Source organism: Methanothermobacter sp. KEPCO 2 (assembly GCF_041228365.1).
GTDB lineage: Archaea > Methanobacteriota > Methanobacteria > Methanobacteriales > Methanothermobacteraceae > Methanothermobacter > Methanothermobacter marburgensis.
This window is the reverse complement of record NZ_CP166185.1, coordinates 479,770-595,112: the sequence shown is the minus strand read 5'-3', so window position 1 is coordinate 595,112 and position 115,343 is coordinate 479,770. Positions and strand designations below refer to the sequence as shown.

88 protein-coding genes and 1 pseudogene (2 of these 89 only partly in view) are annotated in these 115,343 nt (G+C 49.1%); 41 read left to right on the top strand and 48 right to left on the bottom strand.

Features of this window, described 5'->3' with window-relative positions; genetic code table 11:
* Both AB9H23_RS03155 and AB9H23_RS03150 read left to right on the top strand, forming a co-directional pair.
* A protein-coding gene (locus tag AB9H23_RS03155; RefSeq protein WP_013295725.1) for a CRISPR-associated transcriptional regulator Csa3 crosses the window boundary here: on the top strand, positions 1-122 show its 3' portion. The gene continues 472 nt to the left of window position 1, outside the view; only the last 122 of its 594 coding nucleotides appear in the window; its start codon lies off the left edge, out of view; its stop codon occupies positions 120-122.
* 48 nt (positions 123-170) lie between these two features.
* The gene (locus tag AB9H23_RS03150) at positions 171-1,037 is read left to right on the top strand and encodes an AAA family ATPase (RefSeq protein ID WP_370005527.1); all 867 of its coding nucleotides are present in this window, start codon (positions 171-173) and stop codon (positions 1,035-1,037) included.
* Between the two features lie 84 nt (positions 1,038-1,121).
* Here AB9H23_RS03150 and AB9H23_RS03145 read toward each other — a convergent pair whose 3' ends face one another.
* The 4 genes from AB9H23_RS03145 to AB9H23_RS03130 all read right to left on the bottom strand — a co-directional run bounded on the left by AB9H23_RS03145 (position 1,122) and on the right by AB9H23_RS03130 (position 12,920).
* Complete coding sequence (locus tag AB9H23_RS03145) at positions 1,122-5,612, bottom strand: cobaltochelatase subunit CobN (protein ID WP_370005525.1); 4,491 nt, start codon at positions 5,610-5,612, stop codon at positions 1,122-1,124.
* Positions 5,613-5,809: 197 nt separating this feature from the next.
* Positions 5,810-6,895 (bottom strand): ARPP-1 family domain-containing protein, encoded by a 1,086-nt coding sequence (locus tag AB9H23_RS03140; RefSeq protein ID WP_370005523.1) that lies wholly within the window; start codon positions 6,893-6,895, stop codon positions 5,810-5,812.
* Positions 6,896-7,163: 268 nt separating this feature from the next.
* Positions 7,164-8,003, bottom strand: a complete 840-nt coding sequence (locus AB9H23_RS03135) for a hypothetical protein (RefSeq protein ID WP_370005521.1) — start codon at positions 8,001-8,003, stop codon at positions 7,164-7,166.
* A gap of 216 nt (positions 8,004-8,219) precedes the next feature.
* Positions 8,220-12,920 (bottom strand): cobaltochelatase subunit CobN, encoded by a 4,701-nt coding sequence (locus AB9H23_RS03130; protein ID WP_370005520.1) that lies wholly within the window; start codon positions 12,918-12,920, stop codon positions 8,220-8,222.
* 160 nt (positions 12,921-13,080) lie between these two features.
* Between AB9H23_RS03130 and AB9H23_RS03125 the strand changes: the two genes are divergently transcribed.
* Complete coding sequence (locus tag AB9H23_RS03125) at positions 13,081-15,837, top strand: ATP-dependent helicase (RefSeq protein ID WP_370005518.1); 2,757 nt, start codon at positions 13,081-13,083, stop codon at positions 15,835-15,837.
* Positions 15,838-15,840: 3 nt separating this feature from the next.
* Here AB9H23_RS03125 and AB9H23_RS03120 read toward each other — a convergent pair whose 3' ends face one another.
* Positions 15,841-16,302, bottom strand: coding sequence for a hypothetical protein (locus AB9H23_RS03120; protein ID WP_013295719.1), 462 nt, complete (start codon positions 16,300-16,302; stop codon positions 15,841-15,843).
* Positions 16,303-16,354: 52 nt separating this feature from the next.
* The gene (locus AB9H23_RS03115) at positions 16,355-16,906 is read right to left on the bottom strand and encodes a PsbP-related protein (protein ID WP_013295718.1); all 552 of its coding nucleotides are present in this window, start codon (positions 16,904-16,906) and stop codon (positions 16,355-16,357) included.
* Positions 16,907-17,035: 129 nt separating this feature from the next.
* On the opposite strand from AB9H23_RS03115, the gene AB9H23_RS03110 reads away from it, so the two are divergent.
* Positions 17,036-17,362, top strand: coding sequence for a YbjQ family protein (locus tag AB9H23_RS03110; RefSeq protein ID WP_013295717.1), 327 nt, complete (start codon positions 17,036-17,038; stop codon positions 17,360-17,362).
* Positions 17,363-17,377: 15 nt separating this feature from the next.
* Positions 17,378-18,025: a heavy metal-binding domain-containing protein gene (locus tag AB9H23_RS03105; RefSeq protein WP_370005515.1), complete on the top strand. Its 648-nt coding sequence runs from the start codon at positions 17,378-17,380 to the stop codon at positions 18,023-18,025.
* 930 nt (positions 18,026-18,955) lie between these two features.
* On the opposite strand, the gene AB9H23_RS03100 is transcribed toward AB9H23_RS03105, so the two are convergent.
* Positions 18,956-19,717 carry a potassium channel family protein gene (locus AB9H23_RS03100; protein WP_370005513.1) on the bottom strand — a complete coding sequence of 254 codons (762 nt, stop codon included), beginning with the start codon at positions 19,715-19,717 and terminating at the stop codon, positions 18,956-18,958.
* 257 nt (positions 19,718-19,974) lie between these two features.
* Between AB9H23_RS03100 and AB9H23_RS03095 the strand changes: the two genes are divergently transcribed.
* A complete protein-coding gene (locus AB9H23_RS03095; protein ID WP_370005512.1) occupies positions 19,975-21,000 on the top strand; it encodes a H(2)-dependent methylenetetrahydromethanopterin dehydrogenase-related protein in 1,026 nt (341 codons plus the stop codon).
* Positions 21,001-21,011: 11 nt separating this feature from the next.
* Complete coding sequence (locus AB9H23_RS03090) at positions 21,012-21,359, top strand: roadblock/LC7 domain-containing protein (protein ID WP_013295713.1); 348 nt, start codon at positions 21,012-21,014, stop codon at positions 21,357-21,359.
* Between the two features lie 23 nt (positions 21,360-21,382).
* On the opposite strand, the gene AB9H23_RS03085 is transcribed toward AB9H23_RS03090, so the two are convergent.
* From AB9H23_RS03085 to AB9H23_RS03075, 3 genes are read right to left on the bottom strand one after another with little or no spacing between them, the layout of a single operon-like run.
* On the bottom strand, positions 21,383-23,080 hold the full coding sequence (locus AB9H23_RS03085) for a DUF2357 domain-containing protein (RefSeq protein ID WP_370005510.1): 1,698 nt from the start codon (positions 23,078-23,080) through the stop codon (positions 21,383-21,385).
* A 6-nt stretch (positions 23,081-23,086) separates the two neighbouring features.
* The gene (locus tag AB9H23_RS03080) at positions 23,087-25,255 is read right to left on the bottom strand and encodes an McrB family protein (protein WP_370005508.1); all 2,169 of its coding nucleotides are present in this window, start codon (positions 25,253-25,255) and stop codon (positions 23,087-23,089) included.
* Positions 25,219-25,677 (bottom strand): hypothetical protein, encoded by a 459-nt coding sequence (locus AB9H23_RS03075; protein ID WP_370005506.1) that lies wholly within the window; start codon positions 25,675-25,677, stop codon positions 25,219-25,221. Before AB9H23_RS03075 ends, AB9H23_RS03080 begins: the two co-directional genes overlap by 37 nt.
* Before the next feature lie 163 nt (positions 25,678-25,840).
* Here AB9H23_RS03075 and AB9H23_RS03070 point away from each other — a divergent pair, with 163 nt between their 5' ends.
* Positions 25,841-27,505 carry a hypothetical protein gene (locus AB9H23_RS03070; RefSeq protein WP_370005504.1) on the top strand — a complete coding sequence of 555 codons (1,665 nt, stop codon included), beginning with the start codon at positions 25,841-25,843 and terminating at the stop codon, positions 27,503-27,505.
* Here AB9H23_RS03070 and AB9H23_RS03065 read toward each other — a convergent pair.
* The 6 genes from AB9H23_RS03065 to AB9H23_RS03040 form a co-directional block, all read right to left on the bottom strand.
* The gene (locus AB9H23_RS03065; protein WP_370005503.1) at positions 27,498-30,398 is read right to left on the bottom strand and encodes a hypothetical protein; all 2,901 of its coding nucleotides are present in this window, start codon (positions 30,396-30,398) and stop codon (positions 27,498-27,500) included. The genes AB9H23_RS03070 and AB9H23_RS03065 overlap by 8 nt on opposite strands.
* Positions 30,399-30,419: 21 nt before the next feature.
* Positions 30,420-32,195 carry a DrmB family protein gene (drmB, locus tag AB9H23_RS03060; RefSeq protein ID WP_370005501.1) on the bottom strand — a complete coding sequence of 592 codons (1,776 nt, stop codon included), beginning with the start codon at positions 32,193-32,195 and terminating at the stop codon, positions 30,420-30,422.
* Positions 32,196-32,197: 2 nt separating this feature from the next.
* Positions 32,198-35,926, bottom strand: a complete 3,729-nt coding sequence (gene drmA, locus AB9H23_RS03055) for a DISARM system helicase DrmA (protein WP_370005499.1) — start codon at positions 35,924-35,926, stop codon at positions 32,198-32,200.
* Positions 35,904-36,452: a DNA glycosylase gene (locus AB9H23_RS03050; RefSeq protein ID WP_370005497.1), complete on the bottom strand. Its 549-nt coding sequence runs from the start codon at positions 36,450-36,452 to the stop codon at positions 35,904-35,906. The genes drmA and AB9H23_RS03050 overlap by 23 nt, the downstream gene beginning before the upstream one ends.
* A 115-nt stretch (positions 36,453-36,567) precedes the next feature.
* Positions 36,568-37,818 carry a DNA cytosine methyltransferase gene (locus AB9H23_RS03045; RefSeq protein WP_370005495.1) on the bottom strand — a complete coding sequence of 417 codons (1,251 nt, stop codon included), beginning with the start codon at positions 37,816-37,818 and terminating at the stop codon, positions 36,568-36,570.
* A 117-nt stretch (positions 37,819-37,935) separates the two neighbouring features.
* Complete coding sequence (locus AB9H23_RS03040) at positions 37,936-38,301, bottom strand: thermonuclease family protein (protein ID WP_370005922.1); 366 nt, start codon at positions 38,299-38,301, stop codon at positions 37,936-37,938.
* A gap of 263 nt (positions 38,302-38,564) precedes the next feature.
* Between AB9H23_RS03040 and AB9H23_RS03035 the strand changes: the two genes are divergently transcribed.
* The 8 genes from AB9H23_RS03035 (at position 38,565) to AB9H23_RS03000 (ending at position 50,217) form a co-directional block, all read left to right on the top strand.
* Positions 38,565-41,030, top strand: a complete 2,466-nt coding sequence (locus tag AB9H23_RS03035; RefSeq protein WP_370005493.1) for a DEAD/DEAH box helicase — start codon at positions 38,565-38,567, stop codon at positions 41,028-41,030.
* Positions 41,031-41,044: 14 nt separating this feature from the next.
* Positions 41,045-41,959: a ribonuclease H-like domain-containing protein gene (locus AB9H23_RS03030; protein WP_370005492.1), complete on the top strand. Its 915-nt coding sequence runs from the start codon at positions 41,045-41,047 to the stop codon at positions 41,957-41,959.
* Between the two features lie 86 nt (positions 41,960-42,045).
* Positions 42,046-42,288 carry a hypothetical protein gene (locus AB9H23_RS03025; protein WP_370005490.1) on the top strand — a complete coding sequence of 81 codons (243 nt, stop codon included), beginning with the start codon at positions 42,046-42,048 and terminating at the stop codon, positions 42,286-42,288.
* A 67-nt stretch (positions 42,289-42,355) separates the two neighbouring features.
* Entirely contained in the window at positions 42,356-42,682 is a 327-nt protein-coding gene (locus AB9H23_RS03020; RefSeq protein WP_370005488.1) for a hypothetical protein, read from the top strand.
* Positions 42,683-42,778: 96 nt separating this feature from the next.
* The gene (locus AB9H23_RS03015) at positions 42,779-47,569 is read left to right on the top strand and encodes a DUF3320 domain-containing protein (protein WP_370005486.1); all 4,791 of its coding nucleotides are present in this window, start codon (positions 42,779-42,781) and stop codon (positions 47,567-47,569) included.
* Positions 47,570-47,608: 39 nt separating this feature from the next.
* Positions 47,609-49,576 carry a histidine kinase dimerization/phosphoacceptor domain -containing protein gene (locus tag AB9H23_RS03010; RefSeq protein WP_370005484.1) on the top strand — a complete coding sequence of 656 codons (1,968 nt, stop codon included), beginning with the start codon at positions 47,609-47,611 and terminating at the stop codon, positions 49,574-49,576.
* A 111-nt stretch (positions 49,577-49,687) separates the two neighbouring features.
* Entirely contained in the window at positions 49,688-49,972 is a 285-nt protein-coding gene (locus AB9H23_RS03005; protein WP_013295697.1) for a hypothetical protein, read from the top strand.
* Positions 49,969-50,217 carry a hypothetical protein gene (locus tag AB9H23_RS03000; protein WP_013295696.1) on the top strand — a complete coding sequence of 83 codons (249 nt, stop codon included), beginning with the start codon at positions 49,969-49,971 and terminating at the stop codon, positions 50,215-50,217. Before AB9H23_RS03005 ends, AB9H23_RS03000 begins: the two co-directional genes overlap by 4 nt.
* Before the next feature lie 71 nt (positions 50,218-50,288).
* Here the strand turns inward: AB9H23_RS03000 and AB9H23_RS02995 are convergent, their stop codons facing one another.
* Positions 50,289-50,987 carry a hypothetical protein gene (locus tag AB9H23_RS02995; RefSeq protein ID WP_013295695.1) on the bottom strand — a complete coding sequence of 233 codons (699 nt, stop codon included), beginning with the start codon at positions 50,985-50,987 and terminating at the stop codon, positions 50,289-50,291.
* Positions 50,988-51,226: 239 nt separating this feature from the next.
* On the opposite strand from AB9H23_RS02995, the gene AB9H23_RS02990 reads away from it, so the two are divergent.
* The 4 genes from AB9H23_RS02990 (at position 51,227) to AB9H23_RS02975 (ending at position 54,439) form a co-directional block, all read left to right on the top strand.
* Entirely contained in the window at positions 51,227-51,499 is a 273-nt protein-coding gene (locus AB9H23_RS02990) for an ATP cone domain-containing protein (protein WP_013295694.1), read from the top strand.
* Between the two features lie 264 nt (positions 51,500-51,763).
* Positions 51,764-52,639, top strand: coding sequence for an extracellular solute-binding protein (locus AB9H23_RS02985; protein ID WP_013295693.1), 876 nt, complete (start codon positions 51,764-51,766; stop codon positions 52,637-52,639).
* A gap of 70 nt (positions 52,640-52,709) precedes the next feature.
* Positions 52,710-53,396: an ABC transporter permease gene (locus AB9H23_RS02980; protein WP_013295692.1), complete on the top strand. Its 687-nt coding sequence runs from the start codon at positions 52,710-52,712 to the stop codon at positions 53,394-53,396.
* A gap of 2 nt (positions 53,397-53,398) precedes the next feature.
* A complete protein-coding gene (locus AB9H23_RS02975) occupies positions 53,399-54,439 on the top strand; it encodes an ABC transporter ATP-binding protein (protein WP_013295691.1) in 1,041 nt (346 codons plus the stop codon).
* On the opposite strand, the gene AB9H23_RS02970 is transcribed toward AB9H23_RS02975, so the two are convergent.
* The 4 genes from AB9H23_RS02970 to AB9H23_RS02955 all read right to left on the bottom strand — a co-directional run bounded on the left by AB9H23_RS02970 (position 54,432) and on the right by AB9H23_RS02955 (position 57,933).
* Positions 54,432-56,177 (bottom strand): thiamine pyrophosphate-dependent enzyme, encoded by a 1,746-nt coding sequence (locus AB9H23_RS02970; protein WP_370005480.1) that lies wholly within the window; start codon positions 56,175-56,177, stop codon positions 54,432-54,434. The genes AB9H23_RS02975 and AB9H23_RS02970 overlap by 8 nt on opposite strands.
* A 9-nt stretch (positions 56,178-56,186) precedes the next feature.
* On the bottom strand, positions 56,187-56,441 hold the full coding sequence (locus AB9H23_RS02965; protein WP_370005478.1) for a cytochrome b5 domain-containing protein: 255 nt from the start codon (positions 56,439-56,441) through the stop codon (positions 56,187-56,189).
* Positions 56,442-56,506: 65 nt separating this feature from the next.
* Entirely contained in the window at positions 56,507-57,058 is a 552-nt protein-coding gene (gene dps / locus AB9H23_RS02960; protein WP_370005477.1) for a DNA protection during starvation protein, read from the bottom strand.
* Positions 57,059-57,141: 83 nt separating this feature from the next.
* The gene (locus AB9H23_RS02955) at positions 57,142-57,933 is read right to left on the bottom strand and encodes a ZIP family metal transporter (protein ID WP_370005475.1); all 792 of its coding nucleotides are present in this window, start codon (positions 57,931-57,933) and stop codon (positions 57,142-57,144) included.
* Between the two features lie 105 nt (positions 57,934-58,038).
* Here AB9H23_RS02955 and AB9H23_RS02950 point away from each other — a divergent pair, with 105 nt between their 5' ends.
* The 4 genes from AB9H23_RS02950 (at position 58,039) to AB9H23_RS02935 (ending at position 70,198) form a co-directional block, all read left to right on the top strand.
* The gene (locus tag AB9H23_RS02950; protein ID WP_370005473.1) at positions 58,039-60,789 is read left to right on the top strand and encodes an ATP-dependent DNA helicase; all 2,751 of its coding nucleotides are present in this window, start codon (positions 58,039-58,041) and stop codon (positions 60,787-60,789) included.
* Positions 60,790-60,830: 41 nt separating this feature from the next.
* A complete protein-coding gene (locus AB9H23_RS02945; RefSeq protein WP_370005471.1) occupies positions 60,831-61,247 on the top strand; it encodes a YkvA family protein in 417 nt (138 codons plus the stop codon).
* Positions 61,248-61,395: 148 nt separating this feature from the next.
* Positions 61,396-62,259 carry a carboxypeptidase-like regulatory domain-containing protein gene (locus AB9H23_RS02940; RefSeq protein ID WP_370005469.1) on the top strand — a complete coding sequence of 288 codons (864 nt, stop codon included), beginning with the start codon at positions 61,396-61,398 and terminating at the stop codon, positions 62,257-62,259.
* Entirely contained in the window at positions 62,225-70,198 is a 7,974-nt protein-coding gene (locus AB9H23_RS02935) for a carboxypeptidase regulatory-like domain-containing protein (protein ID WP_370005468.1), read from the top strand. Before AB9H23_RS02940 ends, AB9H23_RS02935 begins: the two co-directional genes overlap by 35 nt.
* A gap of 4 nt (positions 70,199-70,202) precedes the next feature.
* Here the strand turns inward: AB9H23_RS02935 and AB9H23_RS02930 are convergent, their stop codons facing one another.
* Together AB9H23_RS02930 and AB9H23_RS02925 are read right to left on the bottom strand one after the other, a co-directional pair.
* Positions 70,203-71,141, bottom strand: a complete 939-nt coding sequence (locus AB9H23_RS02930; RefSeq protein WP_370005466.1) for a M48 family metallopeptidase — start codon at positions 71,139-71,141, stop codon at positions 70,203-70,205.
* A 4-nt stretch (positions 71,142-71,145) separates the two neighbouring features.
* Positions 71,146-71,814: a zinc ribbon domain-containing protein gene (locus AB9H23_RS02925; protein WP_370005464.1), complete on the bottom strand. Its 669-nt coding sequence runs from the start codon at positions 71,812-71,814 to the stop codon at positions 71,146-71,148.
* Between the two features lie 225 nt (positions 71,815-72,039).
* Between AB9H23_RS02925 and AB9H23_RS02920 the strand changes: the two genes are divergently transcribed.
* The 7 genes from AB9H23_RS02920 (at position 72,040) to AB9H23_RS02890 (ending at position 78,970) form a co-directional block, all read left to right on the top strand.
* Complete coding sequence (locus AB9H23_RS02920; RefSeq protein WP_370005463.1) at positions 72,040-72,735, top strand: DUF169 domain-containing protein; 696 nt, start codon at positions 72,040-72,042, stop codon at positions 72,733-72,735.
* A 24-nt stretch (positions 72,736-72,759) separates the two neighbouring features.
* The gene (locus AB9H23_RS02915; protein WP_370005461.1) at positions 72,760-74,442 is read left to right on the top strand and encodes a PAS domain S-box protein; all 1,683 of its coding nucleotides are present in this window, start codon (positions 72,760-72,762) and stop codon (positions 74,440-74,442) included.
* Between the two features lie 245 nt (positions 74,443-74,687).
* Positions 74,688-75,101, top strand: a complete 414-nt coding sequence (locus AB9H23_RS02910) for a nucleotidyltransferase domain-containing protein (RefSeq protein ID WP_321211927.1) — start codon at positions 74,688-74,690, stop codon at positions 75,099-75,101.
* On the top strand, positions 75,094-75,531 hold the full coding sequence (locus AB9H23_RS02905; RefSeq protein WP_321211926.1) for a DUF86 domain-containing protein: 438 nt from the start codon (positions 75,094-75,096) through the stop codon (positions 75,529-75,531). The genes AB9H23_RS02910 and AB9H23_RS02905 overlap by 8 nt, the downstream gene beginning before the upstream one ends.
* A gap of 199 nt (positions 75,532-75,730) precedes the next feature.
* Positions 75,731-76,600 carry an NERD domain-containing protein gene (locus AB9H23_RS02900; protein WP_370005459.1) on the top strand — a complete coding sequence of 290 codons (870 nt, stop codon included), beginning with the start codon at positions 75,731-75,733 and terminating at the stop codon, positions 76,598-76,600.
* A 181-nt stretch (positions 76,601-76,781) separates the two neighbouring features.
* Positions 76,782-77,594 (top strand): DUF368 domain-containing protein, encoded by an 813-nt coding sequence (locus tag AB9H23_RS02895; protein WP_321212145.1) that lies wholly within the window; start codon positions 76,782-76,784, stop codon positions 77,592-77,594.
* Positions 77,595-77,728: 134 nt separating this feature from the next.
* Positions 77,729-78,970, top strand: coding sequence for a putative PEP-binding protein (locus AB9H23_RS02890; protein ID WP_321211924.1), 1,242 nt, complete (start codon positions 77,729-77,731; stop codon positions 78,968-78,970).
* A 32-nt stretch (positions 78,971-79,002) separates the two neighbouring features.
* Here the strand turns inward: AB9H23_RS02890 and AB9H23_RS02885 are convergent, their stop codons facing one another.
* The 12 genes from AB9H23_RS02885 to uvrB form a co-directional block, all read right to left on the bottom strand.
* Positions 79,003-82,614 (bottom strand): PAS domain S-box protein, encoded by a 3,612-nt coding sequence (locus tag AB9H23_RS02885; protein ID WP_370005457.1) that lies wholly within the window; start codon positions 82,612-82,614, stop codon positions 79,003-79,005.
* A gap of 120 nt (positions 82,615-82,734) precedes the next feature.
* Positions 82,735-83,334: a cobaltochelatase subunit CobN gene (locus AB9H23_RS02880; RefSeq protein WP_370005455.1), complete on the bottom strand. Its 600-nt coding sequence runs from the start codon at positions 83,332-83,334 to the stop codon at positions 82,735-82,737.
* Between the two features lie 194 nt (positions 83,335-83,528).
* The gene (locus tag AB9H23_RS02875; protein WP_370005453.1) at positions 83,529-84,038 is read right to left on the bottom strand and encodes an ATP-binding protein; all 510 of its coding nucleotides are present in this window, start codon (positions 84,036-84,038) and stop codon (positions 83,529-83,531) included.
* The gene (locus AB9H23_RS02870) at positions 84,035-84,175 is read right to left on the bottom strand and encodes a hypothetical protein (protein WP_321211921.1); all 141 of its coding nucleotides are present in this window, start codon (positions 84,173-84,175) and stop codon (positions 84,035-84,037) included. The genes AB9H23_RS02875 and AB9H23_RS02870 overlap by 4 nt, the downstream gene beginning before the upstream one ends.
* 241 nt (positions 84,176-84,416) lie before the next feature.
* Positions 84,417-85,508: a glycosyltransferase family 4 protein gene (locus AB9H23_RS02865; RefSeq protein WP_370005451.1), complete on the bottom strand. Its 1,092-nt coding sequence runs from the start codon at positions 85,506-85,508 to the stop codon at positions 84,417-84,419.
* A 110-nt stretch (positions 85,509-85,618) separates the two neighbouring features.
* Positions 85,619-86,707, bottom strand: a complete 1,089-nt coding sequence (locus AB9H23_RS02860; RefSeq protein WP_370005449.1) for a DUF763 domain-containing protein — start codon at positions 86,705-86,707, stop codon at positions 85,619-85,621.
* A gap of 83 nt (positions 86,708-86,790) precedes the next feature.
* On the bottom strand, positions 86,791-87,624 hold the full coding sequence (locus AB9H23_RS02855) for a methanogen output domain 1-containing protein (RefSeq protein WP_370005448.1): 834 nt from the start codon (positions 87,622-87,624) through the stop codon (positions 86,791-86,793).
* 130 nt (positions 87,625-87,754) lie between these two features.
* Positions 87,755-89,506, bottom strand: coding sequence for a histidine kinase dimerization/phosphoacceptor domain -containing protein (locus AB9H23_RS02850; protein WP_321211917.1), 1,752 nt, complete (start codon positions 89,504-89,506; stop codon positions 87,755-87,757).
* Between the two features lie 30 nt (positions 89,507-89,536).
* A complete protein-coding gene (locus AB9H23_RS02845; protein ID WP_300479176.1) occupies positions 89,537-89,971 on the bottom strand; it encodes a response regulator in 435 nt (144 codons plus the stop codon).
* Positions 89,972-91,000, bottom strand: a complete 1,029-nt coding sequence (locus AB9H23_RS02840; RefSeq protein ID WP_321211916.1) for an ATP-binding protein — start codon at positions 90,998-91,000, stop codon at positions 89,972-89,974.
* A 210-nt stretch (positions 91,001-91,210) separates the two neighbouring features.
* The gene (gene uvrA / locus AB9H23_RS02835) at positions 91,211-94,078 is read right to left on the bottom strand and encodes an excinuclease ABC subunit UvrA (protein ID WP_370005920.1); all 2,868 of its coding nucleotides are present in this window, start codon (positions 94,076-94,078) and stop codon (positions 91,211-91,213) included.
* Between the two features lie 40 nt (positions 94,079-94,118).
* Positions 94,119-96,065 carry an excinuclease ABC subunit UvrB gene (uvrB, locus tag AB9H23_RS02830; protein ID WP_321211914.1) on the bottom strand — a complete coding sequence of 649 codons (1,947 nt, stop codon included), beginning with the start codon at positions 96,063-96,065 and terminating at the stop codon, positions 94,119-94,121.
* A 133-nt stretch (positions 96,066-96,198) separates the two neighbouring features.
* Here uvrB and uvrC point away from each other — a divergent pair.
* From uvrC to AB9H23_RS02810, 4 genes and pseudogenes are all read left to right on the top strand, one after another.
* A pseudogene (gene uvrC, locus AB9H23_RS02825) lies at positions 96,199-97,937 on the top strand (excinuclease ABC subunit UvrC).
* A gap of 151 nt (positions 97,938-98,088) precedes the next feature.
* Positions 98,089-99,336, top strand: coding sequence for a methanogen output domain 1-containing protein (locus AB9H23_RS02820; RefSeq protein ID WP_321211912.1), 1,248 nt, complete (start codon positions 98,089-98,091; stop codon positions 99,334-99,336).
* 61 nt (positions 99,337-99,397) lie between these two features.
* On the top strand, positions 99,398-100,111 hold the full coding sequence (locus AB9H23_RS02815; protein ID WP_321211911.1) for an ATPase domain-containing protein: 714 nt from the start codon (positions 99,398-99,400) through the stop codon (positions 100,109-100,111).
* A gap of 225 nt (positions 100,112-100,336) precedes the next feature.
* Positions 100,337-100,555, top strand: a complete 219-nt coding sequence (locus AB9H23_RS02810) for a hypothetical protein (protein WP_370005444.1) — start codon at positions 100,337-100,339, stop codon at positions 100,553-100,555.
* Positions 100,556-100,577: 22 nt separating this feature from the next.
* On the opposite strand, the gene AB9H23_RS02805 is transcribed toward AB9H23_RS02810, so the two are convergent.
* Both AB9H23_RS02805 and AB9H23_RS02800 read right to left on the bottom strand, forming a co-directional pair.
* Positions 100,578-101,600, bottom strand: a complete 1,023-nt coding sequence (locus tag AB9H23_RS02805; RefSeq protein WP_321211909.1) for a M42 family metallopeptidase — start codon at positions 101,598-101,600, stop codon at positions 100,578-100,580.
* An 11-nt stretch (positions 101,601-101,611) separates the two neighbouring features.
* On the bottom strand, positions 101,612-101,827 hold the full coding sequence (locus AB9H23_RS02800) for a hypothetical protein (RefSeq protein ID WP_321211908.1): 216 nt from the start codon (positions 101,825-101,827) through the stop codon (positions 101,612-101,614).
* A gap of 109 nt (positions 101,828-101,936) precedes the next feature.
* On the opposite strand from AB9H23_RS02800, the gene AB9H23_RS02795 reads away from it, so the two are divergent.
* From AB9H23_RS02795 to AB9H23_RS02785, 3 genes are read left to right on the top strand one after another with little or no spacing between them, the layout of a single operon-like run.
* Positions 101,937-102,692 carry a 4-phosphopantoate--beta-alanine ligase gene (locus AB9H23_RS02795; RefSeq protein ID WP_370005443.1) on the top strand — a complete coding sequence of 252 codons (756 nt, stop codon included), beginning with the start codon at positions 101,937-101,939 and terminating at the stop codon, positions 102,690-102,692.
* A gap of 19 nt (positions 102,693-102,711) precedes the next feature.
* Positions 102,712-103,248 (top strand): AAA family ATPase, encoded by a 537-nt coding sequence (locus AB9H23_RS02790; protein ID WP_370005441.1) that lies wholly within the window; start codon positions 102,712-102,714, stop codon positions 103,246-103,248.
* Positions 103,245-103,649, top strand: coding sequence for an RNA-binding domain-containing protein (locus AB9H23_RS02785; RefSeq protein ID WP_370005439.1), 405 nt, complete (start codon positions 103,245-103,247; stop codon positions 103,647-103,649). Before AB9H23_RS02790 ends, AB9H23_RS02785 begins: the two co-directional genes overlap by 4 nt.
* Positions 103,650-103,732: 83 nt before the next feature.
* Here AB9H23_RS02785 and AB9H23_RS02780 read toward each other — a convergent pair whose 3' ends face one another.
* The 7 genes from AB9H23_RS02780 to AB9H23_RS02750 all read right to left on the bottom strand — a co-directional run bounded on the left by AB9H23_RS02780 (position 103,733) and on the right by AB9H23_RS02750 (position 110,217).
* Positions 103,733-104,413, bottom strand: a complete 681-nt coding sequence (locus AB9H23_RS02780) for a TIGR00289 family protein (RefSeq protein ID WP_370005437.1) — start codon at positions 104,411-104,413, stop codon at positions 103,733-103,735.
* Complete coding sequence (locus AB9H23_RS02775; protein ID WP_370005435.1) at positions 104,410-105,210, bottom strand: hypothetical protein; 801 nt, start codon at positions 105,208-105,210, stop codon at positions 104,410-104,412. The genes AB9H23_RS02780 and AB9H23_RS02775 overlap by 4 nt, the downstream gene beginning before the upstream one ends.
* A gap of 139 nt (positions 105,211-105,349) precedes the next feature.
* Entirely contained in the window at positions 105,350-105,751 is a 402-nt protein-coding gene (locus tag AB9H23_RS02770) for a hypothetical protein (protein WP_370005434.1), read from the bottom strand.
* A 28-nt stretch (positions 105,752-105,779) separates the two neighbouring features.
* Entirely contained in the window at positions 105,780-106,175 is a 396-nt protein-coding gene (locus AB9H23_RS02765) for a hypothetical protein (RefSeq protein WP_370005432.1), read from the bottom strand.
* A 9-nt stretch (positions 106,176-106,184) separates the two neighbouring features.
* Positions 106,185-107,234, bottom strand: coding sequence for a hypothetical protein (locus AB9H23_RS02760; RefSeq protein WP_370005430.1), 1,050 nt, complete (start codon positions 107,232-107,234; stop codon positions 106,185-106,187).
* A gap of 2 nt (positions 107,235-107,236) precedes the next feature.
* Positions 107,237-109,306, bottom strand: coding sequence for a hypothetical protein (locus AB9H23_RS02755; protein WP_370005429.1), 2,070 nt, complete (start codon positions 109,304-109,306; stop codon positions 107,237-107,239).
* Positions 109,307-109,332: 26 nt separating this feature from the next.
* The gene (locus tag AB9H23_RS02750; protein WP_370005427.1) at positions 109,333-110,217 is read right to left on the bottom strand and encodes a hypothetical protein; all 885 of its coding nucleotides are present in this window, start codon (positions 110,215-110,217) and stop codon (positions 109,333-109,335) included.
* An 89-nt stretch (positions 110,218-110,306) separates the two neighbouring features.
* Between AB9H23_RS02750 and AB9H23_RS02745 the strand changes: the two genes are divergently transcribed.
* Positions 110,307-110,690, top strand: coding sequence for a hypothetical protein (locus AB9H23_RS02745; RefSeq protein WP_370005426.1), 384 nt, complete (start codon positions 110,307-110,309; stop codon positions 110,688-110,690).
* Between the two features lie 84 nt (positions 110,691-110,774).
* Here AB9H23_RS02745 and AB9H23_RS02740 read toward each other — a convergent pair whose 3' ends face one another.
* The 3 genes from AB9H23_RS02740 to AB9H23_RS02730 form a co-directional block, all read right to left on the bottom strand.
* A complete protein-coding gene (locus AB9H23_RS02740) occupies positions 110,775-111,671 on the bottom strand; it encodes a DUF2101 family protein (RefSeq protein ID WP_370005424.1) in 897 nt (298 codons plus the stop codon).
* Between the two features lie 10 nt (positions 111,672-111,681).
* Positions 111,682-112,113, bottom strand: a complete 432-nt coding sequence (locus tag AB9H23_RS02735; protein WP_321211895.1) for a class III signal peptide-containing protein — start codon at positions 112,111-112,113, stop codon at positions 111,682-111,684.
* A gap of 69 nt (positions 112,114-112,182) precedes the next feature.
* A complete protein-coding gene (locus AB9H23_RS02730) occupies positions 112,183-113,331 on the bottom strand; it encodes an A24 family peptidase C-terminal domain-containing protein (protein WP_321211894.1) in 1,149 nt (382 codons plus the stop codon).
* 299 nt (positions 113,332-113,630) lie between these two features.
* Here AB9H23_RS02730 and AB9H23_RS02725 point away from each other — a divergent pair, with 299 nt between their 5' ends.
* Positions 113,631-113,792: a hypothetical protein gene (locus AB9H23_RS02725; RefSeq protein ID WP_370005422.1), complete on the top strand. Its 162-nt coding sequence runs from the start codon at positions 113,631-113,633 to the stop codon at positions 113,790-113,792.
* Positions 113,793-113,845: 53 nt separating this feature from the next.
* Complete coding sequence (locus AB9H23_RS02720) at positions 113,846-114,085, top strand: hypothetical protein (protein ID WP_321211892.1); 240 nt, start codon at positions 113,846-113,848, stop codon at positions 114,083-114,085.
* Between the two features lie 10 nt (positions 114,086-114,095).
* Here the strand turns inward: AB9H23_RS02720 and pyrG are convergent, their stop codons facing one another.
* A protein-coding gene (pyrG, locus tag AB9H23_RS02715) for a glutamine hydrolyzing CTP synthase (protein WP_370005420.1) crosses the window boundary here: on the bottom strand, positions 114,096-115,343 show its 3' portion. It continues 357 nt past the right edge of the window; 1,248 of the gene's 1,605 nt are visible here — the last part of the coding sequence; its start codon lies off the right edge, out of view; it ends in the stop codon at positions 114,096-114,098.

Genomic DNA, 115,343 nt, shown 5'->3' with positions numbered 1-115,343 from the left:
CAGTCAAAATAGGTATAAGCAGGGGGATGACCTACAACCACATAAGGGAACTCCGTGACATGGGGTTCATAGACCGTGAAAAACTTGAAATAACCTCTGCAGGCGAACTTGCAGTGCTTTAAATCATTTTCATGGACACATCTTAACCTATAGGAATTAAAGTGTCCTCAATGCCAATAATCTCTTTAAACAGGACAAACGATTTTTTTGGAAGAGAAAAGGAGATAAGAAGGATTAATGAAGCCCTCAATGACCCCGGCTTTGTGGTTGTGACGGGTAAGATGGGCTCCGGTAAAACTGCTATTCTCAGGAGAATCCAGGAGGAAAACCCCGCAAGAACAACCTTCATTGATATGAGGTGCACCGATATCAGAAGGACCCATGAGGGCATACCTGACTTCAGGAGGATAACTGTTCTTGCAAGAACCGTGGAGTGGAATCTGCTCCTTGACAGCATGCCCCCTGAAAAATCTACCTTCACAGATGCATGGAAGATGTCACAGATGCACTGCATGAGGTGTGCTGTGGCAGCGAGGTACAGCAGAAGACTTATAAGGGATATTCAGGAGGAACTACCCAGGGCGGCTGTTGTTGATGTGCCACCCCTCACAGAAAGAGACACAGAAAGGTACATCAGCCTCAAGGCACCTGGTTTCAGGGCTGTTCGGGCAGGAATAGAATACATCCACAAGATCACAGAGGGCATGCCTCTATTCATTGACAGCTTCCTGAATGTACTATCAGATGGAATCATATACGGCCCCGCGCTCCTTGAGGAGAATTTCAAGGCAAAGTTTCAGCAGATAGCCTTCCCATGGATCGCTGAACTTAACAGCCTAACCCTGAGGGAAAAGAATATATTGAGTCTTTTAAAGGAGGGCCCCCTTGGAGGGGATGAAATACCTGCCAGTAGCAGCGAACTTGAGGAACTTGAACTCCGGGGCCTCATTGAGCTTCAGGGGGATAAATGGAATCTCGACTCAGAGCTCCTCAGAAGGGTCATTGTTGAACTTGAGAATCAGACGGGATGTATCTAGTTTTCTTTTAGAAGGGCCATGGTTGAATTTGAGAATCAGATGGGGTGTATCTAGTTTTCATTCAATAAAAAAAATAAAATAGGGTTATCTGCCCCTCCAGTAACCGAATCCCACCAGGAACACAAGGGCCACAACACCGAGAAGTGCGTAAAGTGGCACCTGGGTTTCTGATGATCCGCTCTGGGTTGATGCTGAAACCTCATAGGCTTTACCTGATTCAGCACCCTTTTCTGTTTCACCATTGGTAGCTGAACTCTGACTTTCAGCCGCTGAACCGGATGATCCACTGCATGATTCACCTGATGAACCTGAGGGTTTCTGTCCTGTCATCCCGGCACTTTCACCATTACTGTCTGAACCTGAATGGCCTGGATTCCCTGAACCTCCTTCCTGCGGTACATTGACTGATGCGCCTGTTGCAGCTGCAAGGGCAGAGGCAAACCTTTTGAGGGACGCCTGGTTGACTGAGGAGACCTTAACAACCCAGTTATTGAAGACTATGTTTGCACAGGTATGGTGGCAGCACACCACACCATACTGCCCGGCAAGTTCAATGTAGCGGTTTGCAAGGTCCCGCAGGACAGCCTTATCTGCATTCCAGATGTTCCGCCTTGCAGCCTCAAGTACCCAGGCAATCATTGACTGGGTTGCAACAGCCTCATAGTCCCTTGATGCCCTGAACCTGTCACTCAGGAGGTTCACTGCAAGCTGCTTCCATAATTCATTGCTCACAGCACCGGTTGTGACGGCCACACCGAACACATTCTTGTACCTTGAGGCATATTCCAGCCAGCCGCTTGGTGAGCTGAGGAGTGAGTCCATGTAGCGCGGGTTGAGTAGCTGGGATCTCACCTCAAGTTCAATCTCCTCTGCAACAGTCCTAACTGTGACCGTGTTCCTGTTCCGTATATCCACCAGTGCGGTGTCAGGGTTACCGCCGAGGTGGCGTGATGCAAGGACCATTCCACCGAACCAGTCATAGTAGTCGTCTGTGTCAATGAGCCTCCAGGTGCTGTCCAGGTTCTGTGTCACGAGGTTCACCTTACCCAGGAGATACTGGAAGGTGCCCCTGTTCTGCTGTATATCCACTCCCCCAGGGGTTGACCTCCAGGCATAGGAGACCCTTGAGAGGTAGACATCTGCAAGTTCAGCGCTGGTATTCCACCTTGAGGTTGCCGGTGTCATATCTGATACCCCTGTACCCTCAAGTACAAGGCCCCTGAGTCCGAAGACACGGTCCAGTGAGCCGCATTCACTGTAGTGCCTCTTAACATAGTTTTCGGTGTCATTTGCCTCTGCAGCCATCTTAACAGCGGCGTTCATGAGGTCTATCCAGAGCTGGTTACCTGTGACAGCAGTTACAAATACGTCGATGCGTGGCCTTGGTATCTCAACGCCGTTCACTGTGATCATGAGTTCTGATGCGTCCATGAGGACAGGTTCAGGTTTGACGTCACCGTTGGTGTTCCACTGGGGCTTAACCCCAAGGAGGTACATGAACTCTGCAATGGCAACCCCATCGGTCCTCAGAAGCTCGGTACCCCACATCACCATTCCGATGAGCTCAGGGAATTTTCCGTGCTTCATGTAGTACTCTGCAAGGAGGGTGTCTGTGATTTTCTTTGCGGTCTCCCAGGCGGCCCTTGTTGGCATCTTCTTGGGGTTTGTGGCGTAGAAGTTGGCGCCTGTTGGAAGCACATCACACCATGCAGGGTCACCTGCAAGGCCTGGACTCACAAATCCACCTCCAAGGGCTGAAAGCAGGCTCTGCCATTCGGTGTTTCCACGTATCTTTCTGATTGTCTCATTGATGAATTCAAGGTCCGTGCCATTTATACCTGCAGGGGCAGTGCCGTTTATGATGTTCCTGATCCATGTCCGTGCAAGGTTCTTAACCGAGGCTATCTCGTCACTGTATCTCAGGGGGTCCTTAAGCATTTCAGTGTAGGCTGGCTTTGAGGGGTAAATGGTTTTCCTGATGTTCTCCAGGAACTCTGACCTTGATGATGCTATGGTGAGAACCTCCTCAACCAGCTCCTCACCCTCAAGCACCCTTCCCAGGCTGTGAAGTCCCAGGGGGATTATGTCTGATTCTATCTCATGGAGACTGAGGTGAAGCCTCTCCAGGGCATCTGTGAAGTTGCCTGACATGTTGAAGCCCATCTCTGAGGCTCTGGATCTGATCTGGGACTCAATGGCCGGGAGTATCTGACTGTTACCAACCTTCAGGGCGTTCTCGTACTGGTGGATGAGGTCATGTATCTCAATGAGTTTACCGTACAGTCCACTCTCAACCATTGCAGGGGTCATGTGGTCGATTATGAGTGCCCCGCTCCGGTCCTTTGCAACCATACCCTCCCCTGGATTTGAGACTATGTAGGGGTAGATGTTTGGTATCCCTGTGAGCTGGAATGGCCAGTCATCCTCCATGAGCCCTATCATCCTTCCAGGGAGGAACTCCAGTGTCCCGTGGGTTCCAAGGTGTATCATTGCATTTGCCCTGAAGACGTTCTCCAGCCACCTGTAGAAGGCTATGTACTGGTGGTGTGGCGGCAGGTAGGGGTTGTGGTAGTCTGTGACCTCGTCCCATCCACGTGCCGGCTGGACCGTCACGAAGATGTTCCCCAGCATTATACCGGGTATCACGATGCTGCCGTTCACCGTCATTATGTTGCCTGGTGCGGCACCCCATTTTGATAGGACCTCTGACCTGAGTTTTTCAGGGAGTTTGCTGAACCATTCCAGGTATTTCTGCACATCAAGGAGCTGTCCATTGGCCTGCAGTTCTGCCCTGTGCTCACTCACATACCTTTCAAGGAGTGGCTGTGCCCAGGTACCCCTGTTACCAGACTCTGAGACTATCCTGTAGAGCTCCTCCACATCGGGTATCCTTTCAACCCTGTAGCCTGTTTCGTTGAGCTTCACCAGGAGGTCGTGGAGGCTCCTGAAAACGTCCAGGTATGATGCCGTGAACCCATCCTTACCTGGAGGGTAGCTGTAGAGTATCACCGCGATTTTCTTATCTGAATTACTGAGTTCCCTGAGCCTTGCCCATCCATCGGCCAGTTTGACGATCTTCTCAACGCCGGGCTGTACCACAACTTCGTTCCATGATGCGTCGGTGTAGGATACAACGATGGGTGAGAAAACACCCTCGAACCCGGGTATCGTGACTTGCCATGTCCATTCATACTGGGCACCCAGCGGGTTTGTGAGGCTTGAGTTGCTGTAGAGCTGCACCCCCTTGATCACAGGGATGTTTATCCTCTCAAACTCTGCAAGCGCCCCACCTGATGGCAGGTTGGCGTAGTTGAGTGACCAGGAGTAGAGGGATATCACCGCGTCTATCCTCCTTGTGATGGGTCCCTTACCGTTAACACCAAGGGCCAGTTCCTCAAGGAGTGAACTCACAGCAGGGTTTGTGGCGCCCTGGTACAGGTTGAATATGGCCCTTCCCTGTTTCTCTGCCTGGCGTATTATCGCGTCCACGGTTGGTGATGGATTGTAGCTTACAACGACGATGAATGGTCCTGTCATGTTTTTGTTTGCTGTGTACCAGTTCTCGAACTGTCTGTAGATATCTGCTCTCTGGCCTTCCGCCCATGCTGAGAAGTTCTGGTCTATCCATCTGAGGCTATCATATGGTGGTATGAGACCAGGGTTGCCCTCTATCCAGGCCTTTATTCTGGATCTTTCTGCAACCACACTCATGACTCCAAGGTCAGGGTGGTAGAGTCCCCAGTCAGGGGCTGCCATGACCGGCCCCTGATTGTTCTCAACCGGGTTGAAGGTGGTCTCACCGAGGAGGTACTGGATGTACTTTATCATGTTCTCCAGGTTCTCCCTGGCAGCTCCCCCTGATGCAAGGGCGTAGTAACTTGCAATGTAGGTATTCTCCACTGTGTCGGGCGTGTCATTTCCCGGTGTTCCACCGAGGAGGTTCAGACCTGTTCCACCGTAGGGGTCGCTGTCTGTGTCTGTGGGGTAACCGAAGGCAGCTGCTATCATGTTCCTCTGGTTCGCGGGACTCCTCAGGAGGTATGGATACCAGGAGTCGCCCCAGCCTGTCCCTGGCATTGCCATGTCCAGGTAGGCGAAGTTCACGTACTCCATGATCCAGTCACTGGCAGCTGAGGATGGGTCCCACATGTCATGGTAGATTATCCTCCTGTTACCCATTGACTTCAGTATGCGTCCCTTCTCAGGGACCGAGCTTATGATGGCTATATCCGGCATGAATGTGTGGTTCAGTGTTTGGCTTGAGGTCACGGTGTATGTCACCGGACGGTAGGTGTGGTAGCTTATCCTCACCTCAACAGGGAATGTGTCACTGAATGTGACCCTGTAGGATCCGTCTGCCGCTGTTCGTGTTTCATTGATAACCGAACCATTGTATATCACGGTGATGCTTGCATTCTTCACTGGCAGGGCTTCCTGTAGTGTGGTGTATCCTCCCGATGTTTCATTGTAGATCTCCTTTATGTGTCCTGAAACCTCCGCTGCGCTGGCCGTGCCTGTCAGTGCAACTGCGAGTATCACCGCCATTACTGTGATGAATCTTTTAATATTTTTCACCTCCTTTTAATTTTATTCAGGTTTACTTTAAGGGAGGCAATATTTAAAATTAACTTTAATTATTTTAAAACAAATTTTAAATATGGTTATTCATAATGTCCGATTAAATGCTTTTGCTGATAATAAAAGAATTTGATGGGGTTTTAGGTTATTCGCCAGGGATTTTTTGCACTGACAATAAAAGAGGGTGATTGGAGTTAAATGTGGTGGTTGTTTCTCCTCATGGTCTCAGCCCTCTCCCTGTAGCCTCTGATACTCCTGCTCTCCTCCTGGAGGTTGAAGAACACAGAGTGTATGACCTCACCTGCATGTGTCAGGGCCGAGCCCACAAGACCCTCGGCAGTGTACCTGTGGTCTATCCCGTAGCCTGGGGAGGGGTAACGGTGTTCTTCCGCGCTCATAATCCTCTCAATGAAGCCCTCAGGGTCCACAGGGTCGTATGTGGCCTCATCATGGAGCATGGCCTCGATTGCATAGCTCTTTATGATCTTATCATGGAGTTCCCTGTAGGCTGAACTTCTTGATACAAGTTCAAATCCTGCAATTCTACCGTTGATTGCAACAAGCACTCCGTTCTGCCCCTTCACTGGTTTGAATGGTTTTTTGAAGTCCTCCAGTGTCTTTCTCTTCTTTCTGTAGGCATCTGCCATTGCACCTGTTTTTGAGGTTGAGCCGGTTCTCCTGTGAAGTCGGTTAACCTCATCCCATACGCTGCTCTGGCGTGAGCAGTACGCCGTCAGTAACTCTTCCTGGTTTCTGATGTTGACCTCCCGGTTATCCCCAAAGGTGTCACGTATTACATGCTCATCCTCAGGTGTATCATCTATTTCAGCACTTCTTCCAATGTTCTCAAGGTTCTCTGTCACGGTCCTTGTCTTGGTAACCCTTACGTTGAGTGCAGCCACCCTTTCAGGGTCCCTGAACTCCTTTGAGGTGTAGGACCATCTGCCCTGTTCCACGCAGCTTACGGGTATCATGGTCTCTGACTTCTCAGGAACCAGCACGGTGACGTTGGCAACACGGTTCTGCTTGGCACCCTCCAGTTCCTCCCCGTCAATTATGAGTACGGGTTCAGCAGCCCGGTTAACTGCAAGTACCTTTGGTACTGAGCCATATTCGTCAACTTCCCCTATACTTATGAGGCCATCGCTCATGGCCTCTCCCAGTGTAAGGTAGTTCTGGCTCCCCTCAGGTGCCCTTACCGGGATGACCTCCATCTGCCCTGAAACCTGGGGTTTGAGGAACTCCAGGCTTTTAAGCCAGCTCTTAACTATCTCATTCAAAACATCACCTCTCAATGTTAACAGCCAGATAATTCACTCTGACTCTAGTAATGTATATGTAAATTATTGAATATAAATATTTTTATTGAATAATTGAAAATATTTTATTCAAATATGGGTGAAATATCTGTTTTTTGAAAGAATTTAATTTAAAATGTGGTATTCTGAAAGATTTGAAGTGTTCACAGGGGCACGCTGTGATTCTGGATTTCTTCTCTGAGAGCTTCTAGGCATTTAATAAAAAAATTAAAGGTATTCTGGGGATATATCAGCTGTTATCCCTGAGGGCGGCCCTCAGGTCCTCAACAGGCACATCGTATGTTTCACAGACCCGCTGGAGCCATGCCAGTGTTGATTCAGGTGTTAGGCACATGGAAACCCTGAAAAGCTCTGCAAGCACCTGAAACTGTGGTGAGGCGGTATCAAGGATTTTAACAAGGGATCTTGAAAGTTTAAGGCATTTTCTGGCGTTTGATATGAATGAGCTCAGGGTCTCATGGTATTCAAGGGCATCCACGTCCCTCTCATCATCCATTATCACCGCGGGTGTGAAGATGTCGTACTCCCAGTTGAAGAGTCCCAGGATGAACCCCCTCTTATCCTCTGCCCCCTCAAGGTACCCGGATATGAGTGATAGAATACCGTGGGATACCGCCGATGGACTTGACCGCAGGTTGCCTGTAACCCCCAGGCTTGACTCCAGCAGTTTCTTCAGGGAGGTCTTCATCCAGCCGCTCTGGGGGTCTTCGAGGTCGTTCAGCGTGGCCTCCACAACCTTCCTAACCTCAAAGGGTTTATCTGTGAGGTCAAAGAAGTGGGGGTACCTGGATTTCATTTCCATCTTCAGCTCCTCTGTATCATGTTCCCCAGCGTCTTCACGGGTCTCCTGGAAGGCCTCAAAGAGGATAATGTCCCGTAACCGTATGTGGGACGTCCAGTCGGTGAAGTATTTTATCCGGATATCCTCGGCGGTTTTACGCCCCAGAGGTGTGTTCAGGAGGGAGGGATGGTATTTCAGGAACTCCTCCCACCCCTCAAGGCCGGTGTATCCAGATTTCAGGATTCTCTCTGCAGCCTCATTATATTTTATGCCTTCAAATATGTCCAACATACCACCTCTAAAAGAGAGAGGGAGGTCACTGAACCTCCCTATACACAAATATCCTGAATAAAACAATCATATATGTATCACTGTATATGTATTTTATTGAATATAAAGGTTACGGTTAAGTTGATGAAAATCGTTTATTTCTTAAATCATATGATTAAAATGTATGACAGAATTCTCCTGAGATTCTAAAAAAATAAAATGGGGATGTCGCACCTACCTTCCGGTACCCTTAAGGTAACCGGCTCCAAGGAGTGCGACAATTGAAACTATACCCAGTATGGCGTAGAGTGGAGTTTCAGTGGATCCGGAGTTGCTGTTGCTTGATGCCGCGACCTCATATGCCTTACCAGATTCTTTACCGGTCTCTGAAGCTGTGCTCTGAGATTTCGCTGAAGCCACCTCTGAAACCGCAGAGGCACTTCTACCAGCGCTGGCATGTCCCTCTGATACTCCAGGCGTGGAGGGGTTCTCTGATCCCCCAGGTCTGCCCGGTGTAACATCAGGAGTGGAATCTCCCTCCATCTGAATGGCAGCCCCTGTGGCGTACCTGAATTTCTCAAGGAAGGTCCTGAGTTCAGCGGAATTCAGTGAGGATAGCTTCAGTATCCAGCTGTTGAGCTGAATGTTACCGCAGGTGTGATGGCAGCATGCAACACCGTACTCACTGGTTGTCCTTATGTAGATATCTGCAAGCATCCTCAGGGTCTCCCTGTCGGCATTCCAGTAACCCTCCCGGGCGGCGTTTAGGAGTGTGCCTGTTATGCTGATGAGTGCATAGGCATTCTTGCCTGTTGAGAGCCATTCCCTGACTCCAAGGCCATATTTGTCCCTTATATAGATATTAACTGCTTCATTCCACATGGAATCTGTCACAGCATCTGGCACTGTTACCTTCCAGCCCCAGAGGTTCTCAAAGAAGTTGCCTGATATGTAACTGGCGCCAGCATAGCCCTCCCGCATCATGGCTCTGATCCATTCCCTGTTGAAGAACTTGCTGTGCAGATCCCTGAGGATGAACTCTGAAAGCGTGTCGATACCTGGTTTTGATGGGTTCACCTGGTTCAGTATGAAGAGTTCAGGTCTCCTTCCCTTCACCCTCTCAACAGCAAGGCTGAAACCGCCAAGGAACTCGTAGTTATGGTCCAGGTCCAGGACTCCATGTTTTGTATCTGAACGTGAATGGTAAACCCCGTCGATGTCCCTCAGCCTCCTTGTGAAGATCTCTGTGTTTATGGATCCCCAGTCGTCCTCCCGGTAGGAGTACTTCATGTCTGAGATGAAGGCGTCGCCCAGTTCCAGTCTGTCACTCCAGGTATCTGAGAGCTGTGCACCTGTTCTAACACCAGATGACCCCCACTCACCGGGGGGTGGACCGAATATCCTGCTTGCAGCCATCTTACCCGCCTCTGAAGCCTCGAGGTTTCTGGAGAGGAGTGCCTCTGTGTCGCTGAGCCAGTGCAGTGCAATGAAGTTCATCTCAAGGGGATCGTCTCCTGGCACAAAGAGACCTGCAACCCTCACGGTTTCAAGCGCAGCATCCAGGGCCTCCCTGAGTCTGGATCTCAGTGGTTCAGGTTTCTTTGAGATCTCCCCTGCAAGTGTCGTGTATGATGCTGCAAGCGCCACCCTCACGGACCTGTCAATGAGAACAGCGCACTGGGGGAAGGTTTCCCTGAGTATACCTGATATGGTGATGAGGACGTCGATTCTGGGTCTGCCAAGCTCTGATAGTGGAACTGCCCTCACACCCAGGACGTTCCCGCTCCTCTGGGCCTGCTGTGCATAGACCGGTTCAACACCAAGGAGCCTCATTATGAAGGCAATGGTGGCACCGTTATCCCTCTGGGTCTCGGTCGCCCAGAGCACCACACCCAGCTCCTCAGGGGTCCCGTTGTAGGCTGCAAGCGCATCCCTCACAAGGTCCAATGCCTTAAGGTAGGCGTCCCAGTAGGGCAGCTTCTGGGGGTCAAGGCCATAGAGGTTACCACCTGTGGGCAGGGCCTCAGGGGTCCTTATGGGGTCGTTACCCAGGGATGGGGGAATGTAAAGTCCATTGAGTGCGCTGAGAAGCATTGAACGCTCCTTGGCAGGGCTTTCAATGATACTGGCAGCGAATGATGCCACCTTCACCGCGGCGGTCTCCTCAACTGCCGATAGGACCCTGCCACACCTTTTCCTGAGGGCCTCTGTGACATTACCACCACTCCGCACGGTTTCAATGATAAGATCCGCCGCGCCTGTTATGTTTCTGAGGGCCTCCTCCGGTGTTATGAACCTGTTGCCCCCGGCAGGTACCGCTGTGATCCTTGATGCCATTGAGAGTACAAGTGCCCTTACCATTTCAGGTGTCCAGTCACGTCCAAATACATGGAGCCCCAGCGGTGTGATTGAGGACTGCAGATCAATGATGTAGTCGTGTATATCCTCTGCAAGTTTCTCTGGTGATTCACTGAAGTTCACCACGGATTCCAGATGCAGGCGGGATGCAAGTTCCACTATCCGGGGGATAAGTGCGCTGTTCCTCTCCTGCATGTACCTCTCTGTCAGTGTCTTGAGCGTTATCATATCGTCGTCAAGGACTGTCGCTGCAAGGGGCTGTACCAGGTGGCTTATGATGACCGCAAGGCCGCGCCTCTTGGCATGGAGGGCCTCACCCACACCATCCATGGTGTAGAGGTATATTGATGGTATGCTCCCTGTGCAGATGTCAGGGAAATCAGCCCCTGAAAGCCCGGCGTCCTTCCCTGGCAGCCACTCGTAGGTTCCATGCCTTCCAAGATAGACCGCTGCATCAACACGCCCCTGAAGGTAGGAGTAGAATGCAAGGTACTGGTAGTGTGGTGGTACAGTGTTGCTGTGATACAGGAAGTCAGCGTTTTCATAGCCCCTCTGTGGCTGGGCAGCCAGGTAGATGTTCCCGAGTTTTATAACAGGGAGTACGAAGTACCTGGTGCTGTTCCGTGTAACCGTCATCACATTGCCGGGAGGGGCGCCCCATCCACACAGTCCGGGTATCCTGAGATTCAGGAAGGAGGTCTTTGCCCTCTGGAAGTCAGCCCAGCGGTTTTCACGGTTCAGTATACCCTGAAGTGCCGCCTGGGCCTCATCAAGGTATCTCAGGGCGTTCTGCTTCTGTGTTATGTTCATGGACTCCAGGGTGGATCTTAGTTCCCTGTACCATTCACTGAGGACCCTTGCTGAGGTCAGCCTCAAATCCGCGGTTACCTGGGCTGGATCGAGATTGTAGACCTTCCTGCAGATGGCCTCAATGTAGCCCATGGGTCCCTGCTCCATCTGAAGTCTTGCAACCTCAGGGAGATTCCGGTACCAGTCCATGAATTCATTCACAGGGTAGAGCACTGCATGGTCTGCAAGTTTTTCAAGTTCTCCGGGGGCCCATGTACCCACGTTTATTCCGCCGCTTAACATGAGGTCAAGGAGTGCGTCGGTACCTGCAGGTACATCAACCCTGTATCCGCTGGCATTCAGGATCCTCAGGATCTCCATTATTGATTCAGGGCCGTTGAGTGAATCTGCACCTGCAAGTCCCTGCTTTCCTGGCGGGTAATTGTAGTAGATGAGTGCAACCCTCTTATCGCTGTTTGAAAGTATTCTGAGGCGGCTCCATGCCGCTATCCTGGATGCGAGCTGTTCCACCCTTTCTTTTATGGGTTCTGTGAGGTCAACGGCAATTCCTGTGAGGCTGTCGGTTACACGGCTTGTTGCACCTATCACCATGGGCATTATCTGTCCCTGGGTCTCCTTGAGGGCGATCACACTGGCGCTGATACCCAGACCTGATGTTTCTATCTCCCAGGTGTTAACATCTGAGCCATATATGAACGCAGGTACTATGAGTATCCCGTGGGTGTTTATGAGGCTGTTAACCATTGCCTTGCTGGTCTCACCACCGACCAGCCATGTCAGGCTGATGATGGCATCAACCCTTGACCTGCTGGTTGCCTGGTCAATGAAGTAGCTCTTTATACCTGCAAATTCGTACATACCGTTTCCCATGTTTGACTGGGAGATAAGAGGGAGCACGTTGAGTCCATGGGCCTCAAGGGCCTCTATCATTGCATCAATGTGCCTGAGGTCACCCCTTTCAAAGGTTAGTGCGCTCCAGGCGGTTATCCCAACTGTTCTCCTCTCCGGTCTCAGGTAGAGGGATGCGTATTCTGTGAAGTTGCTGTAGAGTCTTCCGTTACGGTAGAGGCCAAACTGGGGTACCGTGGTTGGTGCCGTGCAGTTGAATCTGCCAGGGAAACTCTTTGCAAGTATGTATTCAAGCATCCGCGCCCTGTTTTCAGGTGAAGCGGTATCAGGAACATAATACTTTTTGACTTCAAGGTAATCTGCCATTGCAGGGTACTGGGCCTTGAGCATGTCAACCATCTGCATTGATGTCTTCCCCATCGGGGGGTATGATATGCTTGAGAATATCTGCTGTATCTCCATGTCAGTCAGTGCTGTTCCATTGGCATTTACAAACCTCACACCGGCAAAGTTTGAAAGCCTCACCGCTGGAATTGAGAAGTATGGGCTTGGGTAGGACGCTATTATCTTACCATCGAGTTTTCCCCGTGATTTCAGGTCCATTAGGGTATCTGTGACTATCCCTGGCTGTATGTTACTGAGGTAAATTACGTGGGCCCATTCCACAAGTTCAGGGATCTCACTCACATTTTCAGAAACCTGTGATGTGCTCCTGGCCCTGAACTTCACCTCGGGGTATTTGCTGCTTATCTCGTGCATGGGCTGGACGAGCTGCCCTGCCTCTGTGGGCCATGTTATTACAAGAAAGTGTATATCGCTCTGGTTTCCTCCGTCTGTGCTGTTGGCCGCTGATACCGGCGATGTCAGTGCAAAGATCACCAGAAATAGCATCACTGTAATGTGTTCTCTTCCAGTCATTTTTCACCTCCATTTAATTTTTATCAGATTTACTTGAAAAATTAAATATTTAAAATTTTCTTTAATTTAATTAAAGTAAATTTGTAATACGGTCTTATTCAACAGAAAAACTATAAAAGTAAAGGGATACCATAGAAATAACATTCAGGTGGTGCATTGAATGGGAGGGGAGATCCAGCTCACAGATGAACAGCGCAGGGCTGTGGAACACTTCACCGGCCCCATGCTGGTTGTTGCAGGGCCAGGGGCCGGGAAGACCAGGATCATAGTTGAGAGAGTGGCCCAGCTCATAGAGGAAAGGGGGGTTGATCCAGGGAGCCTCGTGGTGATAACCTTCACAAAGAAGGCTGCCGATGAGCTGAAGGAGAGGATACTGGGGCGCGTGGGTTCAAGGGCAGAGGAGATGCAGATATCCACCATACACTCATTCTGCAACCGCATACTCCGCATGTACCCTGACCACCACCCCCTGGGTTCCCACTTCCATGTCCTGGATGAGGAAAAACAGCTCATGTTCATCTACGACCACAGGGAAGAACTTGGATTAAGGCACACCCCCAGGGAACGATTTCTTAAAATCCAGACCTTTTTCAGTGAATGTCAGGAGAACATGATTGAACCGGAGACACTCCTGGAATACCACCGCTCCAATGGTTCAAAAAAGACAGATATCGTCGTTGCAGAGGCATATGGTAAGTACCTCAAACTCATGGAGGAAAAGAGGGTCCTGGACTTCTCAGGGATGCAGTGGCAGGTCGTAAAACTCCTTGAAAATGATGGGGGGGTCCTCAAGGATCTCAGGTCAAGGTACAGGTTCCTCATGGTTGACGAGTACCAGGACACCAACCCCATACAGGAGAGGTTTCTGGAGCTCCTTGCAGGTGATGAAAAAAACATATTCGCAGTTGGGGATGAGGACCAGAGCATCTACGGCTTCAGGGGATCCACGCCAGAGAACTTCCTGGGCTTCGAGGACAAGTACGATGCAGAGGTTGTGATGCTTGAGAGGAACTTCCGTTCAGTACCCAGCATAGTGGACATCACCCAGAGGTTCATGGAGGGGTACAGGGACTACCCCAAGACCATAAGGCCTGTGAGGAACTCAAAAAACAGGGTCTTCATCCTCGACAACCCCACCCACCAGGATGAACCAGGAAACATAGTCAGCATAATAAGGGCCCTCGTGGACCATGATGTGATCCCCCACCAGGGGTACGTGACACTCCTCTTCAGGAGTGTTAAACACGATGCAGTCGAGATAATGAATGAACTCAGAAGGGAGGGAATGCCCTTCAACGTCTACGGTGAGGGTGGATTCTTTGACAGGGAGGAGATACTCTACATCATACAGCTCCTCCACCACACAAGGAGTATAAGGCGTAGGATAATTAAACTGAGCAATGAAAACACCGAACACTTTGAGAGTGAATTCATGGACCTCACCGGTGAAACCATTGAGATAATCAAAAATCTGGGTGATGAGGGCTTCAGGTCACTCAGAACCCACGAAGAATTCAGGGAGGCAGGATTCACTGACCAGGATGATATTGGAAAACTCGTCGCCCTCAACAGACTCATAGAAAGTGACATCGGCGTCCTTGAGAGGTACTATGAGATCCTTGAGATCAGCAGGTACCCCCACAGGCTCCTTGAGAGGGGTGATGATGAGTCAAGGGAGAAACTCTACAACCTTGCAAGGTTCAGTTCAATAATCAAGGACTATGAGCGGGTATCCTCAGAACCCACCGTGGAGGGCCTCATGGAGTTTGTGAGGATGGCGATGAATGGAAGCGTTAAGAAGTACGACCAGATCCTCCTTGACAACCCATACTCTGTCAATGTCATGACCATGCACAGGGCAAAGGGCCTTGAGTTTCCCGTTGTCATAATCTGTTCTGTCTTCAATGGAAAACTACCAAGGAAGAATAGAGATGAACAGGAGGACCTCAGCATCCCTGATGAACTCAGAAAGAGTACTGGAAGAGGTGATGTACTTGAGGAGAGACGGCTATTCTATGTGGGAATGACAAGGGCCCAGGACATGCTCATAATCTCTGCGACAGAGAACCACAGGGGAAGACTGGGGTATTCACCATTCATAGAGGACCTTCTCTCGGCTTCAAGGATAACAAGCGATAAGCTGGGGAGGATAGACCCTGAATATGCCAGGATAGAGGTCATAAAGAACACCTGTGAGGTGGGGGATATTGAATCCATGGAGACCTTCAGGATGAGCTTCACAGAACTCAACACCTACCTCACGTGCCCATTCAGGTACATGATGCTCTATGAGTACGGCTTCGATGTCCCGTCAACCATGAACCAGATCTATGGTATGGCGGTCCATGAGTGCCTCAGGAGGATAAACAGGCGCCTCATGAGGGGTGAGGTCATAACCGATGGCTACATACATGAGCTGGCATCAGAAACCCTCAGGGATCTGAATTTAAGCAGGGAGGCGTTTGATGCCTTCAAATCAAAACTGAAACGCTACATTGAGGATATAAGGTCCCGTGCAGCCAGAATAATCTCTGCAGAGAAACCCTTCAGTATAATGAGGGATGGCTTCATGCTGACAGGTCAGACAGACCTCATCATAGAAAACCCCAATGGCGGACTGGAACTCGTTGACTTCAAGGCAATGACAGGGGAAGGTATAGAGGCGACTGATATCTCTCTTCAGCTTGGACTCTACAGGCACGCCCTTGAAGAGGACTTTGATGGCTTCCTTGCCTACACCTTTGAGGATTCAGAGTGGCATGAGATAGAACCACTGGATGATGTTGAAGCGGTTCTCATTGAGGTTGCCGGTAGGGTGAGGAGGGAGGAATTCCCTGCAAGGAAGAACGATTTCTGCAGGTGGTGCACCTTCCACTCCATATGTGAGCATGTAGCAGGGCTCTATGGGACCCTTTAGTTTTCACTGCTTCACCCTGAATGAGTATGTTACAAGGTCGAAGTTTTCCTTCTCCATTTCAAAGTCACCCCTATCTGCCTTACATATCACGGCATACCGCCCCCTGGGGGTGACAATTGTGGTCGCCCTCACCATGCTACCATTTTCAGGGTAAATGAACTCAACCCCACGGTAGCCGTTCACTGTGACCTCCCTTTCTCCGGTGAGATTATCCGGTACAGGGAACCTGTAGTCAGCCTTCAGTTTTTCAACCGTGACCATGGTCCTGAGTTCCCCGCCAGGCTCTGCAACGGTGATGGCATACTCGTAACCCCGTTCCACATCATATGGTGGGTGGATGAAGGAGACCTGCCTCCAGGATGCGGGGTAGTGGAATATGATCTCATGGTTCTCAAAGACCCTGTAGCCTGCTGTGCAGCATGATACAGATACAATGATCAGAAAAAGAAGGGGAATGAGCCTCATCACTTCACCCTGGATATTGATGCAGTGATAGAAAATGATGTGAGGGTTCTCATCACTTCACCTGGAAGGAGTAGGTGATAAGGTCAAAGTTCCTCTTTTCAGAATCGAACCTCTCAGGCGTTGTTCCGCAGAGTATGACGTAGATCTTCCCGTTCTTCTCAAGCCAGGTTGCACGTTCCTGTTTCGCCACCCCATCCACGTTGATGGTGTGTATGTTTTCATATGCGGTTACACCGTCAACTGTGAGCGTCCTCTCAGAGATCAGCCTGTAACCTGGCTCACCTGAAAAGGCCCGGTAGGTTTCATCATAGACGTCCTTCAGGGTCCTCCCTGATGGCAGTGGAATGCTCTGTATGATGACCAGGGTCTCAAGGTTACCTGCCTCATCCACCCCTGATGGGTCAGCGACCGCTGCGATGCTGTTTGGACTTGCAACCGTCAGGTTCTCTGAGGTCCAGTTCGCAGGGTACCTGAATGAGATCTCACTGTCAGAGTACGTCCTGTATGGAACGTCCGGGACTGTATTGTTGCCCTCGGTTGTGACGGTGCAGCCTGAGACAGCAACGGCCACAACGATGAGGAGCAGAAAAAAATATTCCCTCATATAAACCCCCCTTTATCTGTACAGTTAACTATGTATCCCATTGTGGATATATTTAGAGTGGGTGTTGGTGATGGGGGGAATAATGCATGGGGACTACGAAGTGGCTATGGTTAGAGTGGGGTGTTATTGATGCTCATATTAACGTCGAATACCGTTGAGGGTAAGGTGATAGGCAGGTACCATGGTATCGTGACCGGGGATGCGCTCATAGGGGCCAACATATACAAGGACCTCTTCTCGGGTGTGAGGGACGTGGTTGGTGGCAGGACATCGGCCTATGAGAGGGAACTTGCAAGGGCAAGGGAACTGGCCCTATCCTCCATGAGGGAGGCCGCCGAGAAGCTGGGGGCTGACGCAATTATAGGGGTGAGGATTGATTACCACAACCTTGGGGGTACAATGGGTAACACTATCCTCGTATCCGCCACCGGGACAGCGGTGTCCCTTGAGGAGTGAACCGGGATGTTGTCGTTGGGGAGGTACAGGTGGGCCGTCATTGCGGTTGCAGCGGGCCTTGCAGCGGGTCTCTTATCAGCCATCCTCTCTGTAAGGTTCCAGCTTGTGGTATTCGGCTTCAACATCATGTACATAGTATCCCCCCTCCTCGCAGGATTCGTCGAGTCATACATTGCAGGGAGGAAGTACGGGGCAAGCACCGGCGCTGTTAGCGCGATTCTGGTCTTTTTTGCCGTGAACATCTACGGCTGGTTCTTCCCGGTTGAACCCATCGAGTGGAATGTGTTCACGGTGGGGGGTCTGATGCTGGCCTTCCAGGCGGCATTCCCCACAGCAGTGAACTTCCTCCTCGCGGCAATCATAACATACCTCCTGGGACTCGCAGGTAAGGGTGTGGGTGACCTTCTGGTACCAAAAAACGGGGCCATACCCCTTGGCTATGATGCTGGAGGTGAAGTGCTTGGTATAGCCGCGGGGGAGGCTGTAGGGAAACCCGATGAAATTACCGAACTTCGAAGGCTGGCTGTTGAGCGCATGCTGCGGAGTGCTGAGGCCATGGGGGCTGTGGGGGTGGTTGACATTGATGTTGAGGTCACGGTGCTCAGGGGTCTCGGTGGGGAGGTTCTAGCTGTGACAGCCACCGGGACAGCTGTGAAAGGTTAATTTGTCTGTGTTTTTTTTGGGGTTAGTCTTCATCTGCGTTTTGGTAGGGTTAATTTGTCTGTGTTTTTTTTGGGGTTAGTCTTCATCTGCGTTTTGGTAGGGTTAATTTGTCTGTGTTTTTTTTGGGGTTAGTCTTCATCTGCGTTTTGGTAGGGTTAATTTGTCTGTGTTTTTTTTGGGGTTAGTCTTCATCTGCGTTTTGGTAGGGTTAATTTGTCTGTGTTTTTTTTGGGGTTAGTCTTCATCTGCGTTTTGGTAGGGTTAATTTGTCTGTGTTTTTTTTGGGGTTAGTCTTCATCTGCGTTTTGGTAGGGTTAATTTGTCTGTGTTTTTTTTGGGGTTAGTCTTCATCTGCGTTTTGGTAGGGTTAATTTGTCTGTGTTTTTTTTGGGGTTAGTCTTCATCTGCGTTTTGGTAGGGTTAATTTGTCTGTGTTTTTTTTGGGGTTAGTCTTCATCTGCGTTTTGGTAGGGTTAATTTGTCTGTGTTTTTTTTGGGGTTAGTCTTCATCTGCGTTTTGGTAGGGTTAATTTGTCTGTGTTTTTTTTGGGGTTAGTCTTCATCTGCGTTTTGGTAGGGTTAATTTGTCTGTGTTTTTTTTGGGGTTAGTCTTCATCTGCGTTTTGGTAGGGTTAATTTGTCTGTGTTTTTTTTGGGGTTAGTCTTCATCTGCGTTTTGGTAGGGTTAATTTGTCTGTGTTTTTTTTGGGGTTAGTCTTCATCTGCGTTTTGGTAGGGTTAATTTGTCTGTGTTTTTTTTGGGGTTAGTCTTCATCTGCGTTTTGGTAGGGTTAATTTGTCTGTGTTTTTTTTGGGGTTAGTCTTCATCTGCGTTTTGGTAGGGTTAATTTGTCTGTGTTTTTTTTGGGGTTAGTCTTCATCTGCGTTTTGGTAGGGTTAATTTGTCTGTGTTTTTTTTGGGGTTAGTCTTCATCTGCGTTTTTCAAGCATGTCCTCTATTCTCTCAAGTTTCATCTCGAGTTCATCCAGCTTATCACTGAGCCTCCTGAACTCATCCCTCCGTGCAGATTCTATCCTCTTCTGCTCCTTCCTGAGGGTCTCAAGGAGTGTGGATGTCGCAGAAGCGGTTATCAGGCTTGTGGATGCAATGGCACTGATCATTATGATCACACCAGTCAGCCTGCCAAGGGCTGTTACAGGTATTATATCACCGTAGCCCACAGTTGTGATGGTCTGGAGGACGTACCATAATGAGTCCTCATATGTCCTCACAAGGGGATTCACGGGACTCTCAACCAGGTAGAATACGATTGTGAATACGAAAAGCACAGATACAAAGAGCCCCAGGCCATAGCCGAGGCGGCTGGTCCTTATGAACTCCCCAACAGACCCCGCAAGGTCCCTGAATGCAATGAAAAGCCCCACAACCTTTATGAGATTCAGAACTGCAAGTATGACAGAATCAGGGTTCGCCCCCAGGAGGTTCACACCAATGAAGTAGAAGGGCACCATTACAACGGGAATGTTCCACCTGTCGCGGACTCCCGGCCGAAGTATGTAGGCTGTCACAACCGTGATACTTGTGAGGAGGTCCAGGAGGACTATCCTTGAGAATGTCCCTGGCTGAAGGGGAAGGAATGTGCTGACAAGGAGTGATAGCCCATCGAGTCCAAGTAGAAGCAGAATAATAACCTCAGACAGTACCCTGACACCTTTCTGAAGATCTTTCACATCGGAACCCCCTCGAAGAAAGCATGAACTGGATACTAATTTATATCATGGATTATTTATAACCTTTCACAAGCGGAAAATGAAATCTTTCAAATTAAACCCTCATTTAATGTTCTGAATAAGTAATAAAAGAATATCAATGCCCTGAATAAGTAATAACAGAATTTCATCAGCCCATTCATGGAAAAACTTTAATAGGGTGATTTTCTATAACCTATTTTTTCTTCTGGAGACTTTCACATGAAAGAGTGATAACAATGAAGGTGACAGTTTACGGTGCTGGTAATCAGAAATTATATACTGAGGAACTGAACCTCCCTGAAAAGTACGGCGGGGAGGCTCCATACGGCGGAAGCAGAATGGCCATGGAATTCGCACAGGCCGGACACGAGGTTACACTTGCAGAACCTGTAAGGGATGTACTGGAAGATGAGCACTGGAACCTTGTTGAGGAAGCAGGTGTAACTGTCACAGATAACGATAAGGAGGCCGCAGCTGAAGCCGATGTTGCGGTGCTATTCACACCCTTCGGAAAGGGAACCGTAAGGATAGCCAGGGAGATACTCCCTGAGTTACCAGAGGGTGCGGTTATAGCCAACACCTGCACGGTATCGCCGGTGGTGCTGTACTATGTCCTCGAAAAAGAATTAAAAATGGACAGAACAGATATAGGTGTGTCCTCAATGCACCCTGCGGCTGTGCCAGGGACACCGCAGCACGAGCACTACGTTATAGGCGGAAGGCCCACAGCGGAACTTGACATTGCAACAGATGAACAGATCGCAAGGTGCGCTGAACTCGCAGAGAGCACAGGTAAGACAGCCTACGTGGTCCCGGCGGATGTGACTTCAGCAGTTGCAGATATGGGCTCCCTGGTCACTGCGGTGGCACTTGCAGGTGTCCTGGACTACTACTACGTGGGTACCCAGATAATAAAGGCCCCTGAGGAGATGGTTGAGAAGCAGATACTCATGACACTCCAGACCATGGCATCCCTCGTTGAGACATCAGGTGTTGATGGAATGGCCAGGGCCATGAACCCTGAACTCCTGGTGAAAAGCGCAAAGTCAATGCACCTCCTTGATGAACAGGAGGAACTGGACGCAGCCCTCAGGAAGATCTCCCAGCTCAACGATGATGTCATGAAATGGATCGAGGGCGCCGATGTTAAACACACGGACCTTGTGGCTGCCCAGGCCCTCACAGGTGAACTCAAAACCGTCATGGGGGACCGTGCAGCTGAGGGTACAATAAGAAGGTGCATGAGGAAGATGTTTGAATAGGGGGTTTGAAGTTGATAGAAAGGATACTCAAGGACCTTGGAAGGGTGAACGGTGTTAACGGATCCCTGGTTGTTGGAAAGGACGGTCTCATAATAGAGAGTGAGGTTTCAGGTGACATCGACGCGGAACTCGTGGGTGCAATGGCCTCAGCGGTGTTTGGTACAGCCGAGAGGTCGGCCGAGGAGATAAAGCATGAGCCCCTCGAGCAGGTCATGATTGAGGGTAAACGTGGTAAGACCCTCATGATCGATGCCGGTGAGGGGATCCTCGTCGTGATAACCGACGTGGATGTGAACCTGGGAATGATCAGGATAGAGATGAAGAGGAGTGCCGAGAGGCTAAGTGACCTTCTCGGATGATCCTGTTTTTTTGAATCAATTCTTTATTTTTCTTCGGCTATTCTCCTGATGGCCCTCTCAATGAAATTGCGGAGTATCTTCTCATCCACATCGGATTCACCGGGCCTCATGGGGAATGCACCCACAGATGGGACCTCTCCGGTTCCCTCATTGAATATCACCCTTTCGCTGCCAGGGTAGAGGATGTATGCCCCCATGCTGTGGAGTATGGCGTCCTTGTAGGTGTGCATCTTGTATACATCCCCATCCCTGTAGCGGCTTTCAAGTTCCTCCTCGGCGTCCCGGAGGTCTATATCATAGAAGTCCTCAGGGTTAACGGTTGACCGGTACTTGGCATCGAGGTGGATGAAGTAGGTGCACTCTCCCACATCCACAAGGAGTGAATAGTCGGGTCTGAAGGGCAGTGAATAGGAACTGCAACGGGTATTCCTCGTGAATCTCCCGTTGTAGGATAGTGCGAGCTCCACATCCCCCATACTGAACCTCAGCACCGACATCCCCCTCCTGAGCCTCACACCCCAGTCATTGAGGTCAAAGATATCACAGGGGTTAACGGAGTCCCCGGTTATATCCTCAAGTATCCCTATGAGCCTGAAGTAGCACCAGTACTCGTAGAGTTCGCTGAGCTTCCTCTCAAAGCCCCTGATGGCATCCTCAAGTTCATCCCAGGTGAACCTCAGTGAAAGGTCCAGCATGAAGAAGTACCTGAGTATGTCCCTGTAACCCTCCCTCTTCTGGAGGACCTGTGAGTTGAGGGGGAGAACGCTGAGTTCCCCCACATCCATGAGCCAGCGGGCAGAGAGGAATCCCCTGACATCATCAAGGAACCCCTCAAGGGAGTCCCTTATGTAACCCTCAGGGGCTGTTTCAAGTAGCCTCAGGATAAGGTCCTCAAGTGACTCAAGGAAGTACCTGTAGAACCGGTTCTCGGGGATGTCAGGGGTTTCACGGAGTCTCACCTCGGGGAGTACCCTGGGGATACCACTATCAATATTACCGGGGGTTGAAATCACGGATATGATCTCCTCAGGGTCAACAGTGGCGGCCAGGCCTGCAGGCACCAGTTCAACCTCCCGCCGGAGGCCCGATGAGTACATCTGATTTATGTGCTCTGCAGCGGCATGGAGGTTCTCAGGCCTGAAGATATGCTCGAGGATGAGGAAGTCCTCGTAGAGCGTTCTTGCAGAGTGGTCATCCACGGTGAACCTCTGGAATATTGGGGAATCGGAGTTCAGTATGAGGGAGGTTATCTCATCTGAAAGCTCTGAGAGCATTGCAGGGTACTGTTCATGGTAGTTTATCTTCTTTGAGCGCACCTCAACTGGTATCGCCTCATGGAGGTCGCCGGAGGAGACATCAAGGAAGGACTTGCCGGCGTAGCTCCTGAAGTTGAGGAAACCAGCCGATTTTTCTTCTAACTGAAACCTGAGCTCCTGGAATACAGCATCCCTCTTCAGGGATGGGAGGACATCACATTCACCTGGACCCTCAAAGAGCACATGGTACTGGGTCTCCTCCATTAGCATGATCTCTGAGAGGTTATCATAGTATGGGCAGTGCTCGATTGGGTTGAGACCAGGCCTTTCAACCTCGGGGACGTTTATGAGACTCACAGGGTAACCGTTAATCTCGATGGTTCTCTCAGGTATCTCCCCGGGGGCCGGGCCGCTCCTGATCCTCAGGGTGCCGAGCTGAAACTCTATGATGATCTCGGAGTCCATCTTCAACTACCTTATGAACGATACGTAGCGCTGGATCCTCAGTGTATCCACCATTTCCCCTAGTTTATCCCCGGATTCAGGGAATCTCCCCTCGCAGTGGTCCTTCAGTTCATTGAGGGTGTCCCTCAGGAGCCTCTCCGGGCCGTGGATCTTGGGCAGGATCTTCTGTTTGATCTGGGCGTCCAGGTAGCGCTCCCAGTTTTCCCATTTTGCGGGTTTTCCCTCGTACACCCATGCGGCGTGCATGAATTCCAGGACCTCCCTGGTGACCCTGAAACCGAAGTCAAAGCCTGCCCTCTGAAGTTTCTCATGGAAGAAGCTAAGTTCACTGACCAGGTCATCACGGATGCCTCCCAGATCCCCCAGGTCACCGGTATCATGGTTGAAGGGGTCCTCCAGGAATTTCAGGTCCCCCGCAGGTTCTCCAGGTTCCCCCTCCTCCAGGAGGTATTCCCTGGGGTTCAGGGTCTCGAATTCTATGGTGTTGGCACGGTCGAGGACCTTTGGTGAGAACATGTAGGTTGTCTCATCCACGTTCACGGTACCGACAACCAGGAGGTTCTCTGGGAGTGTTATCTCTGAGGGGAAGCCACAGTCAGGGTCGTCATGGAGGGGTACGGGTTCACCACTCTCGAGGGCTGAGAGGAAGTCTGAGAAGTAGCGTTCCACGTGTGAAAGGTTCATCTCATCGAGTATGAGTATGTAGGGATTCTCGGGGTCCTCTGAGGCCCTCATTATGAAGTCAAGTGCAGGGGTGCTCTGGTATTTACCTGTCATGATGTTGAGGTAACCGAATATGTGCCTCTTCTCGGTCCAGTTGGCGCCCACAGGTACGATGAGGTACCTCTTCCTCTCAGGGGTTGAGATGTGCTGGCCGTAGAGCTGGGCGATCTTCGTCTTACCTGTACCTGAGTTACCTGTGAGGATAACGAAGGGCTTCACCTTGAGTGAGAGGAGGAAGTTCTCGACGAGTTCCGGTTTGAAGTGGTAGTCCCTGAGTTTCAGAAAATCATGGAAGCTGATTCCCCAACCGCAGTTTTTTATCCATATGAACCTGTCTACGAAATTCTTTATCATCTCAGGGATGTTTTCATCAATTTTTCCTATGAGAACCGATTCGTCATGGCCTTCGTCATCGATGACAGTGATCCACTGTTCATGGAATATCTCCTTAAATTTTTCTTTACTGACTCCTGAAATGCCTCCACGGTGTATGAGGTAGTGATTGCCATCGGAGTCAGTTACAAAGGCGCCCTTAACATACCTGTTGATACCTTCTTTGGGTATATTGAGTGTGCAGATAACAGGTTTTTCGGAGCTTCCGGGCCTATTTGTCCCGAAAGCATTTTTATGGCTTCCCTCCCTGTCTCTGTATACATACCACATTTTAAGATCAGGGATCCAGTATGCCTCCTTTGCATCTGGCCATGTGAATTTTACCATTGATGGCTCCACGATTTCACTGGCACGGGATTTCAGTATTTTGTCAAGGGTTTTCTGAGTTCTTGCTATCTCTTCTTTATCTGATAAAACCCTGAAAACAGTCCCATCCTTTTTCATATCTTTGATACTGTATACAAAGTCCTTTATTCTTTCCGGGAGGGTTTTATTGATCTTTCCCACTAGCAGGACTTCTTCGTCGCCTTCATCATAGGTGACCGTGATCCACTGGTCCCTGAATGCCTCCTTAAGTTTTTCTTTGCTGACTCCTGCAATATTGCCACGGTGTATGAGGTAGTAGTCACCTTTACCGTCGTCTACAAAGGCGCTTCCGAAATATCTGTTGATCCCCTCTTCAGGTATATTAAATTCACAGATAACAGGCTTTTTGGAACTTCCAGGCGCATTTGTACCGAATGCGTTTCTGTGTCCGTCCATCTGCCTGTAAACATACCACAATTTGAGGTCTGAGATCCAGAGGGCCTCTTCTGCTCCGGGCCATGGGAATCTTATCGATGATGGGTCAATGGTTTCACTGGCGCGTGATTTAAATAGTCCATAAAGTTTTTTCTGAGCCTTTTCTATCTCTTCTTTACCTGATAAAACCCTGAAAACAGCCATGGAACCGGTCTTTATTCTTTTAACCTCATATACAAAGTCCCTTATATTCTCGGGGAGTGTCTCGTCCAGGGGTCCTATCACCACAACCCTGCTTTCCCGGTCACCATCAGCCACCGTCGTCCACTCGCCGTTATAATTATCCTCAAAAAATTTCTTACTGTAGTTACCCCAAGTTTGCCCCTGTGAACCACGTAGTAGTTTCCGAGGGGGTCACGTGCAAAGGCAGCTCCAATTCTACGATCTATGCCTTCAGGAGGAAAGTTTATCTCACAGACGATTGTCCTGTTTTCACCTTCAGCAGGTTCATCCGTCCCAAAACCGTTCCAGTACCTGCTTCCCTCGATGAAATGGGTCATGTACCATATCCTGAGGTCCGAGATCCAGTAAACCTTCCCCTTCTCTTCACCACCCTGAAAGCTTGCTCCACCCTCAACGACTCTGTCAGCCCTTTCAGTGAGAATACGTTTCATTCGCTCCTGAAGCCCCTCTATCTCTTCCCCATCAGATACTATCCTCAAATTAACATATCTAACCAAGAAAGCCACCCCAAATTTATTTATTTTATCATCCACTATTTAATCTATGATGAATTCAAAAAGGGGCATTGACAGATACTCCACATTTGGTCTGAGGGATGAATGGCTACCATCCATCTTTCTGTGGGAGGATGGGTGGACTGAAAGGAATAATTTAGGTCCCATGCAGGTGAAGGCCCTCGAGTCCTGGCTTGAGGATGCAGGGCTCATCGTAAGAAAAAGGGTAATGCCCCTCTTCAGGAGAATCCGTGATATTTACTTCATGGAACCTGAATCAGCCTGGCAGATAATATGGACAGAACTGTACCATGGTTCCCCTGCAGTTAGAATATTCTGTGACCATGTCGGATTTGACGAGTACCTCAGCAAGGATGAGATCACAGATATTCTGAAGGCTGAGGAGCCCGCCCTCACAGAATCAACCCTGAAAAACCCTGTCTCAGCCATCATTAACACGTTTGAGCACTCACCACTTGGGAAACTGGTTAGTTTCAGAGGAAGGGGAAGGGGTAGACCGATTAAAAGGGTTCAACTCAATGATCTTGACCCTCATGTGATGGCATACTGCATTTACAGGCTTTCAGAGGAGCTGGAAACAGGAAAAATAAAAATAAATGATCTTTTAACTGGTGAAGTTCCAGGATGTCCACTGAGGCTTTTTGGGCTGGAGGAGGAACCACTAAAGCGTTTGCTTGAAGAACTGGAAGATTATGGACTCCTGAATATTGCCGAGGGGGTTATCTACCTTAAAAAAACACCATCCACTGAGGTGCTTGACACCTATATAACCTTCCTCAAAACCTTCAACACCAAGAGACCAGACCTGACCCCTGATGAGATCAGATTGAGGGAGAAATTACGTGATTCTCTCATGGAGAACCCTGAGAGACTATTCGGTGAAAGGATTCATGACCTATATGGTTTCATAAGGGGCGCCTCACTCAGAGAACTCATAATAGTGTGTGCGACCGCAGATGGTGAGTTAAAATTAGAGAGGTTCAGAGGACCAGGCTCATCCATACCTCTTCTTCTTTTACTTAGAATTGATGACACAGATTTTAAAATGAATTTTAATGACTTAAGGAATGTCATAGTCATCTGTCCGGATGTGGCCATTGGAGGGGAGAGATTTGAGCTGCTGCTTGATCATCTGGCACTTGCAGAGGCCAGAGATGGGGATGAACACAGAAGGATTGCTGATAGGATAATCTCGACCTGGATCGGAGAAATGATGCAGTCAGGTTTCAAGTGGTACCTCAACGGTGAATCAGGTGGGGGTGATAGGCTCTACGGTATCAGTGAACTGATAAACAGTGAACTCTCAAGAAAGATTTTCCCCTTCGGCCCTGAGAACATACCCGAGATACGTGGAAACAGAAACCTCTGGAAAACCGGTAAGGAATATCCAACTGTTTTCAAAATCTTCTTCCTCTCAAAGACCCTTGATGAGTTCAGGGAGAAATCCAGCAAACGTTTATTCCGCTTTCTATCCTACCTTCTCCGTGATACGAATGGGAAATGGATCGTGGATGAGGACCTCAACCTGAAAACCAACACAGAACATCCTTTCAAGACAGTGGTAGAGGTCACCGTTGATAGACTCTCAAAAAAGGAAAAGGTTGATATTGTTGAAGAGATGCGGTTTCTCTCAGAACCTCCCTATGGTCTTAAGGGGGATATGATAGGACATGCTGTTGTTTCATTTATACTGCGGATCCTGAGGGGTCATCTCACACGAAATGGAAAGATACTTAATGATGCAGAACTCATGGAAATTAAAAAGGAAATTCTTGAGATATGGGAAGAAAATCAGCTGCAACTCATCTGATGTATCTCTCATAATCTGAGAGTATCTTCATGGACGGTGCACGTATTTTAACCTTAACATTTTTGGCTTGCTTTATTTTAAACTTGCGGGAACGTTTGAGAACGTGTTTTATTTCTTTCCAGAGTTCATCATAGAGTCTGTGATGTTTTAGAGGTAATGATTGTTTTCCGTCGGTTAAGAATTTCCTTCGCATCTCCTGAAGTGTCAGTGAGGCGATGTAGGATCTCCTTGCCTGCTCCTCATCGAGTCCCATTTCAGGGAACAGTTCATTGAGGGCCATGTATATTTTTTCAACATCTGCAAGTCCCTTGGGATGTTCAACTTCGAAAATGGGAACATAACCCCGTGACGTTTTTATAACCTCTGGCTCAGACAACCAGTGAGTTTTTATATATTCATGATTTCTGGCATTTAAATCAAATTTGACAAGATATTTCGAAAGGTAATCCTTTGCCTGCTCCTCATGGAAGCCACGGGTATTCATAAGTTTTTCCACAGCGGTTTTCATATTCTTGAGCCACTCATAGGAATCTTCAACCAGTTCCAAAAATCCTGTCCATTTATAATAGGATCTTTTTATCTGCAGATGAGGAGCAATTTCTATCATGAACTGTGTGAAGAGAATTTTGAATGATGCATAAAATCCATGTTCATCCAGCAGCAAGGATCTGTTCTGAAGGTTTTCTGCTTTGCTTCCGGCTCTGATGTGCTCTATTCTATCAGCATACTCATCCTTAAAAAACAGGATTCTGTGGGGAGGTATGAACATTCCATCGTTCATTTCATTTATGGCAAGTACACATTCAGTGCCGGGCTTTATGGTTCTTTTACGTCTTGCAGGGGTTCTTTCATGAAGCGATGATCTGTCATGTGATTCGGATCTAAGGATTTTCTCGAACTTCAGAATTTCCTCTTTAACAGTTTTTTGATCACTTATCTTTTCTGTAACATCAAATAGCAGTGCCGGCGCATTTTCATCTCTGGATGGAATATGTAGAGGTTTTTTTATCTGCTCTGTGATTCTGTTTTCGACTATTGATTTTATTTTCTTGAGATTGCTGGATCCCCCTATGAAGTAGAATTTAGCTAGCTGTGTATCATTCATCGAGTAGTCTATAGGTGGATATGATGTTGTAATTACAACTGAATTATTCTTTTCATAATGGTTGGGGAGATCATTCCATGTGCATATCTCGACAGATTTATCTTCATCCCTCTCAAAAATTTTTTTCAGGATTTTTGTTTCTCTCAATGACTTCAGGACTATAAATATGGTTTGATTTTCATCAGCTACCATTTCTGATTCAATGATTGCTTTCATTGAATTCAATATCGGGTTTCGCTGGGAGCTTGCGGAAATTGAATAAACATCTTCAAACATGGTTCTTGCTTCATCAAACAAGGGGGTATCCAAAAGTTCATTGAGGATATTATCAATGACCCAGCCCCCCACTGAGTATCTGTATTCCCCACGGAGGTGAAGGGGTGTTTCTGGAAGACTCCTGAGGTATCTTCGCAGAGTTGAATCATTGTTCATTTCAAGTATTTTATGAGATATCTCTTCTATTTTATCAAGTTCGTCAAGATGAACGTACTCTACTTGAATACACTGCGAGGGAAGAAATATTTCACCTAAGGATGATGAAAAGGGGGATTGTTTTGAATCATCTTTTTCTTTCATAATAATCTCAATTAGAGGTATACAGTCCCATGTGTGTATAGTGAACCTATCCCATAAGTCTCTGTAAAGGTGTCTGCTGTCTGGTCTGCATGAAAACATCATAACAGAAGACTCTGTTGAAAGAATAAAATCTCGAAATTTCTGCCACCTCTGTCCCATGAAAATTTTTTCATTGATAAAATAATCGGAATCAGGGAAGAATACGATGTCAGGATTAAATTCTTCAATGAGACTAAAAACATATTCTGGTTCAAGGGACTGGGATAAAAAAACCACAGAATGACCTGAAAGGTCAACATCTCTCCTTTCATTTATGCATTCATATTTAAATTGATTTTTGAACCTTATTAACTCATTAGCATTCAGTATTGCTCTGAACATGTCAAATTTAGGAAAACGAAGCTGGCCTGTCCATTCTTCACGCTCTTCAATTGATATATCAAGTATCCCGTCATTATTAAGTTTTTGTTTTTTCTTTTTTCCGTTTTCATACACTGTTAGATTTCTTATGACCTCTCCGCCATAAAGCTTTCTGTAGTACTTCAAAAAACGGTTCTTACATTTTCTGATTGTCAAATTTTCATCATATAATGATTTTTCTGTTTTTTGACGGGTCTTAGAATTCTTTATACTGTAATGTATCTTTTTTTTCTTTTTAAAAATGCTTCTATGATCAATTCTTCCCACATATCTCTTAAAATATGTGTGATCTGGAGAATTTAAATCATGAGAATAATTTTCTATATAGTAAAGGCTTCCCAGTGCAGAAAAGGTGTCAGGTAAACCGACCTCTCTTTTATTGACTTTTTCCTTAATTTCCTCAACAACAACAATTTTAGTATCCTTATGAAGTCTCAGGCACTCTGAAATTAGAAGGGGCAGAAATCTGACATCTTTCCATGGCCATGTTATTAAGTACTTCCCTCTTCTGATATTTGGAAGCCATTTCAGATAGGACTTCTCAATGATATTATTTTTTATTGGCCAGATTAGAGGGATATAATCAATATTCAGGGGTTCTTTGAAGTGCTTTTCAATAAAATCACGTATCTCGCTGTGTTTATCAAGGTCCACTGAAGATCTGAAGAATGCTCCGCAAGTTGGACATGCCAATGTTCCATCATCTTGGATAATGAGGTATGATCCAGTGAGCGCAGGTTCATTACAGCTCGGGCAGAGAGGGTAATTATGATAATAGTCGGCTGATTTCATTAATTCACCCCCGGGGTTATGTCAATCTCCGAGAACCAGATGTCTGTCCAGCCACCTGTTTCTGTGTTCACAGGATGTCTCGGAGATCATTAAACAACTGTGACATGCTGAACCATTGTAATTTCTCTCTGAAATTCTGTTCTGATGGCATATTGGATCGTTGGAGCAGAATTCAAGATCTTTCATTGCTATTTTCCATATCTCATCAAATCTGGATTCCGAAGCACATCCTGAGAGGCCCCCCATACTGCACTCATCTCCAATGGATGATGAATAGAGGAGAATGCCTCCATGAGACCCGTCTGAGTAGACCCTCTCCCTTATCGAGGCTGATGCATAGCCAGAATACAGTGAGACGGCCCTTATAAGAGCATGTGAAAGTGTGTGCCACCATACAAATTCAGGTGTCACCCTTCTATTTTTTCTCAGAATTTCATCATGAATCAGATTTTTTTCATTCCACTCCTGCAGCACATCTGGAGATGAAAGGTCACCTGTACTTACATCAGCCGTTATGAACAAACCCTCACCCGCGCTCTCAAATGCAGGATACCACCATGTTCCTGACAGTGCATCCCGTGCACCTGTTCTTACAATTCTTGGTTGCAGCACCTCTGAATTTTCATTTTTTTTGAGATAGGGACTCCTGAAGTAACCTATTTGAACTGTTGTGAGCTTCAATTTTCTGACAGGAATAATTTTAAGAGAAAGCTGAGAATTAACTGAAAAATTCACAGGTTTTCCCATTGATAGAATTTTAGAACTCTGCATTTCTCTGAGGGCCTGAAATTCATCTGCAAGAGGATCTTCTGTTTTACTTTCGGCGAAATTCAACACATATTCACAGAATTTGCTGTATCCCCTTTCTTGAATGAAATTTACAATAACATCATGATATTCTTCATAATTTTTTCTGATATATGAAATTAGTTTCTCCTTATTTTCATTGATCTCTATGATACCGCTTAGCTTAAATCTAAATTCAGAATCTTCCAGTATTTCATCCAGTTTGTTTTTATAGGGAATTTTCACGAGGGTCAGTGTTACAGGTATCCTAAGTGAGGTTGACTGTCTCTGAATAGTTTTCATTTCAAGTTCACATATTTCACTTCCACGATTCCCCTCTCCATTTTCAGGAAATTTGCCGGTGCATCGGAATTTTCTTCTGTAAATATCACTCAGGGATGATGACTGTCTACATTTTGGGCATTCAACTTTTATGTCTGCAATGGATGGTCCCTCAATTTTCCAGTAAAAATACCGCGAATTGCAGCCAGTCCTTTTACTGTGAACAAGATAGTGCCAGGGCACCTCATCAAGATGTCCATCAGGACATGCGGCAACAAATCGTGTTGCTGAAGCCTTATCTGATCCGCAGATGGGACATCCTTTTTTTCCTTTCCCACTTTTTCTTTTTTCATCCAAGTACAGAATTGGAAGATGATCTCTTTTCCCACCTTTTCCATAACATATTTTCCAGCATGGAAATGGATATGTCTCGTAGATGTACTTGCTTTCATCAAGGTTAAGGGCTGCGTTGCTAGGGATCGAAAATAGCCTTACCCTATAATTCTTTTCATTTTTCTTAAGGAACTTATCTTCATTTTTCTTGAGAAACTCAGAAAGCCTGATGTCGCTCACCTCAAATTTCTCAAGATTTTCAATGGTAAAATACTCTTTCAATCCCTGATTCAGGGAAGGGATTATCCGGGGTCCATTTTTTCCCTCCAGTATGGCTCCGGGTCCATAGGTAAATATGAACTGGGATCTCCTCAGATGCTGCACATCATGACTCATTTTCACACCCTAAAACCTGTTGTTTCTTCAATATCCCGCAGTGAATTCGGGGCATTCCTGAAAACTGTTTTGAGTTTTTCATATTCATGTGCTGGAGTTGCTAGAACCACGTCATGTTCTGGTCTTTTAAATTGCGTGTATTCCGAAAAATGGAGTTCATCGGATTCGTTGGCAACAGCTTTCCACCGCTTCATGCACTCCTCAAGAGAAGTTTTAATGATCGAGGACTCCGTCTTGTCTTTAAATATTTTCTCAGCACGTTTCACCATGGATTCAATGAGTTTCTGAATGTCTTCAGAGGCTTTTTCAGAAAGTATTATGTCACCTTCCTTGTTTTCTGTCCAGCTGGCGGCGGATAATGGCATATTCCTGAGAAATGCGACTGCTGCGGGTCCAAGGGCCCTGCTCATGGCTCCCTCTGAATACGGTGAAACGGACACGGGTTCAACATTTTCATGAATCCTTGCATGATACTTCATGAACATCTCATAGTGATTCATGTCACGTGGTCTTGCAGCATTCAGAAATGTCAGAACAAGACCGCCATATTTTCGTCCTATTCTTCCAGTTGCCTGTATGTAGGATCCGGTTGTCTTCGGCTGACCGTTGACAATCATGAGGGATAGATGGGGCACGTCAACACCGGTACCGAACATTGAAGTTGTGAATATGGCATCATACTCAGGAGTTCCTTCCTGTTCCCCATCACGTTCTATTCCGTCCAGTACAAGTGGCAGAGCAGTTGAATCAATCCTGCTTGAAAGTTCAAGGGGATCGGGCCCTATATCACGGGGATCATCACCTGAAATCTCCTTCAACCTTTCCACGACGTCCTCCCTGTAAAATGCAATTGCCCCTCCCAGTTCCCTTATTGAATTGTAGTACCCCACAACTGTCCAGTAATATCTGATGGCCTCATCATCTGTGTTTTCTGCAGATGTTTTGAGAACACGGGCCCATAGCCTTATCTGGGGTGTTATTGGACCTCTTCCAGGTGCTGCGATTCCCATGTAAAGTCTGCCCCCCTTTTTTTCATCCCATGCGCTGGCGGGATCATCCTCCTTAACGAAAAATGAGTCCTCTATTTCAAGACCATTTGGGGGGAACTGGAACAGATCCCTTCCAAAGAGAAGTTTTGTCTGGTCACCTGCATTGTTTATCGTTGCAGTGGATGCAAGGTATTTTGGTCTCACCCCTCCACTGCACAGCAGTGACTCCACGACTGCCTCATAGATCCCAAACATGCTTCCAAGAGGACCGTCTAGGAGGTGAAGTTCGTCTTGGATTATCAGTTCGGGAGGCAGAAACCTGTCAACAGCAGTATCATATTTTTTACTCCTTTCTGTAGCCTCTTCAGGATACAGTCCATCTCTGTGATAACCGTAAAATCTGTTGAATTTATCAACATTCCCGAAGATTGCAGCTGCCCTTGGTTCAAAGGATAGCCTTGCAATCTTATCTGCCGTGCTTATGATAACCGTGGGGCATCTTGCATAAACCTGCTCATCGACTGTGTATGCGGGAACTGGAATTCTCCGGTTCTCTTTAAATGGACCCTCAAACCTCCTTAAGGTGTTCCCGTCAGGGAACTCTGCTTTTTCATCTGAGGGAATGCCCTCCATCCATTCAACTCCTGTATTAAGAGGACATTCAGGGTTGGGGCACCATATTTCAAAGTCAGAGTATCTTCTTTTTTTTCTGCCTTCATCATAGGAGCTTCCAAAGTATCCGGGTCTACGCCAGCTCAGTGAAGAGAATTCAAAGTACTTTCCGATGCATTCCATGATTTCGGATATCCGGAAGAGATCAACATCCCCTTCATAAAATTTTATGGTGAGTGTTTCGTGATCTTCCCTGAGGTTTTCTCTGGAACTTATAATATCCACAATTTCGGGAAACATCTCCCTGATTTTTGAAGGTTCGAAAATCACATCATCTTTCTTTTTTCTGACAACGATGATTATCGTGTTATCATGGGCAGGTAGTGAAGCATCTGAAGATGAGGGAAGGCTCAACCAAGCATTGCAGGCGGGACACTTGATGACCTGTGCTGGCTCACTTTCAGATCTGTTCTCATCAGAGGATAACAGTATGTCCATGGCCCCTGTATTTCTTTTTCTGAGATGAAGTGGGGATACACCTCCACCAACCCAGAGGCCCGCCGAAAACCTGACAGATCCATAAAGCCAGTCCTTTTTGATATCACAGGCAGATGGTCTCCACCCACGAAGACCATCCCTGCACACAAAAACTCTAAGATACTCCGCCGCAGTTATCATTCTAAGTGTTCTTCTGAACTGCTGTACTGTGAGGAGTCGCAGGGTGTATCTTGATATAACTGCTGTCCCATAGTATATGCCAGTGTCTCCTGAACCCAGAGAACCTCTGAGACGGCGAAGTGAGATTGTGAAGGCCATGATAGCAAGATAAGCTTCTGTCTTCCCGCCTCCTGTTGGTATCCACAGGAGATCCAGCACATCACGATCTTCAGATTGTGGATTGAATATCGCTTCGATGTTCATGAGGAAAAATGCAATCTGGAAAGGTCTCCATAGGAAATCATCGTCTCTATCAGCCCATTTATGCTGAAGTGATATAACCTTATTTGCAAAACAGAAGGCCAGTCTTGCTTCATCATGGTCTATGAGAATTTCCAATCCTTTTTTGATTCTTTGCAGTGCATGTTCCTGTCTTTCAATTATATCTGATGCAAATTTTTTCTTTTCATCATCCATGGACAGATATTCTTCTCTGTTGGATTCTATCCATTCTTCATATGAATCTATGAGCGGAGTTATGATTTCTGAAAGTGAAGCTGGATCCCATGCCTCTGAAAGTTCCGTTGCGGATAGTTCACCAACATTCTCTATATCAAAGGATGGTATTGGGATAGAATAGAGGGGTACAAATTCTGTCCTGAAATCTGGTTTTCTGAAATTTTGAATTTCAGGGAACTTTTCAGCCAGCTCAACACCATCAGACCATATAACGCTTTCATTGATGTGCTGTGAATATTCACAGGATTTTGATACGGCTGAACATTGAATTCCCATAACATCAATTTTTCTGTTTCTGTAGATGAAATTCATCTCATTCTTGTAATCTTCGGCATGAGCCGCAGCCTCCGGGCACCCATTCACATTAACGCGGATGCTTGGCTGAAAAATACAGGATGCTGTTTCCGGCCTGTAAGCATTTCTGGTGGTATGAAGTTTGTTTACAAGAATCACCCTCACATTCTTTTCGGAGTTTCCGTAGTCGCGGACCATAACACTGATCATTATGCGACCGTCATTCCCTTCATAGATGCATTCATGGGTGCTGTCACCTTCAAGTGAAATCTTTTTGATGCGGAAATGGCTTTCTCTTCTCCACATTTTTCTGTCTTCGTCCTTTGTGTATCTGCCCCACGTAACACACACATCCATTTTATCTGTGTTTGAGGGCACCATGAATGACATGCCAAATGATCGGGGTCTGATAAATGGTTCCGAGGACGGTGATACTTCGTTATCCGAAAGATCGTCTTCTTCTGATGAATTCATGCCATCATTAACGCCTTCAGAATCAGGGTCAGTGGGGCCAGTTTCCATAACAGGATTCCATTCTTCTGGAATAATAACACCTGTTATGTATTCATCGTAGGGGTCACTCTTCAGAAGTTCCTGAGGACCATCGCGCGGTCCAAGAACCTCCTTTATTATTTCTTCAATCATTATCTGTCTCATCATGGGATCTCCTGTAAAAGCTGCATGAAAGTTTCAGGGGACATTCATGGCAGAGTGGACTGGAAGGTCTGCACACAGCCTCTGCGAGGTCAATCATGGAAAATGAAAAATGCCTGCAGTCACCAAATTCAAGAAGCCTCCTCATTAGTGTTTCAAAATCCTTTTTTCTGCGGGATGAATCGCTAATTTCAAGGTTGAATAATCTACCGATGATTCTTACGGTGTTTGTATCCAGCAGAGGTTCGGGAATGTTCTCTGAAAAACATAAAAACGCTGATGAAATGTAATTCCCTACACCTGGAAGTTCAAGCAGTTCCTCCTTGTTTCTTGGAACCACGCTACCGTATCTGCGTTCGATCTCACATGAGAGTTTATGGAGATTTCTGGCTCTCCATCTGAGACCAAGTGATGAGAGTTCATTTTCTATGGCTTCAGGTTCTGCCTTGCACACAGACTTAAAATCCGGAAATCTTTCAACAAAGTCTTCATAGATCTCAAGAACCTGCTCCGCACGTGTTCTGTGAAGCATTATTTCAGCCAGGAGGATTCCATAATCATCATTTCGTTCACGCCAGGGAAATTTTCTTAAATTGCTTTTTCCCCAATCACAGATTTTAGCATGGATATCAATGAGCCGGGTTTTTTCAGAGATCAGAGACCCCCCTTAATATTTCATGGATCCTGCGGGCAATCCTCTCTGACATTAATGGTGGCACAGCGTTTCCTATCTGCTGATACTTCGATGTCCGGGACCCCTCGAATATGTAACTGTCAGGAAATGACTGAATCCTCGCAGCCTCCCTTACGGTCAGAGAACGGGCCTGTTTTCTGTCAGGATGGATGTAGTAGTGTCCGTCCTTGGATATGTGAGCAACAAGTGTATGTGAAAATGGAAGGTCACCTGCAACGACCTTGTAGCGGTCAAGAAATGAGCTGGTGTTCCTGTGAGTCCTGAGTTCCGGCGGAAGCTCAGTGTATTTCAGTCTTCTTCTTTCAGATTCCCATGCCTCAATCACTCTTCTGTAAATTTCACGATCTCTTGAGTTATGATTCCTCGCCTGATGATGGAGCAGCATATCCCCATCTGTCCTTATACCTGATTCTTTCAGAGGCTGTGCAGGCTTTCCTGCATAATGCTGCGGTCCATCGTAACCTTCTCCGGGTTCAAGAGGGGGCAGATCTGATAGTAAATCCCATACATTGCCACTGTATCTGTGTTTTTCAAAATTTATTTCACCATCCATTTCCAGACGATGTCCTATAACTATGAGCCTTTTTCTTCGCTGCGGAACGCCGAAATCCGAGGCATCACGAATTTTGACATCAAGATTGTAACCGAGATTGATGACCTTTTCCTGAAAATCAGATAAAATTAAACCCTTCTTTGCTGAAATCATTCCGGGGACATTTTCAAAGACAAAGAATTCAGGTCGAAATTCCTTCAGGAATGAGAGGTAGATGAGGTAGAGATAATTTCTCCTGTCATTCGTCATATTCTTACGCGCCCTTCCAGCATAGGAGTAGGCCTGGCATGGGGGACCGCCAATGATACCATCAACTGATTCAAATCCAAGAACTTCCATTTTTGACTTAATACATTCTATAACACAGTTCTTATTTCCCTCTGTGAGCTCAAGATTCATGTAGAGATCCCTGTTGAATTCAGGGTGTTCCTCAAAGAGTTCATCGCGGGTTATCTCATTCATTAGATATGCGCTGTAATCGTCAGAATTACCATCCCTTTTCAGGTAATGGTAAAGGCACCGGGTTTCAAGTGTTCTGATTGCGTTCACATCCATCTCAACATGTGATACAAATTCATAATCATTTCTTAAAAAACCCTCGGTGAGTCCCCCGGCACCTGCAAACAGGTCAATCAATGCTATCTCTGACATCAACAAACCTTCCCGATTAATTCAGTTACATCATGTTTATATCAAAGATTACATTTAAAGGTTGCATCTAAATTTCAAATGTTAAGCATCATCGTACCTGACACCATCCCTATCATTTCAGGTCCACTCATATGGGTTGAACTCAGATGGTGGAATGTACATGACCTCAGCATATCCCCTCCTGAGGAGTTCCCTGTTTATGTTGACTCCGTCCACGTAGACCACGGCGAGGACCCTCCTGTATTTATCATGTCTTTTTGCATCGTCTATGTCGAGCTGCACGGTCCTTGAGAGGCACATGGATTTCATGAAGTCCTTCGCCTCCCTGTAGCCAGGCTCCCCCCTCTCAGGGGTGTTGACACCCACAAGGCGTATCCTCCCTGTGCCTGAAACATCGATGGTGTCCCCATCAACAACATAGGTGCAGACTCCACTGGCATCATATTCGCCTTTTCCCGAGGCATTACCTGTATCTGAGGTCATGTAATCCTCTGGACTCACATCAGAGTAATTACTGAGGTTCTGGTTCTGGTATTCTGATTCCTCTGATACACAGCCAGCCACTGCAAGAATGGCAAGTGCAAGGATAATCACAATTACTCTCCTGATATTAACACTCCCCTCTTCACTGTTAAATAATATGAGTTTACATGTATATATTAATTTTGAATCATGTGGGGAGGGATCCATGAACTGAAAAACATTTAATAGGATCGTCCCCCAATTCTATTAACATGGTTAAAAGGGTGCTTGAGAGGTTCACCAGGGACTGGCGCTTCAGGGATGCGGTGGAACACGTTGAGACGGTCCCCGCAAGGAGAGCTGAATACGCGGAGGTCAAGGATCTTCCTGAGAACATCAGGGAGTACCTTGAGGGTAACGGCATCAGGCTCTACCGCCACCAGGCAGAGGCCCTCGAGGCAGTAAGGGAGGGCAGGAACATCCTCATAACAACCCCAACGGCCTCAGGGAAGACCCTGGCCTTCAACCTCCCAATAATGGAGACCCTAACCCTTGATGGGAGTGCAACGGCCCTCTACATCTACCCTGCCAAGGCACTCTCAAGGGACCAGCTGAAGGTTCTAAGGCACCTGGAATCTGAGCTTGGAATCACACTGAACCCGGCAACCTATGATGGGGACACCCCCCGGGGGATGAGGCCATGGATACGTGAGAACTCACGGGCAGTCCTCACCAACCCCCACCAGCTCCACCGTATCCTCCCATGGCACCACCAGTGGAGGAGGTTCTACAGTAACCTCAGGTACGTGGTGATAGATGAGGCCCACCAGTACCGGGGTGTCTTTGGATCAGGTGTGGCGCTCCTCATAAGGAGGCTAAGGAGGATCTGCAGGCATTACGGTTCAGATCCAAGGTTCATCCTTGCAAGCGCAACCCTGGCCAACCCTGAGGAGTTCTCAGCTAAACTGACTGGCCTGGATTTCCATGTTATCTCAGGGGACACATCACCCTCCGGCCCCAGGCACTTCGTACTCTACAACCCCTACAGTAAGAGGGGTGACCCATCGGCGCACCTTGAAACCTCATCCATACTCACCTACCTTGTTCTGAGGGGTGTTCAGACCCTCTGCTTCACGGTTTCAAGGAAGATGGCTGAACTTGTAACCCGCTGGACCAGGGAACAGCTTGACAGGGAAAACAGGAAGCTCATTGACCGTGTGACATCCTACAGGGCGGGTTACCTTGCAGATCAGAGGAGGATGATAGAGTCAGGGCTTAGATCCGGGAAGCTCCTGGGAGTAACCACCACCAATGCCCTGGAGCTGGGGATAGACATCGGGTCACTGGACGCCGTCATAATATCAGGGTACCCTGGCACCATGATATCCACCTGGCAGCAGGCAGGGAGGGCAGGGAGGAACAGGAATGACTCCCTTGTTATCCTGGTGGCATTTGAGAACCCCCTGGACCAGTACATCATGAAGAACCCCTCCTTCATCTTCGAGAGGCCCCATGAGAACGCCATAATCAACCCTGAAAACAGGTTAATACTAAGGAACCATACGGCCTGCGCGGCATCAGAGTTACCCCTCACCCTCGACGACTTCCTGGACCACGACTTCAGCATGGCGGTGGCAGGGGAGATGCTCGACGGGGGCGAACTTGAAATCTCACAGGAGGGACTGGTGTGCAGCACCGACCCCCATTTCAGGTATGGCCTGGATGATATCTCATCAGATACCTTCACGGTGATATGCGAGGGCAGGACACTCGAGACCATGAGCCGGTCCCAGGCCTACAGGGAGGCCCATGAGGGTGCGGTGCTCATGAACCACGGCAACACCTACATCGTACGGGACTTTGATCTGGAAAATAGGAGGATAACCGTCGAGAGGAGGGACGTGGAGTACCATACATCGGTCCTCAGGGAGACTGAGCTCAGGGTGATCAGGAAACTCAGAAGGAGGCGGGTGGGAAGCCTTGAGGTTAACTTCGGGGAGGTTGAGGTTACAGAGCACTACACCGGTTACAGGGTCATGAACTACAGCAGGGTCCTGGGTAAGAGGGACCTTGAACTTCCACCCATCAGGTTCAGGACCAGGGCACTCTGGTTCACGGTACCAGAGACTCTCAGGGAGAGGGTTGAAGGGGAGTACGGGGATGATGAAACATTTGAGGGCGGACTCCACGGGGCTGAACACGCGCTCATAGCACTGTTCCCCCTCCATGTGCTCTGCGACAGGATGGACATAGGGGGACTGTCAACCCCATGGCACCAGGACACACAGGAGGCAACTGTGTTCATCTACGACGGCTTTGAGGGTGGCATAGGACTTGCTGAGAAGGGTGTTGAGGTCTTCGAGGACCTCCTCAGGTCGACACTTGAACTTGTCTCATCCTGCGGCTGCAGTGACGGGTGCCCGTCATGCATCTACTCACCAAAATGCGGCAACGACAATTCACCGCTCCACAGGGACGCCACAGTGATGATACTTGAACACCTGATGGGCAGGGTCTCGGGAGATGCCCGGGAGGAAAGCAGTGAGGAGGCCCCTGACGCCCTGGAAGAGGTTGAACTCCTCTGCAGTGAGGGAAGGCTCTCTGATGCCAAGCTGAAGCTGCATGAGATCCTTGAGGATGAGCCAGAAAATGCGGGGGCATGCTACCTCATGGGGGCCATCCTCAGGGAGCAGGGGGAGGCTGAGATGGCAGATTACTTCCATGAGAGGGCCAGGAATGGAATGAATTGAATGGGGGATACTGGATGTTTGAGAAACTCAAATGGAACCTCATGAGGGAATATGAGGGCATGGAACTTGAGGAGGCCATCGGGGCATCCAGGGTGACCGCGGCTGGATCAGAGGCACTTGAGGTATCCTTCACCAGGAGGGTGAAGTTCAGGGTGCGGGAATCAGTGGATGACATCCTCTCTGACCTCAAGCTCCTCAGGGGTGTTGGGCCGGTCACCGAGGAGAGGCTGAAGTCTGAGGGGTACCTCACGGTTCCAGACCTCCTTGCACATGAGAGGTACCGCCATGAGGCCTCCAGGGTCCTTTCCATGATCCAGTCAGGGGATGTGTACAGTCTGAGGTGTTACCTCAGCGCCTCAGCATCCGATGAGAGGGTGCTCGGTGCACTGGGGCTCCTTGAGGGTGAGATGTTCACCTTCCTTGACATCGAAACCCTCGGGCTCTCGGGCGAACCCGTGATACTCACAGGTATGGCCTGGATTGAGGATGGTAAGATCCATGTGAGGCAGCGCCTCGCCCCTGAACCCTCCATGGAGGCCGCCGTCCTTGAGATATTCCACCACATCCCACCAGATTCGGTCCTTGTAACATTCAACGGGGCAAGCTTCGACATACCATATATAAGGAGGAGGTCAGAGTTCCATAACCTGAGTAACCGGCTGGAGCAGTGCCATGTTGACCTCTACCATGTGTCAAGGCGCCTCTGGGGTGGCAGCCTACCTGACTGCAAACTCTGCACAGTTGAAAGTCACATCCTGGGTGTGGAGAGGGACCTTGACATTCCAGGGGCATATGTGCCCGACTACTACCACACCTATCTCTCAACCGGCAACCCGGGGCCCCTTGTACCCGTGGTGGAGCACAACAGGGAGGATATAATCAACATGGCCCTCCTCCTCTCACACATCAACTCCGGGTCCACTGATTGAACTGTTATGATGCTGATGGGGATTCTGAAGGTGAAGAACCCAATAAATAAATATTCCCTTTAACATAATATCTGGTGGTGTTTTACATGGATATCCTGATTCTTGTAAACCGCGTGGCGGGGCTCATCCTGGGGGTCATGATAATAGTCTCATGTCTCAGGATAATCTCGGAGCTGAGGTCCAGGGAACTTGCAGTCTCCATGCTCTTCCTTAAGAGGAGGGAGTCCAGGATTATAGCTGCGTCCATATTCATAGCATCCATCTTCACGGTACTCGTGGGCCTCACATTCATGGGGGACAGTCAGAGTGCGTGGTTGAGGGTCTGCTGAACCTCAACGCCCTCTTCCTCCTTGTAGCGGCGGGACTCCTGGCCTCAGTCATGGGGGGTGATGCCTGATGGTCCCTGCCTGGCTCATCATGATACCACCCATCCTGACCCTGTACTTTGCAGCGAGGATACTCCTCAACAACCTGAGATACGGTGAGGCGGCCCTTGGGATGCTCTTCTCCAACATCAATGAGACCACGCTCCTCCTGAGGGTATTCGCTGTTTCAATGATACTCTTCTCGGCCACGAGGGTGATGGACCTCATTGATTTCTTTCACCCGATACCCTGGAATGATGAGATAATAGCCGCCATAATATGGGTGGTTGACATCGTCCTGGTCTATGTCTTCTACAGGGTTGCCGCCACCACAGCACCCAAGGAGAAGAAGATCTGATGGGATGAGTGCAGACAGCTAATGATCTTTATAATAGAATCTGAATGTAGGGCCCAGTGCCTCGGTGCGGGATATAACTGTTGAGGGAGAATCTGAATGGATAAATCTGCAAGGAAGATCATCGAGAGGGAATTTGAGAACCTGAGGGAGAAACTACTTGACCTCACAATGCGAAACCAGCTCCTGAACTTCAGGCCAAGGTCAAGGACGGTTGAGGTTGTGAACCACGACCCTGAATACATATACACCTACCTTGTCCTCAATGGGGGTAAGATGAAACTGGCCCCCAGGAGGGAACCTGAAGAGGAGACTGACCCCGGTAACGACATTGAGGACACTGAAGGTGAAGGGGATACCGTTAACGAGCTGGAGGACCCTGACAGTGAAGAGGAGCCTGACCCCGGTGATGACCTGGAGGACCTTAAACCCGATGATGAGAACATCCTACTGACTGACCTCACAGAATCTGAACTCCAGAGGAGGCTCTTCTACATCAACCAGAGGGCCAGGACGATGATCCAGGAGCAGGGCTACAACATACTCTACCTCGCCCTGGGTTTCCTTGAGTGGATGGCCGCAGATGAACCTGACATCAGGAGGGCACCTCTCGTTCTCGTCCCGGTGGTCCTTGAGAGGCGAAGGGCTGGCTCATCATTCTCACTACGCTGGGATGGCAGCGAGATCATAACCAACATGTCGCTCCAGGCCAGGCTCAGGGAGGAGGGAATCGAACTACCCGAGTTCAGAATGCCCCAGGGTCCATCAGGGATCTCAGAGTACCTCAGAAGGGTTGAGGATGCTGTGAAGTCCATGGATGGCTGGGGGGTCACCGATGAGATCCAGCTGGGTTTCTTCTCATTCACCAAGTTCCTCATGTACATGGACCTTGACCCGGCATCCTACTCAAACTGGGATGAGATAGTTGAACGCCCCCTCCTTAAGGCCCTCTTCTCCATTGAAATCGATGAAGACGACGGGGAGGTGGACATAGACAGCATCCCCTACAAGGACCTCTACCATGTGGTTGACGCCGACTCATCCCAGATAGCGGTTATAGAGGATGTGAAGGCGGGTAAGAACCTTGTGGTTGAGGGGCCCCCTGGGACAGGGAAATCCCAGACCATCGTTAACCTCATAGCCGAGCTCATGGCCGCAGGAAAGACTGTGCTCTTTGTGAGTGAGAAGATGGCGGCCCTCGAGGTTGTGAAGAGCAGGCTTGACTCCATAGGCCTCGGACGATTCTGCCTTGAACTCCACTCCCACAAGGCCAGGAAGAAGGACGTCCTCAAGGAACTGGAGTCAACCCTCATGGAGGCAGAGGCAGAGAGGCCAGACGCCGAGAGGGAGTTCAGGAGGGTTGAGAAACTGCGCGATGAGCTCAACGAGTACAGGAGGGCCCTCCATGAGCCACTGTACAGCATACAGCTCTCACCCTTCCAGTTATTCGGGATGAAGGAGAGCTCAGAGAGGTACTTCAATGGTGAGCTGCCATTCGTCAGGATACCCTCACCTGAGACCATAACCCCCGATGAGTGGGACGAGGCCCTGGTGGAACTGAGGAACCTTGCAAAACTCGCAGAACTCCTCCCACCCCTCCATGAGAACCCCTGGTCAGGCACCGACCCCGGGATGATGCTACCCTCCGATGTGAGGGAACTGGAGGTCCTCCTGGAATCGGTGATGAAGGTTACCGATAAACTGATGGCCGCACTCAGGGAATTCCAGGAGAGATACGGCTTCAAGCCTGTTAAGACGGCTGGGGACCTTGAGAGGCTCGAGGAGGTGGTCTCTGTGGTTGCAGACTCACGTCCATTCGACCTTGGTGTCCTTGAATCAGAGATCTGGGACCGCTACAGGGCCGACGCCTTCACCCTCCTTGATAAACTCGAGGCCTACACCCGCAGGAGGGAGATACTCGACAGGTTCCATGAATCTGTCCACAGCGTGGATCTGGAGGCCCTCCTCAGGGAGTACCTCAAGGAGTCATCCAGCAGGATAAAGTTCCTGAGCGGCAGGTACAGGAAGGTGAGGAATGAGATAGACGCCCTCTACGTTGGAAGGGCTCCTGAGAATGACTATGAAGTCGTGGAGGACCTTGAGAACCTGATTGATGTCATGAGCCTCAGGGGGGAACTTGAAAGGTACAGTGGGGTGGCCGAGAGGTTCTTCGGTTCAATGTGGAACCCGGAAAACCCATCCATCCAGGACCTGAGGGCCACCGCGGAGTGGATAGTGAGGTTCAGGGACCTCCACAGTGAGGGCCTCATATCAGAGAGGACACTGGAGTGCATCTCTGATGGCCTTGAAGGCGATAAACTTCTCTCTGAATTCCATGAAATCCTCGAAATCCACAGTGAACTTGAGGATAAACTTTCAAAGCTCCAGACAAGGATAAACACCCATGCCCATGTCATATTCAACTCAGCACCAGAGGAGGTTCCGTTCCGCGCCTGGAGGTCAAGGGTTAAGGCCTGGAGGGAGGCTCTCAACCTCCTCCCCCTCTGGTCCCAGTACCTTGAGAAGAAGAGGCTCTGCATGAAGACCCGCGGCGCAGCATTCATACCACTCATAGAGTCCGGGATAATCAGCATGGAGGATATAAGGCCTGCAATGGAGGGTAACCTTGCAGATGCCCTCCTTGAGAGGGCCTTCAGGGAGATACCAGCCCTTTACACCTTCATTGGTGACCTCCATGAGGCCAGGATAAGGGAGTTCAGGGAGCTTGACTCCAGAATAATCGAGCTCAACAGGAAGAGGCTCATACATCAGCTCACAAGCAACATGCCCACTGTCTTTGGAGGTGCTGCCCCGGACTCTGAGGAGAGCATCCTCAGCGGTGAATTCACACGTAAGAGGGGGCACATGCCCCTCAGGAAACTCCTTAAACTTGCAGGTGGCGTTATAAAGAGGATAAAGCCCTGCTTCATGATGAGCCCCCTCTCCATTGCCCAGTACCTTGACCCCAGGAGCAGCGAACTCCAGTTCGATGTGGTGATATTCGACGAGGCATCACAGGTTAAACCAGAGGACGCCCTGGGGGCATTTCTCAGGGCCAGGAACGCTGTGGTGATGGGTGACACCAACCAGCTCCCACCAACAAGCTTCTTTGACCAGATGCTCACATCAGAGGAGGACTCTGAGGACGTGGCCACAGCGGCTGACATTGAAAGCATACTACACCTCTGCAAGAGGAGCTTCCCTGTGAGGATGCTGAGGTGGCACTACAGGAGCCGGCACGAGTCCCTCATTGCGGTGTCAAACCAGGAGTTCTATGACAACAGGCTCCTGGTGTACCCTTCACCCTCAAGGGAGGATGGGGAACTGGGACTCCACCTCAGGTACCTTCCAGACACGGTATATGAGCGCGGAAGAACTTCATCCAACCCCCTCGAGGCCGCAGCCGTTGTTGAGGCCATAGAGGAGCACTTCATGAGGTACGGCACATCAAGGAGTCTCGGTGTCGGAACGTTCTCTGTTGCCCAGATGAACGCCATCCTCGAGGCCCTTGAGGAGAGGTTAAGGGAGAACCCTGAACTTGAGCGGCTCATAAACCAGGAGACCGACGAGCCATTCTTCATAAAGAACCTTGAAACCATACAGGGGGATGAGAGGGACGTTATCTTCATCAGTGTGGGCTACGGCTTTGATGAGAACGGGAGAATGTCCCTCAACTTCGGGCCACTGAACCAGGAGGGCGGTGAGAGGAGGCTTAACGTCCTCATCACCAGGGCCCGTGAGAAGTGCGTGGTGTTCACCAACTTCAGGGCATCGGACCTTAAAACCGGACCGGGAACCCCCTTCGGTGTCAGGGCACTTAAGAGGTTCCTCAGGTACGCAGAGACAGGTGTGCTTGACTCAGATTCCACCAGTAATTCACAGGGCCTCTTTGAGGATTCGGTATATGAGTTCCTGGTTGACCAGGGATTCGAGGTTGACCGGGGCGTTGGGTGCGCCGGTTTCAGGGTTGACTTCGCTGTTAGGGACCCCGATGACCCTGGCAGGTACATTGCAGGGATCCTCACCGATGGTGAGATGTACAGCAGGGCGGAGGTTGCAAGGGACCGTGACAGGCTCAGGGAGGAGATCCTCAGGAACCTGGGCTGGAACATCATCCACCTCTGGTCCTCGGACTGGTACCGTAACAGGGATGAGACACAGAGGAAGGTTGCAGATGGGCTCTCTGAGATAGTTGAGAAAACCAGGGAATCCAGGGAGGCGCATGATGTGACTGAGGTGGGGGTTCCGGTGGAGGTTGATGACCCTGAACCCCCTGAGGTTGATGAGGATTTAGATGAGTCCACCATGGAAGAGCAGGATGCAGCAGAACCCGTGGAGCTTCCCGATGAATCCAGGGGGGAGGCTGTTGCCAGTTACGTCGAATACAGCACCGATAAGTTAAAAAACCCCGACGACCTCTACAAAAACCCGACACCCGTGATATCATCCGTTGTGAGTGAGATAGTATCAATGGAGGGTCCTGTGCATGTTGAGGAGGTTATAAGGCGTATAAGGGAGTCATGTGGACTCAGAAGAGCAGGTAGAAGGGTGAGGAGCATAATAAACTCTGCAATTGAGATGGCAGAGAACAACGGTAACATCAAGCGGAGCGGCGACTTCCTGCTCCTCACAGAGTCCATGCCGGTCACCGTGAGGAGAAGGACTGGCAGGGTTGACATCTCACTCATATCCCCCATGGAGATCGAGGAGGCTGTGAGGATAGCCCTGAGGTCCACCTCAGAGATGGATGAGGTTGTAACAAGGGTTTCAAGGATGTTTGGCTTCAAAAATACCAGCAGGAAGACTGCCACAGGTATCAGAAAGGTTATAGAGGAGATGGCCCGGAGGGGTGAGGTGGTGGTTGAGGATGATAACATCAGGCAAGGGTGATGCAAGCATACCGCCATTTAGATTTGCATGGAGGCGTATATGAACGCCTACTCAATCATATCCCTTTTTGCATCTGTGATTGCATTCTACACATCGGTATTCATCTACTACAGGAACCCCCGGAATAATCTCAATCTGCTTGTATCCAACCTTGGTGTTGCTGTATCATTCATGGCCTTCACCGAGTTCGTCTACCGGACAGTGGCAGCACCGGGGGATGCCATCATATGGCTCAGGCTGAGCCTCCTCTGGCCCATTATACCTGCAATTCTCCTCCACATATCCCTCACCTACACACGAAGAAGGGTGGGTAAACCGGCACTTGCAGTAATCTATGCACCTGCACTTATCTTCATATTAACGGGACTCCTCACTGACCTCTTCATTTCCGGTCCACTCCTCACATATTATGGCTGGACCTACGCCCTGCCGGAACCACCTCTGGTCTTTGCACTCTTCTCGCTCTGGACCGTTACCCTGACACTGACAGCGGCAGCCATCACCCTCAGGGACTACCTGAGATCCCGAGGGTACAGGAAGAGGGAGTCCCTCTACATATTCACGGGTCTTTTCGTGCCTCTGATTGTGAGCTTCACAACTGACTTCATCTTCAGGGACCTTATGGGACTGGTCTTCCCGGAGTTCACCCAGACCATGCTATCCATTGGCCTGCTCTTCATTGCCTACGGGGTCTGGAGGTACGACTTTCCAGAACTCTCACCTGCCATCGCTGCAAGGAGCATAGCTGATGTTATGCCCAACTTCCTCATCATAACAGACCTTGAGGGGAGGGTTACAAGCTGCGGCAGGAGCGTCCATGAGAAGCTCTCCTACAGCTCAGAAGACCTGCGGGGTAAACCATTCTGGGATCTGTTTGACCCATCTGACAGGGAGATGCTCAGGGAGGTGGTCTCTGGTTTTAGCTCATCTGAAATGGAGACCAGGATAATCTCATCGGACGGAAGGACAACTGACGTTCTCCTCACAGCATCCCCCATAAGGGGGCGCTTCAGGGAGCCCATTGGGTTCGTATTCATTGCAACTGATATAAGCCTCCAGAGGAGGGCCACAGAGAGGCTCCGTGAAAGTGAGATGAGGTTCAGGGGAGTTGCAGATAACATATCAGATGGTATCGCAATAACCGATGAATCAGATACTGTAATCTACTGGAACCGGGCACTTGAGGAGATAACCTCAACTGGAAGGGATGATGCTCTGGGAAGGAAGATGCCTGAGATATGCTCCGAGGTGATCCTTGAGACCCGTGGAAACGATGAGTTCCTCATAAGGGGTGAGAGGGTGGTCAGAATCTTCAGATTCAGCATCATGCCTGGTCTTGGAGCTGTGCTTGTGAGGGATGTTACAGAGGCCAGGAGATATGAGGAATCACTGATATCCGCCCTCAGGGAGAGGGAGACACTTATAAGGGAGATACACCACCGTGTAAAGAATAACCTGCAGATAATATCAAGTCTCCTGAACATGCAGAAGCCCTACATAAGGGACGCTGAGGACCTCAGGATATTTGAGGAGAGCCAGACCCGTATAAAGTCCATGGCCATGATACACGAGAACCTCTACCAGTCAGAGACCCTCTCAGAGATAAACATGAGGAACTACATCTCACGCCTTGCAACTGAAATCCTCTCAACCTACGGGGCCTCGGGTATCGTATCAGACATCAGAGTGGATGATCTGAGCCTTGATATTGAGCTGGCGGTCCCCCTGGCCCTCATAGTCAGTGAACTTGTCACAAATTCAGTAAAGTACGCCTTCCCTGATGGCAAGGGGAGAATCATAATCAGCTTTAACCTTAAAGGTGGGGTGTACCTCCTGGATTACAGGGATACAGGCCAGGGGCTTCCAGAAGATTTCAGTTCAGGTTCATCGGATTCACTGGGGATGACCCTTGTGAGGGCCCTTGTTGGTCAGCTTGACGGTGAACTTGAAACCTTCAATGAGGGAGGGGCGGTTTTCAGGATAACCTTTCCTGAGAGAAGTTCCTGAACCGTGTGATGAGGGGACAATACAATGATAAACTGTTTCTAGTGAAGTTCCTGAACCGTGTTAGGGAAAGAACTAAATTATCCAGTGGACATATATGTACATGGTGATAGGATGATCCCCTATGGACGTGAATTTCAGGTGGCCCAGCTCATATCCACAGTTATAACCGGTCTGAGCCTCATCTACATGCTGAGGGTCTCTGCCCATGACGGCAGGTGGATCCCCATGACCATCGCGGTTTTCATGCTCTTTATATCAACTGTGTTCGGTTTTATGAGGGAGATAATGGCATTTGATCTTATGAGGACCATTGAGTGGGTTTTCATCATGCTTGCAGCGGCAATGTTCCTCTATGCCTCACTGAGGTCCAACAGGAAACTGGAGGCTGAGACATGATACTAGTTCTCCTAAAGGCCGCATCCCTCATATTCATAACCCTTGCAGCAGCGGTTTCTGTGAGGAACTACATGCTCACAAGGTTCGCATCAGGGGTCTGGGGATTTGTGTCCATGGGACTTGTAAGTGGTGCCATAATCGTGGCTGTGAGGTTCATAAAGGAGTTCATACCCCTCATGGAGTTTGAGGTGGTTAAAATCTGCCTTCTCCCCGTTATGATGGCTTTCATCCTTGCAGCGTCATGAGCTTAACAGAGACATACTGAAGCCCATCTAGTTTTACTATTCGTAAGTTAGAGGGATGATCTGATGCCTATCTAGTCCTCCTCTTCATCTATCCCCTCGAACCTTGCTATCTCATCAACCCAGTCAAGGCAGTAGTTCTTCTCCTCAGCCCTTCTTATGAGTATTATGCCTGTCACTGCCCCAAATATACCTCCTATGAGATCTGTGAGGAGGTCCATCATGGTATCGGTGAGCGGATCCATAACGGGTGAGCCCTGGGTGGGACCAGTGGGGAGGAAGTGCTCTATGTGCCTGTAAAGGTGGTGGTCGTAGCCATACTCAACCAGTTCAAGGAGGGCGCCTATACCCAGTGTCACGAATATTATGAGGAACGCCATTATGAAGAGACTGGTCCTTATCTTCCCGTAGACGTAGGCGGTGTAGAGGAGCATCATCCCGATGAGGGCCACTATGAAGGGGACTGTGAAGTGCATGAACTTGTCATAGTAGGCTATTCTCCCGTACAGACCAAAGGTATTGCCCAGTATATACTCCAGTGCAACCACGGTGAGGAAGAGGATCTCTATCTCAACAGGGATGACGCTGAGGCCATCAGGGTGCCTGAGGGCCGGGAGGTACACCACGGCCACCGCAAGGAGCGTCATGAGGCCGAAGACCTTTGTGCCCCCGGCCCCGAAGACCACTATTATCAGGCCCATAACCACAAGGAATATCCTCATTGCCGTAAGCAGCTTTCTCTTCCATGAACCGTTCTCTCTGCATTCATTCATCCTTCAACCTCTCCATGATGTACTTCTCGGCCTCATGAGGAGGCCCCCAGGTGATTCAGGTTCATCGAGTACACAATACATCATCAGATAGTCCCTTCCCGGGAGTCATTCCAGTACCATGTGTTTTGAATACCTTTATTTTTATGTAATCTGTTCTGAATAAGCTTTATGAGGTCCTTCCTTTTTTTAACTGGAAAAAAATTTATTGAAAGATGAACATAATATACAGGGTGATCATTATGAATGTGATAAAGAGAAGGGGTTCCAGGGAGGCCTACGACCCATCAAAGATACGGGCCTCACTTGAGAAGGCTGCCATTGATGCAGGTTACAGTCCTGAGGAGAAGAGGGAGATCATTGAGAAGGTCTACCAGACCGTTACAGAGAAGATAAAGGGTGAGGAGGAGATCAAAACCGATACCATAAGGATGTGCCTTTTAACCGAGCTTGATAAGTGCGAGCCCTACATTGCAAGGTCTTGGAGAAGATTTGAGAAGAAGTATAAGGGTTAGGGTCTGCTTTTTACTTTTTTTGAGGATTTGAGAAGAAGTATAAGGGTTAGGGTCTGCTTTTTACTTTTTTTGAGGATTTGAGAAGAAGTATAAGGGTTAGGGTCTGCTTTTTACTTTTTTTGAGAAAATGTAACGATAGTTTAAGATTTTGAGGATCACCACTCTTTTGTTTGAATAGCTGACACGACCTATTCCGTCATAAAACCGATATGCATATATATTGCATGTCGATACAGTATATCTGTTGTAATGGAGGTTCCAAGCATGGAGAAAAAATACGTTGCTATGGCGGCTCTTATTGCAGTGATCATAGGGGCAGCCATTTATGGGATATCAGACAATGGAAACAGGCAGATACTCAGAATATCCACAACAACAAGCCTGGAAGATACAGGGCTCCTTGAGAGTGTGGAGGCAGCATTCGAGAAAAAATACCCTGACATCGATGTGCAGATAGTTTCAGGTGGTACGGGTATAGCCCTTGAGCGGGGAAAAAGGGGCGACGCCGACCTCGTCATAGTGCACGACAGAACCAGGGAGAAGGAGTTCATAAAGGAGGGTTACGGTACAGGAAGATACCCCTTCGCCTACAATTACTTCTACATTGTGGGACCAAAGAGTGACCCCGCGAATATCAGTGAAGCTAAATCTGCAGAGGACGCATTCAGGAGGATCCTTGAGGCAGCAGCCAGAAACCCCTCTGTGAAATTCGTATCAAGGGGGGACAACTCAGGCACCAATTCAAGGGAGATAAAGATCTGGAAAAACGTAACAGACTACAACGCAACAGTCAATGGATCAGCATGGTACATTGAAACCGGGAGCGGAATGGGGGACACACTCAGGGTTGCAGACCAGAAGGGCGCCTACACACTCACAGATTCAGGCACATACCTTGCCTACAGAAGCAACATCACACTTGTGACATACCTCACACAGGATAAGGCGCTACTGAATGTCTATGCAGCAATACCCGTGAACCCAGAGAAGGTGAGTGGTGTGAACAGCGTGGCTGCAGAGAAATTTGTTGACTTCCTCCTGAGCGATGAGTGCCAGAAACTCATAGCAGATTACGGAAAGGATAAATACGGTCAGTCACTCTTCACAGCCCTCTTTGGAGGGGATGAACCAAAAAGCTAATAGGAATACTTAATATTTACTTTTTACTTACAGATTTCAACTGATTTAATTTTCCAGGAGATGCTGGGAATTGAATGAGATACTAACTGGATTCTTAAGGGCCATTGAACTCATGGCATCACTTGACCCTGAACTCATTGACATAACAGCAAGAACCCTCATGATCTCAGTCTCATCCACGGTCCTGGCATCTCTAATTGCAGTTCCGGTGGCGGCGATGATTGACCTGCAGGATTTCAGAGGAAAGAGGGCCCTCCTTAACATCATACAGACCCTCTACAGCATCCCCACGGTACTTGTGGGCCTCTTTGTATTCCTCCTCATCTCACGCTCAGGGCCACTGGGTCCGCTCAACCTCCTCTTCACACCTGCCGGCATGGTACTCGGCCAGACCATACTCATCCTCCCGCTGGTCACAGGTTTCAGCATCACAGCCCTCAGAAGTGTTAAACCGGAGCTCAGGGACCTTGCAAGATCCCTGGGCGCCACCGAGTTCCAGGTTATGCTGAGGGTCCTGGAGGAGGCAAGGTACGCTGTCATGGCAGCCATCATACTGGGATTCGGGAGGGCAATCTCAGAGGTCGGGGTCGCCATAATGCTCGGTGGAAACATAAGGGGCTTCACAAGGGTCATAACAACCGCCATATCACTTGAAACCTCAAGGGGAAACCTTGAACTATCAATAGCCCTGGGGATAATACTCCTCATCATATCACTGGCCGTTAACACAGTACTGAACCATTTCCAGGAGAAATAGTCATGAATGTGCTTGAACTCCACGGGATAGAAAAGACCTACCGGGACGTGAGGGTTCTGGATGATGTGAATCTTGAGGTCAGGGAGGGTGAGACCCTGGGGATCATAGGGCCCACAGGGGCAGGGAAATCCACACTTCTACGTATAATAAACCTCCTTGAAAGGCCTGACAGTGGCGAGATAATCTTCCAGGGCGAGAATGTGGCTGAGAAGAGGGAGGTGGATGTCAGGAGAAGGATGGGCATGGTATTCCAGAACACCCCCGTATTCCGGGGTACCGTGAGGGAGAGCATCCTCTACGGTCCCCATGTGAGGGGAATGAAACCAGAGGCCAGGGAGGTCCGGGAGGTCCTTGAACTGGTGGGCCTTGAGGACGCCTCAAGGAAAACCACTGAACTGTCTGGTGGTGAGAGGCAGCGCCTGGCCCTTGCCCAGGTACTCATAAACCGGCCTGAACTTGTGCTCCTGGATGAGGCAACATCGAGCCTTGACCCTGTATCCACAAGGAGGATGGAGGAGGTCATAGCTGGGCTTGACGTTACGGTGGTACTCACAACCCATGACCTCATCCAGGGCCAGAAGCTCTCTGACAGGATAGCCATACTCAACAGGAGGATCCTCCAGGTGGGTGAACCAGCTGAGGTGTTCAGGAGGCCTGCGAGCAGGTTCGTTGCAGAGTTCGTGGGTGCAGAGAACATACTGAGGGGAAGTGCCAGGGTAACCCCCGACGGTGTAACCCTCATAGAATGCGATGGCGTGAGTATCTACTCGTCAGAGGAGGCCGAGGGCATGGTTTCAGCCACCGTGAGACCCGAGGATATAACCGTATCCTGGGGGAGGGTGGAGTCAAGTGCACTGAACCAGCTCCGGGGGACCGTGAAGGCGATACGTGATTCAGGCACCCTGCAGGAACTTGAGGTCAGGTGTGGTGATGAGACACTAACTGTCCACATGACAGCAAGGTCACTCCATGATATGGGGATCACCACAGGCTCAGAGGTCTGGCTTGAATTCAAGGCATCCGCAGTCCATGTAATCAGATGAAGCGCCTCGGGTCGGTTTCGATGTCCACGACAACTGGCCCATCTGTTCCGAGGGCATCTGAAACAGCACCCTCCAGTTTGTCTGGTTCGGTGACCCGGATTCCCCGGCCGCCACAGTTCTCAGCGAACCCTGCGAAGTCACAGTTCTGGAGTTCGGTCTGCCAGTTGGGGAAACCCTCAACCAGCTGCTCCTGCATTATCATCCCGAGGCTCCTGTTGTTGAGTATGAAGACCCTCACAGGGAGATGGTACTTCACAGCGGTTAGAAATTCAGCCATGACCATGGAAAAACCCCCATCCCCTGTTATACATGCAACCTCCCTGTCAGGGAACTCCAGCTGCGCTGCAATAGTAGCTGGAAGCCCGAAACCCATTGAACCAAGGTACCCCGAGAAGATGAGCCTCTGGGTGCCCCTCATCTGGAAGTTCCTTCCAAACCACCAGCCGTTCTCACCAACGTCAAGTGCTATGACTGCCCCCTCATCCAGAAGGTCATTGAGGACAGCCATTATGTACTGTGGCCTTATAGGCCTTGAGGATGAGTCAATTTCAGATTCAAGAAGATCCAGCCACCTCTCCCTGAGTTCCCTGAGCTCTGCCCTGTAGGACTCCCTCCTCCTCTCACGGGTCATGGAGAGAATCTCAGGTACTGTGAGTGATGATCTACCCTCTAGGCCCATCTCAACCGGGTGGCGCCTTGCGATCATGAGGGGGTCCATGTCAATCTGCAGGATTCTCCCAGGGGGTAGCTGGGTGAGGTCAGAGAAGGATGAGCCGATAACAATGAGGAGATCAGATTTTCTAACAGCCTCGGCCGCTGCAGTGGACCCCAGACTACCGTGACAGCCCAGGTAAAGGGGGTGGTCGTTATCAACAACCCCCTTGCCCCTGAATGTGGTCACAATACCGGCCCCTATCCTCTCTGCAAGTTCAACAACACTCTCTGCCGCTTCAAGCGCCCCGAAACCAGCGATTATTATGGGGCGCTCTGCAGAATCAATCAAGGATGCAGCATCCTTCAGCTGACGTCTGGGTGGGGTCACCGATACCGGGGAGATCGAACCGGCCAGTGGCCTCACTTCGGCAGTGCACTCCATTGTCTGGACGTCCCTGGGGACATCAATATGTGAAACACCCCTCTCAATGATGGCGTGTTTCAGGGCCTCCCTCACAATCTCTGGGGTCTCATCAGGGCTTATGAGGGTCATGTTGTACACTGTCAGGGACTCGAAGAGGCTGTGCTGGTCTATCTCCTGACTTGCACCTGTCCCGATCCTGTAGGTTTCAACTTGTCCTGTCACAGCTATAACAGGTGCCCTGTCAAGGGCAGCGTCCAGGAGTCCGGTTATGAGGTTCGATGCCCCCGGCCCAGCGACTGCCAGACAGACCGCAGGGTTTCCTGTGAGTTTGCCATGGGCAGAGGCCATGAATGCCGCCGCTGCCTCATGGCGCACCTGTATGTACCTCACGTCACTGTTCCTTCGTATGGCATCAACAAGTCCCAGTGTTGATGTACCCGGTATCCCGAAGACGTACCTGACTCCCCAGGCTGCAAGCTGTTCTATAAAAACATCAGAGACCGTCCCCCCTGTCCCCATGGATCTGGAACCCAGCCTCACAAACGCATCCTTTGGTGCGTTGCATACCGGGCAGCGCCATTCCACTGGGAGTGAGTCGAATTCACCTTCATGTTCCTCATGGAAGATGTAATTGCATACTGTGCACCTGAAGTCTGCCATTTGAAGCCCTCATTTCACCTTCAGGGTACCCACCAGAGGGAACCTTTCAAGTAGTTCCCTGCCATGGGGGGCTTTCTCCAGCTCAGGGGTGAGATCTCTTCCTGCCCTGTGGGTGACCTGGTGGCGGCCATCCCTCCATAGGAAGCTCTCTGAGACATCGTAGACCCTGCCTTCGCATGCAACGTATGCGGGACCTGAAATCCCATCAAATTTTTCAAGCTCCTCAGGGGTGAACTCCCTCATTCCACCACCCAGCCGCTTCACGTCTGGCCCCAGTTTCTTCAAGATACTCCTGCGTTAACTCACCCATCCCAGCACCCTGGGAAAGACTATTCAAGGAATTTCCTCACAAAGGGTGAGGTTTCACCGCGCCTCATGAAGTGCCCTGCTGGACCCTCACCCAGGAACTCTGAGAACCAGGACTCATGCTGTATCTCCTCATGGAGTATCGAGAGTGCGAGGTCATAGGTCCTGTGGTCCTTACCAGCCGTTATATTGCATATGTGGGTGTACTGCCTCACAGCACACCTCTCTGCGGCAACAAGGACCTCCAGTATCTTCATGGTGTCAGTGGTCTTCTCAGGGAGGTATGCCGGGGGGCAGCCTGAGATATCATGGAATTCCTTCATATCCTGTGGGAGTTCACCTCCAAGCTCGTATATCCTTGGGACAAGTGCCTCAAAGTGGTTCCGATCCTCTATCCTTGCAGATTCCGCTATCTCCTTTATTCCCTCACCATCAAGACCTATCAGGTTGGCCCTGAGGATTGTGTAGTAGTAGAAGGTTGTGAGTTCCGCTGCGGCGTTCTTCACAAGGAGTTCAACGAGTTCATCCACATCTATACCTGAATTTTCAACCATTTCACGGGTAACCCTGGCCATACTATCACCTCTGAATATTATGTAGAACATCCCTAATAAACTGTGATAGTGAATATCCTTCCAGAGTAATTTCTGAAAAAATTTCAGGAAAGGGCCAGGTCAAGTATCATCATGAGAACAAAGCCTAAAAGGGCTGATACCGTTGCAAGGTCGGTGTTACCCCCACTCTGGCACTCGGGGATGATGTCCTCTATCACAACGAATATCATGGCACCCGCAGCAAAGCCCAGGGCGTAGGGCATGACCCATGAGGATGAGTAAACAAGAATAGCGCCTGCAAGACCCCCGAGGATCTCAACTAGACCCGATACCTGGCCATAGGTGAAACTCCTCCATTCGGATAAACCTTCGCCCCTCAGGGGCAGGGAGACAGCGGCCCCCTCAGGCAGGTTCTGTATACCTATACCCAGGGCCAGGGTGATGGGGGCTGCAAGTTCACCTGTGGCTGCAGCGGCCCCGAAGGCAACGCCAACCGCAAGTCCCTCCGGGATGTTGTGTATGGCAACGGCGAGGAGAAGGAGCCTGTTCCTCCTCCAGGTGGTGGGGAGCCCCTCGGCATCCTCAGGGTCGCATCCAGGGTGAAGGTGGGGTATGATCTTATCCACACCTGAAAGGAAGAGTCCCCCTGCAAGGAAACCAAGGGCCGGAGGTAACCACTCGGCATACCCGTTGAGGGCTGAAAGTTCAATTGCAGGGACCAGGAGTGACCAGAAACTTGCAGCGATCATGATACCCGCTGCAAAGCCAAGTGAGGCGTCAAGGAGTTTCCTCTCAGCCCTCACAGGGAGAAAAACCAGGGCCGCCCCTGCAAGTGTCATGAGCCAGGTGAAGACAGTTGCAAGGAATGCGTTGAGGATGGGGTCTGCAGGGTTCATTGTAGATTGTATGTATGCAGTGCCTTAATAATTATTCACCAGAAAACTCCATCAAACGGGGGAAAACATTAATATATTCACCACCCAATCTATGAAACAGTCACGATGACAGGATCACTCTGCAGGAAAGGGGAGGCGTGTACAGAGAACCAGAAGAGGGCCGTTAAGAAGACCGACGGGCCACTTGTAATTGTGGCAGGACCTGGTGCCGGGAAAACAAGGGTTCTTGTTGAGAGGACAGCTTACCTTGTTAAAAGAAAGGGGGTTAGCCCGGAGAATATACTTGTTATAACCTTCACAGAGAAGGCTGCAGATGAGCTGAAGTCAAGGCTCATAAACTGCGTTGGACTGGACGCCGAACTCATGCAGATATCAACCATACACTCATTCTGCAGCACCATACTCAGGGAGCACCCCGATGAACATGACCTTGGAGCCGGATTTGAGATTCTGGACGAGGAGTCCCAGCTGATGTTCCTCAGATCAGTCTTCTACAGGATCAGCCTCAATAGCTTCATGAAGATGGGCGAGGTGCATGAGGCAATCGAATTCTTCAACAGGTGCACCGAGAACTGCGTGGACCCTGACGAACTCATGGAGGTCCTCAAAAAACGTTACCCTGATAAAAAGAGATACCATGGCATGGCATCCTGCTACAGCCAATACCTGAGGGCACTCAGGGAAGAGAAGAAGATAGACTTCCCCGGACTTGAAAAGGAGGTTTACCTTCTCCTTGAATCAAACGAGGATGTTCTTGAATCTGTCAGAAATAAATACAGGTACATAATGATCGACGAGTACCAGGACACAAGTCCCATCCAGGAGAAGATATTCAGGACTATAGCAGGACCCGGATCAAGCATATGCGTTGTTGGGGATGAGGACCAGAGCATCTACGGGTTCAGGGGCGCCACCCCCGAGAACTTCATAAGGTTCAGGGACGAATACAATGCAGAGGTGGTGTTCCTTGAGGACAACTTCAGGTCAAGGGCAGGGATAGTGCTCACAGCCGACAGGTTCATGAGGGGGGAGAGGCACTACCGGAAAACCATAAAGCCTGTTAGGGGCGGCGGAACAGACGTTGTGATACTCAAGAGCCGTGATGTTAACTCCGAGGCCCGGAACATAGCATCACTGATAAAGAAACTCAAATCCACAGGCAAAATCCCCGACTATGGATACGTTGCACTTCTATTCAGGAGCGTGCGCTACCATGCAGATAAGATACTCAGGGAGCTCAGAAGGGAGGGGATCCCCTACATAGTCCGCGGTGACGGATCATTCCTCAAAAGGTACGAGGTAAGGAGGATGCTCTACTTCCTGGCCTACGTGGACCCCCCTGATTACGACGATAAATTCAGTGGAAGATGGGGTGGCTGGTGGAACATCTCCATGTTCCGCGGCGACTTCCTTGATCTGGGTAGGGAAACACTGGAGGCCCTTGAATCCCTTGAGAGGGATGTGAAACTCTCGGATTTCACCTCAATCCAGGAACTCCAGGAGGCGGGTATCAGGGGTGAGGATGCAGAGAAGATACTCGGCCTCAACCGGATCCGGGAGGAAATTGAAGAGGGCTCACTGAGTGTCCTTCAGACCTTCTACAGGATACTTGAGGTGACAGGTTACCTCAGAAGACTCCTCCTTGAGGGTAGTGACAAGAGCAGGGCAAGGATATTCAACCTCGCAAAGCTCAGTTCACTCATAGACAAGTATGAGACCATAAAGCCGGGGGCCAGGATACAGGACATCCTATGGTACCTCTACCTCCTCCCCCAGCACCTCCACCATGACGAGGCCGTCCTGGAGGACCCGGCATCAGTGAAGGTCATGACCGTCCACCAGGCAAAGGGCCTTGAGTTTCCGGTTGTGTTCATCTGCTCGGTCATAAAGGGAAGGTTCCCCGGTATAAAGAGAAGGAGGAAGGAACTGGTGCCCATCCCCCGGGAACTGCTTCTCTCATCTGGGGAACCCGAGGATGAGGACCGTAGGCTCTTCTATGTTGCAATGACAAGGGCCCAGGACGCACTGATCATCTCCACCGCACCCAGAATCAACACGAGGAAGGTTGGGATCTCACCATACATCACCGAGTTAAGGGAGAAGTGCGGGATATACGAGTGTGAGTGCACATCCATTGAGGGGTGCCTTGAGAGGGAGTGGTCAGAGGAGCCCCTGAGGATCAACTTCTCGGCTCTCTTCACCTACGAGGAGTGCCCCTTCAGGTACATGATGATCTACCATTACGGCTTTGTCTACCCTGAAACCTTCATGCAGCGCTACGGTATCATACTCCACAGGTGCCTCGAAGAGTTACACCTTGCAATGAAGAATTCGGAGGACATAAACGGGGCATTCATAAGGGAACTCGTTGAAAGGTGCTGGATACCCATGGGGAGAGACGATGAGGTGAAAAAGAGGCGCCTTGAAAGGGAACTCCTCAACTACTACCATGACAGCAGGGACCATATATCTGAGGTTGTCTCGGTGGAGGAGCCCTTCTCCATACCCGACGATCATATAATAATAGAGGGTCGGACCGACCTCATCATCAGGAACTCCAAGGGTGAACTGGAGCTTGTGGACTTCAAGGCCCGGGAGCATGGGGGGATTGAGAGGATGGGGCTCGAATACCAGCTCCGGACCTATGAGTATGCACTGAGGGACAGATACAATTTTGACAGGTTGTCGGCATACGCCATAAGGGACTCCATGAGGATGTCATTTGACTCCGACCCCGACTTCACTGTGAGGGAGAGGATAGATGAGACAGTTGAGAAAATAAGGAGTGAGTGCTTCGAGCCCCGCAGGAATCAGTTCTGCTCAAGGTGTGTATTCAGGAACTTCTGTGGGGTATAGGTCCGTGGACTTTACGCATTTGGGTGATTGAGGTGTTTCTGATGGATTTCACACATTTCTATGATGTTTTAAGGGAAAACATTAACAGTTACCGTGGAGAATATGAGAGGATAGTGGACTACGCCCCGGATCTTTTCCGGCTGCTGGCTGACGTGCTGAGGAGTGATGAACTGGGTAGTGGGGAGAGACTGAGGATATCCGCCGCCATGGGTTACCTGGTGGCACCCTACGATGTGATACCCGAGGAGATCTACGGCCCACATGGATACATAGACGACGTGTACCTCTGTGCTGTGGTTTTGGATGAGCTTGCATCCAGGCACGGGTACGGGTTCCTGGAGGAGTACTGGTCTGGTGATGAGGACCTCGAATACGTTATTGAGGAGTGCATTGAGAGGACCTCGGAGATACTGGGGGAAAAAACAGAGGAAATACTCTCATATGCCGGTTTGAGGTGAAATGTCTAAGTTTTATGAATTTTAATATTACTCTAATTCTTTTTATATGAAAAATCGATTTAAGAAATTTTTTAATCTTAAATTAAAAAATTTTAAATATTGCGAGATAGAATAATATAATCATTAAAGGGGTTCTGGGGGGTAAATTTTGAAGGATATTCTTTATGGGACATCCTCCTTAAAAGAAGCTGCATGCACTGGACTTGCAATTCTTATACTTTTATTCACTTTATTTGCCCTTACAGGGTCAACTTCCGCTGCTGAACTCAACGACTCGACAATACCACCACCAGGCATCGACCCATACGGGACAGTTAAGTCCTGGAATGGAGATCCGATTGAAAATGCAACCGTTAAGGCCATGCAGGGTGGTGTGACAGTTGCAGAGAACACCACCAGTTCATCAGGGGCCTACAACCTTATTCTACCCGAGGGCACCTATGAAATCGTGGCATCAGCCGAAAATTACACCTCATCATCACTTATTCTTGACGTGAATGAACCCCTCGAGGTTAACTTTGAACTTGCATACCCCAACTCCTTCTACGGCACCATCCATGACGCCTCCGGCGCGCCACTGGAGAACGTCATCGTTGAGGTCCGTGACCAGCTGGACGTCACCATTGCAGAGAACTACACAGATTCCGCTGGCAGATACATGGTGAACTATGGCAGATACTTTGAGGAACACCCCGGCGTAATACAGGCCTACCTTGCCCTTGTGGCCTTCCGCGGAGACCTCTTCACAGAGAGGTACAACATCCTCATGGACCGTGGTGAATCATCACGCTTTGATTTTGAAATGGAGTACCGCACCTCCATCAGGGGCACTGTGAGGGGCCAGGAGACCCTGCCATCAGGTATCCCTGTAACAGTCCTTCTTGAGGCCGAGAACCGCACAGAGTACACCGACCCCTATGGTAACTTCTACTTTGAGTTCAGAGAGGATGAGGTCCCCCTCGTTGAGGGGGGTAACTGTGGATGCATATTGCTACCACCCCTGGAGCAGTGATCTTACCCTGCAGCCAGGTGATGAAATCTCACTTAATATCGTCCTGGACGAGAGGGCGCTCCTCACGGTTAACGTCACCAACTCAAGTGGAGAGCCCGTTGAAGATGCTGTTATCTCATTTGCTGGAATGGAAGGGTACACCGGTGAGGATGGCTCAGTTAAACTGGCTGTCGAGACAGGAGAACTCAACCTTCAGGTTTCACATCCACTCTACGCCCCTGAGACCAGAACAATTCAGGTTGTTGATGGTGAAAACACCCTCAGCATTGAACTAATAAGGCTCGGGCTTCCGGTTGAGGTTAGGGGAACCGTGGTTGATAGGGGAACACCCATTGAGGGCGCCGAGGTTGTCCTTGAATCAGGCTCATTCCGGTTAAGCAGGTACACCAGTTCCAGTGGGGAGTACGCCTTCAGCACAGATGACCACCCCCTCCTCACATCAGGTGTGCCTGTGACACTCAGTGTGCAGATGTGGATGTATAAACCCTACGCTGAGACCTTCACAGTCCCTGAGGCAGGGGATTACAGGGAAATTGAACTTGAACATGAAACCACACTGGGGGGTTATGTGAGTGACCCCGATGATAACCTCGTATACGCGGATGTTACCCTCAGCTACACCCAGAATGGTGAACCTGTTGAGCTGACAGCGGGTCTTGATGAGGGAGGCCATTACCTCTTCTATGGTGTTGGACCCTCAGATACAGGGACATATGACATCCGCGCGTACCACCCACTCTACAGGCCCTACCATGCGGTCATAGCCCTGAACATGTCATCTGAAAATGTCCATAACATCGTTATGGGCTACTATGACGGCTCAGCATCCTTCAAGGTAGTGAACTGGGATGGGGAGCCGCTGAGTGGAGTGGGCATCCAGCTTGATGGACCCGCCTACCTCTACAGGGTCACCGGGGCGGATGGTGTTGCACTCTTCAACCACATCCCCGATGGCCTCTGGACCTACACCATGGGGCCCTACGGCTATGTACCGGTCACCGGTAATTTCACCATCACTGATGGTAGCAGTGAGTCACTGACTGTGAGGCTCATAAGGAAGGGGCTTCCTGTGACACTGCAGGGTCACGTCTATGACTCAACGGGTGCACCGTTACGTGGTGTCAGGTTGTACTTCTGGCCTGACACACACCCTGGATACACATCCATATGGGGTGACACGAATTCAGAGGGGTTCTACATCTTCACAACCCAGAATTTTCCTGAACTGGTATCAGGCCTCTCAGGTCACCTCAAAACCTACCTGTCACACTACCGTGACGCAGACATCTACCTGTTAATGGGTGAGGGTGTCACAACCCAGGACATCCGCCTGGACCTCTGGCCCTCAAATATCACGGTTAATGTTACTGACATTAATGGCAACCCTGTGGCCGGTGAGAACGTCTACCTCTCTGGTCCGGACAGTTTCAGTGGCACCACAGGTGCAGATGGTCTTGCTGTATTTGAACACTGTCCGGCCTCAGAGTACTGGGACATCTCCCTCTACCCTTATAACTACTATTCCTGGGACGGCTACTGGTACACCCTCACAGAGGACCGGAACCTGACCGTCAATGTTACTCTGGTGCCAAGGACGGTCCCCTGTGAGATAAAGGGTACTGTGGTTGATGACGTGGGGGTTCCAGTATTCAATGTTAAGGTGGACCTCCTCTACATAAATGCAGACCAGCCGGTTGTATGGAGTTCAGTAAGGACAAATGCCTCAGGTAAATTTGCCTGTAACCTTTACGCAACAACAGCCAACCTCATGAGGCTCATATTCTCGAAGGATGGTTACAGGAACCTCACTGTGGATATAATGCCCTGGGAGTTACCTGTGAACAGAATTTTCACCCTTCAGCTTGATGTGGAGGAAACAGGCAGGGTGCAGGGTTACATAAGGAACTTCCTGGGTGAACCGCTTTCAGGGATAACCGTCACAGCATCACGGGTGGGTTACCCCAGCATCTCAAACATCACAGATTCCAGTGGCTTCTACAGTTTCGACCTTCCAGCCGGGAACTACATCTTCACAACCTCCAGCCCCAGCCATATAACTGTGAGTAAGGCCACAACGGTTGCACCCAACATCATAATCCCCGTGGACTTTGAACTGCACCTTAAAAACTCCGTTTATGGTAGGGTGCTCCATGCGAACCTTGACAGGGACCCCTCACCTCTGGAAGGGGCTATTGTGGAACTTTTAATGGATGGCACATCAGTTGCATCCACCATCACAGACTCTGAGGGAAGATATGAGATAGCCGCCCCAATATCAGGATCATATAACCTTACAGCAGGATTACACCCATATGAGCCTTCATCAGAAGAAGTTAACCTCCAGGAAAACTCAGCCCTATTCAGGGAGATCATACTGTATCCTGGTCCATACTCAGGCATCCATGGTACAGTAACAGATGCCATAACCGGCCTTCCCCTGGGGGGCGTCACTGTGACCCTCAGACGTTACATCGGTGAATTTGCTGACCTTGAAATTGAAGTTATCACAGGTTCAGATGGATCATACAGCTTCCAGTCACTTTACCCATGGAGAACCTACACCCTGGACTTTGAAAAGCCCTCTTACGTCCCTGTAAAGGACCTCTGGTTCTTCCCTGGACCTGGAGAGGATATTGAACACAACCAGGTGCTTCAGCCACTCCTCTCAACGATGGTTGAGGGCCAGATACTCTGCTGGGCCGGGCCACTTCAGGGTGAGGTGTTCCTTGATGGTGCCATAAGTATGATTACTGGCCCTGATGGCAGATTCGAGTTCACCGATATCATACCGGGTTACCATGTACTCACAGCCTATGTGAGTGGCTGGGCAGAGTCCGTCTACTTCCTCCTTGGAAACGGGGAGCACCTCCACCAGGATGTCGTCTTCAGGACCTTCGTAATGGACAGGTACCCCTCACCAGGTGAGGTCCTCAGGGAACTTCAGAGTGTGGGTGTGAGGCTCTTCGGTGGAAGGGAGGGTGCTGCAGCCACACTGAACCTCTACCCTGGAACAGCCGCCACAGGGACACCAATTCCCGGAATACTCTCATGGACAGGGGACTGGCTCATATTCACTCCCTCCTCAATGCCCCCCAGGGGCCCCTGCACAGCCAGGGTTGAAGTTCCAGGTGAGGTAACAGCGACCTGGACATTCCAGTACCTGCCACCGACAAACAACCCACCGGTTATAACCTCTTTTAGCCCCCAGGATGGCTCATTCTTCAGGAAACCATCAGCAGTACCGGTTACAGTGACTGTGAGGAACGACCCTGGAAATGGATTATCATTTGCTGACTCAGGGATCCTCCTGGATAACCTGCCGGTTGAAACCCAGATAACAGGGGATGACCTCACAGGAATCTGGACAATGACAGCGACACTCTCAGGCATCTCAGCTGGATGGCACAAACTCACCGCAATTGCAATTGATCCCCAGGGTCTTGGCGTATCAGCGGACTGGAGGATCTTCGTATCCCATTCTTCAGGCCCCATCATAAGCAACCTCAGGGTGACACCTGCATTTACCCCTGGGAGGGGAAGCATGCATGTAACTGCAGATGTGAGTGAACCCGTAAATTCAGTTTCCCTTGTCTTTGAGATACCATCCAACAGTGTTGAACTTGGAGGATTTGAGGATAGAATAGATGGCTACTGGAGCGGATGGCTGAGGGACGGGCAGAGGACGTTCATGGCACCTGATGGGGAGATACACTTCACCATCATGGCCGTGGGAATGGATGGGGCATTCTCAAACACACTGGGTGGTTCAACAATTGTCGACACCACAGGACCTGAAATTATATTAACAGATCCGGATGTCCTTAAATCAAGAAATACTACCATAAAGGGTCTTCTGAATGACCTCGTAGGGATTTTCAGTTTCAATGCAACATCAAAAACCTGCACTGTGACACCTGGCTTCACGGCAACCACATTCACCGTGGAAATCTCAGCCCCCGCAGACGGCTACCATGAGATAGTGATGAATGCCACTGACATCCTTGGAAACTTCCGCAGGGTGGTCTACAGGGTCCTCATAGACACATCAAATCCCCTTGTCCAGTTCACAGCTCCAGGGGAGAACAGCACCGCGAGACCAGGGGCTCTGCTGAGCTTCAGGGTATCAGATGGGCCCTCAGGACTCTGGAGGGGCTACCTCATGTACTGCTCCAATAGGAGACCTGATCCTGTTCCCCAGGACCTCAGGGTATTCCTTGACGGTACTGATATAACCGATAGGCTTCAGTATGGCAGGAGGACGTATTCTGATACTGTAACTTCAAGCTTATATGGCTACACCTACACTGCATCACTTGAATCCATTGAGGTAACCTATAATCCCAGATTATATGGCTTCCTCAACGATGGCCAGCACACACTCCGTGTGACGGTAAAGGACCGGGCGGGTAATGAGGAGACCTATGAGCTGCACTTCTCAAGCTTTACAGGAAACCCTGACATCATAGAGAAGAGCATTGATATGGTCTCAGAGGAGAATGAAACCCTTATTATGGTATTTGATGTGCAGGAGAACTCAGATGGCGGATTCGATAAATTCATCCTTAAGGTGGATGGCTCAACGGTAGCGGCACAGCCCCTCATAACTCTGGGCCTCCTCCCCTACATGTGTAACGTGAGATATGAGGTTCCAGGAAACTTTGCAGAGGGCCCACACACAGTGAGCCTTACAGTTACCGATGGCAGGGGATTCTCAGGAACACTGGACACAGGGTTCTATCACCTTGAAAGGACGCCTGTAAGCCTCCAAAGCTTCAATGAGAGGTACATGTACATCCCTGACATCGGGGTGTACTCAGGAAACCACACCCATTACCTGAAAACCAACAGTTCATACTACTTCAAACCTGGCAGCAGCGCCCTTCACGGCTACTGTGCAATGGATGGTCCCAGCAGTGCCCTCCTCAGGATATACTCAGAAAGATCAAGCAACATGATCCTCCCCATGGGCGGGCAGCTGGCGTTTACAGTGGCAGAGACACCATATATGAATGCGGCTGATGCAGAATTCCTCTCACTATGGATGACCGATATAGAGGTCATCAACAATGTGCGCTGGGGATGGGGTGGAGGCATACTTGTCTACTTCGACGATGGACGGGGATACAACCTCCTCGTAAATAACACCAGAGGGGTTCTTGGCTTTGACCTCCTCAGCACACTGAACCCCACTGCAATACTCTACGTCAGACATGAAGCCCCATGGGTGAACTGGGCCGGTGTTGTGGATAACAGCGTCGCATCCAGAAGGGGGGCTGATGGAAGGATATGGAAGAACTACATCGTGAAGATACCCGAGGGCCTTAACACAGCCAACCTCAGGTTGATATTTGTATGGGAGACCGTAAACTGGTTCCAGGACAGCGCTGGCATGACGGTCTCTGTCTCATCAAAGATAGACAATGTTGAATTTGTCAAGTCCATAGTGGATTACGTGTACCCGGACTTCGGTGAGGAGGACGTTAAACTCAAACCAACAATATGGGCCCAGTTCAAGGTTCCCCTTGACACCGCAAGGTTCAGTTCAGAGGTATTCCACCTCAGGAACTCCGCAGGCGGAATCATAAACGGAACAGCCAGCTACGATCAAACACTGCAGAGGGCCTACTTCACCCCCTTCAGTGAACTTGGGGGCCTCAGAACCTTTACCGGATACGTCAGCCAGGATATAAGGACTATCTATGGGGTTGTACTCCCAAAGATGGGACCATACACATGGAGCTTCACAACCGCCCGTGGATATCCAGCCCTCTGGCAGACCATCAGGTACAATGGGGAGGACTACTGCATATACCTCGTCTGGGGACCGGACTACGCTGGGGGAAAACCAGGCTACCTTTACTCAGGAAATGAATTTGTATCAACCTATGGAACCCTCCTTGAGATACAGGTCCTCAAGAAGGTTGGAAGCAACTACTATGAGATCGGGGACATGGACCTCAAACGCATGATATTCCAGGCGGCCCAGAGAAAGGCCTTCTACACCACCTTCAATGTCACATCCCCTGAACTCATACCCCAGTCAACCAGGGACTGGATTGAGGAACGTGCAGGAAGCTGGAGCGGCTGGATACTCTGGGGAGTCTCATGGCTGGTCTCAGACCCGGCCCCGATCCCCGACGATGATGAGGTTATAAAGGACATGATAGCCCTCATACTGGGTGATGGATCAACACCAGCCACACTTACGGGGGTTGAACAGGCACTATCCTGGTTCTCAACGGGACTCACAGGTGCAAGTAAAATAAACGATGTCGTGGAGAAACTGAGGGAGATGAAGGCCAAAAAGGCCGGTATCAAGTTTGAGGAGAGTGTTGTGGGTGATGTCCTTGAGATAGCAGAGTTTGTTAAGGGAGAACTTGACTTCCAGAGGGAGCTCTGGGAGTACGTCTTCAAGTGCATGTGGCAGATGAGGGTTGCAGAGAACTACCGGCCACAGTTAACAGCCATGCTTCCATATACCTCGGGAGGTACACATGAGGCCATCAGCGAATTCCTATCAGCAAGTATAGACACAGTGAAAAGGGATATAGCCCGCAAGGTGGCTGAACATATAGGTAAAACAACCGTCAGCCTGATCAAGGATGCTATACTCGAGGTCGTCAGCAAAAACCCCTACGGTAAGATTGTGGTGACGACACTGAAGGTCTTCTTCAAGATAGCCAGCTTCACAAGGTGGGATGATGTCCATGCATCATCAAATATTGCGGTGGCATACTCCGATGCAGAGTACAACTTCCACAATGCCCGGGAGGCACTGATCAGTACCTTCAAGCTCGTATCACCCGACAGAATCACAGTTGATGACGTCACATACCCACCGGTTGCTGGAAGGCTCTGGTACGGTGCAGGTGGATACTTCTATGACACCATGCTCAAGATAGCCAGGATAGTGAGGAACTGGCCAACATCCGATAAGAGTTCATGGGACGCCGTAATACCTGTATATGAGAGATACGCCTCAGAGTACCTTATAAGGAGTGGTAGCTTCATACCTGAGATGCTATCATCAAACACTGATATAATGCGTCTCCTCCCCCTCATAAAGGGGGGCACCCAGGGTAAACCCTCAAGGATATACCTGGCGGCCTACTCACCGGTGGCACTCCTTGTAACAGCACCTGACGGCCGCAGGATAGGATATGACCCCACACGCCCTGAGGGTCAGAGAATAGTCAACGACTTCGGTGCCAGTGCATTCTACAACAGCCCCTACAGTGAACCCCAGGTCATGGTGATACCGGCAGGTATAGGGGAACTCAGGATACAGGCCTTCGGGGTTGACACAGACAGTTACAGGATAACCGTTGAGGTCCTCGATGAGGATGGAAACCCCATCTCAGGTTCAGAGTGGACCGGTAACATAACCCCAGGTGTATATAAATTCTTCAGCATCCTCATAGACCAGTACGGTTCAACCTACAAATACGATGGCAGGGCACCGGTTATCAGGGTTACAGGCGTATCAGGTGGTGGAAGGTACACCGGCACAGTAAAACCCCTCATATCAGTTGACGATGACAACCTTGAGGGGTGGTTCGCAACACTCAACGGCAAACTCTACACAGGGGGCCCGGTAAGTTCACCGGGTGTTTACACACTGGTTGTGAGGGCCACAGATGGAGTGAACGTGGTCTACAGTACAGTTATCTTCATGATACAGGGGGTTTCACCGGTGAAGCCACCCGAGGAGGGCGAACACGGCGGTTTAAGGGAGACTGCAGCTTTAACAGAGGCGTATGCGGTTTCAGGTGCTGTGAGTGAGGTCCCCTCAAGGGCTGTGGTACCACCCGCTGAAATGGTTAACGTTACACCCACAGGTATGAGGGGAGGATATGACTACACATGGCTTGCGGTGTCTCTACTGGTATCAGTGCTCATAATTGGGGTGTACGGGGCCCTTAGAAGGAGGAATACATGAGGGCTCACCTACCCCACAATTTTGATCCGCAGATCCCACAGAAGTTTTCATCACCCACTAGAGCTGTTCCGCATTTATGACAACTTAATTCTATTTCAGAAGGATTTCCACTGTATTTTTCTATTATGCCACCGTATTTCCCCGATTCAATCCACTTAAGTATTTCTGATGCCCTCATAACACTCCATGGATGAGTCGAAAGCGATGCTATTAGTATCTTACCTATCTTATCAAGTTTATTATAATCGTATCCCTCAAATTCTCTGGCCTGTTCAATAAAGGCATCCTTTTTGATTCTATTGTAAAATTTTTTTGGAACTCCCCCTAATTTCATCAGAGTAGTTATAACCGCATCATCATTTTGACAAGCAAGAAGACCTGCCCTGTCTGCTGTAAATTCCGACATGCGCTGCCAGTGGAGTAGTGCAAGTTCAAGGCTTATACTAACTATCTCGCCAATACCCAAGGTTGCAGCACCTATCAAATCACCCAAAAAACCTAAATCCTTCGCTATCGTCTGATATACCATATGGCCACTTTTTATATGTCCAACTTCATGCCCAATCAAATATCTTAATTCATCATCTGTAAGAGAATCGATCGCATCTGATGTTAAAACAATCACTGGCTTTTCAGAACCTACTGTGAAGCCATTAATTTCTGAGTTCTCTTCGATATAGAGTTGGGGTATCCTCTTCAAATGAAGTGTTTCACAGACTTCCATGAAAATGTCATTAAGTTCTGGAAAACTATTTTCGTTAACCTTTATGTTACTGCCAGTATATACTAAACGTAATACCCTCTCAATATAATGTTTGTTGTATTTTCTTACGAGGGATTCAAGTCCAGGTGTACCCTCAAGGAGCTGAAGAGCCTGGCGGTCCAGTGGGTGCTCATATTCACTGGGATGGAGAAGGTTAAGTTTTTTTATTTCACCAGCCATTATATCACCTTAGTTCTTCCATGAAAATGAGGGTTCCACCACATTCACATTTCTTTAAGAATTCCTGAGGATCATCCCATGGTCTGAGCCTGTAGTACGTTTTACATGTATCACACACAATATAACCGCAATCATCTTCCCTCAAGGAATTCCTTTTCAAACTTCTTCCCTTAAGGAGAGTGTCTGCAGAATCAATAATCTCATCAAAGGTATTAAAAAATCTGGATTCCAGTTTATAGACTTCCTGTTTAAGTTTATTCTCATAATTAGATTCCTCTTTGTTTTCTGATTTTGATCTTTTTATTGCCAGGGCTTTGCTTATATCCTCAGATGTAGGGCTTGCCTTAACCAATGATTCGCCACATTCAATGCAGAACCGCTGCCCTGGTTTGGCATCTTTACCGCAATGAGGGCACCTGGAGACTACCCTCAGGGTACTGATCCTTTTCCCGCAGTTTGTGCAGAAACGTGATTGAGGGGCTAGTTTATAGCCGCATTCGGGGCAGATTTTAATATCATCATGTGATGTAATCTGCTCCCCATCAATGTGTAACCCCCTATTTTTTACAATGAGGGTTCCACAGTTGGTGCAGAATTTAAAACCATTTGGGATTTCCTTCCTGCATTTCGTGCAATAAAGTGTATTCCCTGATTCAGAGTTTTCATTAACCATCTACACCTCCCCTTCAACATTCAGTTTATAATTCATAGTGACTTCTAAAATTATAAACTTTATCGTGGCACCAAATTTGATAGTCCTTGATTTCCAACGTTTTCAGTAGTTTAAAGGGGCAGTTGATTTCAATACATATTCAGAATACACATTAACTCGTTGGGCAATGATTAAAATAATTTCAAACAAAAATTAAAAACATGTGAATAAGAGTGGGGTGTTCTATTGGATACTAATGAACTGGGGGAAAAACTTAAGGAACTCCTAAAACTTGAAAATGAACCCGTGGCCATAAAATGGTCCGTCAGGGAACCAGCAGACATTGAAAGGGAGAATGGTAAATCAAGGTTCTGTGAAAAACTCGTGAAGGCAATGAATGGGGAGGTCTTCTATGCGACCCGGGATGAGGAGGAGTGCATGGGGGGTGCAAGGTACACTGGCCTGAGGGATCCATCCGAGTTCCCTGCGAACATGCGAAGCGGCGCTTTCCTTGTGCCCATGGGGGTCTACAGGAACATACCGGCGGTGCAGCGCTCATGGAGGGGTAACATGAACGTTGAAGCAGGTATCTTCAGAGCCCTTATATTCGCCCCTCTTAAACTTGCTGAATATGAGCCAGACGTCATATTCATCCTCTGCAATGCTAGGCAGGCAATGGAGGTCCTCCATGCCAGCGCCTATGACTCAGGTTCACATGGCCTCGGGGCCGACTCAGGACCCATATGCAGTTCAATGGCAGCACTCCCCTACCTCACAGGTAAGGTGACCTATGGTTTCGGGGATGTGGGCTCAAGGAGGTACATGGGCCTCAAGGATGATGATGTCATGGTGAGCATCCCCGGAGGTGACCTGCAGCGCATCGTCTCGAACCTTGAGGAGATGAGGACCAAAAAGCTATTCAGGGGTGATGATGAAACATAAATTACTGCTCAAGGGCTGAGGTGAATGTTCAGAATTCTTTTCGTGAAGGATGGCGATGGTGCTCCTGACTTAGAGGAAAAACTGAGGCGCCATGGTTTCAGTGTGGATGTGGCCACAAGTCTTAAAGATATCAAGAAAACTGAATCCGACCTGATCCTCATACACACAACCCCCCAGAGGGTGGGGGATTGGATTCCTGGAGACACCGGGACCCCCATCATGTACCTCATAGACTTTGAGGATGAAGGGAATCTTGTATTAACCTGTCCATATGGCTGCATTGAGAAGCCCGTGGATGATGACGACCTTAAAAGCTGCATTGATTTTGTCATGAGCAGGATCATCCTTGGGGAGGAGCGCTACAGGAAACTCTTCGAGTACATCGATAGCTGCGTGGCCGTCTATGAGGCGGTTGATGATGGCGAGGACTTCATAATCAGGGATTTCAACCGTGCCGCTGAACGTGTTGAGGGCGTGAAGAGTGAGGAAATACTGGGAAGGAGGGTGACTGAGGTCTTTCCAGGTCTGGATGATTTCGGGCTCCTCGAGGTTCTAAGGAGAGTATACAGGACTGGAAGGGCAGAGCACTTTCCTCTTGCCTTTTACAGTGATGATAGAATAAGCGGATGGAAGGAGAACTTCGTCTACCGCCTCCCATCAGGTGAGGTGGTCGCGGTTTACAGGGATCTAACAGAACGTAAACAGCTCGAAGAGAAGCTTAAGGAGAATGAGCGCTTATACAGGAGCATATTCGAGAATACCGGTTCTGCGACAACCATAGTTGATGAGGACACCACCATACTGATGGTTAACAGAGAATTTGAGAGACTCAGCGGCTACTCCAGGGAGGAGATAGAGGGTAAAAAGAGCTGGAGGGAATTCTTAGCAGACGAGGACCTCAGAAGGATGGAAGAATATTACCATCTCTGGATGAAGGACCCTTCACTTGCACCAAGAATCTATAACTTCAGGTTCCGTGACCGTCATGGTAACATAAAGTACATAAGGATGAACGCGGATCCCATCCCAGGAACCACCATGACCGTGGCCTCACTCGTTGATGTCACAGATATCAGGGAGGCTGAGGAGGAGATACTCAGGTCCCTCAGGGAGAAGGAGGTGCTTCTGCGGGAGATACACCATCGGGTCAAAAACAACCTCCAGATAATATCAAGCCTCCTGAACCTTCAGCTTTCAAGGATAGGGGATGAAGAACTCCGTAAAATAGTCAGGGAGAGTCAGGGAAGGATAAAGGCCATGGCAATGATACATGAACACCTTTACCAGTCAGAGTCACTGGAGAGGGTCAATTTCAGGGAATACGTGGAGAAACTGGTTGGGGACATAATAATATCCCATGGGGTAAGTGTCAGGAAAGATCTTGAGATTGAGGACATGGAACTTGACCTGGACACCGCCATTCCCCTCGGGCTGCTCATCAACGAACTTGTAACCAACAGCATCAAGTATGCATTTCCCGATGGAAGAGGCACCATAACCATAGGTATGAGAAGGGCCGACGGTTCAGTAGAACTGGTGGTGGCAGATGATGGTGTGGGCCTTCCAGAGGATATTGACCCCTCGAGTACCGATACCCTTGGACTTAAACTTGTGAGTCTCCTCACCGACCAGCTGAACGGTAAGATGACACTAGATGTGGATAATGGTACGAAGTTCAGTATGGTTTTCAGGGACAGGTATGAATAGGTTGCAGCCATTAACCATACCTTCGTAATAGTGACGTTTAACGAAGATATTGCTCTGATGAAAATGAAGTCCCACTCAAAAGCTCCGGGTCATCTTAATGTCTTGCGTGATGAAAATAAAATGCCCCGAAAAACCTCCGGATTCATCGCCACATATACCTCATACGATGGAGATACCTGCATTTCGCACCGAATCTGCACCAGCCTAAAGATTATTAAATGAAACATGACATAATATGAAGCGTCATGAGAGAACTCCAGAAAAAACTTGGAAATTATTTTAAGGATAAGGATGAGGTCAGGCTGGCATACCTCTTTGGTTCGGTTGCAGATGAGAAAGAGGGACCACTCAGTGACATAGACATAGGGGTTCTGCTCGAAGATAAACTTGACAGGAACGCAAGGGCCAGGATGAAACTCAGGATGATATCAGAACTCACATCCATTCTCGGCTCCGACAAGATAGACCTCGTGATAATGAACGATGCACCACCCCAACTGAACTATGAGATAATAAAGGCACGAAGACCACTCACTGAAAACCCCACCCTCAAGGTGGGCTTCGAGCAGAGGATACTCTCAGATTACCTTGACAGGAGATACTACGACAGAAGATGGTTCAGGAATTACCTGAAAAGGAGAAGATGGAAAAATGAATGAAACTGAGAGAATAATTGAGCGGATAAAAACCATGACATCCTATGTTGATTTCCTCCGGGAGCACAGGGTATCAGAGCGGGAACTCCTGGATGATTATATCCTGCGATCCGCCATAGAAAGAAATCTCCAGCTTGCAATCGAATCAGCTCTTGATGTCGGAGAGATGGTAATCTCAATGGAAGACCTTGAGAAGCCAGAAACCTACAGGGACATTATAGAAATCCTTGAAAAACACGACATACTCCCATCTGATTTTGCAGAAAGGTTCTCTGAAGCCGCGGGTCTCAGGAACATCCTCGTCCACATGTACACCGACGTTGACCCGTCAATCATAGCCGAGATCCTCAATGAAAGACTTCATGACTTTGAATTTTATTCAGAATCCATTTTAAGGTTCCTTAGGGATAAATACTCCGATGAATTCAGATAAGGGGCAAATATGAAATCTGGTTTTAATTGATCCGCCTGGCATGTTGTAGATGACCACCTCTCTCGAAGGGTACTGGTTGCCGCACTGTTTATCATTCACTGACAGTATTGTCATAAGCACACAAAACAGCACACATGGAAAAGAATATAATCACCTCCCCCCTATAAGTAGGAAAGGGAAATCTCTTTCAAGTGATAGCATGGCCTACCTCATATGCGAGAACTGTAACCACTACTGGCAGATCAACAGTGAGGAGGAATTCTGGGCATTCCACAAGTGTGATGAATGCGGCTCACCACTCCTCTACGTTAAAAACCTCAATGAATACCGTAAAATCACCAAAGATGTCCCTGAATCCAGCAGAAAAACCCACACCCATAGGAAGGCCGATAATTACTGGAGGCTCTGGAGGGGAGGGCGCCTGATCCTCATTGCAGGGGCATTGATGACACCTGCCGGAATATTACTTACAGTCACAGGCACGGCATGGGGCATCACACCCCTACTTCTGGGAATCATTCTAATGGCCCTCTCGGTGCCACTGAGAAGGGCCAGTGAAAGAAGAGGTATGGGCTGGAGAAAGGGACATGAGGGTGAACTAATAGTAACGAACTGCCTCAGACGCCTACCTGAAGGGTATCACATCCTGAACGACATCCAGCTCCCTGGGGCATACGGGAACATGGACCACGTGGTTGTGGGGCCAACCGGGGTCTACGTGATAGAGACAAAGTCCTATTCAGGGAACTACATCGTGAAGGGTGACCGCTGGTTCCTTAACGATGAACTCAAAAAGGAGGAGGTCAGGTCACCGTCCATCCAGGCCAAGAGAAATGCCGCAGCCCTCAAGGAATTCCTTGAAACCAGGGATATCTATGTCTCATGGGTTAATGCTGTGGTTGCATTCCTCAGCGCCTCCTGCACCATCATGGAGGAGGATGAGCACTGCAGGATCCTGAAGCCCTGCCAGGTCCCGGAGCATATAATGGGGAGTCGCCTCATGCTGGGTGAGAGCAAGGTGAAAAAGATAGTGGATGCCCTGAGAAAACATGCCTCAGAGGTCTGGTAGGGTTACATTTATGAGGGTAATTAAAATTCGCATCAATCTCCACCTTATTCTCATCTGGTAGGGTACATTTATAAGGTGGCTGGTTATAAATATCTTCTTCAATTCATGATCATGGAGGATTTAAATGGGTTACTATGACAGACTCAGGGGGTTCCTGGCAATATTCCTCAGGGGACTCTTCATGGGAAGCGCGGATGTGATGCCCGGTGTCTCGGGCGGGACAATCGCACTCATAACAGGTATCTATGAGAGACTGGTACATGCAATAAGTAAGATAAGGTTCGGATTCATAAAGCCCCTCATCACCGGCGACCTTGATGGTGCCCGGAAGTCCCTGAGGGAGGAGGTCGACTTTGAACTCTTCGTACCCCTCCTTGCAGGTATAGCCTGTGCGATTCTCACACTATCAAAGGTTATACTCTTCTTCATAACCACCTACGTGGCATTCACCTACGCATTCTTCTCAGGCCTCATACTCGCCTCTGCATATGTGGTCTACCAGAAGATAGATGGTTTTTCACTCAAAAACCTGGCATCAGGTGCTCTGGGTCTCATATTCGCCTACCTCTTCGTGGGCCTCAACCCGATACAGGCAAACCACACCCTCCCTGTTGTCTTCATATCTGGATTCGTGGCCATATGTGCCATGATACTGCCGGGTATCTCAGGTGCATTTCTACTTCTCCTGCTGAACCAGTATGAGTACATGCTGGGTGTCCTGAACCGTATGGCCATCGTTGAAATATTCACATTCCTTGCAGGGGCGGCTATCGGTATAATGAGCTTCTCAAGGGTTCTGGATTACCTGCTGAGGAACCATGAGGCCGTTACCATGTCATTTCTTGTGGGCCTCATGATAGGTACCCTGAGGCTCCCCTACAACAAGATAGCGATGGTGGATACCACCTCCATCATAATATCCTTGGTGATTGGTATAATCGGATTTGCCCTCGTCATGATACTTGAGAGCAGATTCGACTACATAGACTACTGAAATTTAATTATTTCTCTTACCTAAACCCAAAATTTATTAATTTTTCCTTTAATTTACTGGAATGTTCAAATTGGAAGGAATTCTGGTGCAGATTGAGCATACTATTTTAACATGATTAAACATATATAAACCATATGCAGATCCTGAGGGGTGTGGGTGCCGGTGCCGGAAGGCGAAGCGGCAGGGTGCGTATAATAAGGAACCTGGAGGATGCTTGCAGTCTTGAATGGGGAGAGGTGGCTGTCCTCAAAAAGATAGCCAGGGATATGCTCCCTGAAATCAAAAGGGCAGCCGCTGTTATAGCAGATTACGGTGGACTCACGAGTCACGCCGCAATAACACTCAGGGAACTTGGAATACCGTGCGTACTTGGAACAGAGACCGCCACCAGAGTCCTCAGGGAGGGCATGATAGTCACTGTGGATGGTAAAACCGGGAACATCTACCGGGGCGTCATGGACTGGGCGTCCAGGGATGATGTGATTGGCTTCCATGAGACAGCCACAAAGGTCATGGTGAACCTGAATTTCCCGTGGCTCGCAGCAAGGGTTGCTGAATTCGCCGACGGCGTTGGCTCTGTAAGAATAGAGAATATGGTAATAGAGACAGGAAAACACCCCTACCTGCTTTTGAAGGAAGGTGAACTCTCCAGGGTCCTTGAAAGTGGTCTTGAGGAGATACTTGAAGCATTCCACCCGAAACCGGTATGCTTCAGGACATTCGACATTCCGACAGATGAACTCACACACCTCCGTGGATATACTGAGCCCCAGGAGAGAAACCCCTTCCTGGGTATGAGGGCCATGAAAAGGGATCTAAGGGATACTGAGGTCCTGAAAGCAGAATTTGAGGCCGTGGGAAATCTCCTGGATTCTGGATACAGTAACCTTGAGCTGAAGTTTCCCTTCATAAGGGATATTCCTGAATATGTCCAGGCAGTTGAAATCCTTGATGAATCAGGCATAAGACCCCACAGGGACCTCAGGGTGGGTGCATCCGTTGAAACACCATCCATGGCACTCCAGATAGATGAACTCCTTGATGAAGGCGTGGATTTTGTCTCACTTGGCCTCAGTGACCTCACCATGTGCAGCCTTGCAGCCGACAGAAGGAGCACCCGTGTTGCACGTATCTTCAATCTATCACACCCGGCGGTCCTGGGAATGGTTGAGGAGGTGGTTGTTGCGTGCCATGAAAGGGGTGTGGAGGTCTATGCTGCTGGATACGCTGCAACAAATTACGTTCTGGTGAGGAAACTCGTTGAGATGGGTGTCGACGCCGTATCAACAAGCCCCGATAAGGTCCTCAGGATGAGATCATTCATCGCCAAGGTGGAGGACTCACTGATACTAAGAGGCATGGGAAGAAACAGTTAAAAAAGCGCCAATACTCAGCAAAAAGCAGGTTATTATGAGGCACTATCAATAATTGGGAAGGTTATCCTGAAGCAGGCCCCATCACGGTTTCCGTATTCAAGTTCACCATCGATCTGTCTTACGAGGTTTGCCACAAGCTGCATTCCAAGGGATTTGAGTTCCTCTATGTTGAAGTCCGCTGGAAGGCCCCTGCCATTATCAGATATCTCAAGGACACAGTTATCACCGGTTTTTCTGATTGATATGCTTATTTTACCCCTATCCCCTGTGAAGGCGTGTTTAACCGAATTTGAGATTATCTCATTTGTTATAAGGCCAAGGGGGATGCATCTCTCCATCTCCACCATGATATCGTCGTATTCAAACTCGAGTTCTATGAATCTTCTGTCGTTTGACTGGAGTGTGACCATCTCATCTGCAAGTGTTCTGAGGTATTCCCCGAGGTTTATGGTGGATATGGCCTTTGACTGGTATATCTTTTCATGGGCGACCGCCATTGTCCTTACCCGCAGCTGACTATCCCTGAGGATATTCAGGATTTCAGGGTTGTCTGTGTAGGCTGACTGGAGTGAGAGTAGGCTTGCAACTATCTGGAGGTTGTTCTTGACCCGGTGGTGTATTTCCCGGAGAAGCACCTCCTTTTCATAGAGGGATTCGACGATCTGCCTGTGCATCATTATTCTCTGAATTCCATCAGAGATTTCAGCTCCAAGTATCTCAAGGAATTCAGTTTTTTCTGGGATTTCATCGTCCTTTAAACCCAGTTTAAGGGTTCCCTTAACCTCGTCATCGACTATTATGGGTATTTCAGCAAAATTTTCATGCAGTTTAATTTCAGGGAAATCAGAAATGTCTTCAGGGGCATCCATTCCCCTCTCCAGTCGCAGGTCGGGTTCAATGTAGGCTGCCGCTGATCTGAATTCAGGGCACCTTATGATGGCATCAAGAACCCGTTCCATGAAGATACCTGGATCATCTGTCTCCGCAGATTTGAGTATGACATTTATGAGCCTCAGATGATTCTGATGTTCCATCATCCTCTTCCTGTAGGCCAGCTGCCTCACGGCCAGGAGGTAATACTGTGAAAGGTGTTTAACCGCCCTCAGGTCTGATTTATGGAAATTTTCGCCCATGAGGATTATCTCAGATTTCATATCCCCCGATGATGAACTGAAACGTATGGTGTCCCCTGCAGATGAGATTCCATCCTCTGAAATTGCCTCAATTTCCTCATTACTGAGGCTGCCTGATACCAGAAGTTCCTTTCTGTTTTTAAGCCTTATGGCACCCTTCTCTGCACCTGTAACCTGGCATGCGGCATCAAGTATGTACTCTGTGAATTCCTCTATACTCTCAGCGGAAACCGCATGGGGGTATATCTCACTTAGAACCATCCTGACCCTTAGTTCATCCCTCAGCTTGTGCTGGGACATTTTGAGTTTTGTTATATCATTGAAGCTCAGCACAACCTGACCTGAACCTGGAATATCACCCCTGTGGACTATCATGTGGAGAATCCTATCATCGGCCTTCATCCTGAGGAGTGCCCGGCATTTGTCCTGGAGTTCATGGAGTTTCTCAAGGTCACCCTTATGGATGATATCGGCCATATTGATTCCCTCAGATCTGCCGAAGATCTCTTTAAAGACCCTGTTTGTCCTCAGAATATTGAAGTCCCTGTCTGTAACTGCAGTCGGGGTGGCCCTGTTTTCAAATATTGTCCTGTAACTTTCCCGTGATTTCTCGAGTTTCTTCTTGGTCTCAATGTAATCTGTAACATCCCGCAGTATCTCCACGGCACCTATAACCTCTTCATGTTCATCGTATATTGGGGATGCCTTGATCTGGAAGTGCCTTCCCATGTGCCCCACATGGACCTCAGCGTAGATTGAATTCCCATCCCTTCTGATATTCCTGTACCTTTCAGGGGCATCTTCAGATTTTAAAATGAACTCAAGAAGTCCCGGGGTTCTCTTACCGTAAAATGGAATTGCGTATGCCCTGTCACCATCGCCAATTATATCCTCCTTTTTTATACCTGTGAGCTTTTCCATTTCCCTGTTCCAGGCTATAACCCTTCCATCGGTGTCAATTGCGAATGTGGGGTCTGGTATTGACTCAAGGAGGTCTCTGAATTTTCTGTGTTCAGTTCTAAGTTTTTTATGGGCTCTGTAGAGGTCTGTCATGTCCCTGACTATGCCCATAACAAGGTCCCCTGACCTGTTGAGGGTAACCCTTGTGGGGAAAACCTCACCTGTGATTTTCCTGTGGAGCCAGTCGAATTCACACCTCTCACCGGACATTACCCTTTCAATAATGGCATGGGCCAATTCTGAGGACTTCCCATCCCTCTGGTACTCAGGTGAGAGTTCCCATGGGTGTTTGCCCTTTATTTCATCCTTTTCGGCCCTGAAGAGTTCCAGGGCGGTTCTGTTACAATCGATTATTTTTTCATCCTTCGCTAGGAATATGGCGTCCCCTGCATTCTCGAAGATCTCACGGTATCTGGTTGAAATGGAATCAAGTTCACTTTCTGAGGTGATTCTCCTGAGGGTCTCTGCTGTGCTTGAGGCAATTTCCCTGAGGAATTTCATCTCCGCATCATCGATTATCCTCATCGCTGAAACCACGAGGTAGAGTGGGTTTTTGCAGTTCTCCAGCTGGATGACCGCGGTTGACCCGCCCTTACCTTTGTGGATGCCTTCCCTCAGATCGACATCATGTATTGGGCCCTCACCTTCAGTAACACCATCAGGTGTCCTGAATGATGCATGGGAGTATCCCCCATCAACCAGGAGTTTGCATATACCTTTCATGAGTTCAGATGGATCGGTTGAAACCGCCGCCTTAAGGTTAATTCTGCTCAGAAGCTCCAGGCATCTGTTTGTCTTTCTAAGACGTCTCTCAACCATCTTCTGCCCTGTTACATCCCGGAACATGCAGAAGCCGCCCTTGAACTGGGACGACTCAGTTATGGGGTGGCCTGAGAGGATCATCCATTTCGTGGTACCATCAGATGCCCTGAAGCGGATCTCACGCTCCCCTGATACGCCCCTACGGCAGGAATCAAAAATACGCTCCATTGTTTTCCTGTCTCCAGGGTGGACAAAATCAAAGATGCTTTTTCCCGTAATGTCCCCGCGTCTGCAGGATAAAAAGTCAGCCATCCTCTTATTGCAGTACTGTATAATTCCATCTGAACTGAATATACAGACTCCCTCACCCGTTGTATCCAGTATCTGCTGGTACCTTCTGTTGGCATGGGAGAGGAGTTTCTGCATCTTGTTCTTGTACAGGGCGAGTTCAAGGGCGTATGCAAGTTCCCTTGAATTGAAGGGTTTCAGGAGATAGGCGTCCGGCTCAACTTCAGATGCCCTCTCGAATATCTTGCGGCTGGAATATGCTGTGAGGAACACCACAGGCACATCAATGACCCTCTTTATGGCGCTTGCGGCCCTTACTCCATCAATCTCTGACTGGAGGACTATGTCCATGAGGATGATGTCGGGTTTCATCCTGAGGGCGGTTTCAATGGCTTCCTCCCCGGTACTCACAGAAACCGCATCATATCCCCATGATTCAAGCAGCCTTACAAGTTCAAGTGCGGTCACTGCCTCATCCTCAACGACAAGGGCAGATGGCATGTATATGTATATTGCTTTTCTTGGTATATTAAACCTTCTATGTTAAAGAAAAAAAGGGGTACCTCAATGAATGTTCTTCTTCTTTCCCGGTAATATTGAGTGAATCCGTATATGAACCCATTACTCAAGTTCATATTCAATGTTGAGAACCATCTCCCTTATCCTCTCAATCACCTCATCCGGTGCGTCCCAGTAGCCCCTCTCAGCCGTTTCAAGGAGTATCTCACCCATACGGACCGCTGCAAAGGGGTTGTTCTCTGTGATCCTTCTCCTCATTTCATCGTCAAGTATCAGTGTCTCTGCAACATCATCATATACCCAGTTCTCCACAGCCCCTGTTGTGGCTGAGAAGCCCAGGAGGTGCTCCACACGGTCCTTGATGTTTTTTGCCCCGTGATAATCATGGGCCAGCATCCCGTCAAGCCAGCGGGGGTTGAGGACCCTGCACCTTGCAGCCCTCCCTATGACTTCCTCAAGGCCCTCAACGTAGAGCTCGTCCTCAGTTGAGTCCACAACCCTCACGCTGCATGAACCTCCAAGGCTCCTTATGGATGATGTGAGGCCACCCATGAATTCATAGTAGTGGTCTAGGTCTGTCACCTCGTACTCCACGTTGTCCCTCTCCTGGGCCACCACCTCCACCCTCTGGAGGTTCCTCCTGAACTCATCCCCGGCCTCCCTGACACCGCCAGGAAGGTGGGCGTAACACATCTCCTCCATGTAGGTGGATGCAAGTTCATCCTCAGAGTTCCAGCTTCCGTCATCGATGATTTCGGGTTAGTGTGCTTGCATACTCCAATGGCACCGGTCCAAATATCCTTGCGGGAACCTTCACAGTTCCGTCCTCAAGGTTGTGCTTCAGGATGTGGTTGTCCTCAGGGTCCTCTGGAAATCAAGTGCCTGCTTTATGACATTTATCCTCTCATTGGGTCAGTGAGGGCCTCCACATCCACACTTAAACCGAATCTGTCAATTATCTGGGGCCTTAGGTCCCCCTCCTCAGGGTTCATGGTACCTGCAAGTATGAACCTTGAGGGGTGTCTCACAGATATGCCCTCACGTTCAACTATGTTCACACCCATGGCTGCTGCGTCAAGTAAAACGTTGACCACATGGTCATCGAGGAGGTTGACCTCGTCGATGTAGAGGATGTTTCCATTGGCCCTTGCAAGTAATCCTGGCTCAAGGGCCTTTATTCCCTCATGGAGCGCCCTCCTTATGTCGAGGGTTCCCACCACCATGTCCTCTGTTGCCGAAACAGGAAGGTCGACAACCTCCATCTTCGCGGACCTCACCTGAAGCTTTCCCTGCATTTTAAGTTTTTCCTGGCACTCCATGCATAGTTCAGATCCATCAGGGTCGCATCCGAACCTGCAGCCATCCACGATGTTTCTTTCTGGAAGAATGTCACTCAGGGCCCTCACTGCAGTTGACTTTCCTGTACCCTTATCCCCCGTATCAGGACACCGCCTATTGCAGGGTTTACTGCGTTGAGGACGAGGGCCTTCTTCAGCATCTCCTGGCCTGTGATTGCTGTAAACGGAAAGTATGCTGTATCCAACCTATCACCATCTGGGTGTATCTCAGCAGGGTATTTAATAATTACTAAAAAAATCCAAGTATTACTTATAAGCATATGAAATCTAGAAAAGTAATAAAAATTTTTCTCTTTAAATTCCCGTGAATCTGGCAGCGAAAGATCTTCAGGATAGAATCACGCAAAAACAAAGAAGACAGCTAAAAAACAAACATATCACTAATTTCAGAATGAAATAACCTGATATAAATTATCAGAGGGAGATCTATGAAACCTCCCTGTAAACTTCAAGTATCCGCCTCACCTGCTTCTCTGTGCTGAATGAATCTGCCACTGCAAGGCCCCTCTCTCTGATCGCCTCAACCTCCTCTCTGTTATCAGGGTCAAGGATATGGTTTATCTTCTCTGCAATTGCAGCAGAATCCCTGGGCGGTACACTGTAGCCTGTCTCAGAGTCCCTTACAAATTCCCTGAGACCTCCAACCAATGTTGCAATGGTTGGGGTTCCACAGGCAAGGGCTTCAAGGGCCACAAGACCAAAGGGTTCCTCAAGGGAGGGTAGAACAAAAATATCAGCCGCGTTCATCCAGAGGGCGACCTCCTCGTATGGCACAGGTTCCATGAACCTCACATCAGCATCCAGTGAATCAGCGATTTCTGTGAGCCTATTCATGTATCCTGTATCCACAGGGGCCCCCAGAACTATGCACTGAACATCACCCGCATCAACATTCCTCATGGCTTCAAGGAGATACAGAACCCCCTTTCGGGGTATAATGTTACCAACAAACAGGATTATCCTTTTATCATTATTTAAACCAAGTTTTTCGCGGGTTTCACTCTTCTCCATTGGCCGGAAAATTTCTCTGTTGACCCCCATATTTATTATATGAACCCTATCCTCATCAACGTTGAATTCTGTCACGAGTTTATCCCTTATGTCCCTGCTTACAGCTATAACTGCAGCTGCCCTTCTGAGGACAAAAGCCGTGACCTTAAAGAGAAGACGATTCCTTTTTGCAAGATTGTTAATATCGCCGCCGTGGACAGTTATGACCAGGGGTTTTCTGGTTATCCAGTGACATATTAACCCTATGAAGCCAGTTGGGAAGGCATAATGTGCATGGATCACATCGAACCTCTTTGAAATGGAAGACCATATGGATCTAATCAGCAGGGAGCTGTACTTGCATATCAGCCTACCCTTACCCTTCCTCTGATCTGTGTTTGCAACAACGAACTGTTCAACATCCGTGTAACGTTTGAATGCATCCACGTGGACCCTGATGAAACTACCGAAGGATACATTTTCCTTACCTGGATACATGTTTGAAATCACAAGAACTCGCTGAACCAAACCATCACCTCATAGGTCATAACAGTGAATAATATAATCTTTCTGGAGTAAAACTTAAAACTTACTGAGAAGACGAACATCAAAACCTAAACCCTGAAGAATGAAAAAAACTAAACCCTCAAGAATCTTTCAAGTGACTCAAGTGCCCTAAGGCGATCCCTTCTGTCAATTCTGGCCTCCTCAAGAGCACCCTTAAGATAATCCACTGTGCTGTCATATGTATCCCTATCCACGGGGTACGGGTATCCGTCCTTGCCGCCATGTGCATAGCTGTATTTCACAGGATCCCTCCAGCTTACCTCCTCACCGTATACGAGGTCGGCAACAAGGGCCAGGGCCCTGATCTTTTTGGGTCCAAGGCCGTCAATCATGACAAGTTCCTCATAGTTTCTAGGCTGGATCTCGTGTGCCCTTTCAAGGACAGCCATGTCCCTCTCTGTGAGGTCCACAGGTAGAACCTCATGGTGTCCGGGCATGTCAAGTACATTGAAGTCAAAGAGTGTCCTCTGTCCTGTTAGGTAACCCCTGAGGTGTGAGGGGCCATCGCAGACGATGTCAACACTAACTTCACGGGCGCCACTACTTGTGGGTGAGGTCATGTCAAGGACCTTCCCCATGGTCCTATCCGATGATATCCCGCTGTGGGGTGAGTCAACATAATCCCCAACCCCTGAACCAAGCCAGTGGTACCTCCTGGCATATCCTCCATCAGGGTTGAGTCCCTGCTGTACAACAGCCCACTCACCATCGGCGTCAACAAGGAAGGTGTGCTGGTAGAGGCTGAAACCGTCCTGTATACAGTTACCATCCACCCTGGCAGCTATCCTGCTGGAATAAACCAGTTGAGAGGAATCAAGGTCAAAGAGTTTCCCTGCAGCCTCAATTTCCCCTGGTGTCATGCGGGAAGCTCTTCCCTTACCACCTGCAACCAGTATACCGTGCCTTTTGGGGTCAAGTGCAGATTTTAGGGCCCCGCAAGTAGTTGTTGTTGTCCCTGAAGAGTGCCAGTCAAATCCGATGGTGCAGGAGAAGGCCTGAAACCAGAAGGGGTCGGATATCCTTGATATGAACTCAGAGGTCCCGTACTCCTCAATTATAACCTCAGCTATGGCACCTGAGAGTTCGACCATCCTCCTCATGAGCCAGGCAGGTGGATGACCCCCATGGAGGGGGAGATTTGCGATACCCGTTCTCCTCATTAAAGACCACTTAGAAGATTATTTCAACCTGAACCTTTGAAAGGTTTGTGTGGGGTATATGGTTTTTGAGTCCAGCGAAACGATCACTTCACGCTGAACCTGAAGAGGCACCTCTCTGATCCATCAGCAATATGGTCAAGTGCCCTGAAATCACCAGGAAGTCCACTCCAGTCCCAGCTCAGCTTGAGAATGGCCTCACAGTTGAGGCAGAATCCAGGGTTCTTCCCTGCATCATCAATCCATGGACAGTTCTCAAATTCAACGTAGACATTCTCATCATCCTCAAGAAAGCCCACCCTGATAGTGAAGTTCTCAAATACATCTGCAACCCACGCAAGGTATGCCTCAAGTGTGTCCTCGTAGGGGGATTCCTCCATATATGATTCAAATCCGGGTTTAAGTTCAGATATGATCCTATCCCTGAATATCCCTGATAACAATTCCCTGATCTCATCCCGGTCGGCATCTGGTGAGGGCATTGCATTGAGGATGAAGTTGTAGAAGTCTGAGATTATCCTCTTCCTCATGAGTTCCATTTCCCTCATGGCAGACCTGTGCCGGTATATTGCCATCTCAATGTTGGCGTTGAGTTCAGACGATTTGAAGGGTTTCACAATGTACCCGTAGGGCTCCGTTATCTTTGCACGTGCCAGCATCTCCTCATCGGCGTAGGCTGTGAGGTAGATTATGGGGATGTTAAAGCGGTCCCTTATCTCCCTTGCGGCCTCTATCCCATCCATTTCACCCTTGAGAACTATATCCATGAGGACAAGGTCCGGTTCATGTATCTTACTTGCCCTTATGGCGTCCCTGCCTGTTGAGACGGTATCCACCACCTCATGGCCCATTGTCTCAAGCTTGTGTCTTATACCCATCGCAACTATGGCCTCGTCCTCAACAACAAGAATTCTTGCCATAAAATCTCCCCAAGGTCTTTTTAATTCAGATGATCCTCAATCATTCTGGAATCACTGAAACTTAAAATTTGATGTGAAATCTGACCTTTAAGCCGCCTGTGGCAGTTTAAAAGCAGGGCACATCCTGAACCTAAAACCTCTTACTGTACTCAACCTCACGGAACTTCACAGTGAACCTGGCAGGCCTCTCTATCCTGAGTTCACCATTTATCTGATCCACAAGGTTCCTCACAATCCTTAGACCCAGAGTGCTGGTATTCTCAAGGTCAAGGTCCTCTGGCAATCCCACACCATTATCTGAAACGATGAGGGTGTAAAGGTCACCATTTCTGTGAACCTCCACCGTGATTTCTCCTCCATCATCAGGGAACGCGTACTTTATACTGTTGGTTACAAGTTCATTCACTATGAGACCACAGGGAATTGCTGTTTCGATGTTAAGCATAACATCATCCACGCGGATTCTCACATCTATCTCACTTCTATCTGCACCGTATGAGTCAAGGAGGTCACTGAGAAGTGTCTTGATGTAGTCCCTGAGGTTGACCCGTGATAGGTCCCTTGACTCGTAGAGCTTTTCATGTATGAGCGATATGGCTTCTATCCTGTGCTGGCTATCCATGTAGAGTTCCCTCAGGCGGGGGTCTCCTGTGATGGATGCCTGCAGCATCAGGAGAGTTGAGATTATCTGGAGGTTGTTCTTGACCCGGTGATGTATCTCCCTGAGGAGCAGCTCCTTCTCCCTGAGGGATTCTCGAAGGCGCTTCTCAACCGACTTCTTATGGGTTATATCCATGAGGGAGAGGAGACATTTCTTGCTTCCCGGGATGGTGACCGTCGTTGCAAAGAAGTTCCTCTCCTCACCCCTCCTGTTTTTGAGTGTGAGCTCAAAGTTCTTTGGTATGGCATCAGGGTTAACGGACATTAACCTGTGGTATGCCTCTATACGCCCTGCATCAGAGGGATCCACAAAGTCCGTGAGCTTCATGTAACCCTGTATTTCCCCCTTGCTGTAGCCAGAAAACCTTTCAAAGGCACTGTTTGCAAGCTCTATCACCATATCACTGCCACAGATAATTGTGAGGGTACCTGTATTCTCAAATATTACCCTGTACTCCTCCTTGCTGGCCTTAAGTTCCTTTTCAATCCTCTTCTGGACCGTGATATCCTTACCCATCAGGTATATAAGTTTCTCATCATCCACCTCAACCGCTGTTACGGATACATCAAGGGTGCGGCCCCGTAGACCCACCGTGAACTTCATAGGGCCACCCTCGCAGTCCCCCATGAGCCTCTTGAAGTCCTCCTCACTGATCCATTCACTGATGTTTCTGCCGATTATATCATCAGCAAATGATTTCAGAAATCCCGCTGCAGCAGGGTTAACATCAATTATGGTGCCGTCGGGTGAACATATTAATATGGGGTTACCTGATTTCTCAAAGAGGGCCCTGTACTTCCTTTCACTCTCTTTAAGGGCCCTCTGAGCCTCACGGACCTTTCTCTCCTCTTCTGCTTCCTGAAGGGCCCTTCTGAAAGCCAGGGGTAACTTTGAAAGGTTATTTTTGAGTACATAATCTGTTGCCCCCGCCTTCAGCATCTCAACGGCAAATTCCTCCCCAATCTTTCCACTCACGAATATGAAGGGGATATTATCTCTCTCCCTCACTATCCTCAGGGCTGATACACCGTCAAAGTCGGGGAGGGTATGGTCGGCCAGGATGATGTCTGGCTGGAATTCCTCAAGGGCCCTTCTGAAGGAGTCCTCACTGTCAACTGTGAGATGTTGGAAGTCTATACCATCCCTCTCAAGCTCCCTTATGACAAGTTCAGCGTCAAGGGGGACATCCTCAAGGATCAGCACCTTAACCTTTTCTGACATTGGAAATCCTCTGAATATAAACCATGCGAACTACTCAGGTGGCTGATTTATGATCATCCAGTAGAATCCCAGGGTTGAAACCGCGTTTATGAATTCATCGAATTCCACGGGTTTGCTCACGTAGCTGTTAACCCCAAGCTTGTAGCTCTCAACTATATCCCGGTCCTCCTTGGATGAAGTCAAAACCACCACCGGGATTCTGGATGTGCTTTCATTTCTCTTAATCTCCTGGAGAACCTCAAGCCCATCAACCTTGGGCATCCTGAGGTCAAGGAGTATGAGCTTCGGGAGGTTATCAGGGTCCCTCTCAGAGTAGGATCCCCTTGCAAATATGTAGTCAAGGGCCTCTGCACCATCCTTGACCCAGTGGAGCTTGTTTGCAAGGTTGTTTTTCTTCAGTGCCCTTATTGTTAGTTCAGCGTCTGTCGGGTTGTCCTCAACAAGTAGTATATCTGCATCTGTCATTTATCCCACCGCCTTTGGTAATGTGAAGTATATTGTTGCTCCGGCATCAACCTCACCTTCACCCCAGACTCTTCCTCCGTGCCTCTTTATTATCCTCTGGACTATTGAGAGGCCCACGCCGGTTCCCTCAAATTCCTCCTGACTGTGGAGTCTCTGGAAGAGTCCAAAGAGTTTTCCCACATATTTCATGTCAAATCCTGCCCCGTTATCCCTGACATAGTAGATGTGCTCATCGCCCCCGTCCATGTATCCCACCTCAATCCTTGCGGGGTTTCTGTCCCTTGTGAATTTTATGGCGTTTGAGAGGAGGTTACCCATCACCTGCCCCATGAGTACCCTGTCTGCCACTGCAGGGGGGAGGTCCTCCACCGAAAACTCTATGACCCTTCCTTCTTCCTGTGCGGCAAGTTCCCGGTAGGTTGACTCTGCAAGTTCCCTCATGTCCAGAGTCACAGGGTTCATCTCCTGCCTTCCGGCCCTTGACAGGAGGAGGATGTCATCGATGAGCTGCCCCATCTTCTTCGTGTTCTCCCTGATTATTCCAATGACCCTGAGACCATCCTCATCAAGTTTATCCTCATAGTCCTCAACAAGTATCCTTGAAAATCCGTCAATGGCCCTTAAAGGGACGCGGAGGTCATGTGAAACCGAGTATGCAAATGCCTCGAGTTCCTTATTGGCATCCTCAAGTTCCGCGGCCTTTTTTGCCAGTTCACGGTTCAGTTTTCTGAGGGAGCGGACCTTCTCAATCCTTTCAATGAGCAGTGCGATCATTACTGTGAAGAGCATCAGGAGGACTATCCTGAAGAGTTCATCTGATATGTTGAATCCAACTGCGCGTGTCATTGGCTGAATTATGAGTAGAGCCATGAATACTGCAAAAACAAAAAGAGCCCATTTAATTACCCTTCCTGAGGGTTTTGGGATTGCGATGAGAGGTAAAATCAGAAAAATTCCATGTATCCAGTTGAAGGATAACATCATAACTGCCGCTGCAATCATCATCAAAAGGTCTTCACGGTATTTCATGATAACCACATAAAATTTATGGGGATGATCATATAAAAAATTTCCTTTAAAGGAGTGGAGTGAAACACCTTTATCTTACGATAAGCAGAGTAAAACACCTTTATCTTACGATAAAGAATATAAAAGCGAATATAAAAGAGGCATGTGGTTTAAAAAAGACCATATAAAAAAATTAACATAAAAACTGCTCACTGAGAGCAGGCAAACACACTACTTTCCAGTGTCCTGTCCCACAGGGACCCTCTCATTCTGTACACCGCTGAGGACATCCCTGAGGAACCGTCCTGTGTGCGTTCCTGAGTTAGCAACCTCCTCAGGTGTCCCCTCAGCAACCACAAGGCCTCCCCTGTCACCTCCCTCAGGTCCAAGGTCTATGATGTGGTCCGCAGACTTTATAACGTCAAGGTTGTGTTCTATCACAACGGCTGTGTTACCTGCGTCCACAAGCCTTCCCAGGACATTGAGGAGTTTCTTGATGTCATCGAAGTGGAGTCCCGTGGTTGGTTCATCGAGGATGTAGAGTGTTTTCCCGGTGCTCTTCCTCCCAAGTTCCTTTGCCAGTTTGACCCTCTGGGCCTCACCACCCGAGAGTGTTGTGGCTGGCTGACCCAGCTTTATGTAGCCAAGGCCCACGTCATAGAGTGTCTGCAGCTTCTTCCTCACCTGGGGTATGCTCTCAAAGAACTCAAGGGCCTCCTCAACCGTCATATCAAGAACCTCAGCGATGTTCTTACCCCTGTATCTTACCTCAAGGGTCTCCTCATTGTACCTTCTACCCCTGCAGACCTCACATGGGACATAGACGTCTGCAAGGAAGTGCATCTCTATCTTGATTATCCCGTCACCACTGCAGGCCTCACAGCGGCCTCCCTTGACGTTGAAACTGAACCTGCCTGGCCTGTAGCCCCTCTTCTTTGCCTCGGGGGTCTGGGCGAAGAGTTCCCTTATATGGGTGAATACCCCTGTATAGGTGGCGGGGTTTGATCGTGGTGTCCTCCCGATTGGTGACTGGTCTATCATCACAACCTTATCGATGTGCTCAAGGCCCTCGATGTCGGTGTGCTCACCTGCATTCATGTGCTTATGGTGGAGCCTCTCATAGACTCCCCTGTAGAGTATCTCGTTGACCAGTGTGCTCTTACCTGAACCCGATACCCCCGTAACACAGGTGAAGACACCCAGGGGGATCCTCACATCAATGTCCTTAAGGTTGTTGGCCCTGGCCCCCCTCACCGTGAGGTACTTCCCTGAATGCCCCCTCCTGAATTCGGGTACAGGTATTGTTTCCCGGCCCGACAGATACGCCCCTGTGAGGGATGCCGGGTCCTCCATTATCTCCTGGGGTGTCCCCTCTGCAACCACGTGTCCACCGTGTTCCCCGGCACCGGGTCCAATGTCAACCACGTGGTCAGCGGAGAGTATGGTTTCCTCGTCGTGTTCAACCACTATGAGGGTGTTCCCCAGGTCCCTGAGCCTCTTGAGTGTCTCAATCAGCCTCATGTTATCCCGCTGGTGGAGGCCTATGCTGGGCTCGTCCAGGATGTAGAGTACCCCCACAAGGCCCGATCCAATCTGGGTTGCAAGCCTTATCCTCTGGGCCTCGCCACCTGAGAGTGTGCCTGAGGACCTTGAAAGTGTAAGGTAGTCCAGGCCCACGTCAATCAGAAACCGTAGCCTCTCACGTATCTCCTTGAGGATCTCCCTTGCGATGTACTCCTCCCTCCCGGTGAGTTCAAGGCCCTCAAAGAAGCTGTAGGCCTCGCTCACTGACATTTCAACAACATCGTGTATTGATTTTCCACCCACAGTGACCGATAGGCTCTCCGGCCTCAACCTGCTACCCTTACAGACCGGGCATGCATGGTTGCTCATGAATTTACCTATGTAGGTCCTCATGTAGTTGGACTTGGTCTCCATGTAGATCCTTTCCATCCTGGGTATAACACCCTCGAAGCGCCTGTTAACACGGTAGGTTCTGTTTTTACGCTGGAATACAAACTGGATCTTCTCATCTGTCCCGTAGAGGACTGCCCTCCTGTGTTCCTCGTCCAGTTCACCGAAGGGGGTGTCCAGGCTGAAGCCGTAGTGCTCTGCCACAGCCCTCAGCATCTGGTGGTAGTAGTTGTCCCTCTTACCTGACCTGCTCCATGGTACTATGGCCCCCTCATTTATGGAGCGCTCAGGGTAGGGTACGACGAGGTCAGGGTCGATTTCAAGTTTGCTTCCAAGCCCATTGCACTCTGGACATGCCCCATGGGGGCTGTTGAATGAGAACATCCGTGGGCTTATCTCCTCAAAGTTTATGCCACAGTCAGGGCAGGCGAAGTGTTCACTGTAGACCCTCTCCTGGCCTGTGTCATGGTAGAGAACCCGGAGTGTACCCTCACCCATCTCCAGGGCTGTTTCAACAGAGTCTGCGAGTCTCTTCCTGAATTCCGTGTCCTTTCTAACAGCAAGGCGGTCCACCACCACATCGACCGAGTGTTTCCGGTTTCTGTCAAGGTTGAATTCCTCGTCAAGGTCCCTTATTTCACCGTCAACCCTGACCCTTACGAAGCCCTGTTCCCTGAGCCTCTCAAAAACCCGCTGGTGCTCGCCCTTCCTGTCCCTCACCACCGGTGCCAGTATGATAATCCTTGTGCCCTCATCGTCCTCCATTATACGGTCCACTATCTGGGTTGATGTCTGCTGCTCTATCTCCCTTCCGCAGAGGTAGCAGTGGGGTTTACCTATCCTTGCAAAGAGGAGCCGGAGGTAGTCGTAGATCTCTGTTATGGTCCCCACGGTTGAGCGGGGGTTGACCCTTGTGGTCTTCTGGTCTATGGATATTGCAGGTGAGAGGCCCTCTATGTAGTCCACCTCGGGCTTCTTCATCTGCCCCAGGAACTGCCTTGCATAGGCCGAGAGGGACTCAACGTATCTCCGCTGGCCCTCAGCGTATATGGTGTCAAAGGCCAGTGAAGACTTCCCTGACCCGCTTATACCTGTTATAACGATGAATTTATCCCTTGGGAGTTCAAGGTCAATGTTCTGGAGGTTGTGTTCCCTTGCACCCTTAATAACTATCTTTCCACTCATAACTCTCAGAATCTCCACTCATTCCATATGAAGTTCGGTTTTATTTTGATGAGGACCCCTTAAGGGACATTATCTGGTCCCTGAGTCTCGCGGCCCTCTCGAATTCCAGGTTCCTTGCGGCCTCACGCATCTCGGCCTCAAGGTCCTTTATTATGACTTCAAGTTCATCCCGGGGTATCTCCTCAGCCTTAAGCTCCTCTTTCTCCTTCTTCTCCCTGAGGGTCCTTCTTGTGCTCCTTGGCTTTATACCGTGCCTGCGGTTGTACTCCATCTGGAGCTTTCTCCGCCTGTTGGTGGTCTCAACCGCGGCCTTAACAGAGTCCGTGAGTCTGTCGGCGTATATCAGCACCTGGCCGTTGACGTTCCTGGCGGCCCTACCGATTGTCTGTATGAGGGAGGTCTCTGATCTGAGGAAGCCCTCCCTGTCGGCGTCGAGGATCGCCACCAGTGAAACCTCCGGTAGGTCCAGTCCCTCCCTGAGGAGGTTCACACCCACCAGGCAGTCGAATTCACCACGTCTGAGGTCGTCTATGATCTCAACACGCTCAAGGGTATCTATCTCTGAGTGGAGGTACCTCACCCTCACACCAACCCGTGAATAATAGTCGGTGAGGTCCTCTGCCATCCTCTTGGTGAGGGTGGTTACGAGAACCCTCTGGCCAAGTTCAACCCTCCTTCTTATCTCAGAGAGGAGGTCGTCAACCTGTCCCTTAACAGGCCGGATCCTGACCTCCGGGTCCACGAGGCCAGTGGGCCTTATGATCTGTTCAACGATGTTCTGGCTCCTGGAGAGTTCATATTTACCCGGGGTTGCAGAGACATAGATCACCTGGTTTATGCTCTCCTGGAATTCGTCGAAACGTAGCGGGCGGTTCTCCTTTGCACTGGGGAGTCTGAAGCCGTACTCAACGAGTGTCTCCTTCCTTGCCCGGTCACCATTGTACATTCCCCTTATCTGGGGGACGGTCACGTGTGATTCGTCGATGACCGTCAGGAAGTCATCGGGGAAGTAGTCAAGGAGGGTGTTGGGTTTCTCACCCCACTTCCTGCCGCTTAGGTGCATTGAGTAGTTCTCTATGCCCTGGCAGTAGCCCATCTCCCTTAGCATCTCCATGTCGAATCTTGTCCTCTGCTCCAGGCGCTGGGCCTCAAGGAGTTTATTCTGGGTCCTGAGTTCCCTGAGGCGATCCTCGAGTTCCTCCTCTATTGACTCTATGGCCCTCTGGAGTCTGTCCTCAGGGATCACGAAGTGCTTGGCAGGGAATACGGTTATGCGGTCCAGTTTCTGGAGCCTCTTACCTGTTACCCTGTGGACGGTTGATATGGAGTCCACCTCATCCCCGAACAGCTCTATCCTGATTGGTGGTGTTCCGTGGATAGGGTTTATCTCTATGGTGTCGCCGCGAACCCTGAACTGGCCCCTGTCGAATTCCACGTCGTTCCTCTCGTACTGCATGCTGACAAGGCTTGAGAGGATCTCTTCCCTCCCGATGGTTGAGCCCACCTCAAGGTGGAGGGTGAACTCCCCGTAATCTGCGGGGGCCCCTATGCCGTAGATGCAGGATACACTGGATACCACTATAACGTCGTCCCTTGATAGGAGCGCCTGGGTGGCTGAGTGCCTCATCCTGTCTATCTCATCGTTTATTGAGGCCTCCTTGTCTATGTAGGTGTCTGTCTGTGGTATGTAGGCCTCTGGCTGGTAGAAGTCATAGTAACTCACAAAGTACTCCACCGCGTTATCAGGGAAGAACTCCCTGAACTCCTCGTAGAGCTGGGCAGCCAGTGTCTTGTTGTGGGATATGACCAGCGTTGGTTTCTGGACCTCCTCGATGACATTGGCGATGGTGAAGGTCTTACCTGACCCTGTGACCCCCAGGAGGGTCTGCTCCCTCATTCCGGAGTTTATACCCTCAACAAGGGACCTTATCGCCTTTGGCTGATCCCCGAGGGGTCTGTAATCTGATACCAGTTTAAATTTCATCACAAATCACTTAAAATGAGAAACTCCATTTATGGTGAAAATATATTTTCAGGTCACATTATATATACCTTTGCAGTTAGAAGAGTGATACATCGAGTATACATCTGCAGTCTTAGAATGTTAAAGGGATGATAGGTTGACAAGGGTCAGGGATCCAGGGAAACTTCCAGACAGGACAGGCGTTTACATATTCCGTGATGAAAACGACAGGGTCCTCTACGTCGGCAAATCGGTCTCAATAAGGAAGAGGGTCGCATCCTACTTCAGGGAACACGAGAACCCCCGCCTCAGGGTCATGATGAGGCACCTTGACAGCATAGAGTACATCCTCACAGAGAATGAAAAGGAGGCCCTCATCCTTGAATCCAACCTAATAAAGAGGTACAGGCCCCCTACAACGTCCGCCTCAAGGATGATAAGAGGTACCCATTCATAAAGATAACAGATGAGGAATACCCCCGCGTAATCATAACAAGGACCATCGGGGGCGACAGTGCAAGGTATTACGGGCCATTCACCGATACCGGTTCCGTGAGGAAGACCCTGAAGTTCATAAAGTCCCTCTTCAAAATCAGAAGCTGCAGAAGGATGGATGGGCCCTGCCTCAACAGCCAGATAGACCTCTGCCATGCCCCCTGCGATGGTGGGATAAGCAGGGAGGACTACCTTGAGATCATCGAAAGGGTTGACCTCTTCTTCCAGGGCCGGTACCGGGAGGTTATTGAGGCTCTTGAGGCTGAGATGCGCGATGCCTCAGAAAAGCTGGAATTCGAGAGGGCCGCGGTTATCCGGGACCAGATTGAATCAATACGTGAGGTTATGGAGAGGCAGTATGCGGCCTTCACAGACTCCATTGACCAGGACATAGTGGCCCTGGAGACAAGTGGTGATAACTCCGTCGTTGTGGTTCTGCAGATCCGTGACGGTAAGATCACAGGGAAGGACGACTTCATGCTGAGGGGCTCAGCAGATAGGAGGGAGATCCTTGAGTCCTTCCTCAAGCAGTATTATGCAATCCCCCGTTATATCCCCTCAGAGATCCTGGTGCAGTACCCGGTAGGGGATGAGGTCATAGCAGAGTGGCTCTCTGAGCTCAGGGGTGGTGAGGTCAGGATACATTCACCAGAGGGGGGCTCAGGCAGGAGACTCCTGAACATCGCCTGGAAGAACGCCTCCGTCATCCTCCAACAGAAGGGTAAGGTGAAGGATGCGCTCCTTGAACTTAAGGGTGAACTCAAGCTCCCCTCCATTCCCAGACGGATTGAGGGCCTTGACATATCCAATATTGGTGGTGAACACGCAACAGGTTCAGTCGCCGTCTTCCTGGATGGTAAACCCGCCCCTGGAATGTACCGCCGCTACCGTATAAGGACCAGGGGCCCGGATGACTATGCCATGATGAGGGAACTCGTCATGAGGAGGTACTCAGGTGATGAAACTGAAAAACCGGACCTCGTGCTGATTGACGGGGGTAAGGGGCAGCTCTCAGCAGCACTGGATGCCCTCAGGTCATGTGGTCTGGATCTGCCTGTTGTGGGCATAGCAAAGAGGGAGGAGGATGTATACCTTCCCGGGCTTTCAGAGCCAGTTGAGGTATCAGACGGCGCCCTTCAGCTGCTCAGACACCTCCGTGACGAGGCCCACAGGTTTGCAGTTGAATACCACCGGAGGATCAGGGACAGAAAATCCCTTGAGTCAGAACTCGACAGTATAAGGGGTGTTGGTCCCAGGAGGAAGAGGGCCCTCCTGGAGCACTTTGGAAGTGTTGAGGGTATAGGGAATGCCAGTGTGGAGGAACTTGCTGCGGTAAGGGGCATGAACCGCCCGGTGGCAGAGAGAATATACAGACACTTCAGAAGGGTTGATAATGGCTGAATCCCCCCCATAGGGTTTTCTGCAGTTTGGAAGTGTTTTATGGGGTGATAACGGAATTTTCCAGCAAATTATTTATACTGATCATCCACATAATACTGATTGACTGTGTGAACCTTACTTTGGGGGATGGATGATATCCAGGGAGGATTGAATGTCACCTACAAGTTTACTCGTTGTGGAAGATGAGAGTATAGTGGCCATGGACATCAAGCACCGGGCAGAGGGCCTCGGCTATCGCGTGGTTGGCATGGCAGCCTCAGGTGAGGAGGCAATAAAACTTGCCCGTGAGGAGAAACCTGACCTTGTACTCATGGATATAGTGCTTAAGGGTGAAATGGACGGGATAGAGGCGGCAGAGGTCATAAGAGAGGAGATGAATATACCCATTGTTTACCTCACAGCATACTCTGATGAGAAGACCCTCAGCCGTGCGAAACTCACAGGGCCCTTCGGGTATATAATAAAGCCCTTTGAGGACCGTGAGCTTCACAGTGCAATCGAGGTGGCCCTCTATAAACACAGGATGGACAGTAAACTCCGTGAAAGTGAGGAACGCTACAGGGCACTCCTTGAAACATCACCCGACCCCATAATTCTCCTGGACTCTGACTCAAGGATACTCTTTGCAAACAGAACCGTTGAGGAGTTAACGGGGCTTGACAGAAAGAAGTTAAAGGGTAAGAAACTCTCCATCCTCGAAAGGAAGGGTTTCCTATCAAGGGAGGTCCTTGAGAAGATCCTTGACCTCATGAACCACGATCATAAGACCTTTGAAATCGAACTTGTTGACGTAAAGGGAAGGAAGCACCATTTTGAGATACACTCCACCACCATTGAGACAACAACCGAGAAGAACCTCCTCCAGATAATAGGACACGACATCACAGGGAGGGTTGAGGCCGAGAAAAGGAGAGAGGAACTCATCCGTGAGAGGTCAAAGGCCCAGCTTTATGGATTCGTTGTTTCGGCTGTGCCAGTCTTTGCATCATCAATCCCCCCACAGCTCAGAAATGCCATCATAAAGAACTTTGCAGACAGGTTTGAGAAGAACCTCAAACCCAACTTCCAGAGGATGATGGAGAAGCTCGGGGTTGTTGAGGATATCCGGTCTGGCAGGGCGCCCGAGAGGGTTTTCAATGCATACATAAAGTGGCTTTCAGGGTTTCTCGGGAACCTTGGAATCGAGACCACACTCCGAAAGGAGAAGTCAAGGTATGTGCTTGAATTTAAAACGTTTCCCTGGCTCAATGAGGCACGTCAGAATCCCATCTTCTCACTCATATTCAGGGCCATGCTGATGAGGAGCTTCACCTGGACCGGCATCAAGGGAAGCGTCATACAGACCTCAACACTGCGGAGCCGGGACGAGAACCTCACATTCGAATTCCATATGGTATAGTAATGAGGGATCTCACATCGAATTCATAGAAGGTATCTGAATGGATTAAGGGGGGTAAATAATGGATGCTATACCCAGGTTAGGTACGGGGGTTAAGGGACTGGACGATATAATAGGGGGATACCCTCAGGGGAGGAGTATTCTAGTAACAGGTGACGCCGGGGCTGGTAAAACCATCATGGCGCTCCATTTTGCCATTGAGAGCGCAAAAAAGGGCCTTAAGACAGTCTATGTTACAACAGAGGAGGACGAGACTGACCTGAGGATCCAGTGCGCCTCACTTGGGTGGGATATAGATGAACTGATAGAATCAGGCACCCTGAAGATCATAGGACTCTCTGCAATAAGGGCAAGGCTCACAGAGGCAGAGATACACATAGGCATTGAATCTGTCAAGGGAAACCTTCAGAAGATACTGGCTGAGATCCCTGAGGATACAGAGGTACTTGTGATAGACAGTATAGGTAGCCATACAGAGAAACTCACAACACATGAGTTCCGGGACCAGTTTGACCTCCTCATCTACGAACTAAAGAAGAGGGGTATAACTGCATTGATAATCCTTGACAGCGCCACCTCCATGGAGTTCAATGAGATAGCCCTCTACGCGGTATACGGGGCCATAAAACTGATAAAGAGGGAGAACCCCTACACAGGTAGAAGGGAAAGGGTTATGGATATTATAAAGATGAGGAGCACAAGGACACCGATTGAATTTGTACCGTACATCATATCAGATAATGGCCTTGAGGTCATTGAAAATCCTGAGGAATGAGACACCATCAATCAAATTACCTCTACATGAATTGGAGAGCCTCAGTGATTAATTTTATCTTAATTTTATCATGATGCCATTATTTGTAGTAGGACATTTATTTAAAGCTTTAAGCCTTCGCATTGTTTACCAATTTTCTGTACTGAATTCATGACATAATAATTAGATAAATTTATATATTACATTATTACATAATTGATCAAAGTTATTCAAAAGGAGGTTTGCATGTTGAAGAGAAAGGTCATAATAAAGGTCTTTGAAATGAAAAAACAGTGCGAATTTCCTTGCCGGGTGAAAATTTCAGAGGAAACGGTCAGCCAGTTTCTGAATAAAATCATGACCAGCGATGTGGTTATGGACAGCAAATATGTGGTGGAGGTATATGAAAACTGGTGTGACAGCCCATACATATTCTATGTTGACGGAAAAATGAACGTTAAATAATAGTAAAAGAGGTGTGGGGGGTTTACAGTCTTTCGATTGCCTTAACAAGAAGGTCAACGGTCATCTCGATGTCCTTCATGCTTGCCATGCTCACCGTCGTGTGGATGTACCTTGTGGGTACAGAGACCACACCCGCGGGTATACCCTCCCGTGTGAGGTGAATGGCTGTTGCATCGGTCGTGCCCCCCTCACTCACCTCTATCTGCACCGGTATATCCTCCTCCCCTGCGGTCTCAAGGAGCCAGTCCTTAACCCTCGGATGGGTTATTATACCCCTACCACTCGCATCTGTGAGGATGACAGCAGGGCCACCGTCAAGCTTCGCAGGTGCCTCCTCCTCCTTCATACCGGGGTGATCCCCGGCTATTGTGACGTCAAGGGCAAGGGCCATGTCAGGGTTGAGCTTGAAGGCCGAGGTCTTGGCACCCTTCAGCCCAACCTCCTCCTGGACCGTTCCAACACCGTAAACTGTTGCATCAGTATCAACCCTTTTAAGGACCTCAACCATCACAAGGCACCCTATACGGTTGTCAAGGGCCTTCCCTGTGAATCGGGAATTGGGAAGTTCACTGTAGGGTGCATGGAATGTAATGGGATCCCCCACAGAGACAAGTTCCTCTGCATCCTCACGGGACTCTGCCCCTATATCGATGAACATGTTATCATGGGTTGTTACCTTCTTCCTCTCAGCGGCCTTCATCCGGTGGGGGGGCTTGGATCCAATGACACCCATCACAGGGCCATTCTCCCCGTGGATCCAGACTGCCTGGTTGAGTATCATCTGGTCACTGATTCCACCTATCTTTGAAAACCTTATGAAGCCCTTCTTATCGATGTGCCTCACCATGAGGCCTATTTCATCCATGTGGGCTGCAAGCATGACCGATGGACCGGATCCATTCCTGGTTGCGATGATGTTACCGAGCCTGTCCTCCTCTATCTTATCAACATGACCTTCAAGTTCAGATGCTATGATATCCCTTACCTCTCCCTCAAATCCAGAGACTCCGCTGGCAAGTGAGAGACGCTTCATGAGTTCCTTCATACAATCACCGTTCAGTTCCTGATGGATTTTATGATTATAAGAACCCCGATAATAACCAGCAGGGCCTGGGGCCAGAACCTTGAGTACTGGGGTGGTATAAGGCCTGATGCAAAGGCAAACCATATAACACCTATGACCACCAGGATTGACCCAAGGTAGATCCCCCAGAGGCTTCTCCCATACTCCGGCTTTCTGGGTTTTCTTTTGATCTCAACTTCCTCTTCCATTATGGATTCCTCCTCCTAATTCTATCTTCAAGCTGGTATAAAATATTTGGCTGACACCCACTTAACCACATGAAATAAACTTATTAAATGTCCGGTACAATAGAGTACCATGATTTCAAGGGACCATCCACGCTACCATTCACTTATACAGAGAGAGAAAATAACAGATGCCTGGCGAAAGGGCATACTTGCAGACTCAGGGATGATCGCCCATGGAAGGGGTGAAGCCTTTGACTACCTGCTGGGTGAAGAGACAACAGAACCTGCCAGAAAGGCCATAAAAGCGGCTGCAGCAGCTCTTATCCTTGCAGAGAACCCTGTAATTTCAGTTAACGGCAACACTGCGGCCCTTGTCCCTGCAGAGGTTGTGGAACTTGCAGGGGAGATTGGAGGAAAAATCGAGATAAACCTCTTTCACAGGACAGAGAAAAGAGTGAAACTCATCGAGGAGGTTCTGAGGGAACATGGGGCATCAGAGGTCCTTGGAACAGGTAAACTCATGCACATAGATGGTATAATGAGCCCGAGGGCAACAGCAAGCCCTGAAGGTATATACAGCGCTGATACAGTCCTTGTACCCCTCGAAGATGGCGACAGGACCGAGATACTGAGAAAATCCGGGAAAACCGTCATAACAGTGGACCTCAACCCCCTATCACGTACATCAAGAATGGCCAGTATAAGCATAACAGATAACATTGTAAGGGCCGTGCCGGCCCTGATAGATGCTGTAAGGGAACTCAGGGATGCCCCAAGGGAGGAACTTGAGGGGATCCTCAGGAAATTTGATAACACAGAAAACCTGAGGGAAACCATAAAATTGCTTGATATAAGGCGTTACAATCCAGAGATTGAGTCCCCCTAAGAATACATAAGGTGTGAACATGGTGGTTATTGGAGTTTCAGGGATGCCGGGAGCAGGTAAGGGTGTCGTATCAAGGGTCGCCGAGTCCATGGGATTTCAGGTTATAAGGATGGGTGACGTTATAAGGGATGAAGCCAGAAAACGCGGTGAGGATCCTGGGGTGACGGCTGTCCGCCTCAGAGAGGAATACGGTGAATACGTTGTTGCCGAGAAGTGTGTTGAAAGGATACAGAAGGCAGAATCTGAGAGGTTTCTTATAGAGGGAATAAGGAGCCCCCACGAGGTCGAGATATTCAGGGAGAACTTCCCTGGATTCAGGGTGATATCTGTATTCTCAACGCGAAAGACAAGATTCAAACGTCTCAAAAAGCGTAGAAGAGAGGATGATTCATCAAGTTACAGTGAATTCATTGAAAGGGATGAAAGGGAACTTGGATTCGGAATAGGGAATGTGATAGCAACCTCAGATTACATGATAGTCAATGAGGGCCCCATCTGGAAGATAAAGAAGCAGGCAAAAAAGATACTGAGGAAACTATGTGAGGAGGGAAGATGATGGATTCTGTGAGGGTTGAGGTTCCGGTGCGAGCAACAGAGGACCCTGAAAAGGTCAGGGAGGCCGTTATGAACGTATTTCCAGACCTTGAAATTGAGAGTGATGGGGATTTCCTGAAGGGTGAAGGTAATACTGAGAGTCTCAGTGAACTCAGGGAGGCTCTTGAGAGGCGGAGGATACGGTTAACCGCCCGGGGAATCCTGATTAAGAACATGAGGGGCAAATCAACCCGTATTTATATAAACAAGCAGGCGGCCCTCATAGGACGTGTCAATGTTCTTGAGGAACCCATCACACCCCTTGGAGATATAATGGTCGAGATTGAATCAGATGATCTGCTGGGGATCATTGACTGGCTTGCACCTGATGTATCCGGGGAGCTTGATGAAAGTGTGGATTAAAAATAAAAACTAATCCTATCAACAAGCACAGCTGGATACTAATAAAAAATATAAAAACTAATCCTTCAAGACGGCCCTTGAAACTAGTCCTTATCAACAAGCACGGCCCTCTTTATATCCAGGAATCCGTTATCAAAGAACCACTTCTTTTCATATTCAAGTATCTCAAGTCTCTTCTTAAATATTGGGCCATCAAGGACAAGGGTCTCTGCCTCACCCCCCTCAAAGGCAGGGTTTATACCGTACCTCTCACTGAGATCAGCGAGTTCAGAGATCATCCTTCTGTCAACAATCCTCCCGAGCCATGACTCATCCAGGCCCTCAGCTGCAACCGCTGTTACCATGACCCTGAATCCGAGGTCAACAACCTCCTCCATATAATCAATGGGGTCCCTGTGCCAGAGTGGTGCCATTGACTTAAGGCCAAGCCTCCTGCAGACCTCATCTATCCTTGACCTCTGATACTCAGAGTAAAGTGCCCCTGAGTAAACCGCATCTACACCCCTCTCCTTCAGCATGGAAAGGGTCTCTGCAAGGTCCTCAACCTCCTTCTCCTCAACACCAGCGGTTCTGGATTCAATGAGGGGTATTCCAAGGGCCTCTGCAAGGAGGGACGTGAGTTTGATGTTTGGCACATGGTACATGTGGGACTCGGGGTTATCTGATACCATGGAAACCAGAAATCGGACCTCAGACTCCTGGAGTGCATGGTAGAGGGCCATTGTACTGTCCTTACCCCCGGAATATAGAACTGCAGATCTCATTCTCCACCTCTGTATTTCATGTAAATCTTCCTGAAGAAACCCATGATGGAATCTATGAAAACACCTGCAAGACCAGTCAGCACTCCAAGAACCCCGCAGAAAAGCACTATATTGGACTTAGCCGGTAAAGACCTCTTTAGCTCAGCCACCCTATCCTCTGCAGGACCCCTGACACCTGTTACAACGATGTCCCTCGCCTCAAGGTAGGAGACGACTTCATCGACATTCTCTGGTTTCACCTCCACCACCAGTTTGACCGTACTGTACCTTGTGTTTATACCTCCAGTGTACATGAGCCACTCTGCAAGGTTCTCGAGGGCATTCACAGGGTTGTATCCCCTTTTAACCTGCAGGATTATGGTACCGTTCGTGTAGACCTTCCATGAGGTTATATTGGAGTCTATAACCGCTATTTTATCCTCTATTATTCTTTTACGTTCCTCTGTGAATTTATCTGTCTTTATCACGATCCCCTCAGAGTGGACATCCACAACCCCCTCCTGGGAGGCGAGATCCGCCTTGAGCCTCTCTATATCGGTGCTTGTTGAGACATCCGCGGTTACTGTTTCTGTGGCTCCAGATGTTGAGAGGTATATGCTTCTTGCAATTTCAGGAATCTCATCGTAGACCGGTGAAATAAGAAATGCGCCGCCGACGGTCCCTGCAATGAAGCCTATGAATACCACAAAAAGGAGGTTTTTCCTTCCTATTACCGGTGTCATGAGACCAGCAGAGAATATGAATGCAAGAAGGAGTAAAAATAGGGCCAGCATTACAATTACACTCAGAACATCCATTTTATTCACCGTGAATCCTTTTGAGGGGCTCTTTAATCACTTACAATAGTATCTCAGCTGGCCTTAAATATGTTGTGATTATCCCCGGCAGGTGAATTCCCTCCTTAAAGGGATAGAATACGGATTCTGCGGAACAGCTTCAGGTGAATTCCCTGCTTCCAACAATCTGTCCGCCCTCCACGCTGACATAGACCTCCTTAACTGTCCTCCCACCCCTCTGGAGGGGGACAACCCATACCTCCACATCCGTGCCGTTCAGGTTTATTGAGCCCCTTGTGGGCTGGCCTGCAGTGTAGCCTGACTCCGCTGCTATTTGCCTGGCCTCCTCGGCCGTAACATTCTCAGTTGTGTTTGTTCTGTTATCTGTCATGTTGGGTACGCTCACAGGTACAGGCTGTGGCTGGGGTTCGGGTTGTGTGGAATCAGAGAGCCTCACCCTCTCCCCCTGATTGAATGAGCTGTATGAGTACACCGTTACAAGAACCGCTATGATGGCAATGATTGCAAGGGCCTTATACTCCCATCTAAGGTCACTGAACAAGAGATATCCTCCGGACTTTTTTGATTGCTCAGGTGAGTCTAGTTATGGTTATTGTGCCGTTCTGGTTCCTCACAGTGTATGTGAATCCTGGAGTCATGTTGGTCGTGGTCACGTTGACCTTGGGTATAAGGTTGAGTCTGATGGTGCTTGACTTATAGAACACGGTGACCCTGCCATTCCTCACCTCAATGGTGTATGGAAAATCAGAGGTTAATGTGAGGTTAACAGCATAACCGGGACCATTGGTGTAGGCTGCATTCACTGCACCCACAACACGCTCACCCATCATCCTGGCCTCCCCAAGTTCACCGGCCTGTGTCCTTGAGAGTTCACTGTCCACTATGCTTACCATCCCCGCGATTATGATGAGGGCTATCAGTGTTGCGAAGAGGAAGTCTATGCTTAAAACACCAGCATCATCCATTAAATCACCTTAACTGTAATTGTTTGCAGCAAGACCCAGGAGGTTCTTGTAGGTTGCTGAGAGGCAGAATGGGCATCCAAGGGGGTCGTACATGACATTGTTCCTCACCTTGATGGTTGTCCCGGCGATTCCAAGGAAGTACTCCCTGTCAACCTTTGATATGTACTGGTTGCCGTCGTGGTCCTCAAGGAGGGGGTCACCTATTATGAAGGTGCTCATCCTGGTGTACTGAGGATCCGCAGATGATGACCTGTTCTCGAGGCGGTCAAAGAATGAAAGGCCATAGGGGTCCACAAAGTAGTAGGGTCTTGGTGTTATGTTGCTGGGGTTGTCGGTCCCGTTGAGGCAGTACCAGAGGTTCTGAAGCCTTCCGTCACTGTCGACGCTCTCATTGAGCCTGTAGTCTGCATATGTACCGTTACTTGCATAGTAGGGGTACTTGTAGATCACGTTACTTGCACGGAACTTGGTGTTTATCCATATGTAGGGGTCCTCTATACCCTCGAGGCTCACATAGGATGACACCTGTGGCAGCCGGAACTCATAGACCTGGTCCTTCTGGACAACCTTCACAGGTATGCCGCCACGTATCTCCACTGAGAACCCGAAGGGGTCATTCTGTGTTATTGTAATGTCTGAGGTGGTGAATGTGGCGTTGGTGTAATTGGTTATGGGTATATTGTTGATGTAGATCTGGCGGCCTGTCTGCCTTTCAAGCTCCTGTGAGGTGTTTATGACGTTGTCGTTTATGGCATCAACTATGTTCCTTGTTATGTTGGCTTTACTTGTGCCGGCCGGGAAGAACTCGGCATTATCTATAACGTTCCTTGATGCATTGTATGCCGCGTTACGCCCTGCATCCGCCGCAGCCTTCTCAACAGTCGAGTATATTGAGCCAACCACCGTTACGGTGACATCTCCACCCATTGTAAGGGCTGCCAGCATGTTGGCCTCATTGACTATGCTTCCATAGGATATGGCAATTACAATAACAGGTATGAAGAGGAGTACTGCAAGTGGTGTGAATGCGTATCCATCCTCGTCACGGATTATGCTCATATCTAACTCCTCCACAGTGTTAGTCTAACAGGTAATGAATTGGGTATGTCCCCTGTGTAGAGGGCCTCGGTCCTTATAAGTGATGGGTCTATGTTGTAGCCTGATGCCTGGAGCATTTCTATGAGCTCCTGCCTTGCAAGGGCCTGGGCCGTGTACGCGTCGTTGGCATATTCTGTGGCCCACATGTTTGCAAGGAATTTCGGGTATATGACGGCGACACGTGTACCTGAGTATATCTCTGCATTGGAGTCCCCTGACTCCCAGCCCTGCCCTGAATTTATGGTGACACGTATATTATAGGTTCCAGGCCTTGCACTGTAGTTTCCAGGGTTACCGCCTGTTGTGAATATCCTGCTTCCTGCAACATCAATGGCCCCTATATCCAGTGAAAATGGCACAGGACCAGTGTAGAGCTGGGTCCAGGCGCTCGTTGAGTTTTTAACCTCAACCTTAATAGTTTTGGTGTCAAGTCCAGCCCCCACGAAGAGCAGAACCTTCTTGGCATCTGACCCAATGGTGAACTGCCTTACGGGTGCTGATACATTGGTTGAGTTCTGGTAGCTTGCAAATGGGTAGTTGTTCCACTGGATGGGCAGTGATGTGTAGGAGACCGTGGAGTAGCAGTCTACAAGACCCACAAGGTCGTAGTCCTGGCCAGGGACGTTGTCCCATATTGTAACCCTGACCTTATTTGTCCGACCGGCCCTCAGGTAGTCCCTGATGTATATGATACCCGGCACGTTACCGTAACCGTCACCAGCACTGTAGGTCACTCCCCCATAGTTGAATGAACAGAATGCAACGTTCCAGGCGGTACCATTCCACACCTCCACGAGGGCATTGTCAACACCACCGTATGGGTTGACAACTGTGTAGGCATCGAGTATCCTTGAACCCGCAGGTATTGGGATGTCACGGGTGACGCTAACCGCACATCCATCATCGCCACCCCCATTAACATTAGTAATTACAAATGGAAGACCATCAGAGTACGAATGGTTCTGTCTCACCATACTGTTCCATGCTATCACACGCCTCGTGTTGAGGTTGGTAACAGTACCCGTGTTGAGATCATATATACGGCCGTAACCCATGGTCCCATTTTTATCTAGCCCCGTTAATTCGGGCACCGCAAGGCCAGCAGCGTCATTGAAGGGGTATGTGCGGGTAATGATACCCCTCGGCACCTTTATTGTGTTTGTATAGTTTGCTATTATTGAAAACCATGGCAAATCGTAATCCCGGGTTCCCGTTGTGGTCATGTTGGTGAACTGGACATAGAACCTGTTTGAGCCGCCCACAAGTGACGTTATGTTTCCCTGATAATTGTACATGAGTTCAGTTGTTGTTCCAGGTCTGACGTTAAGGAAGGTGAAACTATCGTTTCTGACAATATGGGGGACGTTGTTTATCACCATGTTGGCCCCGTATGATGCCTTGTTCCGCCGGTTACATGAGCCAAGGAGAAATTTACCCCATTGGATGTTACTTGATGGGACCGAGAAGGTAATGTTCTGGGGTGCGGTCTGGTATCCCCAGTATGGTCTTAAGTAAAGACTGTTCCAGAAATTGGTAAGCCAGTTGTGGAAGTTCCATACGGTTGTGGTGGAGTTTATCTGCTGATCCTCCAGTGTGACCTCCTCCATCTTGTACCATGCACGCCCAAGCCAGCCCTCCTCAGGACCTGAAATGACTATGGCCCTGGATGCGGTATCCCTTGATACGAGTATCCCGCTGTCATTCCTGAGAGTCGGGTACGGGCCCATCTTGAACTCATAACCAACCCCTGGTGGTAGTAGTGACCTCAGCTCAGACCTTATCACGTTCTCGGCACCTGCCGTGTTGTTCCTGGAGTACATGGCGGCTGCAGAGTAGAGTGTCCCGTCCTGTCTCATGACATCCAGGGCGTCCGCTGCCAGCGCCTCAAGGTGCTGGTGGTCGGCCCCCATATAATTTGGAAGTGCAAAATATGTCACAATTGATGCTGTGAATATGAATACGACAACCAGTGCCAGGACGGCGTCGGTTGTGAATATGAATCCTCCCTCATCATCACCGAAATCACGGATCATAACGGATCACCCGAATCATAATTTTATCATTTTAACCAGAGGTACAGGACAAATTTTGCGGGCCTTAACCTCACGTTATCAAGCGTTATCTGATCTGCGGGGGTGCCCTTGGGCGCTGCAAGGATGTAGACATCCATTGATGCCCCCGGGTTACTCTGGGTCCTCACACTCAGTATGTTATCCCTGAATGTTGTGTTATTGTAGAGGTAGGTCTCATTTATCTGTTTCTTGATCTCTGTGATGTGCTTGTTTATCTCATTGGGGGGTACAACACGGTTGTTGTTAACATCCACAAATGCTGAATCGTATCCCCTGTTAACTACAAGAACCCAGTAGTCGTAGATTCTAAGATATGCATCATTGGTTGGGAAGTTGGTTGTGTAGGTCCTTGGCTGCCCCGCATCCCTTATGAGGCCCTCTATTGAACCCACACGCTCCACCTTGGTGGTGAGGACGTAACGCTCAACCCTTGCAATGTCAGGGGCGCTTGTGTTAAGGGTTCCAAGGGTTCTAACACTGAGGCCCTCAGTTGTGCTTATGTTGATGTAGTAACCATACTCCGGGCCCACAAGTTCCCCCATGTTGGTCGTGTTCATCCCAGCTATCTTTGCAGGGGAGAGGTAGTTCTTCTGGGGCATGTTTCTCACAGGGTCATACCTTGCAAGTCCTATGCTCTGGGGGTTTCCGAGCTGCTCCCAGTTTGGGGGAACACCCGAGCTTTCAACGAGGGCGTCTGCTATGTCAGATGCCTGGCGGTCAAGGGCGCTCTGATAGATTGTGCTCTGTGTTAAATACATTATGTTGTCCATATCAGCGGCAAGTATGCCCAGCATGATGGTTAATGGTATGAGAGCCAGAAGTATGTCAAGTGAAAATGCAAAACCTCTCTTATCAGCCAGTATACCCCTCAATTTTATCCCCTTCTCTTTATATGTGGTTATTTATGCCGGGAATGTTATATATAGTTGCTCATTCATATATCATTAAGAGGATGATATATATGGATTTCAGGGGTCAGATCTCAGCAGAATTTCTCTTGATCGTTTCATTCATAGTGATAATCGTGCTCGTTTTCTCGTCAATTGCAGGTCCCCAGTCCCAGGAGAACAGTATAGCCGCTGCTGCAAGGGAGGGTGCCTCCTCTGCGGTTGCTGAGATTGCCTACACCAATGTATCCATGAAGCCCATAAAGGTCACCAAGACAACCATAACAGGTGGAAGAAACAGGACCATAACCGTGTACTTTGATACACCTCTTCCCTCAAATTACAGGACATTTGTGATAAACAGAACCGTTGAGTCCCTCTTAGGTCTCAGTGGTGTGAAACTTGTTAACAGCACCACCGTCAGGCTGGGGGATAAGACATACACGGTACAGATCTAGAAAAACTATTCCCAGTTAATATATTTATTTATTCCAGTTACACACACGGTACAAGTCTAGAAAAAATTAATTATTATTATTCGATTACGTCCCTTCCACACCAGTTATCCTAACAGGCCTGTTACCCCTCATGCTCATTACAGACCCCTCAACTGCAAGCTTCACTGTATCCCCAACGTTCACATCAAAGCCACCATTTTCGACGATGTAGACATCTGGTTTAACGTTGCTCCTTATATCATAGTCAACCCTGACATAGGACGTGTTTTCACCCGTCTCTATAACCTCACCAAAGGTGTAGTCCCGCACATATCTTATTCTGAATATCAGAAAAACCACAGCCACAGCCAGCACAGCAAAGAGGAGTGTTGTGAGCGCCGGGAAAAATACAAATGGGAAGGCCATTGTGAGGGCAGAATTACCTGATACCAAGATTATAACGACCCCAACAGCCACGTACATCAGGAAAAAGTCCCTGTAGGCCTCAAAGTCCCCTGGGTACATGACCCTTATCTGGCGATAGAGTATGTACAGGAGAAGTCCAAGCAGAATAAGTGCAGCTGGCATGAATACAAGGAGGGAGATGAAATTGAAGACGTATATTATCGAGAGCACGATGAATCCAGAGGCTGTTAGCTGAAGTTTGAGGACCGCAGTTTCCTTCTCTGCCGGGTCAAAGCGCCCTGTCCTGATGATTATTGGGGCGTCGTCCTCAGGTATTTTGATGTCATGGTTTCTTGCCTCCTCGAGGATTTCCTGGACCTCCTCATCCTGCTGGGCTGGGATACGCTCCCCTATTGACTCAGCCCTATCCCTGATCCTTCTTTTCACGTCCTCAACATCAACCTCTGAGATTCCCTTCCGGAGATCTGATGTAATGCTCCTTATCTTAGATGGGAGCCTTATGATTCCAAAGATTGCTGATCCGATGAGTGTGAATAGAGTTATCACTGCACTGCCGAGTCTTGAGAAGAAACTCATGAAATCCCTCCTAGGTCCTTGTTATGTTTGTTATGAGTACGGTTGTGGAGTTAAGTGGCCACTGGACCACCGCGCGGTACCATCCCCTCTGAACATTCACTGACTGTGACGTGAGGTTGTACTGTGTGGGTGCTGTTATATTTGACCTTGTACCGTTACTGTAGGTAACCGTGAATATCACGCTGTTATTGGCAAAGATGAGTGTACCGTCAACGGGTATGTAGAAACTCACGGTCCTCTTTGCCCCTGGACCATTGGAATAGACTATATCAGCTGCATCTGATAATGTCTGAACAGCCACCTTCGCATCCGATGCCCGGGATACATCTGTACTCGCCTCTATTGAGCTCCCTATGAGGGGTATGGTCACACCACCCAGCACAAGGAGGACCACGAGTATGAGTAGGAGGTACTCCAGGGAAACCTGTCCCCTGCTATCCATGCAGATCACCTTCAACATTTAATATCTCAACTGATATTTGTTTATGTGGAGGGCCTCTTAAATACTTGGCTAAAATACCAGGTCAAATGCCCTGAAGAGTATGACTGCAAGGTCACCCACAAGCAGCGATATCACAAGTCCTATAAATATCGCGGGGGCGAAGGGCAGACCCCTCCTTATACGGAACTCATCACGGATCTTCCCGGCAGCTACAAGGTCCCTTAGTGTCTGGATCTCCTCCTCCCTTAGGCCGGCGGCCATTGCCGAAATTACAGGTTCGCCCCTGTAGGTCAGCGTGGATACGTCACCTGTCTTTGCAGCGGTTCTGAACCTGTCGGTGAATGAGGTGTCATCAAAGTAGTATTCGTCACCCTTCCTGTAGAGTGTGTGGGCGAGTATCATGCCCTCCCTGAGTTCATCCAGGTGCATGGTATCCTGCAGGGCCTCCTTTGTGATGGAGGTCAGGAGCTTTCTTATGAGCTGTATTGCGGTTATTGAAACCCACAGTACAACAATGCCACTCACGGTTAACTCGAAGTTCCTGTAGAGGGAGTAGACAATTATCACGGATACTATCACCGCCTTCACCCTGTTGGGTAGGCGTGATATGACCATGGTGAGGAGGTAGATGAGTATAAGTGAGAGCACTATTATCTGGAATGGGAGGAAGTCCGTTACAATGAATGTAAGCGTCACCGCCGATGTGATCACAAGGGCGAGGACCATGTTCGTCTTGTACTGTTTCAGGGGTTCCATAAATTCATCCATGAGGTCTCTCCTTGATGTGTAGATTATGAAGAAGACGTATACCAGAAGGAATGGCAATAGAGATAGTATGCTGTTTATTATAAGTGTTAATGGAAACGGGTAAGCTGCTGTCACAGGAAAAGCCACCCCTCCAAGGGTGTAACCCACAATGGATGGCTGGAATGGTAGAAGAGCCGTGATGGCTGTGAATAGCTTGACATCACCACCGGCCCAGGCACCCATCCTCCAGAGGATGTAGCCAAGGGCAAATATACCCGCCGTGAAGATGGCGGTGTATATGAATATCCAGGGGTCCGCCTCGGTGTAGGCCCTCAGGGCGTTAAAGGCAAGACCAAGGCCAATAACAGGAAATGTGAGGCGGTTGGGTATTAAACCCCTCTTTATATCACTGTATGAGGCATAGAAACATACGATAAGCGCTATGAAAACAGGGATCAGTTCCATGACCATAAAATCACTCCTCTAATGGTAAACATCGTAAGAGAATCTCATATTTCAGGACTCGTTTTTAATTAATTCTCAGAGTGAGGATATTTAAGTTTTTGTGAGGAGATCTCAGATTGTATGCAGAGGTTACAAACCAAACAGTGGATACGGAGAGATTGCGTCAGGACAAAAAATCAACCAGAATCTAGAAAACCTGATAGAAGAACATCTGTTATCATGCTTGTAATATTATCCTTGGGGACGTTCTGGGTGTTGAAAGGGGTGAACGTGCTGATTACCTCATTGAGAGGCATGGCTTCCTGATGGCACTGCAAAAGGTTGAATCCATACTCAACCGGAAATCAGATTATGTCCCCGTAACCTACGATCGCCTCATAGACAGGTTACTGGATACTCTAGTATGGAAGCTGGAACTTCACAGGAACAGAGACACTCTACTCCACAGGTACCATCACCTAATTTGAACCACTAAGAAGTAGCGGCGGCATTGTATATGATTGTGGAAGTGTAAAATGGTGTGAATGTTTCGAGGCTTTACCTGGTGAATGGGATCTCAAGGATTATTGAGGGTGACCCCGATTCAGATATCGTTGCATTCGCACTCCTTCAGAGAAACCGGACCGTGGTACTCCAGAGGAAGTATGAGGGGTCAATGTTTGTGAGGCTGGTGCTTCTGGGTGATGGTGGGGGTGTGTTCAGGGCTGTTATGAGGAGTGGGGACGTCACGGTATGGGAGCCCATCGATGGGGGAAAATAAAGTAAAGGAATCAGGACTCCCTATTTTCAAATGCCGCCTTCAGGAATGATACAAAGAGTGGATGTGCCCTGTTTGGCCTTGATTTGAACTCAGGGTGGAACTGGCATCCAAGAAACCATGGGTGGTCCCTGATTTCAACCATCTCAACCAGAAACTCATCGGGTGATGTCCCTGAAATCACAAGGCCCTTCTCCTCAAGTTCCTCCCTGAATTCATTGTTTACCTCAAACCGGTGCCTGTGCCTCTCGGTTACAAGTTCCTCCCCGTAGGCCTCATATGCAAGGGTGCCCTCCCTGACCCTGCACTCATAGGATCCGAGACGCATGGTTCCACCCATCTTCCTTATCCTCTTCTGCTCCTCCATCATGTCAATCACGGGGTAGGGTGTGTCCTGGTCGAACTCTGTACTGTTGGCGCCCTCCATTCCATTGAGCCTTGCAAATTCTATCACCATGCACTGCATTCCCAGGCATATTCCGAAGATGGGGATCTTCTCCTGAAGGGCGAATCTCACAGCATCGAGTTTCCCTGAGATACCCCTCTCACCGAAGCCGCCCGGGATAAGTATGGAGTCAAGGTGTCTGAGGTCATCCACACTGACGTCATCATCTGCACTTATCCATTCAATTTCAACGCGGATCCCGAGGTGGGCTGCGGCGTGCTTCAGGGCCTCCCTTATGCTTATGTAGGAGTCCTCAAGTTCCACGTACTTGCCCACTATCCCAACTGTCACCACAGGCTCATCTATCATGAGGGATTCCACGATTCCCCTCCACTCCTTAAGATCCGCCCTTCCCTCAACATCCAGTTCTATCCTCCTCACTATGTATTCGCCGACATTTTCACTGTCAAGGACCAGGGGGACCTCATATATGGATGATGCGTCTGGTGCGTTTACGACCGCCTCCTCCTCAACGTCACAGAAGTGGGCTATCTTCTTTTTGAGTGATGAGTCTATGGGCATCTCACTGCGGCAGATTATCATATCAGGGTTTATACCTGTACTCCTGAGCTCCTTTGTGCTGTGCTGTGTTGGCTTTGTCTTGAATTCACCTGCAGCCCGCAGATATGGGACATAGGTTACATGGACGAACATGACATTCTCGTGGCCCTCCTCATTTCTGAGCTGCCTGAGGGCCTCCAGGAATGGCTGTCCCTCTATGTCACCAACGGTTCCGCCAACCTCCACCAGGACGACGTCAGCCCCGCTTTTATCTGCAATTCTCCTTATCATTGCTTTGATCTCATCGGTTATGTG

What these genes read in the sequence shown, in the direction of transcription:
- AB9H23_RS02855 (WP_370005448.1), bottom strand. Translation starts at nt 87,624, where the DNA reads ATGGCAAGAATTCTTGTTGTTGAGGACGAGGCCATAGTTGCGATGGGT.
- AB9H23_RS02810 (WP_370005444.1), top strand. Translation starts at nt 100,337, where the DNA reads ATGTTGAAGAGAAAGGTCATAATAAAGGTCTTTGAAATGAAAAAACAG.
- drmA (WP_370005499.1), bottom strand. Translation starts at nt 35,926, where the DNA reads ATGATGAGACAGATAATGATTGAAGAAATAATAAAGGAGGTTCTTGGA.
- AB9H23_RS02735 (WP_321211895.1), bottom strand. Translation starts at nt 112,113, where the DNA reads ATGGATAGCAGGGGACAGGTTTCCCTGGAGTACCTCCTACTCATACTC.
- AB9H23_RS03020 (WP_370005488.1), top strand. Translation starts at nt 42,356, where the DNA reads ATGGTCCCTGCCTGGCTCATCATGATACCACCCATCCTGACCCTGTAC.
- AB9H23_RS03070 (WP_370005504.1), top strand. Translation starts at nt 25,841, where the DNA reads ATGCAGGTGAAGGCCCTCGAGTCCTGGCTTGAGGATGCAGGGCTCATC.
- dps (WP_370005477.1), bottom strand. Translation starts at nt 57,058, where the DNA reads ATGGCCAGGGTTACCCGTGAAATGGTTGAAAATTCAGGTATAGATGTG.
- AB9H23_RS03050 (WP_370005497.1), bottom strand. Translation starts at nt 36,452, where the DNA reads ATGCTTCACAGAACACGTGCGGAGCAGGTTCTTGAGATCTATGAAGAC.
- AB9H23_RS02740 (WP_370005424.1), bottom strand. Translation starts at nt 111,671, where the DNA reads ATGAGTTTCTTCTCAAGACTCGGCAGTGCAGTGATAACTCTATTCACA.
- AB9H23_RS03125 (WP_370005518.1), top strand. Translation starts at nt 13,081, where the DNA reads ATGGGAGGGGAGATCCAGCTCACAGATGAACAGCGCAGGGCTGTGGAA.
- AB9H23_RS02945 (WP_370005471.1), top strand. Translation starts at nt 60,831, where the DNA reads ATGGATTTCACACATTTCTATGATGTTTTAAGGGAAAACATTAACAGT.
- AB9H23_RS02755 (WP_370005429.1), bottom strand. Translation starts at nt 109,306, where the DNA reads ATGATCCGTGATTTCGGTGATGATGAGGGAGGATTCATATTCACAACC.
- AB9H23_RS02925 (WP_370005464.1), bottom strand. Translation starts at nt 71,814, where the DNA reads ATGGTTAATGAAAACTCTGAATCAGGGAATACACTTTATTGCACGAAA.
- AB9H23_RS02860 (WP_370005449.1), bottom strand. Translation starts at nt 86,707, where the DNA reads ATGAGGAGAACGGGTATCGCAAATCTCCCCCTCCATGGGGGTCATCCA.
- AB9H23_RS02780 (WP_370005437.1), bottom strand. Translation starts at nt 104,413, where the DNA reads ATGAGATCTGCAGTTCTATATTCCGGGGGTAAGGACAGTACAATGGCC.
- AB9H23_RS02790 (WP_370005441.1), top strand. Translation starts at nt 102,712, where the DNA reads ATGGTGGTTATTGGAGTTTCAGGGATGCCGGGAGCAGGTAAGGGTGTC.
- AB9H23_RS02900 (WP_370005459.1), top strand. Translation starts at nt 75,731, where the DNA reads ATGGCCTACCTCATATGCGAGAACTGTAACCACTACTGGCAGATCAAC.
- AB9H23_RS02765 (WP_370005432.1), bottom strand. Translation starts at nt 106,175, where the DNA reads ATGGATGATGCTGGTGTTTTAAGCATAGACTTCCTCTTCGCAACACTG.
- AB9H23_RS03150 (WP_370005527.1), top strand. Translation starts at nt 171, where the DNA reads ATGCCAATAATCTCTTTAAACAGGACAAACGATTTTTTTGGAAGAGAA.
- AB9H23_RS03120 (WP_013295719.1), bottom strand. Translation starts at nt 16,302, where the DNA reads ATGAGGCTCATTCCCCTTCTTTTTCTGATCATTGTATCTGTATCATGC.
- AB9H23_RS02915 (WP_370005461.1), top strand. Translation starts at nt 72,760, where the DNA reads ATGTTCAGAATTCTTTTCGTGAAGGATGGCGATGGTGCTCCTGACTTA.
- AB9H23_RS02800 (WP_321211908.1), bottom strand. Translation starts at nt 101,827, where the DNA reads ATGGAAGAGGAAGTTGAGATCAAAAGAAAACCCAGAAAGCCGGAGTAT.
- AB9H23_RS02725 (WP_370005422.1), top strand. Translation starts at nt 113,631, where the DNA reads ATGGCACTGCAAAAGGTTGAATCCATACTCAACCGGAAATCAGATTAT.
- AB9H23_RS02930 (WP_370005466.1), bottom strand. Translation starts at nt 71,141, where the DNA reads ATGGCTGGTGAAATAAAAAAACTTAACCTTCTCCATCCCAGTGAATAT.
- AB9H23_RS03040 (WP_370005922.1), bottom strand. Translation starts at nt 38,301, where the DNA reads ATGACCTCAGATACAGGTAATGCCTCGGGAAAAGGCGAATATGATGCC.
- AB9H23_RS02890 (WP_321211924.1), top strand. Translation starts at nt 77,729, where the DNA reads ATGCAGATCCTGAGGGGTGTGGGTGCCGGTGCCGGAAGGCGAAGCGGC.
- AB9H23_RS02785 (WP_370005439.1), top strand. Translation starts at nt 103,245, where the DNA reads ATGATGGATTCTGTGAGGGTTGAGGTTCCGGTGCGAGCAACAGAGGAC.
- AB9H23_RS03085 (WP_370005510.1), bottom strand. Translation starts at nt 23,080, where the DNA reads ATGGACTCCGAGATCATCATAGAGTTTCAGCTCGGCACCCTGAGGATC.
- AB9H23_RS02880 (WP_370005455.1), bottom strand. Translation starts at nt 83,334, where the DNA reads ATGGAGGAGATGTGTTACGCCCACCTTCCTGGCGGTGTCAGGGAGGCC.
- AB9H23_RS02950 (WP_370005473.1), top strand. Translation starts at nt 58,039, where the DNA reads ATGACAGGATCACTCTGCAGGAAAGGGGAGGCGTGTACAGAGAACCAG.
- AB9H23_RS03095 (WP_370005512.1), top strand. Translation starts at nt 19,975, where the DNA reads ATGAAGGTGACAGTTTACGGTGCTGGTAATCAGAAATTATATACTGAG.
- AB9H23_RS02775 (WP_370005435.1), bottom strand. Translation starts at nt 105,210, where the DNA reads ATGGATGTTCTGAGTGTAATTGTAATGCTGGCCCTATTTTTACTCCTT.
- AB9H23_RS03130 (WP_370005520.1), bottom strand. Translation starts at nt 12,920, where the DNA reads ATGACTGGAAGAGAACACATTACAGTGATGCTATTTCTGGTGATCTTT.
- AB9H23_RS02955 (WP_370005475.1), bottom strand. Translation starts at nt 57,933, where the DNA reads ATGAACCCTGCAGACCCCATCCTCAACGCATTCCTTGCAACTGTCTTC.
- AB9H23_RS02895 (WP_321212145.1), top strand. Translation starts at nt 76,782, where the DNA reads ATGGGAAGCGCGGATGTGATGCCCGGTGTCTCGGGCGGGACAATCGCA.
- AB9H23_RS02840 (WP_321211916.1), bottom strand. Translation starts at nt 91,000, where the DNA reads ATGAAATACCGTGAAGACCTTTTGATGATGATTGCAGCGGCAGTTATG.
- AB9H23_RS03045 (WP_370005495.1), bottom strand. Translation starts at nt 37,818, where the DNA reads ATGTCAGAGATAGCATTGATTGACCTGTTTGCAGGTGCCGGGGGACTC.
- AB9H23_RS02905 (WP_321211926.1), top strand. Translation starts at nt 75,094, where the DNA reads ATGAATGAAACTGAGAGAATAATTGAGCGGATAAAAACCATGACATCC.
- AB9H23_RS03030 (WP_370005492.1), top strand. Translation starts at nt 41,045, where the DNA reads ATGTTTGAGAAACTCAAATGGAACCTCATGAGGGAATATGAGGGCATG.
- AB9H23_RS02795 (WP_370005443.1), top strand. Translation starts at nt 101,937, where the DNA reads ATGATTTCAAGGGACCATCCACGCTACCATTCACTTATACAGAGAGAG.
- AB9H23_RS03015 (WP_370005486.1), top strand. Translation starts at nt 42,779, where the DNA reads ATGGATAAATCTGCAAGGAAGATCATCGAGAGGGAATTTGAGAACCTG.
- AB9H23_RS02985 (WP_013295693.1), top strand. Translation starts at nt 51,764, where the DNA reads ATGGAGAAAAAATACGTTGCTATGGCGGCTCTTATTGCAGTGATCATA.
- AB9H23_RS03025 (WP_370005490.1), top strand. Translation starts at nt 42,046, where the DNA reads ATGGATATCCTGATTCTTGTAAACCGCGTGGCGGGGCTCATCCTGGGG.
- AB9H23_RS02995 (WP_013295695.1), bottom strand. Translation starts at nt 50,987, where the DNA reads ATGAATGAATGCAGAGAGAACGGTTCATGGAAGAGAAAGCTGCTTACG.
- AB9H23_RS03000 (WP_013295696.1), top strand. Translation starts at nt 49,969, where the DNA reads ATGATACTAGTTCTCCTAAAGGCCGCATCCCTCATATTCATAACCCTT.
- AB9H23_RS02910 (WP_321211927.1), top strand. Translation starts at nt 74,688, where the DNA reads ATGAGAGAACTCCAGAAAAAACTTGGAAATTATTTTAAGGATAAGGAT.
- uvrA (WP_370005920.1), bottom strand. Translation starts at nt 94,078, where the DNA reads ATGAGTGGAAAGATAGTTATTAAGGGTGCAAGGGAACACAACCTCCAG.
- drmB (WP_370005501.1), bottom strand. Translation starts at nt 32,195, where the DNA reads ATGAGTCATGATGTGCAGCATCTGAGGAGATCCCAGTTCATATTTACC.
- AB9H23_RS02970 (WP_370005480.1), bottom strand. Translation starts at nt 56,177, where the DNA reads ATGGCAGACTTCAGGTGCACAGTATGCAATTACATCTTCCATGAGGAA.
- AB9H23_RS02745 (WP_370005426.1), top strand. Translation starts at nt 110,307, where the DNA reads ATGGATTTCAGGGGTCAGATCTCAGCAGAATTTCTCTTGATCGTTTCA.
- AB9H23_RS02975 (WP_013295691.1), top strand. Translation starts at nt 53,399, where the DNA reads ATGAATGTGCTTGAACTCCACGGGATAGAAAAGACCTACCGGGACGTG.
- AB9H23_RS02990 (WP_013295694.1), top strand. Translation starts at nt 51,227, where the DNA reads ATGAATGTGATAAAGAGAAGGGGTTCCAGGGAGGCCTACGACCCATCA.
- AB9H23_RS03110 (WP_013295717.1), top strand. Translation starts at nt 17,036, where the DNA reads ATGCTCATATTAACGTCGAATACCGTTGAGGGTAAGGTGATAGGCAGG.
- AB9H23_RS03115 (WP_013295718.1), bottom strand. Translation starts at nt 16,906, where the DNA reads ATGAGGGAATATTTTTTTCTGCTCCTCATCGTTGTGGCCGTTGCTGTC.
- AB9H23_RS02730 (WP_321211894.1), bottom strand. Translation starts at nt 113,331, where the DNA reads ATGGTCATGGAACTGATCCCTGTTTTCATAGCGCTTATCGTATGTTTC.
- AB9H23_RS03065 (WP_370005503.1), bottom strand. Translation starts at nt 30,398, where the DNA reads ATGAAATCAGCCGACTATTATCATAATTACCCTCTCTGCCCGAGCTGT.
- AB9H23_RS02885 (WP_370005457.1), bottom strand. Translation starts at nt 82,614, where the DNA reads ATGCCATCTGCCCTTGTCGTTGAGGATGAGGCAGTGACCGCACTTGAA.
- AB9H23_RS02815 (WP_321211911.1), top strand. Translation starts at nt 99,398, where the DNA reads ATGGATGCTATACCCAGGTTAGGTACGGGGGTTAAGGGACTGGACGAT.
- AB9H23_RS02805 (WP_321211909.1), bottom strand. Translation starts at nt 101,600, where the DNA reads ATGAAGGAACTCATGAAGCGTCTCTCACTTGCCAGCGGAGTCTCTGGA.
- AB9H23_RS02760 (WP_370005430.1), bottom strand. Translation starts at nt 107,234, where the DNA reads ATGAGCATAATCCGTGACGAGGATGGATACGCATTCACACCACTTGCA.
- AB9H23_RS02820 (WP_321211912.1), top strand. Translation starts at nt 98,089, where the DNA reads ATGTCACCTACAAGTTTACTCGTTGTGGAAGATGAGAGTATAGTGGCC.
- AB9H23_RS03005 (WP_013295697.1), top strand. Translation starts at nt 49,688, where the DNA reads ATGATCCCCTATGGACGTGAATTTCAGGTGGCCCAGCTCATATCCACA.
- AB9H23_RS02845 (WP_300479176.1), bottom strand. Translation starts at nt 89,971, where the DNA reads ATGACAGATGCAGATATACTACTTGTTGAGGACAACCCGACAGACGCT.
- AB9H23_RS02850 (WP_321211917.1), bottom strand. Translation starts at nt 89,506, where the DNA reads ATGTCAGAAAAGGTTAAGGTGCTGATCCTTGAGGATGTCCCCCTTGAC.
- AB9H23_RS03010 (WP_370005484.1), top strand. Translation starts at nt 47,609, where the DNA reads ATGAACGCCTACTCAATCATATCCCTTTTTGCATCTGTGATTGCATTC.